Source organism: Allobranchiibius sp. GilTou38 (genome assembly GCF_017565325.1).
GTDB classification, from domain to species: Bacteria; Actinomycetota; Actinomycetes; order Actinomycetales; family Dermatophilaceae; genus Allobranchiibius; species Allobranchiibius huperziae.
This window is the reverse complement of sequence record NZ_JAGEKN010000008.1, coordinates 57,672-172,176: the sequence shown is the minus strand read 5'-3', so window position 1 is coordinate 172,176 and position 114,505 is coordinate 57,672. Positions and strand designations below refer to the sequence as shown.

110 protein-coding genes, 1 tRNA gene and 1 pseudogene (2 of these 112 only partly in view) are annotated in these 114,505 nt (G+C 70.0%); 48 read left to right on the top strand and 64 right to left on the bottom strand.

Annotated features, from left to right (window positions below):
• The 3 genes from JOB34_RS18150 to JOB34_RS12350 form a co-directional block, all read left to right on the top strand.
• Positions 1-308: the 3' portion of a gamma-glutamyltransferase gene (locus JOB34_RS18150; protein ID WP_347813851.1), read on the top strand. The gene continues 187 nt to the left of window position 1, outside the view; only the last 308 of its 495 coding nucleotides appear in the window; its start codon lies off the left edge, out of view; its stop codon occupies positions 306-308.
• The gene (locus tag JOB34_RS12355) at positions 272-1,321 is read left to right on the top strand and encodes a gamma-glutamyltransferase (RefSeq protein ID WP_347813850.1); all 1,050 of its coding nucleotides are present in this window, start codon (positions 272-274) and stop codon (positions 1,319-1,321) included. Before JOB34_RS18150 ends, JOB34_RS12355 begins: the two co-directional genes overlap by 37 nt.
• A gap of 113 nt (positions 1,322-1,434) precedes the next feature.
• Complete coding sequence (locus tag JOB34_RS12350) at positions 1,435-2,043, top strand: cob(I)yrinic acid a,c-diamide adenosyltransferase (protein ID WP_208053000.1); 609 nt, start codon at positions 1,435-1,437, stop codon at positions 2,041-2,043.
• 90 nt (positions 2,044-2,133) lie between these two features.
• On the opposite strand, the gene JOB34_RS12345 is transcribed toward JOB34_RS12350, so the two are convergent.
• Genes JOB34_RS12345 through JOB34_RS12335 form a run of 3 tightly spaced genes read right to left on the bottom strand, consistent with a single transcriptional unit; the run spans position 2,134 to position 4,188 of the window.
• Entirely contained in the window at positions 2,134-3,441 is a 1,308-nt protein-coding gene (locus JOB34_RS12345; protein ID WP_208052999.1) for an alpha-amylase family glycosyl hydrolase, read from the bottom strand.
• 2 nt (positions 3,442-3,443) lie between these two features.
• Positions 3,444-3,884: a DUF2550 family protein gene (locus JOB34_RS12340; RefSeq protein ID WP_208052998.1), complete on the bottom strand. Its 441-nt coding sequence runs from the start codon at positions 3,882-3,884 to the stop codon at positions 3,444-3,446.
• Positions 3,885-3,921: 37 nt separating this feature from the next.
• On the bottom strand, positions 3,922-4,188 hold the full coding sequence (locus JOB34_RS12335; protein WP_179482021.1) for a F0F1 ATP synthase subunit epsilon: 267 nt from the start codon (positions 4,186-4,188) through the stop codon (positions 3,922-3,924).
• A gap of 245 nt (positions 4,189-4,433) precedes the next feature.
• On the opposite strand from JOB34_RS12335, the gene JOB34_RS12330 reads away from it, so the two are divergent.
• From JOB34_RS12330 to JOB34_RS12320, 3 genes are read left to right on the top strand one after another with little or no spacing between them, the layout of a single operon-like run.
• Positions 4,434-5,720 carry a Mur ligase family protein gene (locus JOB34_RS12330; RefSeq protein ID WP_208053088.1) on the top strand — a complete coding sequence of 429 codons (1,287 nt, stop codon included), beginning with the start codon at positions 4,434-4,436 and terminating at the stop codon, positions 5,718-5,720.
• Entirely contained in the window at positions 5,720-6,439 is a 720-nt protein-coding gene (locus JOB34_RS12325) for a glutamine amidotransferase (RefSeq protein WP_208052997.1), read from the top strand. Before JOB34_RS12330 ends, JOB34_RS12325 begins: the two co-directional genes overlap by 1 nt.
• 7 nt (positions 6,440-6,446) lie before the next feature.
• Entirely contained in the window at positions 6,447-7,280 is an 834-nt protein-coding gene (locus JOB34_RS12320) for a hypothetical protein (RefSeq protein ID WP_208052996.1), read from the top strand.
• Between the two features lie 237 nt (positions 7,281-7,517).
• Here the strand turns inward: JOB34_RS12320 and atpD are convergent, their stop codons facing one another.
• The 15 genes from atpD to JOB34_RS12245 all read right to left on the bottom strand — a co-directional run bounded on the left by atpD (position 7,518) and on the right by JOB34_RS12245 (position 21,375).
• Positions 7,518-9,002 (bottom strand): F0F1 ATP synthase subunit beta, encoded by a 1,485-nt coding sequence (gene atpD / locus JOB34_RS12315; RefSeq protein WP_208052995.1) that lies wholly within the window; start codon positions 9,000-9,002, stop codon positions 7,518-7,520.
• Between the two features lie 24 nt (positions 9,003-9,026).
• On the bottom strand, positions 9,027-9,935 hold the full coding sequence (locus tag JOB34_RS12310) for a F0F1 ATP synthase subunit gamma (protein ID WP_208052994.1): 909 nt from the start codon (positions 9,933-9,935) through the stop codon (positions 9,027-9,029).
• 72 nt (positions 9,936-10,007) lie between these two features.
• On the bottom strand, positions 10,008-11,657 hold the full coding sequence (gene atpA, locus JOB34_RS12305) for a F0F1 ATP synthase subunit alpha (RefSeq protein ID WP_208052993.1): 1,650 nt from the start codon (positions 11,655-11,657) through the stop codon (positions 10,008-10,010).
• A gap of 85 nt (positions 11,658-11,742) precedes the next feature.
• Positions 11,743-12,555, bottom strand: a complete 813-nt coding sequence (locus JOB34_RS12300; RefSeq protein ID WP_179482034.1) for a F0F1 ATP synthase subunit delta — start codon at positions 12,553-12,555, stop codon at positions 11,743-11,745.
• Positions 12,555-13,154, bottom strand: coding sequence for a F0F1 ATP synthase subunit B (locus tag JOB34_RS12295; RefSeq protein WP_343048524.1), 600 nt, complete (start codon positions 13,152-13,154; stop codon positions 12,555-12,557). Before JOB34_RS12295 ends, JOB34_RS12300 begins: the two co-directional genes overlap by 1 nt.
• Positions 13,155-13,215: 61 nt before the next feature.
• Entirely contained in the window at positions 13,216-13,422 is a 207-nt protein-coding gene (gene atpE / locus JOB34_RS12290; protein WP_179482036.1) for an ATP synthase F0 subunit C, read from the bottom strand.
• Positions 13,423-13,492: 70 nt separating this feature from the next.
• Positions 13,493-14,311: a F0F1 ATP synthase subunit A gene (gene atpB, locus JOB34_RS12285; RefSeq protein WP_208052992.1), complete on the bottom strand. Its 819-nt coding sequence runs from the start codon at positions 14,309-14,311 to the stop codon at positions 13,493-13,495.
• Positions 14,312-14,477: 166 nt separating this feature from the next.
• Positions 14,478-14,873 carry a hypothetical protein gene (locus JOB34_RS12280; protein ID WP_208052991.1) on the bottom strand — a complete coding sequence of 132 codons (396 nt, stop codon included), beginning with the start codon at positions 14,871-14,873 and terminating at the stop codon, positions 14,478-14,480.
• A 200-nt stretch (positions 14,874-15,073) separates the two neighbouring features.
• Positions 15,074-16,174, bottom strand: a complete 1,101-nt coding sequence (locus tag JOB34_RS12275; RefSeq protein ID WP_208052990.1) for an MraY family glycosyltransferase — start codon at positions 16,172-16,174, stop codon at positions 15,074-15,076.
• A 29-nt stretch (positions 16,175-16,203) separates the two neighbouring features.
• The gene (gene glyA, locus JOB34_RS12270) at positions 16,204-17,493 is read right to left on the bottom strand and encodes a serine hydroxymethyltransferase (protein ID WP_208052989.1); all 1,290 of its coding nucleotides are present in this window, start codon (positions 17,491-17,493) and stop codon (positions 16,204-16,206) included.
• A gap of 9 nt (positions 17,494-17,502) precedes the next feature.
• Positions 17,503-18,429, bottom strand: coding sequence for an L-threonylcarbamoyladenylate synthase (locus JOB34_RS12265; protein WP_208052988.1), 927 nt, complete (start codon positions 18,427-18,429; stop codon positions 17,503-17,505).
• 65 nt (positions 18,430-18,494) lie between these two features.
• A complete protein-coding gene (locus JOB34_RS12260) occupies positions 18,495-19,592 on the bottom strand; it encodes a PLP-dependent cysteine synthase family protein (RefSeq protein ID WP_208052987.1) in 1,098 nt (365 codons plus the stop codon).
• Positions 19,593-19,704: 112 nt separating this feature from the next.
• Positions 19,705-20,037 carry a GNAT family N-acetyltransferase gene (locus tag JOB34_RS12255; protein WP_208052986.1) on the bottom strand — a complete coding sequence of 111 codons (333 nt, stop codon included), beginning with the start codon at positions 20,035-20,037 and terminating at the stop codon, positions 19,705-19,707.
• The gene (locus tag JOB34_RS12250; protein ID WP_208052985.1) at positions 20,034-20,705 is read right to left on the bottom strand and encodes a GNAT family N-acetyltransferase; all 672 of its coding nucleotides are present in this window, start codon (positions 20,703-20,705) and stop codon (positions 20,034-20,036) included. Before JOB34_RS12250 ends, JOB34_RS12255 begins: the two co-directional genes overlap by 4 nt.
• 4 nt (positions 20,706-20,709) lie before the next feature.
• The gene (locus JOB34_RS12245; RefSeq protein WP_208052984.1) at positions 20,710-21,375 is read right to left on the bottom strand and encodes a TetR/AcrR family transcriptional regulator; all 666 of its coding nucleotides are present in this window, start codon (positions 21,373-21,375) and stop codon (positions 20,710-20,712) included.
• A 59-nt stretch (positions 21,376-21,434) separates the two neighbouring features.
• On the opposite strand from JOB34_RS12245, the gene JOB34_RS12240 reads away from it, so the two are divergent.
• On the top strand, positions 21,435-21,746 hold the full coding sequence (locus JOB34_RS12240; RefSeq protein ID WP_208052983.1) for an antibiotic biosynthesis monooxygenase: 312 nt from the start codon (positions 21,435-21,437) through the stop codon (positions 21,744-21,746).
• A gap of 15 nt (positions 21,747-21,761) precedes the next feature.
• Here JOB34_RS12240 and JOB34_RS12235 read toward each other — a convergent pair whose 3' ends face one another.
• From JOB34_RS12235 to JOB34_RS12220, 4 genes are read right to left on the bottom strand one after another with little or no spacing between them, the layout of a single operon-like run.
• A complete protein-coding gene (locus tag JOB34_RS12235) occupies positions 21,762-24,161 on the bottom strand; it encodes an excinuclease ABC subunit UvrA (RefSeq protein WP_208052982.1) in 2,400 nt (799 codons plus the stop codon).
• 39 nt (positions 24,162-24,200) lie between these two features.
• Positions 24,201-24,611, bottom strand: a complete 411-nt coding sequence (locus JOB34_RS12230; RefSeq protein WP_179482055.1) for a VOC family protein — start codon at positions 24,609-24,611, stop codon at positions 24,201-24,203.
• Positions 24,612-24,616: 5 nt separating this feature from the next.
• Complete coding sequence (locus JOB34_RS12225; protein ID WP_208052981.1) at positions 24,617-25,066, bottom strand: helix-turn-helix transcriptional regulator; 450 nt, start codon at positions 25,064-25,066, stop codon at positions 24,617-24,619.
• Between the two features lie 49 nt (positions 25,067-25,115).
• Complete coding sequence (locus JOB34_RS12220; RefSeq protein WP_208052980.1) at positions 25,116-25,613, bottom strand: SRPBCC family protein; 498 nt, start codon at positions 25,611-25,613, stop codon at positions 25,116-25,118.
• Positions 25,614-25,815: 202 nt separating this feature from the next.
• Here JOB34_RS12220 and JOB34_RS12215 point away from each other — a divergent pair, with 202 nt between their 5' ends.
• Both JOB34_RS12215 and JOB34_RS12210 read left to right on the top strand, forming a co-directional pair.
• Positions 25,816-27,243, top strand: coding sequence for an amino acid permease (locus JOB34_RS12215; RefSeq protein WP_208052979.1), 1,428 nt, complete (start codon positions 25,816-25,818; stop codon positions 27,241-27,243).
• Positions 27,244-27,251: 8 nt separating this feature from the next.
• Positions 27,252-27,809, top strand: a complete 558-nt coding sequence (locus JOB34_RS12210; RefSeq protein WP_208052978.1) for a pentapeptide repeat-containing protein — start codon at positions 27,252-27,254, stop codon at positions 27,807-27,809.
• A 116-nt stretch (positions 27,810-27,925) separates the two neighbouring features.
• Here JOB34_RS12210 and JOB34_RS12205 read toward each other — a convergent pair whose 3' ends face one another.
• From JOB34_RS12205 to rpmE, 7 genes are all read right to left on the bottom strand, one after another.
• Positions 27,926-29,488: an aldehyde dehydrogenase family protein gene (locus JOB34_RS12205; RefSeq protein WP_243758032.1), complete on the bottom strand. Its 1,563-nt coding sequence runs from the start codon at positions 29,486-29,488 to the stop codon at positions 27,926-27,928.
• Positions 29,485-31,107: a GMC family oxidoreductase N-terminal domain-containing protein gene (locus JOB34_RS12200; RefSeq protein ID WP_208052977.1), complete on the bottom strand. Its 1,623-nt coding sequence runs from the start codon at positions 31,105-31,107 to the stop codon at positions 29,485-29,487. Before JOB34_RS12200 ends, JOB34_RS12205 begins: the two co-directional genes overlap by 4 nt.
• Before the next feature lie 79 nt (positions 31,108-31,186).
• The gene (locus JOB34_RS12195) at positions 31,187-31,477 is read right to left on the bottom strand and encodes a hypothetical protein (protein WP_208052976.1); all 291 of its coding nucleotides are present in this window, start codon (positions 31,475-31,477) and stop codon (positions 31,187-31,189) included.
• A gap of 152 nt (positions 31,478-31,629) precedes the next feature.
• Positions 31,630-31,947 carry a hypothetical protein gene (locus JOB34_RS12190; RefSeq protein ID WP_208052975.1) on the bottom strand — a complete coding sequence of 106 codons (318 nt, stop codon included), beginning with the start codon at positions 31,945-31,947 and terminating at the stop codon, positions 31,630-31,632.
• 170 nt (positions 31,948-32,117) lie between these two features.
• Positions 32,118-32,975: a peptide chain release factor N(5)-glutamine methyltransferase gene (gene prmC, locus JOB34_RS12185; protein ID WP_208052974.1), complete on the bottom strand. Its 858-nt coding sequence runs from the start codon at positions 32,973-32,975 to the stop codon at positions 32,118-32,120.
• Positions 32,975-34,063: a peptide chain release factor 1 gene (gene prfA / locus JOB34_RS12180; protein WP_208052973.1), complete on the bottom strand. Its 1,089-nt coding sequence runs from the start codon at positions 34,061-34,063 to the stop codon at positions 32,975-32,977. The genes prmC and prfA overlap by 1 nt, the downstream gene beginning before the upstream one ends.
• 93 nt (positions 34,064-34,156) lie before the next feature.
• On the bottom strand, positions 34,157-34,375 hold the full coding sequence (gene rpmE / locus JOB34_RS12175; protein ID WP_179482075.1) for a 50S ribosomal protein L31: 219 nt from the start codon (positions 34,373-34,375) through the stop codon (positions 34,157-34,159).
• A gap of 262 nt (positions 34,376-34,637) precedes the next feature.
• Here rpmE and JOB34_RS12170 point away from each other — a divergent pair, with 262 nt between their 5' ends.
• Entirely contained in the window at positions 34,638-36,029 is a 1,392-nt protein-coding gene (locus JOB34_RS12170) for an MFS transporter (protein WP_208052972.1), read from the top strand.
• Positions 36,030-36,148: 119 nt separating this feature from the next.
• On the opposite strand, the gene rho is transcribed toward JOB34_RS12170, so the two are convergent.
• The 5 genes from rho to lysA form a co-directional block, all read right to left on the bottom strand.
• Positions 36,149-38,197: a transcription termination factor Rho gene (rho, locus tag JOB34_RS12165; protein ID WP_208052971.1), complete on the bottom strand. Its 2,049-nt coding sequence runs from the start codon at positions 38,195-38,197 to the stop codon at positions 36,149-36,151.
• Between the two features lie 208 nt (positions 38,198-38,405).
• Positions 38,406-39,314 (bottom strand): homoserine kinase, encoded by a 909-nt coding sequence (gene thrB, locus JOB34_RS12160; RefSeq protein WP_208052970.1) that lies wholly within the window; start codon positions 39,312-39,314, stop codon positions 38,406-38,408.
• Between the two features lie 8 nt (positions 39,315-39,322).
• Positions 39,323-40,408, bottom strand: a complete 1,086-nt coding sequence (gene thrC, locus JOB34_RS12155) for a threonine synthase (protein WP_208052969.1) — start codon at positions 40,406-40,408, stop codon at positions 39,323-39,325.
• Between the two features lie 5 nt (positions 40,409-40,413).
• Entirely contained in the window at positions 40,414-41,718 is a 1,305-nt protein-coding gene (locus JOB34_RS12150) for a homoserine dehydrogenase (protein ID WP_208052968.1), read from the bottom strand.
• A 1-nt stretch (position 41,719) separates the two neighbouring features.
• The gene (lysA, locus tag JOB34_RS12145; protein ID WP_208052967.1) at positions 41,720-43,093 is read right to left on the bottom strand and encodes a diaminopimelate decarboxylase; all 1,374 of its coding nucleotides are present in this window, start codon (positions 43,091-43,093) and stop codon (positions 41,720-41,722) included.
• A 206-nt stretch (positions 43,094-43,299) separates the two neighbouring features.
• On the opposite strand from lysA, the gene JOB34_RS12140 reads away from it, so the two are divergent.
• Positions 43,300-43,371 (top strand) — tRNA-Arg (locus tag JOB34_RS12140).
• 130 nt (positions 43,372-43,501) lie between these two features.
• Here the strand turns inward: JOB34_RS12140 and JOB34_RS12135 are convergent.
• Together JOB34_RS12135 and paaI are read right to left on the bottom strand one after the other, a co-directional pair.
• Complete coding sequence (locus JOB34_RS12135; RefSeq protein WP_243758031.1) at positions 43,502-44,134, bottom strand: TetR/AcrR family transcriptional regulator; 633 nt, start codon at positions 44,132-44,134, stop codon at positions 43,502-43,504.
• On the bottom strand, positions 44,131-44,541 hold the full coding sequence (paaI, locus tag JOB34_RS12130; RefSeq protein ID WP_208052966.1) for a hydroxyphenylacetyl-CoA thioesterase PaaI: 411 nt from the start codon (positions 44,539-44,541) through the stop codon (positions 44,131-44,133). The genes JOB34_RS12135 and paaI overlap by 4 nt, the downstream gene beginning before the upstream one ends.
• An 86-nt stretch (positions 44,542-44,627) precedes the next feature.
• Between paaI and JOB34_RS12125 the strand changes: the two genes are divergently transcribed.
• The 7 genes from JOB34_RS12125 to paaK all read left to right on the top strand — a co-directional run bounded on the left by JOB34_RS12125 (position 44,628) and on the right by paaK (position 52,069).
• Entirely contained in the window at positions 44,628-46,895 is a 2,268-nt protein-coding gene (locus JOB34_RS12125) for a hypothetical protein (RefSeq protein ID WP_208052965.1), read from the top strand.
• Positions 46,896-47,010: 115 nt separating this feature from the next.
• Positions 47,011-47,985 carry a 1,2-phenylacetyl-CoA epoxidase subunit PaaA gene (gene paaA / locus JOB34_RS12120; protein ID WP_208052964.1) on the top strand — a complete coding sequence of 325 codons (975 nt, stop codon included), beginning with the start codon at positions 47,011-47,013 and terminating at the stop codon, positions 47,983-47,985.
• 74 nt (positions 47,986-48,059) lie between these two features.
• Positions 48,060-48,344, top strand: coding sequence for a 1,2-phenylacetyl-CoA epoxidase subunit PaaB (gene paaB / locus JOB34_RS12115; protein ID WP_208049631.1), 285 nt, complete (start codon positions 48,060-48,062; stop codon positions 48,342-48,344).
• A 10-nt stretch (positions 48,345-48,354) separates the two neighbouring features.
• On the top strand, positions 48,355-49,215 hold the full coding sequence (paaC, locus tag JOB34_RS12110) for a 1,2-phenylacetyl-CoA epoxidase subunit PaaC (RefSeq protein WP_208052963.1): 861 nt from the start codon (positions 48,355-48,357) through the stop codon (positions 49,213-49,215).
• A complete protein-coding gene (paaD, locus tag JOB34_RS12105; RefSeq protein WP_347813849.1) occupies positions 49,209-49,721 on the top strand; it encodes a 1,2-phenylacetyl-CoA epoxidase subunit PaaD in 513 nt (170 codons plus the stop codon). The genes paaC and paaD overlap by 7 nt, the downstream gene beginning before the upstream one ends.
• The gene (gene paaE / locus JOB34_RS12100; protein WP_208052962.1) at positions 49,718-50,764 is read left to right on the top strand and encodes a 1,2-phenylacetyl-CoA epoxidase subunit PaaE; all 1,047 of its coding nucleotides are present in this window, start codon (positions 49,718-49,720) and stop codon (positions 50,762-50,764) included. Before paaD ends, paaE begins: the two co-directional genes overlap by 4 nt.
• Before the next feature lie 9 nt (positions 50,765-50,773).
• Complete coding sequence (gene paaK / locus JOB34_RS12095; protein WP_208052961.1) at positions 50,774-52,069, top strand: phenylacetate--CoA ligase PaaK; 1,296 nt, start codon at positions 50,774-50,776, stop codon at positions 52,067-52,069.
• A 293-nt stretch (positions 52,070-52,362) separates the two neighbouring features.
• On the opposite strand, the gene JOB34_RS12090 is transcribed toward paaK, so the two are convergent.
• Positions 52,363-53,406 carry a hemolysin family protein gene (locus tag JOB34_RS12090; protein WP_347813848.1) on the bottom strand — a complete coding sequence of 348 codons (1,044 nt, stop codon included), beginning with the start codon at positions 53,404-53,406 and terminating at the stop codon, positions 52,363-52,365.
• Complete coding sequence (locus JOB34_RS12085) at positions 53,403-54,722, bottom strand: hemolysin family protein (protein ID WP_208052960.1); 1,320 nt, start codon at positions 54,720-54,722, stop codon at positions 53,403-53,405. The genes JOB34_RS12090 and JOB34_RS12085 overlap by 4 nt, the downstream gene beginning before the upstream one ends.
• Before the next feature lie 189 nt (positions 54,723-54,911).
• Here JOB34_RS12085 and JOB34_RS12080 point away from each other — a divergent pair, with 189 nt between their 5' ends.
• The 6 genes from JOB34_RS12080 to JOB34_RS12055 all read left to right on the top strand — a co-directional run bounded on the left by JOB34_RS12080 (position 54,912) and on the right by JOB34_RS12055 (position 62,891).
• Positions 54,912-55,913 carry an ABC transporter ATP-binding protein gene (locus JOB34_RS12080; protein ID WP_208052959.1) on the top strand — a complete coding sequence of 334 codons (1,002 nt, stop codon included), beginning with the start codon at positions 54,912-54,914 and terminating at the stop codon, positions 55,911-55,913.
• Entirely contained in the window at positions 55,913-56,719 is an 807-nt protein-coding gene (locus JOB34_RS12075) for an ABC transporter permease subunit (protein WP_208052958.1), read from the top strand. The genes JOB34_RS12080 and JOB34_RS12075 overlap by 1 nt, the downstream gene beginning before the upstream one ends.
• Before the next feature lie 176 nt (positions 56,720-56,895).
• Entirely contained in the window at positions 56,896-60,933 is a 4,038-nt protein-coding gene (locus JOB34_RS12070) for a multifunctional oxoglutarate decarboxylase/oxoglutarate dehydrogenase thiamine pyrophosphate-binding subunit/dihydrolipoyllysine-residue succinyltransferase subunit (protein ID WP_208052957.1), read from the top strand.
• 7 nt (positions 60,934-60,940) lie between these two features.
• Positions 60,941-61,978 carry a GNAT family N-acetyltransferase gene (locus JOB34_RS12065; RefSeq protein WP_347813847.1) on the top strand — a complete coding sequence of 346 codons (1,038 nt, stop codon included), beginning with the start codon at positions 60,941-60,943 and terminating at the stop codon, positions 61,976-61,978.
• Positions 61,979-62,053: 75 nt separating this feature from the next.
• Entirely contained in the window at positions 62,054-62,227 is a 174-nt protein-coding gene (locus tag JOB34_RS12060; protein ID WP_208052956.1) for a DUF6104 family protein, read from the top strand.
• Positions 62,220-62,891: a GDSL-type esterase/lipase family protein gene (locus JOB34_RS12055; RefSeq protein ID WP_208052955.1), complete on the top strand. Its 672-nt coding sequence runs from the start codon at positions 62,220-62,222 to the stop codon at positions 62,889-62,891. Before JOB34_RS12060 ends, JOB34_RS12055 begins: the two co-directional genes overlap by 8 nt.
• Before the next feature lie 82 nt (positions 62,892-62,973).
• On the opposite strand, the gene JOB34_RS12050 is transcribed toward JOB34_RS12055, so the two are convergent.
• The 5 genes from JOB34_RS12050 to rfbB all read right to left on the bottom strand — a co-directional run bounded on the left by JOB34_RS12050 (position 62,974) and on the right by rfbB (position 69,007).
• A complete protein-coding gene (locus JOB34_RS12050; RefSeq protein WP_208052954.1) occupies positions 62,974-63,942 on the bottom strand; it encodes a zinc-binding dehydrogenase in 969 nt (322 codons plus the stop codon).
• 57 nt (positions 63,943-63,999) lie between these two features.
• Positions 64,000-65,241, bottom strand: a complete 1,242-nt coding sequence (locus JOB34_RS12045) for a serpin family protein (RefSeq protein WP_208052953.1) — start codon at positions 65,239-65,241, stop codon at positions 64,000-64,002.
• A gap of 288 nt (positions 65,242-65,529) precedes the next feature.
• Entirely contained in the window at positions 65,530-67,011 is a 1,482-nt protein-coding gene (locus tag JOB34_RS12040; protein WP_208052952.1) for a sugar transferase, read from the bottom strand.
• Between the two features lie 122 nt (positions 67,012-67,133).
• Positions 67,134-67,982, bottom strand: coding sequence for a dTDP-4-dehydrorhamnose reductase (gene rfbD / locus JOB34_RS12035; protein WP_208052951.1), 849 nt, complete (start codon positions 67,980-67,982; stop codon positions 67,134-67,136).
• On the bottom strand, positions 67,979-69,007 hold the full coding sequence (gene rfbB, locus JOB34_RS12030; protein ID WP_208052950.1) for a dTDP-glucose 4,6-dehydratase: 1,029 nt from the start codon (positions 69,005-69,007) through the stop codon (positions 67,979-67,981). Before rfbB ends, rfbD begins: the two co-directional genes overlap by 4 nt.
• Positions 69,008-69,050: 43 nt before the next feature.
• Between rfbB and rfbA the strand changes: the two genes are divergently transcribed.
• The 9 genes and pseudogenes from rfbA (at position 69,051) to JOB34_RS11985 (ending at position 76,775) form a co-directional block, all read left to right on the top strand.
• The gene (gene rfbA / locus JOB34_RS12025; protein ID WP_208052949.1) at positions 69,051-69,920 is read left to right on the top strand and encodes a glucose-1-phosphate thymidylyltransferase RfbA; all 870 of its coding nucleotides are present in this window, start codon (positions 69,051-69,053) and stop codon (positions 69,918-69,920) included.
• Entirely contained in the window at positions 69,920-70,522 is a 603-nt protein-coding gene (gene rfbC / locus JOB34_RS12020; RefSeq protein WP_208052948.1) for a dTDP-4-dehydrorhamnose 3,5-epimerase, read from the top strand. The genes rfbA and rfbC overlap by 1 nt, the downstream gene beginning before the upstream one ends.
• Before the next feature lie 136 nt (positions 70,523-70,658).
• Positions 70,659-71,615, top strand: coding sequence for an ABC transporter substrate-binding protein (locus JOB34_RS12015; protein WP_208052947.1), 957 nt, complete (start codon positions 70,659-70,661; stop codon positions 71,613-71,615).
• Positions 71,605-72,564, top strand: a complete 960-nt coding sequence (locus JOB34_RS12010; protein WP_347813846.1) for an amino acid ABC transporter permease — start codon at positions 71,605-71,607, stop codon at positions 72,562-72,564. The genes JOB34_RS12015 and JOB34_RS12010 overlap by 11 nt, the downstream gene beginning before the upstream one ends.
• Positions 72,561-73,340 (top strand): annotated as a pseudogene (locus JOB34_RS12005) (amino acid ABC transporter ATP-binding protein); the annotation flags it as partial. The gene JOB34_RS12010 and the pseudogene JOB34_RS12005, both read left to right, overlap by 4 nt.
• A 155-nt stretch (positions 73,341-73,495) precedes the next feature.
• The gene (locus tag JOB34_RS12000; protein ID WP_208052945.1) at positions 73,496-73,819 is read left to right on the top strand and encodes a S24 family peptidase; all 324 of its coding nucleotides are present in this window, start codon (positions 73,496-73,498) and stop codon (positions 73,817-73,819) included.
• A 148-nt stretch (positions 73,820-73,967) separates the two neighbouring features.
• Positions 73,968-74,372 carry a superoxide dismutase, Ni gene (gene sodN, locus JOB34_RS11995; RefSeq protein ID WP_179482157.1) on the top strand — a complete coding sequence of 135 codons (405 nt, stop codon included), beginning with the start codon at positions 73,968-73,970 and terminating at the stop codon, positions 74,370-74,372.
• A gap of 140 nt (positions 74,373-74,512) precedes the next feature.
• Positions 74,513-75,406 (top strand): MoxR family ATPase, encoded by an 894-nt coding sequence (locus tag JOB34_RS11990; RefSeq protein ID WP_179482159.1) that lies wholly within the window; start codon positions 74,513-74,515, stop codon positions 75,404-75,406.
• Complete coding sequence (locus JOB34_RS11985) at positions 75,390-76,775, top strand: VWA domain-containing protein (RefSeq protein WP_208052944.1); 1,386 nt, start codon at positions 75,390-75,392, stop codon at positions 76,773-76,775. Before JOB34_RS11990 ends, JOB34_RS11985 begins: the two co-directional genes overlap by 17 nt.
• Before the next feature lie 46 nt (positions 76,776-76,821).
• On the opposite strand, the gene JOB34_RS17905 is transcribed toward JOB34_RS11985, so the two are convergent.
• Positions 76,822-77,688: a hypothetical protein gene (locus JOB34_RS17905; protein WP_208052943.1), complete on the bottom strand. Its 867-nt coding sequence runs from the start codon at positions 77,686-77,688 to the stop codon at positions 76,822-76,824.
• Positions 77,689-78,102: 414 nt separating this feature from the next.
• A complete protein-coding gene (locus tag JOB34_RS11975) occupies positions 78,103-78,951 on the bottom strand; it encodes an aldo/keto reductase (protein WP_208052942.1) in 849 nt (282 codons plus the stop codon).
• 93 nt (positions 78,952-79,044) lie between these two features.
• Here JOB34_RS11975 and JOB34_RS11970 point away from each other — a divergent pair, with 93 nt between their 5' ends.
• Entirely contained in the window at positions 79,045-80,817 is a 1,773-nt protein-coding gene (locus JOB34_RS11970) for a biotin carboxylase N-terminal domain-containing protein (RefSeq protein ID WP_208052941.1), read from the top strand.
• Positions 80,818-81,054: 237 nt separating this feature from the next.
• Here the strand turns inward: JOB34_RS11970 and JOB34_RS11965 are convergent, their stop codons facing one another.
• The gene (locus JOB34_RS11965) at positions 81,055-81,645 is read right to left on the bottom strand and encodes a hypothetical protein (protein WP_179482169.1); all 591 of its coding nucleotides are present in this window, start codon (positions 81,643-81,645) and stop codon (positions 81,055-81,057) included.
• A gap of 144 nt (positions 81,646-81,789) precedes the next feature.
• On the opposite strand from JOB34_RS11965, the gene JOB34_RS11960 reads away from it, so the two are divergent.
• Complete coding sequence (locus tag JOB34_RS11960) at positions 81,790-81,975, top strand: hypothetical protein (RefSeq protein ID WP_208052940.1); 186 nt, start codon at positions 81,790-81,792, stop codon at positions 81,973-81,975.
• 162 nt (positions 81,976-82,137) lie between these two features.
• Here the strand turns inward: JOB34_RS11960 and JOB34_RS11955 are convergent, their stop codons facing one another.
• On the bottom strand, positions 82,138-83,535 hold the full coding sequence (locus JOB34_RS11955; RefSeq protein ID WP_347813845.1) for an NAD(P)H-quinone dehydrogenase: 1,398 nt from the start codon (positions 83,533-83,535) through the stop codon (positions 82,138-82,140).
• Between the two features lie 40 nt (positions 83,536-83,575).
• Here JOB34_RS11955 and JOB34_RS11950 point away from each other — a divergent pair, with 40 nt between their 5' ends.
• The gene (locus tag JOB34_RS11950; protein WP_208052939.1) at positions 83,576-84,406 is read left to right on the top strand and encodes a purine-nucleoside phosphorylase; all 831 of its coding nucleotides are present in this window, start codon (positions 83,576-83,578) and stop codon (positions 84,404-84,406) included.
• The gene (locus tag JOB34_RS11945; RefSeq protein WP_208052938.1) at positions 84,406-86,040 is read left to right on the top strand and encodes a phospho-sugar mutase; all 1,635 of its coding nucleotides are present in this window, start codon (positions 84,406-84,408) and stop codon (positions 86,038-86,040) included. Before JOB34_RS11950 ends, JOB34_RS11945 begins: the two co-directional genes overlap by 1 nt.
• 4 nt (positions 86,041-86,044) lie before the next feature.
• Here JOB34_RS11945 and JOB34_RS11940 read toward each other — a convergent pair whose 3' ends face one another.
• Entirely contained in the window at positions 86,045-86,686 is a 642-nt protein-coding gene (locus tag JOB34_RS11940; RefSeq protein WP_208052937.1) for a hypothetical protein, read from the bottom strand.
• A gap of 23 nt (positions 86,687-86,709) precedes the next feature.
• Between JOB34_RS11940 and deoC the strand changes: the two genes are divergently transcribed.
• From deoC to JOB34_RS11895, 9 genes are all read left to right on the top strand, one after another.
• On the top strand, positions 86,710-87,693 hold the full coding sequence (gene deoC / locus JOB34_RS11935; RefSeq protein ID WP_208052936.1) for a deoxyribose-phosphate aldolase: 984 nt from the start codon (positions 86,710-86,712) through the stop codon (positions 87,691-87,693).
• 5 nt (positions 87,694-87,698) lie between these two features.
• Positions 87,699-89,156, top strand: a complete 1,458-nt coding sequence (locus JOB34_RS11930; protein ID WP_208052935.1) for an aldehyde dehydrogenase family protein — start codon at positions 87,699-87,701, stop codon at positions 89,154-89,156.
• A complete protein-coding gene (locus tag JOB34_RS11925) occupies positions 89,156-90,049 on the top strand; it encodes an aldehyde dehydrogenase family protein (protein WP_208052934.1) in 894 nt (297 codons plus the stop codon). Before JOB34_RS11930 ends, JOB34_RS11925 begins: the two co-directional genes overlap by 1 nt.
• Positions 90,050-90,078: 29 nt before the next feature.
• Positions 90,079-91,230, top strand: coding sequence for a glycerophosphoryl diester phosphodiesterase membrane domain-containing protein (locus JOB34_RS11920; protein WP_208052933.1), 1,152 nt, complete (start codon positions 90,079-90,081; stop codon positions 91,228-91,230).
• A complete protein-coding gene (locus JOB34_RS11915) occupies positions 91,217-91,858 on the top strand; it encodes a DUF4129 domain-containing protein (RefSeq protein ID WP_208052932.1) in 642 nt (213 codons plus the stop codon). The genes JOB34_RS11920 and JOB34_RS11915 overlap by 14 nt, the downstream gene beginning before the upstream one ends.
• Entirely contained in the window at positions 91,855-92,985 is a 1,131-nt protein-coding gene (locus JOB34_RS11910; RefSeq protein ID WP_208052931.1) for a DUF4350 domain-containing protein, read from the top strand. Before JOB34_RS11915 ends, JOB34_RS11910 begins: the two co-directional genes overlap by 4 nt.
• Positions 92,982-93,962 (top strand): MoxR family ATPase, encoded by a 981-nt coding sequence (locus JOB34_RS11905; protein WP_208052930.1) that lies wholly within the window; start codon positions 92,982-92,984, stop codon positions 93,960-93,962. Before JOB34_RS11910 ends, JOB34_RS11905 begins: the two co-directional genes overlap by 4 nt.
• Positions 93,963-93,965: 3 nt before the next feature.
• Positions 93,966-95,261 carry a DUF58 domain-containing protein gene (locus JOB34_RS11900; protein ID WP_208052929.1) on the top strand — a complete coding sequence of 432 codons (1,296 nt, stop codon included), beginning with the start codon at positions 93,966-93,968 and terminating at the stop codon, positions 95,259-95,261.
• 80 nt (positions 95,262-95,341) lie between these two features.
• Positions 95,342-95,746 (top strand): Rid family hydrolase, encoded by a 405-nt coding sequence (locus JOB34_RS11895; RefSeq protein ID WP_208052928.1) that lies wholly within the window; start codon positions 95,342-95,344, stop codon positions 95,744-95,746.
• 63 nt (positions 95,747-95,809) lie between these two features.
• Here JOB34_RS11895 and JOB34_RS11890 read toward each other — a convergent pair whose 3' ends face one another.
• Entirely contained in the window at positions 95,810-96,805 is a 996-nt protein-coding gene (locus JOB34_RS11890) for a stage II sporulation protein M (protein ID WP_208052927.1), read from the bottom strand.
• Between the two features lie 23 nt (positions 96,806-96,828).
• Between JOB34_RS11890 and JOB34_RS11885 the strand changes: the two genes are divergently transcribed.
• On the top strand, positions 96,829-97,674 hold the full coding sequence (locus tag JOB34_RS11885; RefSeq protein ID WP_347813844.1) for an RDD family protein: 846 nt from the start codon (positions 96,829-96,831) through the stop codon (positions 97,672-97,674).
• A gap of 19 nt (positions 97,675-97,693) precedes the next feature.
• Here JOB34_RS11885 and JOB34_RS11880 read toward each other — a convergent pair whose 3' ends face one another.
• Together JOB34_RS11880 and JOB34_RS11875 are read right to left on the bottom strand one after the other, a co-directional pair.
• On the bottom strand, positions 97,694-98,785 hold the full coding sequence (locus JOB34_RS11880) for an adenosine deaminase (RefSeq protein ID WP_208052926.1): 1,092 nt from the start codon (positions 98,783-98,785) through the stop codon (positions 97,694-97,696).
• A gap of 30 nt (positions 98,786-98,815) precedes the next feature.
• Positions 98,816-100,102 (bottom strand): thymidine phosphorylase, encoded by a 1,287-nt coding sequence (locus JOB34_RS11875; RefSeq protein WP_208052925.1) that lies wholly within the window; start codon positions 100,100-100,102, stop codon positions 98,816-98,818.
• Between the two features lie 158 nt (positions 100,103-100,260).
• On the opposite strand from JOB34_RS11875, the gene JOB34_RS11870 reads away from it, so the two are divergent.
• Entirely contained in the window at positions 100,261-100,761 is a 501-nt protein-coding gene (locus JOB34_RS11870) for a hypothetical protein (RefSeq protein WP_208052924.1), read from the top strand.
• 88 nt (positions 100,762-100,849) lie between these two features.
• On the opposite strand, the gene JOB34_RS11865 is transcribed toward JOB34_RS11870, so the two are convergent.
• The 13 genes from JOB34_RS11865 to JOB34_RS11805 all read right to left on the bottom strand — a co-directional run.
• Entirely contained in the window at positions 100,850-101,248 is a 399-nt protein-coding gene (locus JOB34_RS11865) for a cytidine deaminase (protein WP_208052923.1), read from the bottom strand.
• On the bottom strand, positions 101,245-102,549 hold the full coding sequence (locus tag JOB34_RS11860) for an ABC transporter permease (RefSeq protein WP_208052922.1): 1,305 nt from the start codon (positions 102,547-102,549) through the stop codon (positions 101,245-101,247). Before JOB34_RS11860 ends, JOB34_RS11865 begins: the two co-directional genes overlap by 4 nt.
• 67 nt (positions 102,550-102,616) lie before the next feature.
• Positions 102,617-103,897 carry an ABC transporter permease gene (locus JOB34_RS11855; RefSeq protein ID WP_208052921.1) on the bottom strand — a complete coding sequence of 427 codons (1,281 nt, stop codon included), beginning with the start codon at positions 103,895-103,897 and terminating at the stop codon, positions 102,617-102,619.
• Entirely contained in the window at positions 103,894-105,426 is a 1,533-nt protein-coding gene (locus JOB34_RS11850) for an ABC transporter ATP-binding protein (RefSeq protein ID WP_179482210.1), read from the bottom strand. Before JOB34_RS11850 ends, JOB34_RS11855 begins: the two co-directional genes overlap by 4 nt.
• A gap of 178 nt (positions 105,427-105,604) precedes the next feature.
• Positions 105,605-106,702: a BMP family ABC transporter substrate-binding protein gene (locus JOB34_RS11845; RefSeq protein WP_208052920.1), complete on the bottom strand. Its 1,098-nt coding sequence runs from the start codon at positions 106,700-106,702 to the stop codon at positions 105,605-105,607.
• Positions 106,703-106,880: 178 nt separating this feature from the next.
• Positions 106,881-108,077: an amidohydrolase gene (locus tag JOB34_RS11840; protein WP_208053081.1), complete on the bottom strand. Its 1,197-nt coding sequence runs from the start codon at positions 108,075-108,077 to the stop codon at positions 106,881-106,883.
• 152 nt (positions 108,078-108,229) lie between these two features.
• Complete coding sequence (locus tag JOB34_RS11835) at positions 108,230-108,850, bottom strand: hypothetical protein (RefSeq protein ID WP_208052919.1); 621 nt, start codon at positions 108,848-108,850, stop codon at positions 108,230-108,232.
• A 68-nt stretch (positions 108,851-108,918) separates the two neighbouring features.
• Entirely contained in the window at positions 108,919-109,347 is a 429-nt protein-coding gene (locus JOB34_RS11830) for a barstar family protein (protein WP_208052918.1), read from the bottom strand.
• Positions 109,344-109,769, bottom strand: coding sequence for a ribonuclease domain-containing protein (locus JOB34_RS11825; protein WP_347813843.1), 426 nt, complete (start codon positions 109,767-109,769; stop codon positions 109,344-109,346). The genes JOB34_RS11830 and JOB34_RS11825 overlap by 4 nt, the downstream gene beginning before the upstream one ends.
• 42 nt (positions 109,770-109,811) lie before the next feature.
• Positions 109,812-111,389 carry a methylmalonyl-CoA mutase family protein gene (locus tag JOB34_RS11820; RefSeq protein WP_243758030.1) on the bottom strand — a complete coding sequence of 526 codons (1,578 nt, stop codon included), beginning with the start codon at positions 111,387-111,389 and terminating at the stop codon, positions 109,812-109,814.
• Positions 111,390-111,574: 185 nt separating this feature from the next.
• Positions 111,575-112,489: a DUF559 domain-containing protein gene (locus tag JOB34_RS11815; RefSeq protein ID WP_208052917.1), complete on the bottom strand. Its 915-nt coding sequence runs from the start codon at positions 112,487-112,489 to the stop codon at positions 111,575-111,577.
• 246 nt (positions 112,490-112,735) lie between these two features.
• Positions 112,736-113,803, bottom strand: coding sequence for a quinone-dependent dihydroorotate dehydrogenase (locus tag JOB34_RS11810; RefSeq protein ID WP_347813842.1), 1,068 nt, complete (start codon positions 113,801-113,803; stop codon positions 112,736-112,738).
• Between the two features lie 45 nt (positions 113,804-113,848).
• Positions 113,849-114,505, bottom strand: partial view of a mannose-1-phosphate guanylyltransferase gene (locus tag JOB34_RS11805; protein WP_208052916.1) — the 3' portion only. Its footprint extends 453 nt past the window's final position; the window shows 657 of its 1,110 coding nt (coding positions 454-1,110); its start codon lies off the right edge, out of view; its stop codon occupies positions 113,849-113,851.

The following is a 114,505-nucleotide window of genomic DNA, read 5'->3' as shown; positions in this document are numbered from 1 at the left end:
CTGTCGTGATCGACGGCAACTGCGAGATGCCGGGGCACGGCCTTCCCCGAGAACGCTTCGGCGAGGGGCTGCGGGAGATGTCGCTGAACTACGCCGGCGGCATCACCGTCTACGGCGGCGCCGGATCCGCTGCCACTCCGGGATCGTTCGCGGCCTTCGCACTGGCACGGGAGCGGTTCGGTCAGGCCTCCCTGGCGGATGTGCTCGCACCCGCGGTCGCCGCTGCACGCGACGGGTTCGAGCTCGGCTCGCGGCCGGCAGCTATCTGCAGTTGGTCGGCGACCCGCTCTACGCCTTCGACCCGGTGACGCGCGAGGCACACTTCCAGGACGGGGCGCCGCTCGGCCCGGGCGACACGATGACCAACTCCGACCTCGCGGACACCCTCGAAACGATCGGCCGGCGGGGATTCTCGACGCTGTACGACGGCGACCTGGCCGACGCGGTCGCCGAGCACGTCCAGCGCGAGGGCGGTCTGCTGACCAGGGCCGACCTCGCGGCGTACACCGCGACGGCCCGCCCCGCGAACCGCACCCGCCTCGGCCGCTGGGACATCGCCACCAACCCGCCCCCGTCCATCGGCGGTCCGGTGCTCACCACCATGCTGCGGATGCTGGCCGAGACCGGCACCGACCCCGCTGCGCTGATCGACGTACAGACCCGGGTGCTGCGCTACCGGGAGGCGCACCTGGACACCGCCGTCGACCTGGCGGCCGCCGGCACCGCACTGCTGAACGGTGCCACCGACGATGCGCGCGCCGCCCTGTCGACCAGCGGTGACACCGTGCAGGTGTCCGTGGTCGACGCGACCGGCACCGCGTGCGCGATCACCTCGTCGGCCGGATACTCCTCCGGCGTCACGGTGCCCGGCACCGGACTCGTCCTGAACAACTGCCTGGGCGAGCCGGAGCTGAACCGTCTCGGACTGCACGCCCTGCCGCCCGGCACCCGCATCGCCTCCAACATGGCGCCGACCACGGCGCGCAGCGACGACGGGGGTCTGCTCGCCATCGGCAGTCCGGGCGCCGACCGGATCACCTCGGCGCTCATGCAGGTGATGGGGCGCTACTGCCTGGCCGACGCCGACCTGCAGGAGGGCATCGACGCACCGCGGCTGCACGTGCAGCTCGTCGGCGACCGCGAGGTCGTGCAGCACGAGCCCGACCCCGCCATCGAGGCGGCTCTGGTCGGTCGGGATGCCGTGGCGCACCCGCCCCGCGCCATGTACTTCGGCGGGGTGGGGGCGGCGTACCGCTCGGGTGACGGGACGCTCTTCGCGGCGGCCGATCCACGCCGCGCGGCGGCGACCGCCGTCGGCTGACCGCCCACCCCGGCGCAGGTAACGCCGACAGCCACCGGTCGGCCTGTGGCTCTCGGACCTACCTGTGCCACCGTCGGCAGCGCAGCGGCACCGAGCCCTGAGAGGATCGGGCCATGGTCATCCTCAGCAGGATCTACACCCGCACCGGCGACGACGGCAGCACCTCGCTCGGCGACTTCAGCCGCACCGGCAAGAACGATCCGCGCCTGGTCGCGTTCGCCGACGTCGACGAGGCCAACTCCTGCATCGGCGTGGCGGTCGCGGCGGGTGAGCTGCGCGCGGACCTCACCACGATGCTGCGTCGCATCCAGAACGACCTCTTCGACGTGGGCGCCGACCTGTGTACGCCGCTCGTGGCCGACCCGGAGCACCCGCCGTTGCGCGTTCAGGCAGCCTGGGTCGATGAGCTGGAGGCCGACTGCGACCGGCTCAACGAGGAGCTGGAGACGCTGCGCTCCTTCATCCTGCCCGGCGGATCGGTCGGAGCAGCCCACCTGCACCTCGCGCGCACCGTCGCCCGGCGCGCCGAACGCTCCACCTGGGCCGCGATCGCCGAGTACGGCGACGGCGAGGCTCCCGCGGGCACCGGCGAGCCCGGCGGGGTCAACCCGCTCACCGCGCGCTACCTCAACCGCCTCTCGGACCTGCTCTTCCTCGCCGCCCGCACCGCTAATCTCGACCACGGCGGCGACGTGCAGTGGAAGCCCGGCGGCGGTCGCTGACCATCCAGCCGAGTGGCATACGAATGTTTCGGGTGCACCCCGCAGGAGTGCGCCACTGGACACACATGTATGACACTCGACGGAGGCGGATCAGTCGAGGACGGCCCAGCCGTGCGGGTCGACGGTGAGGCGGTCGCCGGCACCGGACGCCGAACCCGCTTGCAGCGACAGCCCGTCCGCGTCGACCCCGTAGCCGTCGTCGCTCAGGTTGAGCGCGATGCGCAGTCGTTCGCCACCGTCGCCGCTCACGTCGTAGACCATCGTCGCGTTGGCGAGTTCGACCACCGAGGTGTGTGCGGTGTGCAGCCACGGATGGCGCCGGCGCAGCCCGATCAGCTCCTGGTGCAGCCGCAGCGTGGGCTCCCCCAACGGTGACAGCTCGTCCGGGTCCGGGGGAAGTGACGGGCGGATCTCGTCGTCGCCCCCGACGCGCTCCTGCTTCACGCCGCGGAACGCCTGCTCGTCGCCGTAGTAGATGCTCGGTGTGCCACCTACGGTCAGCAGGACGACCACGGCATGCGCGACGTGACGCTCGTCGGTGATCTGGCTGGCGATGCGGGTGACGTCGTGGTTGCCGACGAAGGTCAGCGGCACGAAGGCGTCGAGGAAGTCGTCGTGCCGCTGCAGCGCGGCGGCCAGCTCGAAGAGGTTGCCGTCGTGCATCGAGCTCCAGATGGCCTTCCACAGCTCGTACTGGGTGAGCGAGTCCATCCCGGACTCGCTCACGATGCCCGCGTAGTCGCCGTGGATCACCTCCCCCACGATGTACGCGTCGGGGTGGCTCTCCCTCACGGCGGGCAGCACCCGCGACCAGAAGGCGGGCGGCACCGCGTACGCCGCGTCCAGCCGCCAGCCGTCCGCACCGCGGTCCAGCCAGTGCCGCATCACGTCGGTCACCATCTCGACGACGGCCGACGAGGAGTGGTCCAGGGCGACCAGCTGGGAGTGGCCCTCGAAGTCGTCGTACTCCGGCGGGCCGTCCGTGCCGGAGGGCCAGCGCAGCCGAAACCACCCGGCGTACGCCGAGTCGGCGCCGTGGGCGAGCACGTCCTGGAAGGCGGGGTGCTCGCGCCCGACGTGGTTGAAGACCCCGTCCAGCAGCACCCGCACGCCGCGTGCGTGTGCCGCCTGCACGAGGGCGTCGAAGTCCGCGTCGGTGCCGAGCCGGTCGTCGATCCGCCGGTAGTCGATGGTGTCGTAGCCGTGCGTACTCGAGGCGAACACCGGTCCCAGAGCCATCCCGGATGCCCCGAGGGAGACCGCGTAGTCGAGCCAGTCGCCGATCCGCGTGAGCGCCGGTGTCGGCGACCGGGACGCCCCGGTCGTGTCGGCGCCGGCCACCCCGAGGGGGTAGACCTGCCACCAGACGACGTGCTGCACCCAGTCGGGCTCGGTCACTCTCACGCGACGTCGGCGTGGATGCCGGGCGGCGCCGACTCCGACCAGGAGCGCAACGCCGTGTAGTCGGCGTTGTTCATCGCGATCTCGAAGGTCCGGTCGTCGATGCGACAGGTGACCCGCACCGGATCGGTCAGCACCATCGAGGAGCTCTTGGGGGCGGGCCGCGGCGGACCCAGCTCGAGATCACCGCGCCGCCATACCTGCGAAGGGCGCACCGACATGCTGCGCATGCCGTACCAGCGCACGCTCGAGGCCGACACCTGAGCCTGGCCGAGGCGGAAGTGCGGGCCCTTCTGCACCGCCACCAGGTATGCCGTGTGACCGCGCCCGATCGATCGGTTGCGCAGCACGAACGCGACGACTGCCGCCGCGATCAGGGCCAGCAGGACACCCAGACCGAACGCGACCAGCTCACTGGAGTGCAGGAAGCTCTTGCTCACGGGACCGGGCGCCCTGCTCTACCGATACGCCGTCAGCTCAGAAGTCGGAGGCGTCGACGGTCTCGGCGACGACCGTCACCTTGTCGTTGTCGACCGAGACGAAACCACCGTCGATCTTGGCGACCCGACGCTGACCGTCGGCGGGGTCGATGCGCACCTCGCCGTCGACGAGCACCGACAGCAGCGGTGCGTGGCCGGGCAGGATTCCGAGCTCACCCTCGGTGGTGCGGGCGCTCACCCCGTTCGCCTCGCCCTCCCAGACCAGACGGTCGGCGGCGACAAGTTGGACGTCGAGTGGGGCCACGGTGCTACTCCTTGTGGTGAATCAGAAACAGAACCGATGCGGATACGCGCGAAGCTGCTTATCAGGCGCGGAGCGACTGTCAAGCAACTTCGTACGTACCGCACTAGGTCGGGCGCCGGGATGCGGGGTGTCGCACGGCGCCGGCCGGGTCTGTCGGACCCGCCAAGCCTACCGGGTACCCGCCGGATTCCAGTCGGCCTGTCCCCGGGCCGGCGCCCCCGGGCGGATACCATCGCCGGGTGCCGATCCCAGTGACCACCGTGCTCGGCAAGGTCGTCCGTCGCGCAGCCCTCGCGCGCGGTGGAGGCTCGGCCTTCCCCGGCCTCTTCGTCGAGCGTCTCGACCCGTCGTACGTCCGCCGCGTGCTCGCCACCCTGCCCCGCGGGGTGGTCGTCGTCAGCGGCACCAACGGCAAGACCACCACCACCAAGATCGTGGTGGACCTGCTGGAATCGCAAGGCCTTCGGGTCTTCACCAACCGCACCGGCAGCAACTTCGTCCGCGGCGTCGCGGCGGCCCTGCTCGGCGCGGTCGACGTCCGCGGTCACCTGCCGGCCGACATCGCGGTGCTGGAGCTCGACGAGGCGCACGCGGTGCACTTCGTCAAGGAGATCGCACCGCGTTACTGCCTGCTGCTCAACGTGATGCGTGACCAGCTCGACCGGTTCGGTGAGATCGATCACACCGCCCGGATGCTGCAGTCGATCGCCCGCGCCACGACCGAGGCCGTCGTGGTCAACCGCGACGACCCCCGACTCGGTGCGCAGGTCTTCGCCGAGGGCATCACCGGCCCGACGCTGCGCAGCTACGGCACGAGCGCCGCGCTGTCCGCGAGCTTCCCCTCCGACGACAACCTGTACGGCGGCTCGGAGGGCGCGCCCCACCCGGCCCCCGCGACCTACGTCGACGACACCCAGCTGGACTCCTTCGAGGGCGACCGGGCGGACATCTCCTACGCGGGCGGCAGTCACAGCGCGCACCTGATGCTGACCGGCGTCTACAACGTGCTCAACGCGACGGCCGCCATCGCGCTCACGCGGGCGGTCCTCGGCGGCGACCTGCGCGAGCCGCAGATGTTGGAGGCGCTGTCGAAGGTGCGCCCGGCGTTCGGCCGCGGGGAGACCCTGCAGATCGACGGGCAGACCTGCGCGATGGTGCTGGTGAAGAACCCGGCGGGATTCCGGCTCGCGCTCTCGTCGTACGACCCGGCCGACACCGCGACCATGATCGCGATCAACGACAACTACGCCGACGGACGCGACATGAGCTGGCTCTGGGATGTCGACTTCGCGTCGTTGCGCGCGGGCGGGGTCACCACGGTCGCCGGCGTGCGCGCGTACGACATGGCGCTGCGCCTGCAGTACGACGACGTGCCGGTCGGGGTGGTGACGCCCGATCCGGAGCGCGCGGTCGAGGAGTTCCTGCGCTCGACAACGGGGCAGGACAAGCGTATCTACTGCACCTACACGGCCATGCTGGCCATCCGAAAGGTGCTCGGCACCAAGGGCGCTCTGGACAAGGTGGTCGCGTGATGAGCAGGCCGGTCCGCATCCTGCAGCTCTACCCGCGGGACATGAACATCTACGGCGACTGGGGCAACACCCTGGTGCTGAAGCAGCGCCTGGCCTGGCACGGGTACGACCCGGAGGTGCTGGACTACAACCCCGGCGACGCCTTCCCGGACGACGTCGACCTCATCGTCGGCGGCGGCGGGCAGGACAGCGGGCAGATCGTCATCGTGGACGACCTGCAGAAGATCGGCCCGCGCCTGCACGATCTGGCCGAGGCCGATGTGCCGATGCTCGTGGTGTGCGGGCTCTACCAGCTCTTCGGCCACCACTTCGACACTGCCGTCGGGCGGCGGCTGCCCGGCATCGGTCTCCTCGACGTGCACACCGTCGGCGGCACCACCCGTCTCATCGGCAACATCACCACCCGCCACCCCGATGTCGGCGAACTCGTGGGCTACGAGAACCACAGCGGCAAGACCTACCTCGGTGCGGGCGCCCAGCCGCTCGCGACCGTCGTACAGGGCGCGGGAAACAACGGCGAGGACGGCACCGAGGGCGCGCGGCACCGCAACGTGCTCGGCACGTACCTGCACGGGTCGGTGCTCCCGAAGAACCCGCGGCTCGCGGACCGGCTGCTCGCACAAGCCGTCGGCAACCGTCACGGCGAGTTCTCCCCCGGCCTGGTCGACGACCGCTACGCCGACGAGGCCCGCCGCGTGGCCATGTCACGCCCTCGCTGACGACCCCGTGACGCTCAGCCTGCTCGGTGCGCTCGCTGCGGCGATCGCGTACGGCGCCGCGACCATCCTGCAGGCGATCGGCGTACGTCGGCTCTCCGCACTGCCGTCCGACCCGGGGTGGCGCGCCCGCGTGCCGGGTGCCTCGATGTACTTCTGGGGGTTGCTGCTCGACGGCCTGGGTTTCGTCTTCTCCGCCGCCGCGCTGCGGACCCTGCCGCTGTTCCTGGTCGAGTCGGCGGTGGCCTCATCGGTGGCCTTCACCGCGGTGCTCGCCGTGCTCTTCCTCGGAGTCCGCTTGCGCGGCAGGGAGATCGGCGCGCTGGTCGGGGTGGTGCTCGGTCTTGCGTTCCTGGCGGTGAGTGCTCACGAGGGGCCGGCCAAGCACGTCGGTCATCTCGCCGGGTGGATGCTGCTGGCGGCCGCGGCGGTGGTCGCGGCGGTGATCGCTACGGGCTGGTGGGCGGTACGCGACGCCGGGTCGTCGGCGCTCACGCTGGCCGCGGCGGCCGGCGCCGGCTTCGGGATGGTGGGCGTGGCAGCGCGCATCCTGTTCATCCCCCACGACTGGTGGCGGCTGCTCGGCGAAGTGACGTTCTGGGCACTCGTCGCGCACGGCGTGCTCGCCACCGTCTGTTACGGGCTCGCGCTCGACCGCGGCCGTACAACCACGGTGGCCGCCGTCACCTTCGCCATCGAGACCGTGCTGCCGGCCGCGATCGGGCTCGCCTTCCTGGGCGACGACGTACGCCGGCACCTGGCGATCGTCGCGGTGCTCGGGTTCGCGGTCACCCTCGGCAGTTGCGTCGCGCTGGCTAGCCGCGCCGAGCCCGACCCCGGCTGACCGGCCCGCCCCCGCCCATCGCGCGTCGACGGGGTGTGCCGATGTGCGTCCTCGGCGGACAGTCTGCGTCGGTGCCCCCGGTTTGCGTTGGTGGCCAGTGCTGCAGCTCTGGTCACAGACGCAGAAACCCCCACCTCGACCCCGTACGCGGCGCGGCCTACACAGACCCGAACGCCGGAACGGCCACCCGGGTGTGCCGGGTGGCCGTTCTGGATGAAACGGGTGGGACCGAAGCGATCAGTCGCCCTGCTCGTGCAGTTCCTTCGCGCGGCGCTCGACGTCCTCGAGGCCACCGCACATGAAGAACGCCTGCTCGGGAGTGTCGTCGTAGTCGCCGTCGGCGATCTTGGTGAAGCCCTCGATCGTCTCCGAGAGCGGCACGGTCGAACCCTCGATGCCGGTGAACTGCTTGGCGACGTAGGTGTTCTGGGACAGGAAGCGCTGGATCCGGCGGGCCCGGTTGACCAGCACCTTGTCCTCTTCAGACAACTCGTCGATACCGAGGATCGCGATGATGTCCTGCAGTTCGCGGTTGCGCTGCAGGATCCCCTTGATCCGGACGGCCGTGTCGTAGTGGTCCTGCTCGATGTAGCGCGGGTCCAGGATGCGCGAGCTGGAGCTCAACGGGTCCACCGCGGGGTAGATGCCCATCGAGGCGATGTCACGCGAGAGCTCGGTCGTGGCGTCCAGGTGCGCGAACGTCGTGGCGGGCGCCGGGTCGGTGTAGTCGTCGGCCGGCACGTAGATCGCCTGCATGGAGGTGATCGAGTGGCCGCGGGTGGAGGTGATGCGCTCCTGCAGCACACCCATCTCGTCGGCCAGCGTCGGCTGGTAACCCACCGCGGACGGCATCCGGCCGAGCAGCGTGGAGACCTCGGAACCGGCCTGGGTGAACCGGAAGATGTTGTCGATGAAGAGCAGCACGTCTTGGTTCTGCTCGTCGCGGAAGTACTCCGCCATCGTCAGCGCCGACAGGGCCACGCGCAGACGCGTGCCCGGCGGCTCGTCCATCTGGCCGAAGACGAGGGCGGTCTGGCCGAGCACGCCGGCCTCCTCCATCTCGACCATCAGGTCGTTGCCCTCACGGGTGCGCTCACCGACACCGGCGAACACCGAGACACCACCGTGGTCGCGGGCGACGCGGGCGATCATCTCCTGGATCAGCACGGTCTTGCCGACACCGGCGCCACCGAAGAGGCCGATCTTCCCGCCCTGCACGTACGGCGTGAGCAGGTCGATGACCTTGATGCCGGTCTCGAACATCTGGGTCTTGGACTCCAGCTGGTCGAACGCCGGCGAGCGGCGGTGGATGCCCCAGCGCTCCTTGATGTCGAGCGTCTCGCCGTCCTTGAGGTTCAGGCAGTCACCGGTGGCGTTGAAGACCTTGCCGAGGGTGACGTCGCCGACGGGCACGCTGATCGGGCCGCCGGTGTCCTGCACCGGGGCGCCGCGCACGACGCCGTCGGTCGGCTGCAACGAGATCGCGCGGACCATGTTGTCGCCGATGTGCTGCGCGACCTCGAGGTTGACGTGGGTCTTGCCCTCGCCCTCGATGTTCTCGCCGGTGAGGTCGACCTCGAGGGTCAGCAGGTTGTAGATCTCGGGCATCGAGTCGACCGAGAACTCCACGTCGACGACGGGTCCGATGACGCGGGCGATCCGGCCGACGCCGCCCGCCTCGCGGGCGGTCTGGTCCTTCTCTGGGGTGGCAACTGTGCTCATGTTCAGTCCTTCGTCGTAGCCGGGTCAGCTGGCGTCTTCGAGCGCGCTGGCCCCGCCAACGATCTCGCTGATCTCTTGGGTGATCTCCGCCTGGCGCGCCTGATTGGCGAGGCGGGAGTAGGTCTTGATGAGTTCCTCGGCGTTGTCGGTCGCGGACTTCATCGCGCGCTGGCGGGCGGCCAGCTCGGAGGCGGCCGACTGCAGCAGCGCGTTGAAGATGCGTGCCGTGACGTACTTCGGCAGCAACGCGTCGAGAACCTGTTCGGGGCTGGGCTCGAACTCGTACAGCGGCGCGACGGCATCCGCCTGACCATCGCCATCGACGTCGTCGGAGTCGCTGATCTCCAGCGGCAGCAGTCGCAGCACCACCGGCTCCTGCACGACCATGTTCTGGAAGCGCGTGTAGACCAGGTGCACCTCGTCGATGCCGCCGTTCTCGGCTCCCTTGCGGAAGTCCTCCACGACGCGCTCGCCGATCTCGCGGGCCACCTCGAAGGTGGGGCTGTCGGAGAAGCCCTCCCAGGTCTTGGTCGCCTCACGACGGCGGAACCGGTAGTAGCCGATCGCCTTGCGGCCGAGCAGGTACGGGGAGACCTGCTTGCCCTCGTTCGTGAGCTTCTCCACGAGCTCGGCGCTCTTCTTCAGCGCGTTCACCGAGTATGCGCCCGCGAGACCGCGGTCGCTGGTGAAGATGACGACGCCCGCGTTCTTGGGGTCGTCCCGCTCGGTGGTGAGCACGTGGTCGGTGTTGGAGTGGGTCGCCACGGCCGAGCACGCACGGGTCAGTGCCAGCGCGTACGGGGTCGACTTGTTGACGGCCTGACGCGCTTTGACCACCCGGGACGCCGCGATGAGCTCCATCGCGCGGGTGATCTTCTTGGTGGACTGCACCGAGCGGATGCGCTGTCGGTAGACCCGCATTTGCCCTGCCATGAGTGCCCTTCCGTTGTGGTGATCGAGAACGAGAGTGGGGATGCCCCGGTACGCGCGTACCGGGGCGCCCGCTCAGTCCTGCTTGCTCTTCTGCCGGGCGATCTTCGCCTGGTCGACCTCGTTGCTGTCGATCTCGTCGTGCGACTCGGCGCCGGGGCCGGAGTCGCCCTTCTTGGCGGTGGGCTCGAACTGCTGCTTGAACTTCTTGACGGCCGACTCCAGCGCGCTGCGGCTGTCGTCGTCGAACTTCTGCGTCTCGCGGATCGAGTCCAGGGTGCCCTTGTCCTCGCGGCGCAGGTACTCCAGGAACTCCCGCTCGAAGCGGCCGATGTCCTCCGGCTCGATGTCGTCGATCTGACCGGTCGTGCCGGCCCAGATGCTGACGACCTGGTCCTCCAGGGGGTACGGCGCGTTCTGCGGCTGGCGGAAGAGCTGCATGAGCCGCTCACCGCGGGCCAGCTGACGGCGCGAGGCAGCGTCCAGGTCGGAGGCGAACATCGCGAAGGCCTGCATCTCGCGGTACTGCGCGAGGTCGACCTTGATCGAACCGGTGACGGCCTTGAGGGCCTTGGTCATGGCCGCGCCACCGACGCGGGAGACGGACACACCGACGTCCACGGCGGGACGCTGGTTGGAGTTGAACAGGTCGGCCTGCAGGTAGATCTGACCGTCGGTGATCGAGATGACGTTGGTCGGGATGTACGCCGAGACGTCACCGGCCTTGGTCTCGATGATCGGCAGACCGGTCATCGACCCGGCGCCCAGCTCGTCGGACAGCTTGGCGCAACGCTCCAGCAGACGGCTGTGCAGGTAGAACACGTCGCCGGGGTAGGCCTCGCGGCCCGGCGGGCGACGCAGCAGCAGCGACACGGCGCGGTAGGCCTCGGCCTGCTTGGACAGGTCGTCGAAGACGATGAGGACGTGCTTGCCGTCGTACATCCAGTGCTGGCCGATGGCCGAGCCGGTGTACGGCGCGAGGTACTTGAAGCCGGCCGGCTCACCCGCGGAGGCGTTGACGATGGTCGTGTACTCCATCGCTCCGGCCTCCTCCAGGGCGCCGCGGACCTCGGCGACGGTGGAGTTCTTCTGGCCGATGGCGACGTAGATGCAGCGGACCTGCTTCTCCGGGTCGCCGGACTCCCAGTTGGCCTTCTGGTTGATGATCGTGTCGGTCGCGATCGCGGTCTTGCCGGTCTTGCGGTCGCCGATGATCAGCTGACGCTGGCCGCGGCCGATCGGGGTCATCGCGTCGATGGCCTTGATACCGGTCATGAGCGGCTGGTGCACCGACTTGCGCTGCACGACGGTCGGCGCCTGCAGCTCCAGGGCGCGGCGCGCGTCGGGCTTGATGTCGCCCAGACCGTCGATGGGGTGACCGAGCGGGTCGATGACCCGACCGAGGAACGCGTCGCCGACGGGCACGGAGAGCACCTCGCCGGTCCGCTTGACCTCCTGGCCCTCCTCGATGCCGTCGAACTCGCCGAGGACGACGACGCCGATCTCGTGCACGTCGAGGTTCAAGGCCAGACCCAGGGTGCCGTCCTCGAAGCGGAGCAGCTCGTTGGTCATGGCCGAGGGAAGGCCCTCCACGTGGGCGATGCCGTCGCTGGCGTCGCTCACCCGGCCGACCTCTTCGCGCGCGGCGGCGCCGGGCTCGTAGGAGGAGACGTATCCCTCCAGGGCGTCCCGGATCTCGTCTGCGCGGATCGAGAGCTCCGTCATCTTCTTCTCCTTCGTGTCGGCCGCTGCGGCCGGTCAAGCATGGGCTGTCGGTTCAAGGTGACCGGCGTACGCCGGCCTGCGTGCATCAGCTCGACATCAACCGTCGGGCTTCGTCCAGTCGATTCGCGAGGCTGCCGTCGATGACCTCGTCACCGACCTGCACCCGGACGCCGCCGACGACCTGCGGGTCGACGATGACGTTGACCTGCACCTCGCGGCGGTAGATCTGCGTCAGCGCACGCGCCAGCCGCTCCCGGTGGTCCTCGTCGAGGGGGTGGGCGACGAACGCGGTGGCGGTCAGCTGCTCGCGCAGCCGTGCCGCCGTCGCGACGTAGGAGTCCAGCACCCGCTCGTAACGCCGGCCACGGGGATGGTCGGCGGCCTGGCGCGCCAGCAGCTCGGTCTCGGGTGCGACCTTGCCGTCGAGCAGGGTGCGCACGAGGCCGCTCTTGTCCTCGCCGCTGCGCTGCGAATCGGTCATCGCGTCGCGCAGCTCGGGGTTGCCCGCCACGATCCGCTCGAAGCGGAAGAGCTCGTCCTCGACCTGGTCGATCCGTCCCGCGCGGTCGGCGCCGGTCAGGACCGCCTCGACGGCGAGTCCGTCCGCGGCGTCGGCCAGATCGCGCTCGGCAGCCCACCGCGTGTTCGCGAGGGCCCGGACGACGGCGAGGGTCTGGTCGCCCACCTTGCCGCCGAAGAGACGGTCGGCGAGACCGGCCTTGGCGTCATCCGTCGCCGACGGGTCGGCGAGCGCACGCCGCAGCGAGGCGCTGCTGTCGAGCACCGAGGTCACAGCGAAGAGCTGCTCACCGACGGCGCCCGCGTCGGCCCCGTCCGAGAGCTGCTCGCGCAGCGTGCCCCGTACGGCAACGTACGACGCCCGCGAACTGCCATCCATCAGTTGCCCGCCTCGGCGTCCGACGTGCCGGTGGACCCGACCTTCTCCGGCCTGACGTCGCCGGACTCCAGGTCCGCCAGGAAGCGGTCGACGATCCCGCGGCGACGGGTCTCGTCGTCGAGGGACTCACCGACGATGCGGCTGGCGAGGTTGGTCGAGATGGTCCCGACCTCGTTGCGCAACTGCACCGACGCCTGCTGACGCTCGGCCTCGGTCTGCTTGTGCGCAGAGGCCACGATCCGCTCGGCCTCCGTGCCTGCCTGCTCCCGGGCCTCGGCGATGATCGTCGCGCCCTGCGCCTTGGCCTCTTCGCGGATGCGCGAGGCCTCCGCACGAGCGTGCGTCAGCTGCTCCTCGTACTTCTCCTTGGCAGCGGCGGCCTGGGCCTGCGCTTCCTCGGCCTGTGCCATCCCGCCCTCGATCGCGGCGGTGCGCTCGTCGTACATCTGCTCCAGACGCGGCACGACGAACTTGGCGTAGAGGGCGTAGATGACCGCGAACGCGATGATCCCGATGATCAACTCCGCATAGTGCGGAATGATCACGTGACCGGCTTCGGCCCATGGGCTCTCCGCAGTGACCTGCGTTGGTATGTGCACGGCTTAGTCCTTCTGTCCGCGGGTCGGGCTTGATTGACGTACGTCGAGGTGTTCGTCCAGATCAGGTGAAGACGAAGCCGAAGACCAGACCGAGCAGGGCGAGCGCCTCGGCCAGTGCGAAGCCGATGAAGGCGATGGTCTGCAGCTGACCGCGGACCTCCGGCTGACGGGCGACACCGTTGATGTATGCCGCGAAGATCAGGCCGATGCCGATCCCGGGGCCGATCGCGGAGAGGCCGTAGCCGACGATCGAGAGACTGCCCTTCATTGTGTTTCCTTTCGTTGGCGAGTCGACTCGGATGTCGACACGTCGGACGTATGAGAAGTCTGGTGCTGCCTCAGTGCTCTTCGGCCAGTGCGCCGGCGATGTAGATGGCCGCCAGCATGGTGAAGATGAAGGCCTGCAGGAATTCGATGACCAGCTCGAAGAGCGTCATCACGATGGTGAAGAGGAAGGACACCACGCCGGCGCCCCGGATGCCGATGTTGCCTCCGTGCAGCAGCATGTACTCCCCGCCGACGGTGAACACCAGCAGCAGCAGGTGACCGGCCAGCATGTTGCCGAAGAGTCGCAGAGCGAGAGTCAGGGGTCGGGTGATGAAGAACGTCACCAGTTCCAGGATGTAGACGAACCAGCCGATCCACCCGGGGATTCCCGGCGGCATGATCGACTTCAGGTAGGGCCATACACCGCCCTTCGCACGGACACCCACCACGTGGTAGCAGACATAGACGATGAGTGCGGCCACGATCGGGAATGCGATGCGGCTGAACGTCGGGAACTGCACGAACGGGATGATTCCCGCCAGATTGTTGACCAGGATGACGGTGAAGAGAGTGAACAGCAGAGGCAGGAAGCGCCGGAAGTCCTTGCTGCCGATGACGTCGCGACCGATGGTGTCGCGCACGAACCCGTAGACCAGTTCAGCCTTGAACTGCCGCTTGCTCGGGACGACCTCCAGCTTGCGGCTGACGGCGACGAAGAACCAGCCGAGCAGGCCCACCGAGAGGAGGAGGACCAGGGCGGGGCGGGTGAAAGCGAACGCGCCGTTGCCGACGAGCGGCTGCCAGAGGTCGGCGACGCCGGGAGCCTTGAACCCGCCGTCTGCGACGACCGCTGCGTGGGGGGCGGCCGCGGCAGCGAGTGTCGCGCTCACAGGGTCTCCTTCGTCGTCATGGATTCAGCAACTGTCCAGCTTGTGGTGCCACCTTCTGATGCGATTGACAGCACGCACCGTGGTGGCGGTGGACGGTGGTGGCTCACGGACGCGCCTTTCAGCGCGAAATCCGGCGCCCAGACTACCCGACCCCGTCGACCGTCATTCACGTCACTTCACCACCGGCGGACGGCGGGTCGTAGACCGGTCGGCGGCTGCGCACGAATCCCAGCACCTGGAAGATCTGCCATACCAGGACGACCACCACGACGCCGATCATCGTCGGCAGGGCTTGCAGATCGAGCACTGTGGTCGCGGCCAGCATGACCAGGAGCACGAGGATCAACTGGCCGAAGAAGACGGCCATCGCCGCGGCCATCAGGGCCACCGCGTTCACGTCGATGACCTTACGCATCACCAGCAGACCGGCTGCGAAGAAGATCAGGGCCAGGGCGGCCCCGAAAGCTGCGGACAGACCGGCTCGGCCACCGGCCACGATCCATGCCACGACGGCGGTCACGACGCCTGCCCCGAGGCTGGGCAGGAACGCCGTCCTCAGCATGGTGTCGAAGGGTGACGGCTGGGCCCGCTGGGCTGGCGCCGGTGCGGAGTCAGGCGACGGCTGAGAAGGCGGGGAGGGCTGAGAAGGCACTGAGTCCGTCATTGGGCTCGCTCTCCTGCCGGATCGTGGGCGTCCGCATCGGTCTCCCGGGGCGTCACGCGAAGGGGCAAAATAGCCGTTCGGCTACTTTGTGAAAACTATCACAAGCTCCTGCCGCGCTTCCACCTCGGGAGCCAACGGGTCAGTCCCGCGCTGATCGCGATGAGGACGACGAGGGCCGACAACGCCCACGCCGTCGACACGTACGTGAACATCAGCACCCCCAGTGCGAGCGAGGCCGACCAGAGGTAGAGCAGCAGCACGGCGCGGCGGTGGGAGTGGCCGATGTCGAGCATCTTGTGGTGCAGGTGCCCGCGGTCCGGCTTCCAGAACCGCAGTCCCCGTCGGCGCACCGCGAGGATCACATCCAGGACCGGCAGGGCGAGGATCGCCACCGGGAGGGCGATCGGCACCCAGAACGCCGCCGACTGCGACTTCACCTGACTGGGCTGCAGGGCCCCGGTGAACGTGATGGTCGAGGCCGACAGCAGCAGCCCGAGCAGCAAGGCACCGGCATCCCCCATGAAGAGGCGCGCCGGGAAGAAGTTGTGCGGCAGGAAGCCGAGGCAGCACCCCGCCGTCACCGCCGAGACGAAGGCCGAGGCGCTGAAGACGCTGTCGGAGGGGTTCAGGTAGACGTGCGCGACTTGATAGGCCCACAGGAAGAACGCGACCGCTGCGATGGCCACGAATCCCGCGGCCAACCCGTCCAGCCCGTCGGCGAAGTTCACCGCGTTGGTCATCGCGATGACGATCACGAAGGTGAGCAGGATGAGGATCGGCTGCGGCAGGATCGTGTAGGAATCGCCGGTCGGCAGCGCGGACAGCTGCACGCCTCCGAACGCCATCACCCCCGCGGCGATCAGCTGCCCGGCGAACTTGGTCAACGGGTCCAGCTCGCGGAAGTCGTCGATGGCACCCACCGCGGTGATGAACGCGGCCGCGATGAGGACGGCCACCACCTGATGGTTCGCGCCGTGCAGAAGGCTCGACGCGTGGCGCAGCCGACTCGCGATGAGCACCGCGGCCGCGAAACCGAGGAGCATCCCGACCCCGCCGAGTCGCGGGATCGGCACCGAGTGCACATCACGCCCGCGCACCGGGGTGACGGCGCCGAACCGCACCGCCAGCCAGCGGATCGCCGGTGTCGTCAGGTAGGTGACGACCCCGGCGATGACCGCGACGAGCAGGTATTCACGCACTGGGAGACGGGGCTGGTCCGGCCGAAGCCCTAGGCCGGCCGGGGATACGCCGGGAAGCGGCCCACGAGGTCGGTGACCTCGGCGCGGACGTCCTTGGCGACCGGGTGGTCGGGGTCACCGTCGGTCTGGGTGATGGCCCGGTGGATCAGGTCGGCGATCTGCACCATCTCGGAGGTGCCCATCCCCTGCGTCGTGACGCTGGGGCTGCCGACGCGGATGCCGGAGGCGACGTTGGGCTTCTGCGGGTCGAACGGGATCGCGTTCTTGTTGAGCACGATGCCGGCGGCGTCCGCCCGCTCCTCCGCCTGCGCACCGGTCACCTGCACGCCCTGCAGATCGTGCAGGGACAGGTGGGTGTCGGTGCCGCCGGTGGTGGGACGGATCTCCTTCTCCCCCAGCGACGTCGCCAACTGCTGCGCGTTCTCGATGACCTGGCGGGCGTACGCGGCGTACTCAGGCGTCGCGCACTCCTTGAAGTTGACCGCCTTGGCCGCGATCGTGTGCATCTGCGGCCCGCCCTGCATCATCGGGAAGACGGCCTTGTCCAGCTTCGCCGCGTGCTCGGCCTTGCAGACGAGCGCACCGGAGCGCGGACCGCGCAGCACCTTGTGGGTGGTGAAGGTGACCACGTCGGCGTACGGGACGGGCGAAGGGATCGCCTTTCCGGCGACCAGGCCGATGAAGTGCGCGGCGTCGACCCAGAAGATCGCGCCGATCTCGTCGGCCAGGTTGCGGAAGAACTTAAAGTCGATGAGCCGCGGGATGGCCGATCCACCGGCGAGGATCACCTTGGGCCGGTGCTCCTTGGCGAGCGCCTCGACCTCGGCGTAGTCGATGTTCTCCGACTCCTTCTCCACGCCGTAGCCGACGGCGTTGAACCACTTGCCGGAGAAGCTGACCTTCGTGCCGTGCGTGAGGTGCCCGCCCATCGGCAGCGACATGCCGAGGATGGTCTCGCCGGGCTTGAGGAACGCGCCGTAGACGGCCTGGTTGGCGCTCGCGCCGGAGTGGGCCTGGACGTTGGCGTGCTCGGCGTCGAACAGGCTCTTGCACCGCTCGATCGCCAGGTTCTCGGCCTTGTCGACCTCCGAGCACCCGCCGTAGTAGCGGCGGCCGGGGTAGCCCTCGGCGTACTTGTTGGACAGTGTCGAGCCCAGCGCGGTGAGCACCGCGGGGCTGGACATGTTCTCGCTGGCGATCAGCTGCAGGCCGCTGCGCAGCCGGTCCAGCTCGGACAGCAGCACCCCCGAGATCTCGGGGTCGAACGCGGCGAGGGCGTCGAAATCGGAGCCGTAGAAGGGCGTGGGCGAAGCGGTCATCGGGTCACCTTAGGCGTCGGACGTTGGAGTGGAACGGGTGCCGTCGGTGTGGTCCGAGGGCGGGGCGGGTAGGTCGGGCGAGGGCACCTCGGCGGACGGCGCACCGTCCTGCGGGAGGTCGCTCGCAGGCAACGTGCCGTCCTGCGGCGGCACGAACACGGGGTCGATACCGGCGTCCACATCGCCGTCGGGCGTGCCTTCGGGCTCGGTCTGCGACAGATCGAGCGGCTCGGGTCCGTCCTGATCGTCGGCGGGCGCTTTGGAGAGGCTGACCCCGTTCCCGGTGGAGGGCTCGATCAGCTCCACACCCGCCAGCACTTCGCGCAGCGCATCGGTGCCGATCGCGCCGGCCCGCAGCAGCACCGGGTCGGGCTTCGTGCAGTCCAGGATGGTCGAGGGTTCGGCGCCGCTGCGCTCACCGCCGTCGAGGTAGACCTCCACAGAGGGGCCGAGGGCGAATCCGGCCTCGGTGATCGTGGTCGCGGTCGGCTTGCCGGTCCGGTTGGCGGAGCTGACCGCCATCGGGCCCACCCGTTCGAGCAGCGCCAAGGCGACCTCGTCGTCGGGCATCCGCAACCCGACGGTGCCGTTGTTGTCGCCGAGGTCCCAGGCCAGCGAGGGCTGCGCGCGCAGGATCAGCGTGAGTCCGCCGGGCCAGAAGCGCTCCATGAGCCGTCGCGCGTACGACGGCACCGACATCGCCAGTCCGTCGACCGTCGGGAGCCCCGGCACGAGCACCGGCGGGGGCATCTCGCGGCCTCGGCCCTTGGCGTCGAGCAGCTTCTGCACCGCCGAGGGATTGAACGCGTCGGCGCCGATGCCGTAGACCGTGTCCGTCGGGAGGACGACGCACTCACCCAGGTCGAGTGCGGACTTCGCAGCGTCGAGACCGTCCTCCCGGGTCTGCGGATTCGCGCAGTCGAAGACGGGGCTCAACGAGGGACTCCTGCAGGTGTGGGCCGGGTGGGAGGCTCCAGGCTAATGGTCGGCGCTGGGCTCGACTACGTCCGCCACAACCCTTCATCCATCGCGCGTTGCAACATCGCACGGTGCGCCGCCGGGTCCAGACCCCTCGCCGCCGGCCAGTCCTCGTCGTAGTAGGTCGCGCTGTAGCGCTCGCCGCCGTCGCAGAGCAACGTGACGATGCTGCCGGTCTCCCCCCGCGCCTTCATCTCGCATGCCAGCTCGAGCACCCCGACCAGGTTCGTGCCGGTGGACCCGCCCGCGAACAGGCCGGTGCGCTCGCGCAACAGGTGAACGGCCGCGATCGAGGCGGCGTCCGGCACCTGGATCATCCGATCCACGATCTGCGGCTGGAACGACGGCTCGACGCGCGGGCGCCCGATGCCCTCGATCCGCGAACCCCGGCCGGTGACGTAGGAGGCGTCGCGGTCCACCCAGCCCCCGAAGAACGCGGAGCCCTCCGGGTCGACGACGCACAGCCGGGTCGGGATGCCCTGGTAGCGCAGATAGCGTCCGATCGTCGCGCTGGTGCCTCCGGTACCAGCGCCCACGACGATCCACGCCGGCTGCGGATGCCGCTCCAGCCGCATCTGATCGAAGATGGATTCGGCGATGTTGTTATTGCCGCGCCAGTCGGTCGCCCGTTCGGCGTAGGTGAACTGGTCGAGATAGTGCCCGCCGCACTCCCGCGCGATCTGCTCCGCGGCCGCATAGACGGCGCCGGCGTCGTCCACGAAGTGGCAGCGGCCGCCGTACCGCTCGATGAGCACGATCTTCTCGGCACTGGTCGAGCGCGGCATGACGGCCACGAAGGGCAGGCCCAGCAACTGCGCGAAGTACGCCTCGCTGACCGCGGTCGAACCGCTCGACGCCTCCACGACGGTCGACCCCTCGCGGATCCACCCGTTGCAGAGGGCGTAGAGGAAGAGGCTGCGCGCCAGGCGGTGTTTGAGACTTCCGGTCGGGTGGGTCGACTCGTCCTTGAAGTAGACGTCGATCCCGTCGAAACCGGCCAGGCGCAACGGGATCAGGTGAGTGTCGGCCGACCTGTTGGCGTCTGCTGCGACTTTGCGTACGGCGTCCGCGACCCAGGACCGCTCCTTCGGACAGCCGTGCTGCGGCTGGGTGATGGACATGCCGCAGGAGTCTAGGAGAGGGAAACTGCCCGCCGCCGACCGCCGACGTCGCCCAACAGGCCGTTATCCATCTCGCCCGGGACCGCGCGAACCTGCGACGGCGGAGGAGGCCCTACACCGCTCGTTCGGCATCGTGCATCGTGCCCGCCACACGGAAGCCGAACTGCCTGTTGAGTGCCAGCATCGGGGCGTTGGACTGCGACGTCCAGGTCTGGACGTAGTGCGCCCCGGCTGCGGTGTCGGCCGTGATCCGCTCGAGCTGGTGCAGGTTCGCGGCCTTCAGCGACCGGCCGACTCCCTTGCCCCGGGCCGCCCGGTCGACCAGCGTCGAGTCCTGCACCACGATCGCCGGCTCGTCGGCGTCGAGGAACATCTCGGTGAAACCCACCGGGCGGTCCCGCAGCAGCGCCATGCTGCGCAGCACGATCCAGCCCCGCTCGATCATCCGGCCCTCGTCCCGCGCATCCGCTCGACGTCGATCCGGGTGTCGCTCCGGGTCAGGTCCCCGACCGGGTGGTCCTCCTGCATCTGCTGCTTGAGGGCCGCCCACTCAAGCTCGTACCGCTGCGGGCACGCGCCGACCCACGACTGCACGCGTACCTCTGCGGAGGGTGGATCGACCTCCCCGTGACCGTCCCACGGCAGGTCGAGCAGCAGCCTGTCCTCGACGTTGCCGACCTGGAAGCCCTGGTCGCGCAGGAACCGTCCGGACCGCGTCGCCTCGAGGGCCTGCGCGCCGGGCACGTGCACCTCCGTCTGCAGGGTGGAGTGACCGCGCTCCTTAGCGAACTGCAGCGCGTACGAGGCAAGGTCACGACCGATGCCTCGTCCCTGGGCTTCCGGGGCGACGGCCAGCTCGACCTGGACGGGCTCGGCCGGGTCGCCCACGGCCGAGACCAGCTCCAGGGCGCCGACGAGCCGCGGGCCGTCGAGGGCGGCGTACCTGGAGCGGGTTCTACGCGGGTGCGGGTGCTCGGCCGAGTAGAGCTGGTGCGCCAGCGAGATCCACCACATCGGCCCCTGCCCCTGCGTGTACGCGGCCCGCAGGACCTCGTGCCACTGGCGCAGAATGGGGGACGACGGGTCCACTGCCACGATCCGGGGCTCGCTCATGGGGTCATCCTCCGACAGCGTCGTCCGCCTCCGCGAGCATGCCCCGGACGAGGGACTCGGCCATCCATCGCAGCACCTCCTCCTCCCGGCGCGGCCCGAGGCCGTCGACGTCGCGCAACACCACCATCGACTCCCATCCGATCACGACCGTGAGCGCCGCGACGAGACGCTCGTACTGCTCCTGCGTGAGCCGGTGCCGCATCGGTTGGACGGCGGCTTGCACCCATTCCAGGCGCCGGTACCCGCGGCGAGCGGCGCCCTCGGCAGCATCAGGGTGATCCGCGGCCGGCGCGTCCACCGTCAGCCGGATGATCTTGCGCCCCAACGGAAGCGTGCTCTCTGCGGTCCGCACCAGGTCGCGCACCAGCGAATCGACGCGGGCCGGCGCGTCGTCATCGTCGCAGAGCGCGGTCTGCACCTCGCCTGCGCTGAGCGCTCCGACCGTGGCGTCCAGCAGCAACTGGTCGAGGGTCGGGAAGTACAGGTAGACCGTGCGTCGGGACACGTCCGCGGCGGCCGCGATCTCGTCCACGGAGGGCGTGCCGCCCCCGGTGATGAGCGCGGTCGTCGCCTCCAGGATCGCCGCACGGGTGCGCCGACGTTGTGCGGCGCGCCCGCCCGACGCGGGCTCGGCGGATCGGTCCGACATCGTGCGTTGACGGGAACTCACCCTCGGAGTATACCTATATGCACTCATTGCACACACGTGCATCTAACGAGAGGCTGATCATGGTCCACTTCCTCAACTGCTTCGAGGTGCCGGCGTCGCGCGACGAGGAGTTCCTGTCGCTGTGGCGTGAGGTCAACGCGTACATGGCACGCAAGCCCGGGTACGTCAGCCACCGGCTGCACCGCGCGCTTGCCGACGACGCACGCTTCCGCTTCATCAACACCGCCGAGTGGGAGAGCCCGCGGGCGTGTCAGGAGGCACACGACGACGGTTTCCGGGCGCTTGTGGGCAAGCCGCAGTGGAGGGCGTTCCGCTCCACTCCCGGGCTCTTCGAGATCGTGCACGAGGGCTCGGCCGAGCTGATCTCCTGAGCGGGACGCCGGCTGTCAGCCGGCGACGTACTCCGCGAGGTGCTCACCGGTGAGGGTGGACCGGGTGCCGACCAGAGCGGCCGGCGTGCCCTCGAAGACGACCCGGCCGCCGTCGTGGCCGGCGCCGGGCCCCAGATCCACGATCCAGTCCGCGTGCGCCATGACGGCCTGATGGTGCTCGACCACGACCACCGTCTTGCCCGAGTCGACCAGCCGGTCCAGTAGCTGGAGCAGACGCTCGACATCGGCCAGGTGCAGCCCGGCAGTCGGCTCGTCGAGCACGAAGACGCCGCCCTTCTCGCCCAGGTGGGTCGCGAGCTTCAGCCGCTGCCGCTCGCCGCCCGACAGAGTGGGCAGAGGCTGCCCGATGGTGAGGTACCCGAGCCCCACGTCCACCAGCCGTTCGAGGATCGTGTGCGCGGCCGGGACGGCGGCGTCGCCCTCCCCGAAGAACCGCTCGGCGTCGGTCACCGACATCTCCAGCACTTCGCTGATGTCGCGGCCACCGAGTCGGTACTCCTGCACCGCCGTCTGGAAGCGCCGGCCCTCGCACACCTCGCACGTCGTGGCCACTCCGGCCATGATCGCCAGATCGGTGTAGATCACGCCGGCTCCCTTGCACGCCGGGCACGCACCGTCGGAGTTCGAGCTGAAGAGAGCGGGTTTCACGCCATTGGCCTTCGCGAAGGCCTTGCGGATCGGGTCCAGCAGGCCGGTGTACGTCGCCGGGTTGCTGCGCCGTGAACCCTTGATCGGGCTCTGGTCGATCGTCACGACACCGTCCTGGCCCGCGAGCGCGGCGGTGACCAGGGAGCTCTTGCCGGATCCGGCGACGCCGGTGAGGGCGACCAGCACACCGAGCGGGACGTCCACGTCGACGTCCTGCAGGTTGTGCAGGTCTGCTCCTCGCACTTCCAGCGCGCCCGTCGCAGCGCGTACCTGCTCCTTCATGCTCGCACGGTCCTGCAGGTGACGACCGGTGGCGGTGTCGGCCTTTCGCAGCTGCGCGACGGTGCCTTCGAAGCGGACCTCGCCACCCGCCGTACCCGCTCCCGGGCCGAGATCGACGACGTGGTCGGCGATCTGGATGGTCTCGGGCTTGTGCTCCACGACCAGCACGGTGTTGCCCTTGTCCCGCAGCCGGAGCAGCAGCTCGTTCATCCGTTGGATGTCGTGCGGGTGCAGCCCGATGGTCGGTTCGTCGAAGACGTAGGTGACGTCGGTGAGCGAGGACCCGAGATGGCGCACCATCTTCACGCGCTGCGCCTCGCCGCCGGACAGGGTGCCCGACGGGCGGTCGAGGCTGAGGTAGCCGAGACCGATCTCGACGAAGGAGTCCAGCGACTCCCCCAGCGACTGCAGCAGCGGAGCGACGGTCGGCTCGTCCAGGCCGCGCACCCACTCCGCGAGATCGCTGATCTGCATGGCCGACGCTTCGGCGATGTTGAGCCCGCCGACGGTGCTGGCCAGGACCTCCTCGGTGAGCCGGGTCCCGCCGCAGTCGGGGCAGGTGGAGAAGGTGACCACCCGCTCCACGAACGCGCGGATGTGCGGCTGCAGGGTGTCGATGTCCTTGGCCAGGAAGGACCTTCGGATCTTCGGGATGATCCCCTCGTAGGTCAGGTTGATCCCGTCGACCTCGATCCGGGTGGCCTCCTTGTAAAGGAGTGCGTCCAGCTCCCTCTTGGTGAACTTCTCGATCGGCTTGTCGGGGTCGAAGAAGCCGCAGCCGCGGAAGATCCGGCCGTACCAGCCGTCCATGCTGTAACCCGGGATGACGAGGGCGCCCTCGTTGAGCGAGCGGTCCGCGTCGTACAGCTGGGTCAGGTCGAAATCGGTCACCGATCCTCGGCCCTCGCACCGCGGACACATGCCGCCGGTGACGCTGAAGCTGCGCCGCTCCTTGGTCGTGCGGCCGCCCCGCTCCATGGTCACCGCCCCGGCGCCGCTCATCGAGGCCACGTTGAAGGAGAACGCCTGGGGCGAGCCGACGTACGGCGTGCCGACCCGACTGAAGAGCACCCGCAACATCGCGTTGACGTCCGTCGCGGTGCCCACCGTGGACCGCGCGTCGGCACCCATCCGCTCCTGCCCCACCACGATCGCCGTCGTGAGGCCGTCGAGCACGTCGACGTCGGGGCGCGCCAGCGTGGGCATGAAGCCCCGCACGAACGCGCTGTAGGTCTCGTTGATCAAACGCTGGGAGTCGGCGGCGATCGTCCCGAAGACCAGCGAGCTCTTCCCCGAGCCCGACACCCCTGTGAAGACCGTCAGCCGGCGTTTGGGGATCTGCACGCTGACGTCCTTCAGGTTGTTCACCCGGGCGCCCCGCACCGTGATCAGGTCGTGCTGGTCGGCGGCATGCGGTGTCGAGGACGGCGCCGGCGTGCGCCGTCGCCCCGAGGCCGTGCTCATCGTGTCTCCCTCTGCCGGCGCGTTCTCCGCACCGACCGCTCAGTGGACCTCGTTCATCCGGATCAGGTTGCCGGACGGGTCCCGGAACGCAGCGTCGCGCACACCGTACGGCTGCTCGATCGGCTCCTGCACGACCTCGGCGCCCGCCGCCTGGAGACGATCGAAGGTCTCGTCCAGATTCGGCGTGGCCAGCGTGATGATCGCGAAAGTGCCCTTGGCCATCATCTCGGTGATGGTGCGGCGCTCCTCGTCGGTGACACCGGGGTCGGCGCCCGGCGGGAAGAGCACGATGGACGTGCCGGGCTGACCGGCGGGCCCGACCGTGATCCAGTGCATCCCGTTGTAGCCGACGTCGTTCCGGACCTCGAAACCGAGGACGTCCCGATAGAAGGTGAGCGTCGCGGCCGGATCCGTCTGGGGCAGGAAGGCGTTGTGAATGGTGATGTCCATGGCGCTCACGCTAGATCCGCCGCCGCGAGACGGGCTTCTCGATTCCTGACCGGTCTGGTCACCTGTTTCACCACACACGACGGGATGCCCGACGTCGCGGACGCCACCTCACGGCGGTAGGTGCTGGGCGGCACACCGACCAACTCGGCGAACCGGCTGCTGAAGGTGCCGAGAGAGGAGCAACCGACCGCGAAGCAGACGTCGGTGACGCTGAGGTCGCCGCGGCGCAGCAGCGCCATCGCACGCTCGATCCGCCGGGTCATCAGATAGGCGTACGGCGACTCGCCGTACGCCGTGCGGAACTCGCGGCTGAGGTGGCCGGCCGACATGTGCACCCCGCGCGCGAGCGCCTCGACGTCCAGGGGCTGGGCGTACTCCCGGTCCATCCGGTCCCGGACCCGGCGCAGCAGGATCAGCGTGCGCAGTTGCGCCTGCGTATCGGGGCTGTCGTTCATCTGCGCGATCGTGCCACGCCGATCTGGTGCGCGCTCGCCGTCATGGGGCTCACCGGCCGGTCCGCGCCGATTCGCACGTGGTGGCGAGCTGGTCGATCGACTCCTGCAGGTACTCCGGCGGCCAGGGGGGCATCCGACCGAAGTCCTTGCGGGTCTGGGCAGAGGTGTCGCCCCAGTCGTAGGTGAGGGTGACCCGGGTGCCCTCGCCCTCGGGAACGAGGTCGTAGCGCCACTCCCAGCCGCCGAGGTGCAGCTCGCCGTCGCGGACGCTGCCCGGTCTCCAGGCGATGAGCCGCGGCGGCTCGAACGCCGTGACCATGTTGTCGATCCGATAGTCGCCGCCGACCCGCTCCAGGTACATGTTCATCGTGAAGACCTGCCCCGCGTGCGTGATGGGGTCGGTCTGCTCGGGTTCGCGGACCCATCTCCAGGGCGCGGGGTCGGTCTCCTGGTGCCGTGTCGGATGGGCCAGCACGTCGAAGACGGCTGCTGGTGGTGCGTCGACGAACCGGGTGACGCTCAGTTGCTCGGCAGTGCCATCGACCATGAGATCTCCTGTGCCAGAACGCATTGAGGGATGAGGTCCGCCGCAGGCATCCTCCGGAAGAGACGCGGGCGGCCGGCCGGTCGCGATGTGGACACCGTACACATCACCCGGGGCTCGCACCAGAGCGAACCGACCGCCGCGTGGCTAGGCTCACAGCACGGGCGCGCCGGACCGGGTGTACCTGCGGGGACGGGAGTACGTGATGGCCGGTGACCAGAAGATCGCGCCGCGGCAGGGGGTGTTGCGCCGCAAGCCGATCGTCAGTCACGAGGAGGCCGGCGGGCTGGAGCGCTCGATCGGTCTGTGGCAGCTCACCGCCATCGGGATCGGCGCCATCATCGGAGCCGGCATCTTCTCCCTGGCCGGGACGGTCGCCAACGGGGTCGCCGGCCCGGCGGTCAGCATCTCCTTCATCATCGCGGGCGTCGCCTCCGCGTGCGCCGCCCTCTCCTACGCCGAGTTCGGCGGGCTGATCCCGGCGGCCGGGTCGGCGTACACCTACGGGTACGCCGTGCTGGGCGAGCTCGTCGGCTGGCTCATCGGGTGGGACCTGCTCCTGGAGTACACGGCCATCGTGGCCGTGGTTGCCATCGGCATCTCGGGCTACTTCTCGTTCCTGCTGAACGACTTCGGCGCCCACCTTCCCGTCTGGATGCTGGGCGCGCCCGGCACCGGATCGGGCCATAAGGTCGACCTCTTCGCGATGATCCTGTGCCTACTCATCGCGGTGCTGCTCAACCGCGGCATCCGATCCAGCGCGCGCGCCGAGTCCGTCCTGGTCGTCGTCAAGGTGGCCATCGTCATCGCGGTGGTCGTCGTCGGCGCGTTCTACATCAAGGGCGGCAACCTGCACCCCTACTTCCCGTACGGCTTCGGCGGCGCAGTGACCGGTGCTGCCACAGTGTTCTTCGCTGTGTTCGGGTACGACGCGATGAGCACCGCCGCGGAGGAGTCCAAGGACGCCACGCGGATCCTGCCGAAGGCGATCATGCTCTCGCTGGCGATCTCGATGGTGCTCTACCTGCTGGCGTGCACGGTGCTCACCGGCATGCAGAAGTACGACAAGATCAGCACCACCAGCGGATTCGCCACAGCGTTCAAGTCCGTCGGGCTCGACCGGTTCGCCGACGTGGTCGCGATCGGCGCCATCATCGGCATCCTCACCGTGCTCTTCGGCTTCATGCTCGGCGCTTCCCGGGTGTTCTTCGCGATCAGCCGCGACGGGCTGCTCCCCGGGTGGTTCGCCAAGACCAACCGCTTCCACGCACCGCACCGGCCGACCTGGATCATCGGCGTGGTGTCGGCCGCCATCGCCGGTTTCGTCCCCATCGGCGACGCAGCCGAGCTGACCAACATCGGCATCCTGCTCGCGTTCATCGTGGTGTCCGCCGCCGTGATCGTCCTGCACTACCGCTCGCCGGACCTGCCCCGCACCTTCAAGACACCGGGCATGCCGGTCACCCCGTTGATCGGCATCGCGTTCTCGATCTGGCTGATCAGCAAGCTGGAGCCGGTCACCTGGCTGCGGTTCGTGGTGTGGGCGCTGCTCGGCATCATCATCTACGCGTTCTACGGCTACAAGCACAGCAAGGTCGGCGAGGGTGTCGCCGTACAGACCGAGGACGGCTGAGGGGACCGGTGCAGCTCGTCGACGAGAGCTACGACGGTCCCGCGCTGCGGGAGATCGTGAACGGCGCAACGGAGGCGGTGCGACTGGTCCGTTGCGATCTGCGGGAGATCGACCTGCGGGGTGTCGACCTCACCGAGGTGCATTTCGAGGAGTGTGTGCTGGACAACGCCGACCTGCGCGGTGCTGCTCTGGGGGGTGCGTCGTTCAGCGGATGTCGCCTGATGGGCGTCGACTTCGAGGGCGTCGGTGGCTTCGGGTTCACGATCAGTCGCTCGAACGCGTTCGCAGCCAACCTGATCCGTGCACCGCTGGCTCATGCGGACGTGTCCGGGACGAGGTTCACCGAAGCCATCCTGCGCGGCGCCGATCTGCGGTCGTGCATCTTCGACGGGTGTGACCTGAGCGGCGCGGACCTGGCCGAGGCGCAGCTGGAGCACGCCGACCTGCGGGGTGCCGGCCTGGGCCCGTGCGACCTCGACCGGATGCGCGCCCTGCGCGGCGCGATCATCACCACCACGCAGGCGGCGGCCATCGTCCGTGATCTCGCGGGTGCCACCGTCCTCTGAGACCGAACGGGCGGGGGTTCGCGCGCCGGGGTGCGCGGTGCGCAGTTTGCGTCTGCGGCCAGTGCTGCAGCCCTGGCCGCAGACGCAGAACCCCCACACGACCTCGGAGCGAGCGGTCAGCGGGACCTGCGCAGCCTGCTCACGACCGCAGCCGGGCGCTGCATCGTGGTGGCCCGGCCGTGCATCACGGTGATCAGCTGGGCGAACGTCGAGTCCTGCTTCGCGGTGCGGTCGAAGGTGGTCAGGAGCATCACCGGCTTCATCCGCCGCGACGCGATCGCCTTGGCGTAGGTGAACTCGCGCAGCCCGTCCGGGCCGTGGATGCGACCGAAGCCGGAGTCACCGACGCCGCCGAAGGGCAGCGAGGGGATGGCGGCGAATGAGATGACGTCGTTCACGGCCGTCATCCCGCAGCGGAGACGACGCGCGATCTCCGTGCCGTGCGCCTTGGAGAAGACGGTCGAGCCGAGGCCGTAACGGGTGGCGTTCGCCAGCCGCACCGCCTCGTCCATGGAGGCCACCTTCTTGACGGTGATGGTCGGACCGAAGGTCTCGTCCGTGTTCGCGGGGCGGTCCTCCGGTACGTCGACCAGCACGGTCGGCTGCACGAACCGGTCGCCGACCGCGCCCTCCCCACCGACCAGCGCTCGACCACCGGACGCGAGTGCGTCGTCGATGTGCCCGCGGATGAGGTCCAGCTGCTTGGGCAGCGTGGCCGGGCCGTAGTGGGCACCGGGGCCGCCGCCGGGGTGCACGTTCTGGGCGCGAGCCACGAGGGCGTCGACGAAGGAGTCGTACACCCGCTCGTGCACGTAGACCCGCTCCACGCCGATGCAGGTCTGGCCGGCGTTGGAGAACGCACCCCACGCGGCAGCGTCCGCGGCGGAGGCCACGTCCGCGTCCTCGTCCACCAGCAGAGCGTCCTTGCCTCCGGCCTCGACGATCACCGGGGTGAGGGTCTGCGCGCAGGCGGCCATCACCTTCTTGCCGGTCTCGGTCGAACCGGTGAAGGCCAGCTTGTCGACACCGGCGGTGCACAGGGCGGCGCCGGTCTCGCCGAGACCGGTCACCACCTGCAGCAGCGCGCGGTCCGGCACGACCTCGCGCAGCGACGCGGCCAGCCACTCGCCCACGCCCGGGGTCAGCTCGCTGGGCTTGAAGACGACGCAGTTGCCGGCTGCGAGCGCGTACGCGATGGACCCCATGGGGGTGAAGACCGGGTAGTTCCACGGCCCGATCACGCCGATGACACCGAGCGGCCGGTGCTCGACGACGGCCGACTGGTTGGCCATCAACAGGCCGGCGAAGGACTTGGTCGGGCCCAGGACCTTGCGCGCGTGCCCGGCCGCCCACGCCAGGTGATCGACCGTCAGGCCGATCTCCAACTGCGCGTCGGCGTGCGGCTTGCCGGTCTCGTCGTGCACCACGGCCGCGAGCTCGCCCATCCGCCGGGCGATGACCCCGCGCCACTTGCCGAGGATCTCCCGGCGGCCGTCGAATCCCAGCTCGTCCCACCATGCGGCGTCGGCACGGGCGCGACGTACGGCTTCGCGGACCGTCGCCTCGTCGTCGATCGCGTGGACGCCGACCACGTCGCCGGTGGCCGGGTTCAGCGATTCGAAGGTGCGCGGCTCCTGTTCGGCGGCGTCGGTCGCGGTGTCTGCCATGGCTGTGCTCATCGGTTCACTCCTGCATCGGCGAGGCGGTGGGACGGGTTCGAGGCGCGGCCGCGGAGCAGGTCCGCGGCGCGCTCGGCGATCATGATGGTCGGGGCGTTGGTGTTGCCGCGGGGCACCTCGGGCATGACCGAGGCGTCCACGACGCGCACGCCGGTCAGCCCGTGCACGCGCAGTTCGGCGTCGACGACGGCGTCGGGATGTTCGCCCATCGCGCAGGTGCCGACCGGGTGGTAGAGCGTCTGGGTCTCCCGACGGATGTGCGCCTCGAGCTGTTCCGTGCTCGGCGCGGCCGTGTCGGGCATGAACGGCGTATCCAGGTACGTCGCGAGCGGACCGGAGTTCGCGACGTCCAGCAGCCGTTCGCACCCCGCGAGCATCGCGTCGAGGTCGCGCTGGTCGTCGTAATACGCCGGGTCGATGCTCGGATGCCACGACGGGTCGGCCGACCGGAGCCGCAGCTGCCCGCGGCTGGCGACGCTCACCAGCGTCGTACCGATCGAGACCTTGCGCGACCCGGACTCGTGGGCAGCGTTGTCCCAGAAGCCCGTCGGGGTGAAGTGCACCTGCAGATCCGGCGCCGCCAGCCCCTCCCGGCTGTGGAAGAAGGCTCCGGCCTGGGCGACGTTGGACGTCAGCGGCCCCCGGCCCAGCGCCTTGGCCTTCAGGATGTTCGGCAGCGTGTTGAACTCCAGCAGATCCGTGGTGCCCTTGGTCTCCCAGATCAGCGGCACGAACGGGTGGTCGTGCAGGTTGGCCCCCACCCCGGGCAGATCGTGGCGCACGTCGACGCCGGTCTCCCGCAGGTGCCCGCCCGGTCCGATCCCGGACAGCATCAGCAGCTGCGGTGAATTGATCGCCCCGGCGCACAGGAGCACCTCAGCATCGACCCGCGCCGTGCGCCGCTCCCCCAGGTGCTCGAACGTCACTCCGACCGCGCGATCCCCGTCCAGCTCGATACGCTCCACCATCGCGCCCGTGATGACCTCGAGATTGGTGCGGCCGCGGGCGGGCTCCAGGTACGCACGTTCGGTGGACCAGCGACGGCCGCCCTTGCAGGTCACCTGGTAAAAACCGGCACCCTCCTGGCGGGCACCGTTGAAGTCGTCGTTCGCGCCCATTCCTGAGGCGACGGCGGAGGCGATCCACGCGTCGTTCAGTTCGTGGTCGTAGCGCCGGTCCTCCACGTACAGCGGGCCGTCCTGCCCGTGGAACGGGTCGCCGAGCCGCGAATTGTGCTCTGCGCGCTTGAAGTACGGCAGAACGTCGTCATACCCCCAGCCGGTGGCGCCGTGCGCGTCACGCCAGGTGTCGTAGTCGACTCGGTTGCCGCGGATGTAGATCATCGCGTTCATCGACGAACAGCCGCCGAGCGCCTTCATCCGCGGCCAGTACGTCGGTCGCGCGTCCAACTGCTTCTGCCCGGTCGTGTGGTAGTTCCAGTCCCACCGCGTCCGGAAGAGGGAGGGAAATCCGGCCGGGATGCTGATCTCGTCGGCGTCCGCCTCTCCACCGGCCTCGATCAGGAGCACGGTCGTGCCCGGGTCCTCCGTCAGCCGGGCGGCGAGCACGCACCCCGCGCTCCCGCCGCCGATGACGACGTAGTCGTAGGTGTCGTGCATGAAGCCTCCTGGCCACGATGACGAGCGAACCGCGGCCGGAATGACGCCGACCGGGTTGTGACCGACCTCACCCTACGCGTCAGTAGCCTTCCTCGACACCGGTGGCGCGAACCCCGTCCGCCGCCGGGGTTCGCCCCTCAACCGACCGCGAGGTCCGTGAGTGGCCGGTGAGGAGCGTCCGCGGCGAGCCGCCCGTCGGTGCGTGCTTGAGCAGACGCGGTGTGGCATCGTCCTCTGCGCTGACGTAGACGTTCGAGGCGCCGTCGACCTGCAGGTCACCGAGACGCGGGTTGTACGTCGTGGTGAATCCCGTCGCGAGCACCGCCGTCGGAGTCCCGCCGCCTGCGGGATAGCGCCCGATCTGCTGCACCTGCGAATACCCCGGGGCGCAGTGGGTGTGGGAACCGAAGCAACTCCCCGTCACGGCGCGGTAGAAGCTGCCCTCGGGGCCACTCCGGGCACGTCGAAGTGGTCGGCGTCGCCGATGAACGTCGGGGTCGTCGAGCCGGCAGCAAGCCGTACTCAGTAGTCGAAATACGTTTCCCCGGTGGCGTTCTCCTCGATGTACACCACCCCCTGGGCTCCTGCAGCGATCTTCTCGATCGCGGTGCTGTTGAGGACGACGGAGCGCGACGTCGAGTGCGTTCCGGAGGCGGGGTAGCTGACGATCGTCGTCGACGAATGACCGATGGCCGTGATCTGCGAGACGTTCCCCGCCCGGTCGGCGGTGAACTCCCAAGCCGCCCTCGCCACCACCGTGCGTGCGCCCGAGCGCGCGATCCTGGCGATCTGCGGACTCGGCGTGCTGTGCTCGACGAACACATCGCCCCTGCCGTCCATGGCGAGCCCGGTCGGCCCTGTGAGATCCGCCGGGGACCCGACGCGTCCCGACCCCGATGGGGCGCTGCGCCCCGCGACCATCATTTCTGGATTACCGGCGAACGGCGTGTTTTGCCCGATACGACCTGTGCTGCAAGCAACGAGGAACGCGCCGCTACGCGCGCCGTATCTCACCGACGACGCGCACTCACCGCACGGGGAAGTGCCGTGAGGTCGCGATGGTCGGCGACGTCGTCCCAGAGGCCCTGGGTCGACAGGCGGGCGGGTAGCGAATGCCCCTGCGAAGATGCGTGTTCCATCACCAGGAGACCGCCCGGCCGCAGCAGTTGAGCCGCCCGCGCCGCCACCTGGAACGGGATCCGTAAACCGTCCTCACTGCCGCCGTAGAGCGCGATCTGCGGGTCGTGGTCGCGCACCTCGGGGTCGATCGGCACCATCCCAACGGGGATGTACGGCGGGTTGCTGAGCACCACGTCGACCTGTCCGTCGAGCTCGGGGAACGCCGTGAGCGCGTCCTCGCATCGGATCCGCACGTCCAGCCCGAGCCGGTCGCGATTGGCCTGCGCCCATGCGCACGCGTCCGGCGAGAGCTCGGCGGCGTACACCGCCGCGGCCGGATGCTCGTCCTTCACCGCGAGCGCGAGCGCACCGGACCCGGCGCACAGGTCGACGACGACCGGGGCGGCGATCGAGCGCAGGGTGGGCGCCACGAGGTCGACGAGCATCTCGGTCTCCGGCCGCGGCACGAAGACCCCCGGCCCCACAGCGAGCTCAAGGTGCCGGAACGCCGCGCGTCCCGTGAGGTGCTGCAGCGGCACCCTCGTGGCACGCTCGTCGATCAGTGCCGAGAACCGCTGCAGCACAACGCCGTCGGGCATCCGGCCCAGCACCTCGGCGCGGCGTACCTCCGCGACGTCCGTGGACCAGGCATGCGCGAGCAGCGCGATCGCGTCGGTGTCCGGCGACCCGACTCCGGCGTGGGAGAGCCGCAGCGACGCATCGCGCAGCAGCAGGCGAAGCTCGTTCATCAGTCGCGGTCGGCGACCGCTGCCATCCGCGCGGACTCGTCGGCCTCGACCGCCGAGGCGACCACCGCGCCGAGGTCGCCGTCGAGCACGGCGTCCAGGTTGTAGGACTTGTAGCCGGTGCGGTGGTCCGCGATCCGGTTCTCCGGGAAGTTGTAGGTGCGGATGCGCTCACTGCGGTCGACCGTGCGCACCTGGCTCTTGCGCGCGGCGGACGCCTCGGCGTCCCGCTCGTCCTGACGGATCTGCCGCAGTCGGGCCTTGAGCACCCGCAGCGCCGACTCCTTGTTCTGCAGCTGGCTCTTCTCGTTCTGGCACGAGACGACGACGCCGGTCGGCAGGTGGGTGATGCGGACCGCCGAGTCGGTGGTGTTGACGCTCTGCCCGCCCGGACCGGAGCTGCGGTAGACGTCGACCTTCAGGTCGTTCGGTCCGAACTCGATCTCGTCGTCGTCACCGTCGTCGACGTCCGGCATCACCAGGACGCCCGCCGCCGAGGTGTGGATGCGCCCCTGGCTCTCGGTGACCGGGACGCGCTGTACGCGGTGCACACCGCCCTCGTACTTGAGCAGCGCCCACGGCGCGGTGCCCGGGTCCATGGTGCCCTTGGCGCGCACCTGCAGCCGGGCGTCCTTGTACCCGCCGAGGTCGGACTCGGTGGCGTCGACCAGGTCGGCGCGCCACCCGGCACGCTCGGCGTACCGCAGGTACATCCGCACCAGATCGCCTGCGAACAGCGCCGACTCCTCACCGCCCTCACCGGCCTTGACCTCGAGGATCACGTCACGGTCGTCGTCCTCGTCGCGCGGCAGGAGCAGCTTGCGCAGCGCGTCCTGGGCGCCGTCGAAGCGCGCCTGCAGGGACGGCACCTCGGCCGCGAACGACTCGTCCTCCTGCGCCAGCTCGCGCGCGGCACCGAGATCGTCGCCGGCAGCGAGCCAGGCGCGGTACGCGGCGACGGTCGGAGCCAGCGCGGCATACCTCTTGTTGAGCTTGCGCATGGCCGTGGGGTCGGCATGGATCGCCGGATCGGCGAGCCGGGCCTCGAGGTCGGCGTACTCCTGCGCGACGGCGGCGGCGGATTCCAACACGGCGAACTCCTTCGAGACGGTCGGTCAGGTGTCACGGGACACAAACAACGCGCCGGCCCCACCTGGAGAGGTGGAGCCGGCGCGTCGGAGGAGCTACTTGGCTTCGGCCTTCTTGCCGTAGCGCTCCTGGAAGCGGGCCACGCGGCCACCGGTGTCCAGAATGCGCTGCTTGCCCGTGTAGAACGGGTGGCACTGCGAGCAGGTCTCCGCAGTGATGGTGCCGCCCTCGGCGGTGCTGCGGGTCTCGAACGTCGCGCCACAGGTGCAGGTGACGGTCGTGGGACCGTACGCGGGGTGGATGTCCTTCTTCACGGGTTTTCTCCTAGCTGTCGATTGCCTCCGGGTCGCTCGCACGATGTGCGCGACGCGTGAACCGGTGGCCAGCGGGCCATTCTGCCAGAACCTCTGACCTCTTCCTAAACGATGCCGTGGCAGGTGCTATTCCTCGGCGTCACGGGCCGTCGGAAGCGGCCTTCGGGGGGCCGTCCGTAGGCGCGGTCATTCTACTACCCGTGGGTATCGAGTACGGGTGCCGGTTGTGCGCCGCACCCCCCTTAGGGGTGCTCCTGTACCCATGACCACTGCCACTTCACCGCCGGAACATGCCCTGCGCAGGGACCACGAGGCGCCGCTGACCCCACCCGTGCGGCACTTCCTGCGCAAGATGACGGTGGCCACCGGCGGTGGGATGTTCATCGACGGTTTCGTCTTCGCGACCTTCGCCGCGGCCATGGCGGGCCGCGCCCACGACGAGCTGCACGTCACGGGCCACTGGGACTCCTGGATCTCCGCATCGGTGCTCATCGGCACCTTCTTCGGCGGCCTGATCATCGGCTACATCACCGACAAGATCGGCCGCAAGCCAATGTTCACCTTCGACCTGATCCTCTTCAGCAGCTGCGCCTTCGCGCTCTTCTTCGTGCAATCGGCCTGGCAGGTCTTCGTACTCGGTGTCGTGATGGGAGTCGCCGTCGGCGGCGACTACGCGATCGGGTCCCCGCTGCTCGGAGAGTTCTCCCAGAAGAAGGACCGGGGCAACTACCTCGGCCTGCTGGAGATCAGCTGGAACGTCGGCTACGTGATCGCCTACATCATCGGCTACGCCATCAACTCCTACTGGCCAGGCGGCTGGCGACTGATCCTCGGCGCCAGCGTCGTGCCCGCGGTCATCTGCCTCTTCATCCGCCACGGCCTGCCGGAGTCGCCGCGCTGGCTGATGAGCAAGGGTCGTGACACCGAGGCGAAGCGGATCTACCGCAAGGAGCTGCAGGTCCGCGACGTCGGCGACCTCAGCGAGGAGGAGCCGCAGGAGACCAACTACCGGCTGCTCTTCTCCAAGGAGTACATCCGTCGCACCCTCTTCGTGTCGATGTCCTGGAGCGCCATCGTGATGCCTTACTTCGCGCTGACCTTCTTCGGTCCGACGATCCTGAAGTCGCTCGGCCTTCGCGACGCTCTCTTCGGCGCGCTGCTCGGGACGATCGTGGCGTTGATCGGCGCGACCATCTCCTGGAAGTACATCGACCGGGTCGGTCGTCGCCCCATCACGATCATCCCGATGTTCGTCTGCGCGGTCTTCCTCTTCCTCGCCGCGCTCAACTCCCAACTGCCGCTCGTCTTCGGTGTCGTCGCCTACTTCGGCTACCTGTTCTCCTACGGGATCATGAGCATCACCACGGGCATCTACCCCTCGGAGGTGTTCCCGAGCTCGGTCCGCGCCTCCGGGCTGGGCGTCGCCAGCTCCACCAGCCGGGTCGCCGCGGCGATCGGGACGTTCATGCTCCCGATCGTCAACGACGACTTCGGCACACCCACCGTGCTCGTCATCCTGGGCGTCGTCTCCCTGGGCGGCGGGATCATCTCCTACATGTGGGCGCCGGAGACCAACGGTCAGTCGCTGACCGAGAGTTCGCACCGCGACCTGACGCACCGCAAGGCCGTACCGGTCGTCCCCACGGCGGCCTGATAAACGCGAACGCCGCCCCACCGAATCGGTGGGGCGACGTTTCGTCGTTCCCGCCGCCGGATGTCAGCGGATCACCGGCGTATGCACCAGAGATCCGCTGACAACGGCGGGGTGAGAGGTCAGTCCTCGTCGTCGAGCTTGATCGAGCTGGTCTGCTGCACCTGCATCAGGAACTCGGTGTTGCTCCTGGTCTTCTTCAACCGGTCGAGCAGCAACTCGATGCCCTGCTGGGGGTCGAGCGCGGCGAGCACGCGACGCAGCTTCCACATGATCTTCAGCTCGTCGGACGCGAGGAGGATCTCCTCGCGGCGGGTGCTGGAGGCGTTGAGGTCGACCGCGGGGAAGATCCGGCGCTCGGAGAGCATCCGGGACAGCCGCAGCTCCATGTTGCCGGTGCCCTTGAACTCCTCGAAGATGACCTCGTCCATCTTGGACCCGGTCTCGATGAGCGCCGTGGCGAGGATGGTCAGCGAGCCGCCGAACTCGATATTGCGCGCCGCACCGAAGAACTTCTTCGGCGGGTAGAGCGCGGCACTGTCCACACCACCGGACAGGATGCGCCCGCTCGCCGGTGCGGCGAGGTTGTAGGCGCGTCCCAGCTTCGTGATGGAGTCCAGCAGGACGACGACGTCCAGGCCCTGCTCGACCAGCCGCTTCGCGCGCTCGATGGCGAGCTCGGCGACCTGGGTGTGGTCGGTGGCGGGCCGGTCGAAGGTCGAGGCGATGACCTCGCCCTTCACGGCGCGCTGCATGTCGGTGACCTCTTCGGGCCGCTCGTCGACCAGCACCACCATGAGGTGGACCTCGGGGTTGTTGACCGTGATGGCGTTGGCCACGGCCTGCATGATCATCGTCTTACCGGCCTTGGCCGGCGCCACGAAGAGACCACGCTGGCCCTTACCGATCGGTGCGACGAGGTCGATGATCCGGGTGGACAGGATGTTCGACTCGGTCTCCAGGCGCAGACGCTCCTGGGGGTAGAGCGGCGTCAGCTTGCCGAATTCGACCCGCTCGCGCGCCTTCTCGGGCGTCATGCCGTTCACGGTGTCGAGACGGACCAGCGCGTTGAACTTCTGACGCGCCGGCAGCTGCTCGCCCTCACGCAGCGCCCGGACCGCGCCGGTGATGGCGTCGCCCTTACGCATGCCGCTCTTCTTGACCATGTTGATCGGCACGTAGACGTCGCTCTGCCCCGGCAGGTAGCCGGTGGTGCGCACGAACGCGTAGTTGTCGAGCAGGTCGAGGATGCCGGCCACGGGCACGAGGACGTCGTCCTCGCGCACCTGGGTGTCCACGTCGCCGAAGTCGTCGGCGCCACGGCCGCGCTTGCGGTCGCGACCGCGCTGACGACGACGGCCGCCCCGCTCGTCGTTCCAGTCGTCGCCGCCACGGCCACCGGCGTTGTTCTGGTTGCCCTGGTTGCCCTGCCCCTGGTTGCTACGGCTCTGGCCGGCGTTGCCCTGACCGCGGTTGCCGCGGTCCTGCTGGGTGTTGCCGCCCTGGCGGCCGCCACGGTTGTCGTTGCCGCGGTCGTTGCCGCCGCGGTTCTCGTTGCCCCGGTCGCTCCGGTTGTCCTGCTGGGCGTTGCCGCCCTGGCGACCGTCACGGTTGTCGTTGCCGCGGCCGTCATCACCACGGTTGTCGTTGCCGCGGTTCTCGGTTCGTTCGTTCGAGCCCTGCTGGTCACGCTGGTCACGACGGTCGTTGCCGGACTGCTCACCGGAGGAGCGGTCGCCCTCGTCACGGCGGGCGCGACGCGGCTCGTCGTCCTGGCGGGTCTGGACGGTCCGGCCGTTCCGCTGCGCGCGATCGGTGACATCGGGCGCCGTACGCGACTGCTCCGGTGCAGACGTCGCCTCGGGAGCACTGTCCTGCTCGGCGCGGGCAGGTGCCTGCACGGCCGGCGCGGGGGGCGCCGACTGGGGAGTGGTGGCGGGCGCTGTGACCCGGCCGCGCTCACGGCGCGGAGCGGTCGTGGCGGCTGCGGTGTTCCCCTGACCCCGCTCGCGGATGGCGGTCAACAGGTCGCTCTTGCGCATCTTGGACGTGCCGCTGATGCCCATGGTCGAGGCCAGTTGCTTCAACTCGTCCAGCTTCAGAGCGCTGAGCGAGCCGGTGGAACGAGGCGCGCCCTGCTCGGGCGCGGCAAGTTCGGTGGTGTCTGTCACGAAGGTTCCTTCCCCCTCGTCAGAAACCGGCTGAGCCGGTTATCAGATTGCGCGGCAAGCACTTTCGGCAGCCACGATTTTCCTTGCGGAGAGCCGCCCGAGGTAGCCCGGCGATGGGTTCTTCGCAATGGTGATGCACTCACAGGCCCGGACTTCGTCACGCGGCCTTGGGTGTGATGTGCAATGCAAACTTACACCGTCGTGCGGCTCAGAGCGAAAAAACGCGCAAGCCGCCCTCGGCTATTCCCGGGGTCGTCCTCGCCCAGCGGTCGTCCGCGAGCACCGCGGCGGCCCGGGTGCGGGTGGTGAGCACCAGCACGGACGGGCCTGCACCGGACACCACGGCGGCGTGCCCCTGCGCCCGCAGCGCGTCGACCAACTCCATGGTCGACGGATAGGAGGCACGGCGCGCCTCCTGGTGCAGCCAGTCCGCGGTCCCGGCGAGCAGCAGATCCGGCCGACGCGTCATGGCCTCGATCAACAGTGCTGCGCGCCCTGCGGTCTGCGCGGCGTCCCCGAGCGGGACGTCGGCCGGCAGCACCGAGCGCGCCCGTTCGGTCGAGAGCGTGGCGTCGGGGACGAAGAGCACCGGCTCGATGTCCGGGTGCACCGGCGGGCAGGTCGTCATCCACTGGTCCCCCGATCGCCACGAGACCGTCAGGCCGCCGTAGACACTCGCCGACGCGTTGTCCGGGTGACCCTCGAGGTCACCGGCGATGTCGCTGACCGTATGCCGGGCCGCGTCGTCCAGACGCGGGTCGACCAGGGCCAACGCCGCAGCGACTCCGGCCACGATGGCAGCGGCCGAGGACCCGAGCCCGCGAGAATGCGGAACACCGTTGTGGCAGTGCAGCTTCAGGCCCGTTGGGCTCGCGACTCCCAACCGCTCCCATGCGGTGCGCATCGAGCGCCACACCAGGTGTGTCTCGTCGTCGGGCACGACGCCGGCACCCTCGCCGTCCACGCTGATGTGCAGCCCCGAGGCCACGACCTCCGCCGTGACGACGTCTCCGAGGCCGAGCGCGAGGCCGATCGAATCGAAGCCGGGTCCCAGGTTGGCGGTGCTTGCCGGGACCTCGACGCGGACCTTACGGCCCAATGGGAACTGTTGTGCCATCTGCCGATTCAGCCTTCGAGCCGCAGGGCCGCGGCCGCAGAGACGGCGTCGACCGAGACCTTCGTGGGCTGGATGTCCGCGCCGTCGGCGGTCTTCAGGGCCCAGCTCGGATCCTTCAGGCCGTGCCCGGTGACGGTGCACACGACGGTGGCGCCGGCGGGCACCGCGCCCCGCTCGTGCATCAGCAGCAGACCTGCGACGCTCGCCGCGGATCCGGGCTCGACGAAGATGCCCTCCCGGCTGGACAGAAGGCGGTGGGCGGCCAGGATCTGCTCGTCCGTGACCATGTCGATGAGGCCGCCGGAGTCGTCGCGCGCCTGCTCGGCCTGCTTCCAGGACGCCGGGTTGCCGATCCGGATCGCCGTGGCGATGGTGTCCGGCTCGTCGATCGGGTGGCCCCTGACGATCGGCGCCGCGCCCGCGGCCTGGAATCCCCACATTGCCGGCGTACGAGTCGCGACCGCCGGTTCGCCTGTCAATCCTGCGTATTCGCGGTAGCCCTTCCAGTACGCCGTGATGTTTCCGGCGTTGCCCACCGGAAGACAGTGGATGTCCGGTGCATCGCCCAACACATCGACCACCTCGAACGCGGCCGTCTTCTGGCCCTCGATGCGGGCCGGGTTGACGGAATTGACCAACTCGACGGGATAGGACTCCGCCAGCTTGCGCGCGAGGGTGAGACAGTCGTCGAAATTGCCTGCCACCTGGAGCAACTCGGCTCCGTGGGCGATCGCCTGGCTCAGCTTGCCCATCGCGATCTTGCCGTCCGGGACCAGCACGCCGCACGTCATCCCGGCCTTGGTCGCGTACGCGGCGGCCGAGGCGCTGGTGTTGCCAGTGGAGGCGCAGATGACGGCCTTGGCGCCCGCCTTGGCGGCCATCGAGATCGCCGCGGTCATCCCGCGGTCCTTGAACGACCCGGTGGGGTTGAGTCCCTCGAACTTCACGTGGACCTGCGCGCCGACCAGCTCGCTCAGGTGCTCCGCCGGGATGAGCGGGGTCCCGCCCTCGCCGAGGGTGACGATCGGCGCGCCCGCCAGCATCGGCAACCGGTCGGCGTACTCGCGGATGACGCCCCTCCACAGATGTGCCACGTGGATCAGGCTCCTTCGACTCGCAGGACCGAGGCCACGGCTGTGACGTCGTCGTGCACCCGCAGCAGGTCGACCGTGCGCGCGAGCGCGGCGTCGGTGGCCTCGTGGGTGACCAGGTGCAGGGTGGCGCGACCGGTGTCGGACCGCGCGACGCCCTGGCGCATGCTCTCGATCGAAACACCCTCTGCCCCGAAGACATTCGCGACCTGCGCCAGCACGCCCGGTCGGTCGTCGACCTCCAGTCGGATGAAGTAGCGGGTCAGCGCGGAGCCGATGCTCTGGACCGGAAGGCCGGCGTACGCCGACTCCCCCGGGCCCCGACCCCCGCTCACCCGGTGCCGGGCGGCCTGCACGACATCCCCGAGCACGGCCGACGCCGTGGGGTCACCACCTGCACCCGGTCCGTAGAACATCAGCTCGCCCGCCAGCTCGGTCTGCACGAAGACGGCGTTGTAGGCCTCGCGGACCGAGGCCAGCGGGTGCGAACGGGGCATGAGCGCGGGGTGCACCCGCACGTTGAGGGCGGCGTCGCCGTCGGCATCGGTCACCCGCTCGCAGATGGCCAGCAGCTTGATGACGTGCCCGGTCATCCGGGCGGCGCGGATGTCCTCGGAGGTGATCGCCATGATCCCCTCGCAGTGCACCTCGCGGCTGGACACCCGGGTGTGGAAGGCGAGCGAGGCCAGGATCGCGGCCTTGGCGCGCGCGTCGTACCCCTCGACGTCGGCCGTCGGGTCGGTCTCCGCGTACCCCAGCTCCTGTGCCTCCCGCAGCACGTCGGCGAGCTCGGCGCCGGTGCGGTCCATCTTGTCGAGGATGAAGTTGGTGGTGCCGTTGACGATGCCGGTCACCCGGTGCACCGAATCGCCGGCGAGGGACACGTGCAACGGGCGCAACAGCGGGATCGCGCCGGCGACCGCGGCCTCGTAGTAGAAGTCGACACCGGAGCGCTCGGCGGCCTCGTACAACTCCGGGCCGTTCTCTCCCAGCAGCAGCTTGTTGGCGGTGATGACGCCGGCGCCGGACGACATCGCATGCAGGAGCAGCTCGCGGGCGGGCTCGAGCCCGCCCATCAACTCGATCACCAGATCGGCGCGCGCCACCAATCCCTTTGCGTCCGTCGTGAACTGGTCATGCGACAAACCGGACTCGGGCCGCGGCTTCTCGATGTCGCGCACTGCCGCGCCGATGATCTGCAGCGGCGCGCCGATGCGCGCCTCGAACTCGCCGGCCCGCTCCTGCAGCCGTCGCGCGACCGCCGAGCCCACCACTCCGCAGCCCAGCAGGGCCACCCGCACGGGTTCGCTCACGTCACTCCCCTTCCAGGGCCAACAGGTCGTCCATCGTCTCTCGCCGGAGCCACACGCCGACCTCGCCGTCGCGCAGTGCGAGGACGGGTGGGCGCGGCACGTGGTTGTACTGACTGGCGAGCGAGCGGCAGTACGCGCCGGTCGCAGGCACCGCGAGCAGGTCACCGGCGCGTACGTCGTCCGGCAGCCGCACGTCGCGGACCACGATGTCGCCGCTCTCGCAGTGCTTGCCGACGACCCGGGTCTGCGTCGTGGTGTCGCTGCCCGGCCGTCCGGCGAGCACGCAGGTGTACTCGGCGTCGTAGAGCACCGGCCGCGGGTTGTCGCTCATCCCACCGTCGACGGCGACGTAGGTGCGGACCAGGTCGTCGCTGACCCGGACGGGCTTGACGGTGCCGACCTCGTAGAGAGTGACGCCCGCGGGTCCGACGATCGCGCGCCCGGGCTCGATCGAGACGCGCGGCAGCGGCATACCTGCCTGCGCACACGCCTCCTGGACGATACCGGCGAGCTGGCCGGCCATCTCGCGGACGCTGAGCGGTTCGTCGCCCGGCAGGTAGGCGATGCCGAAGCCGCCCCCGAGATCGAGCTCCGGCAACTGGACGCCGTGCTCCGACGCGACCGCAAGCTGCAGCGAGATCAGGCGTCGGGCGGCCTCGCGGAAGCCGTCGGACTCGAAGATCTGACTGCCGATGTGGGAATGGAAACCGAGCAGCTGCAGGGCCTCCGGGGCGGCCAGCACCCGGCGTACGGCCTCACCCACCTGGCCGTCGGCGAGGCTGAAACCGAACTTCTGGTCCTCGTGCGCAGTGGCGATGTACTCGTGCGTGTGCGCCTCGACACCGGTCTTGACCCGCAGCATCACCCGCGCCACCACCGACCGCTCGCGCGCGGCGGCGGCGACCCGGTCGATCTCCTCGAACGAGTCGACGACGATGCGCCCGATCCCCGCGTCGAGCGCCTGCGCGATCTCCGCGGGCGACTTGTTGTTGCCGTGCAGTGCGATCTGCTCCCCCGGGACGCCCGCGCGCTGCGCCACGGTCAACTCGCCGCCGGAGCAGACGTCCAGCCGCAGGCCCTCCTCCTGCAGCAGGCGGGCCATGGCGGTGCACAGGAACGCCTTGCCCGCGTAATAGACGTCCACGCGGGTGCCGATGGCCTCGAAGGCGTCGGTGAACGCCTCGCGGAACGCGGCCGCCCGGCGCCGGATGTCGGGCTCGTCGAGCACGTACGCCGGCGTCCCCCACGCGCGAGCGATGTCGCGCAGGTCGTGACCGGCGATCCGGACGGCGCCGTCGTCGGTCAGGGAGGTGCCGGACGGGAAGACCCGGTCCAGCACCGCCTCGCGGGAGTCGTGCGCGCTGTTGTCAGACATGGCGGGGTAAAGGTACCGACCGGGCAGGCTCTCGGGCTCGGACGACCGCTGGGAGAGACGCGTCCGCGGTGGCGCGTGCCCGGCTGACCGGATGCCGCTTCGGGCCCCGCCCGGGCGCCGCTGCGAGCCGACCGGGTCGCGAGCGCGGATTGCGGACCGGTCGGCTCCGACTGGTACGGTGACGCCGCGCTGTGAAAGCGCTGCCCGCCCCCGTAGCTCAGGGGATAGAGCGTCGCCCTCCGGAGGCGAAAGCGCAGGTTCGAATCCTGCCGGGGGCACCCACGAAGAAGCACGAGACCGCAGGGAAACCTGCGGTCTCGTTCGCTTTCCGGCGGCCTCTTCGGCGGCGGGGTGCGCAGTGTGCGTCAGCGGCCAGGGCTGCCGCCCTGCCCGGCTTGACGCAAACCGTCAACGAGGTCGGTCCCGGACGCGCAGACCGTCGAAGACCAGGGCACTGACCTCGTCCGGCAGCGCCTGGGTGTGCGCGCGACTCGCCGGCCGGGTCCACTCGACCAGGGAGTTGACGAGTCCGAACATCAGCCGTGCGGTCACGGTGGGATCCAGATCCGCTCTCAGGTCGCCCGCGCGGACGGCGTCGCGCACAAGAGACGCGGCGTACCGGTCCAGAGCGCGGCGTCGTTGCAGCGCCGCGAGTTCGACCGGGCTGTTCCCACGCACCCGCAGCAGCAGAGTCACGTACGGCTGGTGGTCGAGCAGCAGCACGACGCTCTCGTGCACCAGATGCTCCAGACGTCGTACGGCGCTCACGTCCAGCTCGCGGGCGCCCTGTGTCACAGTCTCCAGACCGTCCAGCGCGCGGTCCAGCGCAAGACGCAGCAGCACCTCCTTGCTGGCGACGTGGTGGTAGATCGCGGACTTGGCGATCCCGAGTCGCTCGGACAGATCGCCCATGCTGGTCGCGTCGTAACCCCGCTCGTTGAAGACCTCCACCGCCACGGCGAGCAGGGAGTCCAGGTCGTACCCGGGCCGACCGCGCCGCGCGGTCCGGGGCATGGGCACCGACGCCTCGCGGGAGGTCATGCGCCCCGCTCCGGGGTCGCCATCCGGTGACTGCGCCCGCGGAACTCGGCGACGACCCGCTCACCGCAGCACACCGTCACGTCGTAGACACCCTGCCGACCGAAGCCGACCCGTCGGACCGCTTCGGCGACCAGCACCTCACCCGCACGTGCCGGCGACACGAAGACGATGTCGCCGGAGCTGGCGACGGTGACCGGGCCGGCCGCGTTGCACGCGCAGGCGAACGCCGTGTCGGCGACGCTGAAGATCATCCCGCCGTGCGCCATTCCGTGGCCGTTGACCATGTCGGGGCGCACCGTCATCCGGGTGGTCGCCCGCCCCTCGGTGCAGTCCACCAGCTCGATCCCCAGGGCCCGCGACGCCTCGTCCGCGGCCATCATGGCGTGCACGGCTCGCAGGTCCGCCATCTCGTCTCCTCGCAATTACCGACCGAACGATCGGTCACTCTCGGCAATCGAACCTAGTCCGTCGGTGCAACGGATACCGTCGGGCCGTGAGATCCGGACGCCACTCGACCGTCGTGCAGCGCACCGCGGTCGGGGCGGCCGCACGGTGGCTGCCGGCCGTCGTCTGTCTCGTGGCGTCGTACGCCGCAGCGCATACCCACATCCCACTGGGGCAGTCGCTGATCTACCTGGTCGCGACGATCTGGTCGGTCCTGATGCCCGGAGTCCTGGTGCTGCGCCTGTGCCGCGGGCAGGCGGACTCGCTGCTGGCCGAGCTGTCCGTCGGGTTCGTGGTGGGCATCATGGTGCAGCTCGTCGCGTGGGCTGCCTTCGTGTCCCTCGGCGTCGGTGCGTGGCTCGCGCTCTACCCGGTGCCGGTGGTGGCCGCGGCAGCACTGATCCCGCAGTGGCGAGCAAGGCTGCGCAGCGCGCCGTACGCCCGACGCGAGCCCTGGTGGGCGGCATGGTCGCTGGCGGCGTCGTACGTCGTGGCCGTCGGGCTGCTGGCGACCCGCACCTTCGCGACCAACCCGCTGCCACCGTCGAGAGTGCGCTGGTACCCCGACCTCTACTGGCACGTCGCGGTCGCCGCGTCCGCGCGCACCTCCGTGCCACCGGCCGTGCCGCAGGTGTCCGGGCAGACCCTCAAGTACCACTGGTTCTCCCACGCTCACATGGCCGCGGACTCCCTGGTCTCGCACGTCGACGTGCTGCTCGTCGCCAGCCGTCTGTGGTACCTCCCGGTGTACGCCGCGATCCTCGTGCTCACCTATCTGCTCGCCACCCGCCTGGCGCGCACCCCCAAGGCCGGCATCGTCGCCCTCATACTGCTCCTGGTGAACGCGGGCATCGACCCGTTGCGCTGGGTGAACGCCTTCGGCAGTGACGCCCTCGTCCCGCTGTCGCCGTCGGAGATCCTCGGGTTGCCCGTGCTGTTGGTCACCACCTGGTGGGTGATCGACATCGTGCGCGGCGCTCGTCCCACCCGTGCCGGCTGGGTGCTGCTCGGGCTCATGCTGCTCACCTGCGCCGGATCCAAGTCGTCCAATCTGCCGGTGCTCGCCTGTGGCCTGCTGCTGGTCGTGGCCGGGCAGCTCATCCGCCGGCTGCGCCGCAGACACGGGCCGACGGGGACGACTGACGCCGACGGGGCATTGCGCCCCACCCTGATCACGCTCGGTCTGTGCCTGGTCGTGATCGGCCTCACCGCGCCGTACCTCGCGGGCGGTAGCAACGTCTCCACGCTCAAGACGTTCGCGCTGTCGCGCAATCGGGCGGTCGCCCTCATCGATCCCGGCGGCCACCCCGGCGGGCCGTTGCTCTGGGGGCTGCTGGTCGCCCTCTCCGCCGTCACCCTGCTGCAGTTCGCCGCGCTGCTGGTGGCGGTGCCGCTGCGCGCCGACCCCGCCGTCGTCCTCATCGCCGGCATGCTCGTGGCCGGGTTCGCCGCGACCCAGCTCATCTACCATCCGAGCGATTCGGAGGTCTACTTCCTGCGCGGGGTGGTGCCGCTGTCGGAGGTGCTGATCGCGTGGGGTCTGGCCGTGGCCGTGCACCGCGCCCGGCCACCGCTGTGGGTGCTGGCCCTGAGCGCACTCGCCGGCGGCGCGCTGCTGGGCGTCGTACGCCGTTTCAGCGGGACGCATGTCCCTGGTGCGCACTCCGCGCTCACCGCCGCGTCGGTCGTCGTCGGGGTCTGCGTGCTGCTCCTGCTGGCGGGGCTGGTGGCGTGGCACCGGGGCGGGCCCCTGGTGCGCGCCGTGCTGGCCGCCCTCCTGGTCGGGGCCGTCGTGATCCCGGCCGCCGTGCCCTTCGCTCAGACCGGTCTCAGTCACTCGACCGTCGACGAGCCGTCCAACCTGTTGACCAGTGGTGACATCGCGGGCACGACCTGGCTGCGCACACACACTCCCGAGACGACGCTGATCGCGACCAACGTGCACTGCCGCGCCGGCATGACGCACCACATCTGCGACGCACGGGCGCTGTGGGTGACCGGCCTGGGCCTCCGCCGGGCGTTTGTCGAGTCGTGGGGCTACACCGATCAGGCGTACGCGACGGCGAAGCATCCGCATCCCGGCGAGAAGGGCGTCTTCTACTGGAGCGCCTCCTTCTACGACCAGCCGAGACTCCGGCTGAACGACGCCGCGTTCAACGCGCCGACGGCGTACGACCTGCGCTACCTCTACGACCACGGGGTGCGCTACCTCTTCGGCAGTACCCGGGCGAGCGCGGTCTCGCCCGAACTGGCGAACCTCGCCCAGCAGGTCTTCCACCAGGGCGACGTGACGATCTACCGACTTCAGCGGCCGTGAGGCGCACCAGAGCGGACCGAGGGACGCCGCGGGTGGCGTAGGTCACGCACTCGGGGTAAATTACTGAACGACCGGTCGGTAATTCCGACAGCGTCTCGACACCAGGGAGTACGGCGTGACGACGACCCTTCCCGCCCCGCAGGCGGACGATCTGCAGCACGACTTCGACGCGACCATCTCCGACGACCGGCGGATCGAACCGCGCGACTGGATGCCGGACGCCTACCGCAAGACGATGATCCGGCAGATCGCCCAGCACGCGCACTCGGAGATCATCGGAATGCAGCCGGAGGGAAACTGGATCACCCGGGCGCCCTCACTGCGGCGCAAGGCCGTGCTGCTCGCGAAGGTGCAGGACGAGGCCGGGCACGGGATGTACCTCTACAGCGCCGCCGAGACCCTCGGGGCCGATCGGGCCGACATGACCGGCAAGCTCGTCACCGGCCGCCAGAAGTACTCCTCGATCTTCAACTACCCCACGCTGACCTACGCCGACGTGGGAGTGATCGGCTGGCTCGTCGACGGCGCCGCGATCTGCAACCAGGTGCCGTTGTGCCGGGCGTCCTACGGTCCGTACGCCCGGGCCATGGTGCGCATCTGCAAGGAGGAGTCCTTCCACCAGCGGCAGGGCTACGAGCTACTGCTCACGATGATGCGCGGCTCGGACACGCAGCGCGCGATGGTGCAGGAGGCGACGAACCGCTTCTGGTGGCCGTCGCTGATGATGTTCGGCCCGCCCGACCACCGCTCCCCCAACACCGAGCAGTCGATGCAGTGGGGCATCAAGCGGCACACCAACGACGAGCTGCGCCAGCGCTTCGTCGACATGACCGTCCCGCAGGCCGCCAAGCTCGGTGTCACGCTGCCCGACCCCGACCTGCGCTGGAACGAGGAGCGCGGCCGACACGACTTCGGCGAGATCGACTGGTCGGAGTTCGACGCCGTGCTGAAGGGCGACGGCCCGTGCAACACCCGGCGGGTGCAGCACCGTCGCGCCGCGCAGGAGGACGGCGAGTGGGTGCGGGACGCGGCGACCGCGTACGCCGCCAAGACCGCGGCCCGGCGGGCCGAGAAGAAGGTCGCCTCATGAGCGAGTACACCGCCGAGGGCGGTCATGGAGCCGTGCCCACCCAAGGTGTCCCGACCGAGCCGACGCCGAGTGCCGTGCGGTCGGACTGGCCTCTCTACGAGGTCTTCCTGCGCGGCAAACGCGGGTTGAACCACGTGCACGTCGGCTCGCTACACGCTGCGGACGCCGACATGGCGCTGCACCACGCGCGCGACCTCTACACCCGCCGCAACGAGGGCGTCAGCATCTGGGTGGTGGCGTCCGCCGACATCACGGCGTCCAGCCCCGCCGAGAAGGACCCGTTCTTCGCACCGTCGGGCGACAAGGTCTACCGCCACCCGACCTTCTACGACATCCCGGCCGACGTGCCGCACATGTGACGAGGCTGTGATGACCGACCACCTCTACGACGCGCTCGCCGACGTCCACACCGGTGACGAACGCTGGGCGTTCGGCACGGGGTTCACCGACGCCCTCGAGGGCATCGACACGACCGTGCCCTCCGATCTGGACGCCGACGCGCTGGCGGCGTACTGCCTGATGCTCGGAGACGACGCGCTGGTCCTGTCCCACCGGCTGCAGCAGTGGGTCACCCGGCTGCCGGAGCTGGAGGAGGAGACCGCTGTCGCCAACATCGCGCTCGACCTGCTCGGCCAGGCGCGGATGCTGGTGGCCCGCGCGGGCACGATCCTCGGCCGCAGCGAGGACGAGCTGGCCTACTTCCGCGACGCGCAGGACTTCCGCAACGTGCGGCTCGTCGAGCCGGTCGACGACGACTTCGCCCAGCTCGTCATCCGACTGATGGTCTTCAGCACCTGGCGTCTTGCCCTCTTCGAGCAGGTGCAGCGCGTCGCCGATCCGGTGCTGGCCGCGATCGCCGCCAAGGGCATCAAGGAGCTGCGCTACCACCGCGATTACGCCGCCGGTTGGGTCGTGCGACTCGGCGACGGCACCGCGGTGTCGCACCACAAGGCCGTGGCGGCCGTCGAGCGGCTGTGGCCGCTGGTGCCGGAGCTGTGGCGGCACTGCGCACCCCAGTCGGTGTTGGGCGTCGAGCCCCCCGAGGCGGCGGTGCTCGAGGTGCTGTCCGGGGTCTTCCGGACCGCGACCCTCGACATCCCCGCGGGCGCGCACGTCCTGGGCGCAGTCGACGGTCGCACGGGCCGCGACGGCATGCACACCGAGGCGCTCGGATACCTGCTGGCGGAGCTGCAGAGCGTCGCGCGGGCCGACCCGGAGGCGACGTGGTGACCGCGAAGGCGGACACCCTCCGCGGTGCCGCGTGGGACGCGGCCGCGCAGACCCCGGACCCCGAGCTTCCGATGCTGACCCTGGCCGACCTGGGCATCCTGCGCGACGTGCAGGAGTTCCACGACCACGTCGTCGCCACGATCACCCCGACCTACTCCGGATGCCCCGCGATGCGCGAGATCGGCCTCGACGTACGCCGTCGCCTCGAGGCCGCGGGGTACGAGAACGTCAAGGTGGCAACACAACTCGCGCCCGCGTGGACCAGCGACTGGATCACCGAGGCAGGCCGGGAGAAGCTGCAGGCTGCAGGAATCGCGCCGCCCAGCGCGGCGCGCACGGGCACCGGCCCGGTGCCGGTGACGCTCGGGCTCCCCGCCAGCGCGCCGTGCCCGCTCTGCGGCTCGTCGGACACGTCGCACACCGCCTCATTCGGTGCGACAGCATGCCGCTCGCTGCATCGTTGTCACACCTGCGGCGAACCCTTCGAAGCAGTGAAGGCGATATGAGGACCGACTTCCACACGCTCACCGTGCAACATGTCGAGCAACTGACCGACGACTCGACGGCACTCACGTTCGCGGTGCCGCCGTCACTCGCCGACGACTTCCGATTCGCGCCCGGCCAGAGCCTCACGGTGCGCCGCGGCGACGAGCGTCGCTCCTACTCCATCTGCGCCGCCCGCGGTGAGGCGCCGCGGATCGGCGTGCGCGAGGTCGCGGGCGGTGCCGTCAGCAGCTGGCTCGTGCACGACGTACGCGCTGGCGACAGCCTCGAAGTGCAAGCACCCACAGGCCGATTCGTGCCCGACCTCACGACGCCCGCGCGTCATGTGCTCATCGCGGCCGGCTCCGGCATCACTCCGATGATGTCGATCGCGCGGTCGGTGCTGGAAGCGGACGACACCTCGACCGTGACTCTGCTCTACGGCAACCGGCAGACCGACTCGGTGATGTTCGCCGACGAGATCGCCGACTGCAAGGACGCCCACCCCACCCGGATGCAGATCGTGCACGTGCTCTCGCGCGAACCGCAGGAGGTCGAGCTCTTCGGCGGCCGGATCGACGTCGAACGTCTCGCGGCCGTCCTCACCGGCACGGTGGACGTGCCGTCGGTGGACCACTGGTGGCTGTGCGGCCCGCTGGGGATGGTGGAGGCGGCGTACGACGTCCTCACCGGTCGCGACGTGCCGCGCGAGCGCATCCACCGCGAGCTCTTCTGGGTCGGCGACGTGCCGCCGGTCGAGGCGACCCACACCGACGCCGCGCCGGTCGACGGTGCGCAGGCGACCATCGTGCTCGAGGGCCGCAGCAGTCTCGTGACCGTGCCGACCGACACCCCCGTGCTCGACGCGGGGCAGAAGGTGCGCCCCGACCTGCCGTTTGCCTGCAAGGGCGGCGTGTGCGGCACGTGTCGCGCCAAGGTCACCGACGGCTCGGTGCGGATGCTGCGCAACTACGCGCTCGAGCCCGAGGAGGTCGACGCCGGATATGTGTTGACCTGTCAGGCGATTCCCACCAGTGACCGGTTGACGGTCGACTACGACGGCTGAGGAGTCGCGATGGATCGAACGCCTGCCCGGGACACGCTCGACCCCATCGAACGCGCGGGCGTCGATGAGTTGCGAGCACTGCAACTGAACCGGCTGCAGTGGTCGGTGCGCCACGCCTACGACAACGTCCCGCACTACCGCGCGGCGTTCGAGGCGGCCGGCGCGCACCCGGACGACGTACGCGACCTGTCCGACCTCGCGCGGCTGCCCTTCACCACCAAGGCCGACCTGCGCGACAACTACCCGTTCGGCATGTTCGCGGTGCCGCGCGAGCAGGTCTCGCGGGTGCACGCCTCGTCCGGGACGACGGGTCGACCCACCGTCGTCGGGTACACCGCCGAGGACATCGCGACCTGGTCGGGTCTGATGGCGCGCTCCATCCGCGCGGGCGGCGGGCGGCCCGGCGACATCATCCACGTGGCATACGGGTACGGCCTGTTCACCGGCGGGCTGGGCGCGCATTACGGCGCGGAGGCCCTCGGCGCGACCGTCGTGCCGGTGTCCGGGGGTATGACGCAGCGTCAGGTGACGCTGATCCGCGACTTCCGCCCCGACGTGATCATGGTGACACCCAGTTACATGCTGGTGATCGCCGACGAGATGGAGCGCCAGGGCATCGACCCGCGCGAATCCTCCTTGAAGGTAGGCATATTCGGCGCCGAGCCGTGGACGCAGCAGATGCGGGAGGAGCTCGAGCGCCGGGTGGGCATCGACGCCGTCGACATCTACGGCCTCTCGGAGCTGATGGGTCCCGGCGTCGCGATGGAGTGCGTGGAGACCAAGGACGGGCTGCACCTGTGGGAGGACCACTTCTATCCCGAGATCGTCGACCCGATCACCGATGAGGTGCTCCCCGACGGGCAGGTGGGCGAGCTCGTCATCACCTCGCTCACCAAGCAGGCGATGCCGATCATGCGCTACCGCACCCGTGACCTGACCCGGTTGCTGCCCGGCACCGCGCGCCCGATGCGACGTATCGAGAAGATCACCGGCCGCTCCGACGACCTGATGATCGTGCGCGGGGTCAACCTCTTCCCCACCCAGATCGAGGAGCTGGTGCTCGCGACGCCCGCGCTCACCCCGCACTTCCAGTGCGTCCTCACCCGCCCCGAGCGGATGGACGAACTCGTCGTACGCGTGGAGCGGCAGGTCGATGCTCCGGCCGACCAGGCGGCGGTGGCGGGTGCACAGCTGAGGTCCCAGATCAAGGAGCGGATCGGGGTCAGCGTGCGCGTCGAGGTGGTCGACCCCGACACCATCGAGCGCTCGGTGGGCAAGATGCGCCGCATCGTCGACTCCCGCTGACCCGGCTCGAACCCGCCGATCGGCTGATGAACGGTCGGTTTGCGGTTCGGGTGGCGGTTTCAGGCGGCCAGGATGAGAAGGCTGCACTCGCCTCGCACTGCTCACGTGGATTGTCGGCGCCGCGGTCACTTTCCTGCGCCCGCGTCACCCGCCGACGTGAGAAATCGGCGCCACGGCCACTTTCCTGCACCCGCAGACCCGGCCCCAGCGCGACCCGCGATCAAGGCCGCTCGAGAAGCCGCACGCCGCGAACCCCGCACCCCGCGAACCGGCACCCGGCGAGAGGATCGAGGTCAGCGGCGGCCGGCCGGGCGGCGCTGGGTCGCGTCATCGACCTCGCCGACCAGCTCCTCCAGCACGTCCTCCAGGAACACCACCCCGGTCGCGGTGCCGGCGTCGTCGACCACCCGTGCCACGTGGCTGCCGCTGCGCTGCATAGTGAGCAGCACGTCCTCGACCTCGTCCTGACGGCGCACCGTCGCGAGGCGGCGGATCCGCTTGGGAGGCACCGGCTCGTCGTACGCCTCGTCGCGCGCGTAGAGCACGTCCTTCAGGTGCAGGTAGCCCGCGATCACCCCCGTGCGGTCGAGCACTGGGTAACGGGAGAAGCCGCGCGTGGCGACCAGTCGCTCCAGCTGCGCCGGGGTGATGCCCACCGACACCGTCTCCAGTTGATCGAGCGGTACGGCGACATCGGCCGCCACCCGATCGCTGAACTCCAGGGCGCCCTGCACTCGCTGCTGCTGCTGCGACTCCAGCAGCCCCTCACGGTGCGACTCCTGGACGATCAGCTGCACCTCCTCGGCGGAGAACGTCGAGGTCATCTCGTCCTTGGGCTCGATGCCGAAGCGCCGCACGATGAACTTCGACACCGACTCCACCGCCCGGATGACCGGCCCCAGCACCCGGGTCACGGCCAGCAGGGCCGGCGCGAGCACGAGGGCGGCGCGGTCCGGCCCCGCGATCGCCAGGTTCTTCGGCACCATCTCGCCCAGCACCACGTGCAGATAGGCCACGATCAGCAGCGCGAGGACGAGCGCGACGATCTCGGCCCCGGCGTCCGGGATGCCCACCGACTCCAGCGGCCCCGCGATCAGATGGTGCACCGCACCCTCGGCGACGGCACCCAGCAGTACCGAGCACACCGTGATCCCGAGCTGGGCGCAGGCGAGCAGTGAAGAGACCTGTTCCAACGCCTGCAGACTCGCGCGGGCCCGTTTGGAGCCAGCGGCGGCCATCGGCTCCAGCTGCGAGCGCCGCGCCGCCATGACCGAGAACTCGGCGCCCACGAAGAAGGCGTTGCCGAGCAGGAAGAGCAGGGACAGCCAGAGGTTCACGGCGCGACCTCGTCGTCCTCGGGCAGCACCGGGGAGAGCCGCAGGCGGTCCACCCGCCGGCCGTCCATGGAGACGACGCGCACCGACCAGCCGGGCAGCTGCACCTCATCGCCCACGACCGGCACGCGCCCGACGCGAGCCATCACGAAACCGCCCATGGTCTCGTACGACGGCCCGTCCGGCACGTCGGCGCCGATCCGTTCGTGCACCTCGTCCGGGCGCCACAGACCGGGCACGGTCCATGACCCGTCCGGCAGCAGCCGGCTGGGATCGCTGACCCGGTCGTGCTCGTCGCTGACCTCGCCGACGATCTCCTCGATGACGTCCTCGAGCGTCACGACTCCGCTGGTCCCGCCGTACTCGTCGACCACGATCGCCAGCTGGAAACCGCTCGCGCGCAACAACAGCAGCAGCGGGTCCAGCGTGATCGTCTCGGGCACGAGCACCGGCTCGATCATCAGCGCCGTCACGGGCACGTCGTCGCGGCGTTCGGGCGGCACCGCAATGGCCTTCTTCACGTGCACGACGCCGTCGACGTCGTCCCAGTCGTGGCCGAGCACCGGGAAGCGGGAGTGGCCCGTCGTCCGTGCCAGCTCCACGACGTCCCCGGCGGACGCCGTCCGGGACACCGACGCACAGCGCACCCGCGGACTCATCACGTCGGCGGCCACCCGCTCCCCGAAGTCGAGCGACCGGGTGAGCAGACGGGCCGTGCCCTCCTCCAGCACCCCGGCCTCGGCCGAGCGCCGCACCATCGAGGACAGCTCCTGAGGGGTACGCGCCGCGCTCAGCTCCTCCTGCGGCTGCACACCCACCGCTCGCAGGAGCGCGTTGGCCGAACCGTTGAGCAGGATGATCAAGGGGCGCACGACGAGCGCGAAGGCCCGCACCGGACGGGCGACCACCTTGGCCACCCGCAGCGGTTCGGAGAAACCGAGGAACTGCGGCACCAGCTCGCCGACGATCATCGAGAAGAGCGTGGCGATGATCAGCGCGAGGATGGCCGAGACAGCACCCGCGCCATCGCCGTCGACGCCCACCGCGCGCAGCGGCGTCCGCAGCAGCTCCCCCAGGGACGGCTCCACGATGAAGCCCAGCACCAGGGTGGTGATCGTGATGCCCACCTGGGCGGCCGACAGCTGGGTCGACAGCTGCCGCAACGAGCCGAGCACGACCCGCGCGCCCGTGTCGCCCTCGTCGATGGCCCGCTGCACGGTCGGGCGATCGAGCGCCACCAGGGAGAATTCGGCGGCGACGAAGAGCGAGGTGCCGAGGGTCAGCACCACGCCGGCGAATACCAGGAGCCACTCGGTCATCGCCACCATCTTCCACGAAGAACGCGTTCCGGCGCGCCGATGACCATGCGTGCGGCCGATACCCGATGATGGCGGCAGGTCCGCCGTGCCCGAATCGGCGCGCGGACGGACGGCGACGCGCGGCGTACGAGAGCCGGTCGCGGCGCCGGATCGGGAACGACGCACGTTGCAACGAAGGGGAGATCGACTGTGTCAGCCAGTTCCGTACGACCGCGTGCCGCCGGGAGCGAACCCGGCGCACCGGTGCAGATCAGCAACCTCACCAAGACGTTCGGCAGCTTCAAGGCCGTCGACGACCTCAGCTTCTCGGTCGAGCCGGGCCGGATCACCGGCTTCCTCGGCCCGAACGGCGCAGGCAAGACCACCACTCTGCGGATGACCCTGGGGCTCATCACCCCCACGGCGGGCACCGCGACGATCGGCGGGCGCAAGTACGCCGACCTGCCCCACCCGCTGCACACGGTGGGCGCCGCCCTCGAGGCCACCAACTTCCACCCCGGCCGCAGCGGGCGGGATCACCTGCGGGTCATCGCCGCCGCCGGCGGGTTCACCGACCACCGCGTCGACGAGATGCTGGAGCTGGTGGGCATCCCGGCCGCCGCGAAGAAGCGTGCCGGCGGCTACTCGATGGGCATGCGGCAGCGCCTCGGACTGGCCGCGGCACTCCTGGGCGACCCGCAGGTCCTGATCCTCGACGAACCCGCGAACGGCCTGGACCCGGAGGGCATCCGGTGGTTGCGCGGCTTCCTGCGCCACCTGGCGGGAGAGGGCAAGACGGTGCTCATCTCCAGTCACATGCTGAGCGAGGTCGAGCAGACCGTCGACGACGTGGTGATCATCGCCAACGGCAGGTTCGTGCGGCAGGGCACCATCGGTGAGTTGCGCGGGCAGGCCCGGGTCGTCGTACGCACGCCGAACGGCGAGCGTCTCACCGAGGCGTTGCGCCGGGCCGGGCTGCAGGTCGAGGCGCTGCCCGAGGGTCGGTATTCCGTGTCGACCGACGACCTGATCCAGGTGGGCGACGCGGCGTTCTCCGCCGGAGTGCCCGTGCACGAACTGCGCGCCGAGCGCGCCGACCTGGAGGACCTGTTCTTCCAGCTGACCGAGAACACCAATCGCAACCTGGGCCCCGGTTCGGACGGCAGTACGCCGCCGAACGACCCGCGAGCAGCAGAGGAAGGTGCCCTCTGATGGGCGGCGCGATCAAGGCCGAGGTCCGCAAGATCTTCACCACGCGCCTGTGGTGGGGGCTGCTGATCGGCGACGTCGTCCTCGGTGCGCTGATCTCGTTCGCGTGGGCCTTCCAGATCGGCTCTGACTCCGCGAAGCAGAGCAGCGACCGGCAGACCCATCTGCTCGCGACCGCGAACCCCGACTCCATCGCGTCGGTCTACTCGGCCGGCTTCATCACCTCGATCGCGCAGCTGTTCCCGCTGGCGCTCGGGGTCATCCTGATCACCTCGGAGTTCCGCCACAAGACGTGGACCGCCACAGTGCTCGCTCAGCCGAAGCGCTGGCCGATCACCGTGTCCAAGATCGTCTCGATCGTCGTGGTGGGAATTGTCTACGGCGTCGTCTACGACATCGCCTCGGTCATCGGCGGGGCCATCACGCTGAAGAGCTTCCGCAGCTCGGGACTGTTCCTCACCAGTAGCCAGGTGCTGCAGACGCTGGCGCTGATGCTGCTGATCTTCACCGTCTGGACCTTGCTGGGCTTCGGCTTCGGGATGCTGATCCGCAATCAGATCGCCGCGGTCTTCATCGCCGTCGGGCTGGCGTTCATCGGCAACATCCTCTTCAACGTGCTGTTCGACCTCGCGCACTGGCACTGGGCGCCGAAGTTCCTGCCCGGCAATCTCACGAGCTCGATCCTCAACCCGGGCTTCAACGACTCCAACTCGTTCAACTGGTGGGCCGGCGCGCTCGTCCTCACGGCCTACGGCCTGGTGCTGGCCCTCGTCGGCAGCGGCATCAACCAGCGCAAGGACGTGCTCTGAGCGACCCGCATCGCTGCGCGATCAGGCGAGGGTGACCGCCGGCCACACCTTGTAACACAAGGTGTGGACACGCCGACGGCTCGTCCTCGCCCCGCGTTAGGCTGGAGCCGTTGTCGTTTCCACCCCTGACGGACGCTCGCTGCCCGCCGCACACCCCTGAAAGAGGCGCATTCCGCGTGTCATCCCAGTCTCCCGACCCGCTCGCGACGTTCGGACCGAACGAGTGGCTGGTGGACGATCTATACCAGCAGTACCTGAAGGACAAGAACTCCGTCGACAAGGCGTGGTGGAGCTTCTTCGCCGACTACCGGCCCGACGGGGGCGGACCCGCCTCCGGTGGACAGAGCGAGGGCTCGACCTCCAACGGTGCGTCCGCGAACGGAGCGTCCAACGGTTCTCCCGCGAAGACCTCGGCGTCGCGAGCGCCGTCCGGTGCCAGTGCGTCCGGCACGCCCGCGGCCGTCGGCAAGGACGCCCCCCGCACGCCCGCGGCAGGTCCCGGCGGGCCCGCCGGAGCGGGTGACGGTGGCGACGCCGCCGCGAAGCCCGCCGCGGACGCCGACCAGGCGCCGACCCCCGCCAAGGACGTCGCCGCCGAGCGGTCCAAGGCACGCGCCAAGGCACCCTCGCGCGACCCGAAGCCCGACGGCCGCCCCGACGCCGACCACACCGCGAACGGCCACCAGGCCCACGGCTCGCCGGACCCGAGCGAGGCCGAGCTGTCCAACACCCAGCCGATCGCGCGCGACACCGTCAACGACACGGTGCCCGAGGCCGAGCCCGTGCAGGACACCCGCACCCCGTTGCGCGGGGTGTCCGCACGCATCGTCACCAACATGGAGGCGAGCCTCGACGTCCCGACGGCCACCAGCGTCCGCGCCGTCCCCGCCAAGCTGCTCATCGACAACCGCACGGTCGTCAACAACCACCTGGCTCGCAGCCGGGGCGGCAAGGTCAGCTTCACCCACCTGCTGGGGTGGGCGATCGTCGAGGCGCTGCACGTCGTACCCGAGATGAACAACGCGCTCGGTGAGGACGAGAAGGGCAAACCGGTCCTGGTGCAGCCCGGGCACGTCAACTTCGGCCTGGCGATCGACCTGAAGAAGGACGACGGCAGCCGCACCCTCGTCGTACCCTCCATCAAGGGCGCCGAGGCGATGAACTTCGCACAGTTCTGGAGCGCGTACGAGGAGATGGTGCGCAAGGCGCGTACCGGCGCCCTCACCCTCGAGGACTACGCCGGCACCACCATCAGCCTCACCAACCCGGGCGGCATCGGCACGGTGCACTCGGTGCCGCGGCTGATGAAGGGCGCGGGCGCGATCATCGGCGCAGGTGCGCTGGACTACCCCGCCGAGTGGTCGGGCGCGAGCCTGGACACGCTCAACAAGAACGCCGTCAGCAAGATCATGACGCTCACCTCCACCTACGACCACCGCGTCATCCAGGGCGCCGTCTCCGGTGAGTTCCTGCGCGTCGTGAGCGAGCTGCTGCTCGGCGAGAACGACTTCTACGACGAGATCTTCGCCGCGCTGAAAGTGCCGTACGAGCCGATCCGCTGGGTCCGCGACATCGACACCAGTCACGACGACGACATCAACAAGACCGCCCGGGTGCAGGAGCTGATCCACGCCTACCGGGTGCGCGGCCACCTGATGGCCGACACCGACCCGCTGGAGTACAAGCAGCGCCGGCACTCCGACCTCGACGTCACCACGCACGGTCTGACGCTGTGGGACCTGGACCGCACCTTCCCCACCGGGGGCTTCGGCGGTGCGCCGTTCCTGAAGCTGCGCAAGATCCTGGGCGTCCTGCGCGACTCCTACTGCCGCAGCATCGGCATCGAGTACATGCACATCCAGGACCCCGAGCAGCGGCGCTGGATCCAGGACCGGGTCGAGGTCGGCTACCAGAAGGCCACCACCGACGAACAGTTGCGGATCCTGCGGCGCCTCAACGCCGCCGAGGCGTTCGAGACCTTCCTGCAGACCAAGTACGTCGGCCAGAAGCGCTTCAGCCTGGAGGGCGGCGAGTCGGCCATCGCGATGATGGACCGGATCCTGTCGCACGCCGCCGACGACGACCTCGACGAGGTCTGCATCGGGATGCCGCACCGCGGCCGGCTCAACGTGCTGGCCAACATCGCCGGCAAGTCCTACGCGCAGATCTTCGCCGAGTTCGAGGGCACCCAGGACCCCAAGTCGGTCCAGGGCTCCGGCGACGTGAAGTACCACCTGGGCACCGAGGGTGAGTTCACCTCCGACACCGGTCGCAAGATCGACGTCTACCTCGCCGCCAACCCCTCTCACCTGGAGGCGGTCGACCCGGTGCTGGAGGGCATTGCCCGCGCCAAGCAGGACCGGGTCAACCTGGCCGGCTCGGCCTACACCGTGCTGCCGATCCTGATGCACGGCGACGCGGCGTTCGCCGGGCAGGGCGTGGTCGCCGAGACCCTCAACCTGTCCCAGCTGCGCGGTTACCGCACGGGCGGCACGATCCACCTGGTCGTCAACAACCAGGTCGGTTTCACCACGGCCCCGAGCAGCTCGCGCAGCTCGACGTACAGCACCGACGTCGCCCGGATGGTGCAGGCGCCGATCTTCCACGTCAACGGCGACGACCCCGAAGCCTGCGTGCAGGTCGCGGAGCTCGCCTACGACTACCGGCAGGCGTTCCACAAGGACGTCGTCATCGACATGATCTGCTACCGCCGCCGCGGTCACAACGAGGGTGACGACCCCTCGATGACCCAACCGCTGATGTACCACCTCATCGAGGCCAAGCGCAGCGTCCGCAAGCTCTACACCGAGGCGCTGGTCGGTCGCGGCGACATCACGCTGGAACACGCCGAGGAGGCGCTGCGCGACTACCAGAAGCAGCTGGAGCGGGCGTTCACCGAGACGAAGGCCGCCAAGCAGGCCGCGTCGCAGAGCGCCCCCGAGGCGCCGAGCCGCAGCTCCGCCGGCACCGATGCCGAGGGCCACGGCGGCCTGGAGCGTCCGTCCGCGCAGGAGGAGGACGACACCCGCGAGGACCGCAGCGGTTACGGCACCTCGGTCAGCGAGTCGACCCTGCTGAAGATCGGCGACACCTGGGTCAACCCGCCTGAGGGCTTCACCGTCCACCCGAAGCTGCAGAAGCTGATGCAGAAGCGTGCCGACATGGTGCGCAACGGCGGGATCGACTGGGCCATGGGCGAACTCGCGGCGTTCGGGTCGCTGCTGATGGAGGGTGTGCCCGTCCGGCTGGCCGGCCAGGACACCCGCCGCGGCACGTTCACCCAGCGGCACGCCGTCCTCGTCGACAAGCAGAACGGCAACGAGTGGACCCCGCTGCGCTACCTGTCCGACGACCAGGCGTGGCTGTGGATCTACGACTCGCTCCTGTCGGAGTTCGCGGCCATGGGCTTCGAGTACGGCTACTCGGTGGAGCGGCCCGACGCCCTCGTGTTGTGGGAGGCCCAGTTCGGCGACTTCGCCAACGGCGCCCAGACGATCATCGATGAGTTCATCAGCTCCTCGGAGCAGAAGTGGACCCAGCGCAGCTCCGTCGTGCTGCTGCTGCCGCACGGCTACGAGGGCCAGGGTCCCGACCACTCCTCGGCGCGGATCGAACGGTTCCTCACGCTGTTCGCCGAGGACAACATGACGATCGCCTACCCGTCCACGCCCGCGTCGTACTTCCACCTGCTGCGTCGACAGGCGTTCGCCCGGCCGCGTCGCCCGCTGGTCGTCTTCACCCCGAAGCAGCTGCTGCGCCTCAAGGCCGCCGTCTCCGAGCCCGCCGACCTGACGACCGGCGGCTTCCGACCCGTGATCACCGACGGCAAGAAGCTCGATGGCGAGAAGGTGACCCGGGTGCTGCTCGCGTCGGCACGGATCGTCTACGACCTGGAGGCCGAGCGCGAACGCCGGGGCGATGACACCACCGCGATCGTGCGCGTGGAGCAGCTGGCGCCGATCCCCGCCAAGGAGATGGCCGAGGCCGTCGCGGCGTACCCGAACGCCGAGCTGGTCTGGGTGCAGGACGAGCCGAAGAACCAGGGCGCATGGCCGTTCATGGCGCTCAACCTGCCCGAGCAGCTTGCCGAACTCGACGAACACCGCGGTCTGCGGGTGGTGAGCCGCAAGGCCTCGGCCTCGCCGGCCTCCGGCTCCAGCAAGCGGCACCAGGCTCAGCTGGCCGAGCTGCTCTCCGGTTCGTTCGACCGCTGATCGCCCCGTGACCCTGGCCCCCGACGGTCCCACACCCGAGCTGCCGGACCGATGGTCCGCGCGTCCGCCCGCCGAGGCGGACGTCGCGGCCCTGGTGGGACTGCGGGCGAGTGAGCAGCAGGCCGCACGCGGCGAGTCGCACGTCGACGAGGACGCCGTGCGGGCCGAGGCCATCGGGCCCGGTTCGTGGACCCGCCGTCAGCTGGTCGTCACCGATCACGACGACGTCGTCCGGGGCTGGGCCTCGGTGCACGACCGGGCCGCCGGGCGCACCAACATCGCAGTGTTCGTCGACCGGTCATTTCCAGAGGATGTGTCGGATTCTGTTGCGGGGCAGTTGTACTCGTGGTGCACGGCAGTGGCGGCCGAGGTCGCCTCGGAGCGCGGCGAAGCGCGCACCCAACTCGACGCCGGGGTGTACGACGGCGACGCGGCACAGACCCGGTGGCTGACCGCCGCGGGCCTGACCTGCACGCGCATCTGGCTGCAGATGTCGCGGCCGGTGACCCCCGACGAGGGTGAGCCGGGCGCGTTCCCGCCGCTGCGCCCAGGGGTCGTCGTACGCCGCGTCGCCGAGCACGCCGACGGCACACCGGTCGGCGCCGAGCTGCGCGCCGTGCACCAGATCCTGGAGGAGTCCTTCGAGGACCACTTCAACTCCTACCGGGAGTCCTTCGGGGAGTTCGTACAACGGCTCCGGGAGGACCCCGGACACCGCTGGGACCACTGGTGGATCGCGACGGTCGACATCGACGGCACCCCCACCCCGGGTGGGGCGCTGGTCGGCACCGTCCTCCCGCCGGACGACTCCGGGATCGACGGCAGCTACATCGACTACATCGGGGTGCACCGGCGTGCCCGCGGACGCGGTGTGGCCAAGGGCCTGCTGCACGCGGTGATCGCCGATGCGGCCTCCCGCGGCCGCAACCGGGTCGACCTCGAGGTCGACGCCGACTCCCCCACCCAGGCCGACGGTCTCTACCTCGCGATGGGGTGGGTGACCAAGTACCGCACCCAGTCCTGGCACCGCGACATCGACGCGTAAGGCCCGCAGGCCGGCTGACCGTCGCGCGCGGGTCGCTGGCGGCCGGCGGCCCGCTCCCGGGATAACCTGCGCACTGTGTATTTCACCGACCGCGGCATCGAGGAGCTGGCCTCCCGACGCGGCGAAGACGAGGTGAGTCTGGCGTGGGTCGCGGACCAGCTCCAGGCCTTCGTCGACGTACACCCCGAGTTCGAAACAGCAGTAGACCGGCTCGCGACCTGGCTCGCGCGCCTCGACGACGATGAGTGAGGCCGACGTGACCTACCCGACGCAGGGCAGTGAACCCCACTTCAACCCCAGTGCCGAGTTCCAGGTCGCCGAGGGGATCCGGGCCATCGGGCTGTGCTTCGTGGGCGACTCCTACGTGGCCGGGATCGGCGACCCCAAGGCGCTCGGCTGGGTGTCGCGGGTCATCGCGCGTACGCCGCAGCCGGGGGTCGAGCTCGCGACGTACAACCTCGGCATCCGCGGACAGAGCTCCACCGACGTGCTCGCCCGCTGGCAGCGCGAGTGCGAGCCGCGCTGGTCCCAGAGCAACGAGCGCCGCCTGGTGCTCGGGCTGGGGCTGCACGACGTGCTGTCGCAGATGAGCACGGCCCGCTCGCGGCTCAACCTCGCCAACATCCTGGACGACGCCTCCTCCGGCGCCATCGCGACGTTCGTGGTCGGCCCGCCCCCCACCCTCGACGCCGAGCTGAACGCGCGCCTCGAGGTTCTCGTCGATGCCCAGGCCGACGTCTGCTCGCGTCGCGGCGTCACCTACGTCGACTGCTTCCGTCCGCTGCTCGGTCACGACCAGTGGATGTCCGACCTGTCGGCCGGCGACGGCTGGCACCCCGGCCAGGCCGGGTACGGCCTGATCGCCTGGCTCGTGCTGCACGCGGGCTGGCAGTCCTGGTTGCAGCTCGACTGAACCTCGCCACCTGACCGAAAGTCTGGGGTCGTTGCGCGCTCCATAGAGCGCGCGACGACCCCCGACTTCGTATCGAGGTGGTTCAGACGGTGAGCACCAGCTTGCCGAACGCCGTGCCGCCGATCATCTCGGCGAACGCGTCGCGGGCCTGATCCAGCGGGCGCACCGAGTCGATGGCGGGCTCGATGCCGCGGCTGGTCATGAAGGACAGCAGCTGGGTGAGCTCGGCGCGGGTGCCCATGGTGGAGCCCTGCACGCGCATCTGCTGGAAGAAGATCCGGGTCAGCTCGGCATTGTCCGGCTGCGGGCCGGACGTCGTACCGGCGATCACCAGCGTGCCGCCGGGCTTGAGCGACTTCACCGAGTGCGACCAGGTCGCCTTGCCCACCGTCTCCAGGACGGCGTCGGCCTTGCGCGGCAGCCGCTCGCCGCTGCCGAACGCGGCCTCGGCGCCGAGCTGCACAGCCCGCTCGCCGCGCTTCTCGTCGCGGCTGGTCACCCACATCCGCAGGCCGGCTGCGGAGCCCAGCTGCACGGCGGCACTGGCGACTCCCCCGCCCGCGCCCTGCACCAGCACCGTGTCGCCGGGGCGAACACCCGCCTGCACGAACAGCATCCGGTACGCGGTGAGCCAGCTGGTGGAGATGCACGCGGCGTGCTCGATAGGCATCCCGTCCGGGACCGGTACGGCGTTCGCGGCCGGGATCCGCACCCGTTCGGCAAGGGTGCCGGGGTACAGCTCGGACAGCAGGGAACGCTTGGGGTCGAGGGTCTCGTCGCCGGCCCAGCCCTCGCTCGGGATCACCGAGTGGATGACGACCCGGGTGCCGTCCTTCGTGGTGCCGGCTCCGTCACAGCCGAGGATCATCGGCAGCCGCTCCTGCGGCAGTCCGACGCCGCGCAGGGAGAAGACGTCGTGGTGGTTGAGCGCGGCGGCCTGCAGGTCGATGTCGATCCAGTCCGCGGGCGTGGCCCCGGGCTCGATGTCACCGACTTCCAGGGCGTTGATCGGGTCGGAGGAATCCTGACGGGCGGCGTACGCAGCAAGCATGGTGCCGACCCTACGACGAGAGGCCCTGTCGCACCGGCCGGGTGCGATCGCCGAGCCTCAGCCGCGGGGGTCTGCGACGCGGGTCAGGAACAGAGGCGTGTGGGTGGCCGTATCGGCGACCAGGAAGAGGAACGGCCGGTTCAGGTCCACGTGGGTGTCGGCCATCTGCGCGGACATGGCGAACACACCGCCGGTGGCCGCAGCGGCCTTCGTGCCGTTCTCGTCGACGGAGATGTCCACCTTCTGGACGATCTCGCTGACGTGCGCCCCGCCGAACCCCGGGTAGTCGCCGTCGGGCCGGAACCCTTCTCGGGCCAGCACCGGGAGGAGCTGGTTGGTCTGGGCCAGGTGGAACTTCGGCATCGTGACGGTGGCCGCGTCGTGCGCGTCCGGTCGAAGAAGCGTGGTGAGGGTCGTGCTGTCGGGCACGGCGCAGGGCTTCTCGGCTGCCGGCGGCAGCAGGGCGAACGCGGTGAGCTTGCCGTGCAGGTAGGGCAGCTCCACCGACCGCCAGCCGTCCGCCGAGGCGCTCGAGAGGACGCGCCCGACCGCGGTCTTCAACGTAGGCACCGTGACGTGTCGGCCGTCCGCCGTGGTGAACGCCCCTGGCACAGCCGGCTCGAACGGATCCTCCCATTGGGCCTTGAGGTAGATCGCGTTCGTCAGCACCGCGACCGTCGTGCTGTCGAGCGGCTGGCCGAACAGTCGGGGGATCAACCCGTGCGTGTCACCGGCGACGAGGTGGTTGATGGCGTCGGTCGATTCCCTCGGGCGGCCGAGGAAGTCGAGCGTTCGCAGCTGTGCGCCGTACGCCGTCCGTAGGTCGTCGAGCGTTGCCTGCTGCGGCGTGGTCCCGCTCTGGGTGAAGAGGCGGTTGGCGGTGCTCAGCCCCGCAAGCATGTGCAACTGGGAGGTCCGCTCATGCTCGGCGGCGATGACCGCCGGACCGTACGCCGGCTGGTGCAGCAGCGTGGACAGTGCCGTGCGGGTCGCCCCGGCGGCGCCGGTCCGCATCATCCCGAGCGTCTGTGCCGCGCTCGCGGGTGACAGCACCGCGTTCGCCGTCGGGGCGGCTGCGCACGCGTCCTGTAACAGTCGGAGCCCGAAGGCCCGGTCGGCCGTCCCCAGATCCGCGGGGCTCACCGCGCTCGGGTGCAGCGCTTCCAGGCGCCCCTTGAACTCCCTTCCCGCATAGCCCTGCTTCCCGGCCGGAGGTATCGGACCCGGCGCGCCACAGCCGGCGAGCGACAGCGCGCACCCCACGCTCACGGCCAGGAGCGTCCTGCGCACGGTGGTCATGTTCCGAAGACGTCCTGCGGGCGGGATCGGTTGGCGCGGCGCTGTGGACCGGGTCCCGCGGTGGGTTCGGATCTGGTATCGCACGCCATGGATCGACCGTTAGGCCTACAGCTCGAAGTGGCGCCACGGCGGATGGGACGTTCAGGTCCCATGTCCGGACGCAAGCCAGCCACCGGACTCCGGGGTGCGCGAGCCGCGACGACCGTTGCCCTCGGCGCCGCCGCGCAGAGCACGCGGTGCGTTCCCGAGCATGCCGGACCGGCCGTACGTCGACGAGCGGGGATGAGCTCAGAAGGCGCCGTCGCGGGTCAGCACCGCTTTGACGGTCTTGACCAGCAGCAGGCAGTCCCCGACCAGCGTCCAGTTCTCCACGTAGTAGAGGTCCTTGCGGATGCTGTCCTCCCAGCTGAGGTTGGACCGCCCGCCGACCTGCCACGGACCGGTGATGCCCGGTTTGACGTTGAGTCGCCGGTGCGCGTTGTCCCGGTAGACGCTCACCTCCCGGGTGAGTGCCGGGCGCGGGCCGACCATCGACATGTTCCCGGCGAAGACGTCCAGCAGCTGCGGGAGTTCGTCCAGGGAGTACGCGCGCAGAGCCCGGCCCACGCGGGTCACTCTCGGGTCCTGGCGCATCTTGAACAACGGGTGCGCCAGCCCCGCGTCCGGAGCGAGCCCGTCCAGCCGGGACTCGGCGTCCACGACCATGGAGCGGAACTTGGTCATCGCGAACGTCTCGCCGTTGACGCCCACCCGGTCCTGGCGGAACAGGACCGGCCCGTGGTCGTCCAGCTTGATCAGCAGCGCGATGACGGCGAAGAGCGGCGAGGTCACGACCAGGAGCAAACCCGAGACCACGACGTCGAAGATTCGCTTGAGCAGGTAGCGGCCCCCGTCGTACCGCGGCGCCTCCACGCTCATCAAGGGCAGCCCCTCGACGGGCGTGCGGTGGATGCGCGGTCCGGCGACGTCGGTCATCCGGTTGGCGAGCACCATTCCGATGCCGGTGCGCTCGAGGGACCAGCCCAGCTCGCGCAGATAGGTGTCGGAGACCTGGGCGTGGCCGGCGATGATGATCGCGCTGACGTCGTGGGCCAGAGCAGTGGCCAGGGCGTTGTCGACAGCGCCGGCATCCGGCACCAGATTGCCGTCCCGCAGCTCGAAGGTGCCCGCACGGTCCGCGCCGGTGACGACGCCGGAGATGACGAAACCCGCCTCCGGCGTTCGGCCGATCCGGTCGGCGACGTAGCGGACCTCCTGTGGCGCGCCCACCACCAGCACCGTGTCCATGCACCGGCCGGCGTCGCGCGAGTGCACCAACCACACGCGGATCGCGAAACGGCCCAGGATCAGCAGGGCGACGCCGAGGGGGAACGCGATGGCGATATAGCCGCGAGCGAACTGCAGCCGCAGCGCCAACGCCACCATCGCCAGCACGCCGAAGATGAAGAACGAGGATCGCACGACGCGCAGATACGCCTCGTTGCCGATGGTCGCGTGCTCGGGGCGGTAACTCTGGGTGAAGGCCAGCGCCGCCATCCAGGCGCAGAGCAGGGAGATCGCCACGGTGAGGTAGGTGGCGTGACTGGTGCCGGAGAGGGCCTGAGTCCCGTTACCGAAGCGCAGCAGCTTCGCGGAGACCAGGGCGACGGCGATCGCCAGGGCGTCGACGCCCACGGCGGTCACGACGAAGCGCGGACGCCATCGAGAGGTCTCGACGAACACCGGTTCCTTGACCGGGTGCCCTTCGGCGATCTCGAGTCGTGCGGACACCCCGCCCCTTTCACGCCACAGCAGATTAGGCGCACAACTGGTGCAACCTGTACCAATTTAGCAACCTTCGACAGGCAGAAGTCGGCTGCGAGCCGGCCCAATTCCGCCTGATTACCCGGGCCCTAGGCGAGCAGTTCGGGCAGCGCCTCACGCAGGGCGTCGGCCCAGTCCCGCACCGGCGCGACGCCGTGCTCGGTCAGCCGCCCGGTGCCCAGGACGGAGTACGCCGGACGCGGTGCCGGACGCACGAACTGGTCGCTGCCGACCGCCTGCACCCGCTCCGGATCCCACCCGGCCTCCTCGAAGACGGCGCGTGCCAGCCCCCACCAGGTGGTCTCACCGGCGCCGACCCCGTGCCAGTAGCCGCCGGGAACGCCGGCGTCCACCAGACGCACCACCAGGTCGGCGAGGTCGACCGTCCAGGTCGGCTGGCCGCGCTGATCGTCCACCACAGTCAGCGTGTCGCGCTCCCCGGCGAGCCGGGCCATCGTGGCGACGAAGTTGCCGCCGCCGGCGCCGTACAGCCACGCGGTGCGCACCACCAGCGCGTCGGGGTGCAGCGAGCGCACAGCCCACTCGCCGGCGCACTTGGTGCGCCCGTACGCCGACCGCGGACGTTGCGTCGTGTCCTCGGCGTACGGGGTGGTGGCGGTGCCGTCGAAGACGTAGTCGGTGGAGATCTGCACGAGCCGTACGCCGCGCTGGGCACAGGCGCGGGCGACATTGGCCGCACCCGTCGCGTTGATCGAGAACGCCTGAGCCTCATGGGTTTCCGCGTCATCGACCGCGGTCCAGGCCGCGCAGTTGACCACGACATCGACCTCGCCGACGGCATCCTGCACCGCTTGTGCGTCGGTGATGTCCAGGTCGGCCGACCCGGTCGCCAGCACCTGGTCGCCGGAACGCTCCACGACCCGTGCCAGGTCCTGCCCGAGCATGCCGCGGCCACCGGTCAGGAGCCACCGGCTCATGAAGCGCCCCCGCCGACGCCGTCCTGTGGCACGGCCACCTCGCCGGCCGCGGCGTACCCGGCCTCCGTCGCCGCCTTCGCGGGGCGCCACCAGTCCTCGTTGTCGCGGTACCAGTCGATCGTCGCGGCCAGTCCCGCCCGGAAGTCGCCGTAGCGCGGCATCCAGCCGAGCTCGGTGCGCAGCCGGGTGGAGTCGATCGCGTAGCGGCGGTCGTGACCCGGCCGGTCGGTCACGTGCTCGAAGTCGTCGCCCGGGCGGCCCATCAGGTCCAGCAGGGTGCGCACCACCGTGAGGTTGTCGGCCTCCCCGTCGGCGCCGATCAGGTAGGTCGCGCCCATCTCGCCCCGCTCGACGATCGTCCACACCGCGTCGTTGTGGTCGTCGACGTGGATCCAGTCGCGCACGTTCATCCCGTCGCCGTAGAGCCGCGGGCGCCCGCCGTCGAGCAACGTGGTGATCTGGCGCGGGATGAACTTCTCCACGTGCTGGCGCGGGCCGTAGTTGTTCGAGCAGTTCGACAGGGTCGCGCGGACGCCGAAGGAGCGCACCCACGCACGGACGAGCAGGTCGCTGGCGCCCTTGGTGGACGAATAGGGGCTTGAGGGGTTGTACGCGGTCGCCTCGGTGAAGCGGTGCGGGTCGTCCAGCGCCAGGTCGCCGTAGACCTCGTCGGTGGAGATGTGGTGGTAGCGCACGTCGTGTCGCCGGACCGCCTCCAGCAGCGTGTAGGTGCCGACGACGTTGGTCTGCACGAAGGGCCAGGGCTCGCGCAGCGAGTTGTCGTTGTGCGACTCGGCCGCGAAGTGCACGACGAGGTCGGCGTCGGCGACCAGCCGGTCGACCAGGTCGGCGTCGGCGACATCGCCGCGCACCAGGGTCGCGCCGGTGCCGGTGAGCGACTGCTCGTGCCCGGCGTACGTCATCGCGTCGAGCACCGTGACCTGCGCGTCGGGGCGGGTCCGCCGCGTCAGGTGGACGAAGTTGCTACCGATGAAACCGGCCCCGCCCGTCACCAGGACACGCACTCGACAACCTCCGCTCGGGGCGCGCCCGTTAGTGTCTGCGCCCATGAAGGGGATCATTCTGGCAGGTGGATCGGGCACACGGTTGCACCCGATCACCCGGGCGATCAGCAAGCAGCTGATGCCGATCTACGACAAGCCCATGGTCTATTACCCCCTGGCGACGCTGATGATGGCCGGCGTCCGGGATGTCCTCATCATCACCACCCCCCACGACTCCGAGCAGTTCTCCCGGTTGCTCGGTGACGGCTCGCAGTGGGGGATCTCCCTCACGTACGCCGTGCAGCCGCGCCCCGAGGGTCTGGCCCAGGCGTTCGTGATCGGCGCGGACTTCATCGCCGGCGACAGCGTCGCCCTCGTGCTCGGGGACAACATCTTCTTCGGCTCCGGACTCGGCCGACGGCTGCGCGACCAGGCCGACCCCGACGGGGCGCGGATCTTCGCCTACCACGTGCCGGACCCCTCGGCGTACGGCGTGGTGGAGTTCGACGCCGACGGCCTCGTGCTGTCGATCGAGGAGAAGCCGAAGGTCCCCAAGTCGCGCTACATCGTGCCGGGGCTCTACTTCTACGACAACGACGTGGTCGAGATCGCGAGAGGGCTGCGCCCGAGCGCGCGCGGGGAGCTGGAGATCACCACGATCAACGAGGCCTACCTGCGGGCCGGGAAGCTCACGGTCACGACGCTGCCGCGCGGGACCGCCTGGTTCGACACCGGCACCTTCGAGGCGATGATGTCCGCCGCACAGTTTGTGCACGCCGTGGAGGCGCAGCAGGGCCTGAAGATCGGCTGCGTCGAGGAGATCGCCTGGCGCGCCGGCTGGATCGGCGATGAGGAACTGATGCGGCTCGGCGACGGGCTCACCAAGAGCGGGTACGGCGAGTACCTCACCGCGCTCGTAGAGGAAGGCGTCTGATGCAGATCGAACCGCTGGCCATCGTGGGTGCGTACGTCGTGACCCCGCGCCAGTTCCCCGACGACCGCGGCGTGTTCCTCGAGGGATACCGCGGCGACCTGCTGGCCGAGCACCTCGGCCATGAGCCGCGGGTGCTGCAGACCAACATCTCGGTGTCCTCACGCGGGACGGTGCGCGGCATTCACTTCGCCGACGTGCCCCCGGGCCAGGCCAAGTACGTCACGGCGTTGCACGGGTCGTTCCTCGACTTCGTGGTCGACATCCGGGTGGGTTCGCCGACCTTCGGGCGATGGGAGTCGATCCTGCTCGACACCGTCGACCGGCGCGCGGTCTACCTGTCCGAGGGCCTCGGGCACGCGCTGATCGCCCTGGAGGACGACAGCACCGCGTGCTACCTGTGCTCCGCGGCGTACAACCCGAGCGGCGAGCACGGCATCCACCCGCTCGACCCGGCGCTCGGGCTGGAGGTGCCGGACGGGATCGAGCCGTTGCTGTCGCCGAAGGACGAGGCGGCGCCCACGCTGGCCGAGGCTGAGAAGGCCGGCCTGCTCCCGTCGTACGACGCGTGCCTGACGCACCTTCGGACACTCACCGACCGCTGATCACGGGAGCCGTCCGGGTCACGGGGTGGTCACGACCCGCCCTGGGCGATGGAGCCGACGGGCCGGGTGATGCCAGGATGTCGCCCTGGACCTGGCATGTCGCCATCGGATCCCACTCATGTTCCAGGAGACACAGATGACTCTGCTTCGCCACGCGACCACCACCAAGGTCGCAGCCCTCGGCTCCATCACAGCCCTCGGATGCCTCGCCCTCACCGGCTGCGGCTCGAACTCGCTGGGTGGTTCCAGCTCCAGCTCCACCTCCGCGTCGGGCTCGTCCAGCACGACGCCCGCCGGGTCGAGCACCGCCACGCTGGACAGCGCGCTCGCCGCGAAGGTCCCGGCCGCGATCAAGGCCAAGGGCACGCTCACGATCGGCTCCGACGCGTCGTACGCGCCGAACGAGTTCCTCGGCTCCGACGGCAAGACCGTGCAGGGCATGGACGTCGACCTCTTCAACGCCGTGGCGACCACGCTGGGGCTGAAGACCAACTTCCAGAACGCGAGCTTCGACACCATCATCCTGGGCGTCAACTCCGGCAAGTACGACGTGGGCGTCTCCTCCTTCACCATCAACGCCGACCGCGAGAAGCAGGTCGACATGGTGAGCTACTTCAGCGCCGGCACCCAGTGGGCCGTGAAGAAGGGCAACCCGAAGAAGGTCGACATCGACAACGCCTGCGGGCTGACCGTCGGCGTGCAGAAGGGCACCGTGGAGATCGACGATCTGACTGCGCGCAGCAAGAAGTGCACCTCCTCCGGGAAGAAGCCGATCACCCAGATCGTCGAGGAGCAGCAGTCCAAGGTCACCGCCGACCTCATCTCGGGCAAGGTCGACGCGATGAGCGCCGACTCCCCCATCACCCTCTACGCGATCAAGCAGACCGGCGGCCAGCTGCAGACCGCGGGCGCGCTCTACGGCACCGCGCCGTACGGCATCGTCGTGCCCAAGAAGGAGTCCGCCCTCGCGACCGCGTTCAGCGAGGCGCTGCAGGCCCTCGACAAGAGCGGCGTCTACAAGAACATCCTGGCCAAGTGGGGCAACACCAGCGGCGCCGTCACCAGCTTCGCCGTCAATCCCAGTGTCAGTTGAGACCAGTGACCGGCCGGGCAGGATCGACGCCCGGCCGGTCCGGCATCCCGGCCGCTACGTAGCGATCGTCGTCATCGCCGTGATCGTGGCGATGATGGTGAGCTCGGTGGTGACCAACTCCCGCTGGGACTGGTCGTTCGCACTGCAGATCATGAAGTACAAGCCAGTCATCAACGGGCTCTGGCGCGGCACGATCGTCGGGACCGTCGGCGCGATGATCATCGGTGTCGTGCTCGGCATCGTGCTCGCGATCATGCGGCTGTCCGACAATCCGGTGCTGCGCGGCGTCGCAGCCGTCTACGTCTGGTTCTTCAGGTCCATCCCGCGACTGGTGCTCCTGGTGATGTTCGGCACCGGCCTCGGTTACCTCTACCCCTCGCTCAGCCTTGGGGTTCCGTTCGCCGAACAGCTGGGCCACTTCATCGGCCTCAGCTCGGATGCGACCACGGTGGGCCACATCAACGTGGCGCACCTGTCCAACCAGATCATCATCGGCATCCTCGGTCTCGGCCTGTCCGAAGCCGCGTACATGGCGGAGATCGCCCGCGCCGGAATCCAGTCGGTCGACCAGGGTCAGCGTGAAGCCGCACAGGCGCTCGGGATGTCCTCCGGCAAGAGCATGCGCCGCATCGTTCTCCCACAGGCCATGCGGGTCATCGTGCCGCCGACCGGCAACGAGACTCTTGCGATGGTGAAGGACACGTCCTTGCTGTCCGCGATCCCGATCACCGCCGAGCTGTTCTTCCAGACAGAACAGATCGGCAGTAACACCTACAAGATCATGCCGGCGATCATGGCGGCGGTACTTTGGTACCTCATCATCTGCTCGATCCTGGCGGTGGTGCAGAGCTTCCTGGAGCGCAAGTTCGGCCGGGGTATCGGCACCCAGCGCGCCGAGGGCGGCCTCCGAGCGCGCATGCTCGGCTTGGCCGGAGGAGGTCCCCGATGACGACGACCGACGCGCACAGCGACAAGCCGATCGTACGAGCCCTCAACGTCACCAAGGCTTTCCACAGCAACGAGGTGCTCAAGGGCATCGACCTCGACGTGCACGAAGGCCAGGTCGTCTGCCTGCTCGGGCCCTCCGGCTCGGGCAAGACGACGTTCCTGCGGTGCATCAACCAGCTGGAGACGATCGACGGCGGCCGCATCTGGGTCGACGGCGACCTCATGGGCTACGACGACCGCGAGGGGCAGCTGCACCGCCTCACCGAGAAGCGGATCGCCGAGCAGCGCCGTGAGATCGGGATGGTCTTCCAGCGCTTCAACCTCTTCCCGCACAAGACCGCGGTGGAGAACGTCATGGAGGCGCCCATCCATGTGAAGGGCGTGGACAAGAAGACCGCCCGCGCCGAGGCGCTCGCTCTGCTCGAGCGGGTGGGCCTGGGCGATCACTGCGACCACTTCCCGGCGCAGCTGTCCGGCGGGCAGCAGCAGCGGGTCGCCATCGCCCGCGCGTTGGCGATGAAGCCGAAGCTCATGCTCTTCGACGAGCCGACGTCCGCCCTGGACCCGGAGCTGGTCGGCGAGGTGCTGGCGGTCATGCGCGAACTGGCCCGCGACGGGATGACCATGGTCGTGGTGACGCACGAGATGGCCTTCGCCCGCGGCGTCGCCGACAAGGTGGTCTTCATGGACGCCGGCGTGGTGGTGGAGTCCGGCAACCCACGTGACGTCATCGACCACCCGCAGCACGAGCGCACGAAGTCCTTCCTCAGCCGGGTGCACGCCGAGGAGGAGCACCGCGTGGAGGCCGTCACCGCCCTGGTCGGGCTCGAGGGCTCGGCCGGCAGCGACTCGACGAGCGCCGGGCGCCCCACCCCCGACGACGCGTCCGGACGTTCGGGCGCATCCCCCACCGAGGTCGACTGACACCGATCATGCGCGGCCTGCCGCGGATCGGGGTGGCCGTCGTCCGCGGCCGCTCCATGGAGCCGACGTACGCCGAGGGCGACCGCTTGCTGGTCGCCTACGGCGTACGCCCGGCTCCCGGTCGGGCCCATGTCATCCGGCTGCCCGACGGCCCGGACGGCCCGCGACCGATCGCCGTCAAGTGGCTGACCCGGCGCGAAGGCGACGGCTGGTGGGCCGAGCGGGACAACCCCGCCGAGGGGATCGACTCCTGGCTGGTCGGTGCCATCCCTGAGCACGACGTGCTGGCAAGGGTGCTGCTGCGCCTGCCTCGGTCGCTCAGAGCACGCTGACCGCACGAGTCGCGCTCGACGCTCCGTCGATGCGACCACGTCGCAGCAGCTGGAGCCCTTGGCCCGCCCCCCGTGCCCGGCCGTAGGGTGGTTGCATCTGCACCCGGCCGCGCGTCACCGCGCGGCGACCGATGAGAGGGATGACTTGATGCTCCGCCGTTTCCTTGCCCCCACGATCGAGGTCAGCGCACACTGCGACCTGCCGTGTGGCGTGTACGACCCCGCCCAGGCCCGTATCGAGGCCCAGTCCGTCAAGGCCATCTGCGAGAAGGTCGCCGACAACGACGACCCCGACTTCCGCATTCGCGCCGCGATCATCAAGGAGCAGCGCTCCGAGCTGGTCAAGCACCACCTGTGGGTGCTGTGGACCGACTACTTCAAGCCGCCGCACTTCGAGAAGTTCCCCCAGCTGCACACCCTCGTCAACGAAGCCACCAAGCTGGCCGGTGGTGGCGGAGGCACGAAGGCGACGTTCGATGTCGCCAAGGCCGACGAGCTGCTGGGCAAGATCGACGAGATCGCCGCGATCTTCGCGGAGACCAAGAAGTCCTAGCTCCACCTCTCACGACGACCCTCGTTCGGTTTCCGCCCTGCGAGTGTCCGCAGATCCGTGTGGACGGGTACACGAATCTGCGGACACTCGCGGATCGACCGGCCGCGGGCGGCGATGCGGCGTACGCGAGGATGGCCGGTATGACGACCCCGCACCCCGCGCTCGCCGGTGTCGACCAGGCGCTGCAGTCCCTCGCCGACGTCGGATACCTCGCCTCGGACGAGATCGCCACGACCGTCTATCTTGCCGAAGCCCTCGGCAAGCCCCTGCTGGTCGAGGGCCCTGCCGGGGTCGGCAAGACCGAGCTGGCCAAGGCCGTCAGCCGCGCGATCGGCGCCGACCTGATCCGGCTGCAGTGCTACGAGGGCGTCGACGAGGCCCGGGCGCTCTACGAGTGGAACCACGCGGCGCAGCTGCTGCGGATCACCGCCGAGCGCGACAGCCACGAACACGCCTGGCAGGACGTCAAATCCGACATCTTCGGCGAGGAGTTCCTGCTGCCGCGGCCCCTGCTCGCCGCGATCCGCAGCGAGGAGCGGGTCGTGCTACTCATCGACGAGCTGGACAAGGCCGACGAGGAGATGGAGGGGCTCCTGCTGGAGATCCTGTCCGACTTCCAGGTGACGGTGCCCGAGCTGGGCACGGTGACCGCACGCCACCGGCCGTTCGTCGTCCTGACCTCCAACGCCACCCGCGAACTGTCCGAGGCGCTGCGGCGCCGGTGCCTCTTCCTGCACATCGACTATCCCGATCCTCAGTTGGAGGCCCGCATCGTCGGGCTGCAGGCGCCGGGCCTGGACGACACGCTGACGCAGACCCTGGTGCGCATCGTCGGCGCCCTGCGCGCCGGGTCGTTGCGCAAACCGCCGTCGGTCGCCGAGACCCTCGACTGGGCGCACACCCTCGTGGCACTCGGCACGAAGGAGCTCGACCCGGCGCTGGTTCGCAGCACCCTCGGGGTCATCCTCAAGCACCAGGACGACATCCGCGTCGCCACCAGCACGCTGGACCTGGACCGTGCCCTCGACGGCTGAGAGCGCGCTCGGTGACCGGCTGGTCGAGCTGACCACCTCGCTGCGCGACCACGGGATCCGGGTCGGTACGAGCGAGGTCGCGGACGCCGCCCGGATCGCCACCGCCCTCGGTCTGGACGACCGCACCCGGCTGCGCGGCGGCGTGGCCGCGGCGATGCTGCGTCGCGCCGGCGACCGGGAGGTCTTCGACCGGCTCTTCGATCTCTACTTCCCGGCCGCCCCGGGCCGGCGCACGGTGGCGCGGGCCGCGTCGGTCGACGAGCTGCGCGACCAGCTGGTGCAGGCTCTGGCGGACAACGACGCGAAAGTGCTCGAAGACCTCGCAGCCGCCGCAGTCGATCTGCTCGGTGAAGTCGCGAACGGCGATGAACAGCAGGGGTATTCGTCGGCGCAGACCATCTCCCGACTGCAGCCGCAGCGCGCGATCGCCGCCGCGCAGCAGCAGTCACGCGGGGCCCGCGGTGAACACAGTGGGAGTAGTCAGGGTGGCGAGCAGCTGTCGGACCGGTTCGACCGCGAGGAGATGCGCGCCCGCGTCGCGGCCTTCCGCCGCCGCATCGAGGCCGAGGCGCTGCGTCGCAACACCCAGGTGCGATCGCGTGAGCGGGTGGCGCGGTTCGGGGTCGGCAGCGGCATCGAGCAGCGCGACTTCCTGAGCGCCGGCACGAAGGACCTCGACGAGCTGCGCCGCCACATCGACCCCCTGGCGCGCAAGCTCGCAGCCCGGATGTCCGCGCGGCGGGCCGCCGGGCGGGGCGAGATCGACGTACGGCGGACGCTGCGACGTTCGATGTCCACCGGCGGCGTGCCCATCGATCCGGCGTACCGGGAGCGGCGCCGACACCGGCCGGATCTCATCGTGCTCGCCGACCTGTCCGGCTCGGTCGGCGCCTTCTCCACCTTCACCATGCTGCTGATGCAGGCCCTGCACGCGCAGTTCCGGAAGGTGCGCGCCTACGGGTTCGTGAGCAGCACCGCCGAGATCACCGATGTGCTGAAGGACGCCGAACCCGGTGCGCCGCTGGGCATCTGGGCCCGTCGTACGCGGGAGTTCACCGCTCACGGCACGAGCAGCAGCTACGGCACGGCGTTCCGCGGCTTCGTGCGCAGCGAGTGGGAGAGCATCGGTCCACGCAGCACGGTGCTCATCCTCGGCGACGCCCGGACCAACTACGGGGACCCCGGGGTCGCGCACGTCGCGGCCATCGCCGCCCGCGCGCGGCACGTCGCCTGGCTCAACCCTGAACCCGCACGGATGTGGGACACCGGCGATTCGGTCGCGGCGGCGTACGGCGCTGTCGTCGACATGCACGAGTGCCGCAATCTGGACCAGCTACGCGCCTTCGTCGCCCGGGTTCTCCCCGTCTGAGGTGTTCCGCCAGCCGTGCTGACGCACTGCCCTGCCGACAGCCCGATCAGTAGGTGATGGTGACCGAGCCGTTAGTGGCCGTGGTGTTCGCCGCGGCGTTGTTAGCGTTAGTAATAGTGGTGCCGGAGACACCAGCACCGCCGACGTAGTTGCTGCCACCGGCGCCGGCTCCACCGAAGAGCGCATAGCTCGTCCCCGTGATGACCGCACCCGCGCCGCCACCGCCCCCGGCATAACCGCCTCCACCACCGCCACCGCAGATGTTCGTCGTGCCGGCGTTGGTCTGAGCCGGGACATAGGCGCCTGCGCCGCCGTTGCCTCCGTTGTTACCGCCGGTCGCGTTGTTTCCGCCGGCTCCTCCGACGTACCGGGTTGTCACAGTGCCGGTGCCACCATTGCCGGCAGTGCCTCCGGTCGCGCTGGTCGTGGCGCCACCGCCGACCGAGGTGTATTGGGAGTTGTCGCTGGTCAGAGTGACCGTCGTCGTGCCACCGGCAGTCCCGGTATTACCACCGAGACCAGTCGTTCCGGTGTACCCGGTAAGTGAATATGCGCCCGCACCGCCACCGCCGCCGGCCGCGACCAGGACGACGTTCGCAGAGGTGAGTATCGCGCTGCCACCGCCGCCGCCTCGACCTCGGTCATTGGTGCCCAGAGCTGTGGAAGACGAGCCGCCGTTGCCGTACCCGGCCCCACCGACCCCCAGGGCGGCACCAGCTGCACCGACGACGACCGTCAGGGTCGTTGCGGTCGTACCGGCGAGCGCAAGTGTGCCCGTGATGGAGGCACCGGAACCGCCGGCGACCGTGGTCGAACTCGCGCCACCCGCGCCGACGACCGTGAACGTCGCGGACTTGTTGCCTGCGGGGATGGTGTAGGTGGTGCTGCCCGGGGTCGTGAACTGTCTTGTCACGGGCGGGCTCGCGGCCATCGCTGGAGCCGCAGCCCCCACGGCGATCACGGGCACCGTCCAGATGAGACCACCTGCGACAGCCCGACGGGATGGTCCGCGATGAACGCCGGCCCCCGACTTGTCCACGATCGTTCCTTCCACAGCTCTCAGGAGTTCCCCGGTCGAACGGTCATGGCCAACGCAAGCGTGTCACAGCTATCCCGCAATCAGCTATTCCAGTGCGAATCAGACATCATTCGTCACACCGCTGACGCCGGATTGCATCGCAGGGGTGTGCGGTGGATCACCCTCGCCCGCACCGGTGGTCGGGAGTTGGCTATCACCGTCGGGGGCAGGGACGACATCGAGGGGCGGGGAAATACCGTCACCTTCCGACGGCTTCCCCACCCCTCGGTGGCCTGGTGCCGCGGTCGGTCAGTTGAACTCGGCGGGGTCGGGGCCGACCCGACCACCCTGGTCCAGCCGCGCGATCGTGCTCATGTCATCGGCGTCCAGCTCGAAGCCGAAGATGTCGAAGTTCTCCTTGATCCGCGACGGCGTCACCGACTTGGGGATGACGACGTTGCCGATCTGGATGTGCCAGCGCAGGATCGCCTGAGCGGGCGAGACCCCCTTGGTGTCGGCGATCTTGCCGATGGTCGCGTCCTTCAGCAGCTCGCCGCCCTGGGCCAGCGGGCTCCACGCCTCGGTCACGATGTCATGGGTCGCGTGGAAGTCACGCAACTCCTGCTGCTGCAGGAGCGGGTGCAGCTCCACCTGATTGATGGCGGGGTACTCCCCCAGCTCGTCGTACACACGCTGCAAGTGCTCGATGTTGAAGTTGCAGACGCCGGCGACCTTGATGCGGCCGTCGTCGCGCAGCTTCAGCAGCGCGCGGAACGTGTCGACGTAGGTGTCGTGCTTCGGGGTCGGCCAGTGGATCAGGTAGAGATCCGGCTCGGAGCCGAGCTTGGCGACGGAGGCGTCGAACGCCTTCAGCGTCTTGTCGTAGCCCTGGTCGTCGTTCCAGACCTTGGTGGTCAGGAAGATCTCGTCGCGGGGAACGTCGGTCGCGGCGAGCGCGCGGCCCACGCCGTCCTCGTTGCCGTAGATGCGCGCGGTGTCGATCGAACGGTAGCCCACCTCGAGCGCCGACGCGATGGCGGGCGGAGTGTCCTTGTCGTCCACCTGGAAGACGCCGAACCCCAGCTGCGGGATCGGGGTGGTGCCGGTAGCGGCGCGCAGGGCGACCTCGGGAACTGCAGTGCTGGTTGTGTCCGTCATGTGTGGTCCAACCGCGTGCCCCGGCTCTGTATGCCCGCGCGTCTCATCACCCGGACGACCCGGGTGTGCCTCATCCCACTAGAGTCCCGGACCATGGCTGCTGTCGAGAAGGTGCTGATCGCCAACCGGGGGGAAATCGCCGTCCGCATCGCGCGCGCGTGCAAGGACGAGGGCATCGCGTCGGTCGCGGTGTACGCCGATCCGGACCGTGACGCGTTGCACGTGCAGGTCGCCGACGAGGCACATGCCCTCGGTGGCGCGACTCCCGGTGAGTCCTATCTGGTGCAGGAGAAGCTGCTCGAGGTCGCGCGTACGTCGGGCGCCGACTCCGTCCATCCCGGCTACGGCTTCCTCGCCGAGAACGCCCACTTCGCCCAGGCCGTCATCGACGCCGGGCTGACTTGGATCGGCCCGTCGCCGCAGGCCATCGACTCCCTGGGCGACAAGGTGAAGGCGCGCCACATCGCGACCGCCGCAGGCGCGCCCCTCGTGCCCGGAACGAAGGAGCCCGTCAACGACGCCGACGAGATCGTCGCCTTCGCGCAGGAGCACGGCCTGCCGATCGCCATCAAGGCGGCGTACGGCGGTGGCGGGCGCGGCCTGAAGGTCGCCCGCACCATCGAGGAGATCCCCTCGCTCTTCGAGTCAGCGGTGCGCGAGGCCGTCTCGGCGTTCGGGCGCGGCGAGTGCTTCGTCGAACGGTTCCTGGACAAGCCGCGGCACGTGGAGACCCAGTGCCTGGCCGACGCGCACGGCAACGTCGTGGTCGTCTCGACCCGTGACTGCTCGCTGCAGCGCCGCAACCAGAAGCTCGTGGAGGAGGCGCCCGCGCCCTACCTCACCGACGAGCAGCACGCGGAACTGCTGCGTGCGTCCAAGGACATCCTGCGCGCTGCCGGCTACCAGGGGGCGGGCACCTGCGAGTTCCTCGTGGGGCAGGACGGCGTCATCAGCTTCCTGGAGGTCAACACCCGCCTGCAGGTCGAGCACCCGGTCTCCGAGGAGGTCACCGGCGTCGACCTGGTCCGCGAACAGTTCCGACTCGCCCGCGGCGAGGAGCTGGGGTACGACGACCCGGAGCCGCGCGCCCACTCCTTCGAGTTCCGGATCAACGGCGAGGACGCCGGTCGCGGCTTCCTGCCCGCGCCGGGCACCGTGTCCCGCTTCGAGGCGCCGAGCGGTCCGGGCGTCCGGGTCGACTCCGGCGTGACGAGCGGCGACGTCATCGGCGGCGCCTTCGACTCGATGCTCGCCAAGCTCATCGTCACCGGCGCGACGCGGCAGCAGGCGCTCGAGCGCTCCCGCCGCGCGCTGGAGGAGATGGTCGTCGAGGGCATGCCGACCGTGCTGCCCTTCCACCGCAAGGTCGTCAGCGACCCCGCGTTCGCGCCCGAGGGCGACACGCCGTTCACCGTGCACACCCGGTGGATCGAGACCGAGTTCGACAACGACATCCCGGCGTACGACGGCCCAGCCGCCGAAGCGACCGAGACGGCCCCGCGCCAGCAGCTCGTCATCGAAATCGGCGGCAAGCGCGTCGAGGTCTCGCTGCCGGGCGACCTGCAGCTGGGTGGCGGCGGCGGCGCTGCCCCAGGGCGGGCGAAGGCGCCCAAGCGCAGCCGTTCCGGCGGCGGTGGCGCTGCCGCGGGTGGCGATGCGCTCACCGCGCCCATGCAGGGCACCATCGTCAAGGTGGTCGCCTCCGACGGCGACACCGTCGCGACCGGCGACACGGTCGTGGTGATCGAGGCCATGAAGATGGAGCAGCCGATCACCGCGCACAAAGACGGCACCATCTCCGGCCTCACGGCCGAGATCGGCCAGACGGTCACGTCCGGCGCGGTGCTGGCCCAGATCACCGACTGACAGCCTCTCGCCCGCGCGTAGGCGCCATGCAGGAAAGTGACCGCAGCGCCGACAATCCACCTCCGCGCGTGCTCGCGGCGCAGGAAAGTGACCGCAGCGCCGACAACCCACGCCCGGGCAGGCGGGGCAACGGCCGCAGCGCTCGTCGAAGCCGCATGAGAACCGCCACTCGCAGCGGCAAGCCGGCAGGGGCGAAGACGGGCGCAGGGACGCAAACGGTGCAGAGGCGAGACAGCCTCAGGCGAGGCTGGAGACCACCAGGGTGAGCGTGTCGCGCAGGTAGGTCTTGCGGTCCCGCGCCGACAGCGGCAGGGACGCCACCGCGACACCCTCGACGCTGGCCACGATGCCCTGCGCCCGCCGCCGGGGGTCGGACTTGCCCGATCGCTGCACCAACTCCTCCACGACGCCGACCAGCCCGTCGCGCCAGGCCCCGGACGCCGACCGCAGGGAGGGCGTGCGCACCGATTCCAGGTAGAGCTCGGTCATCGTGATCAGCAGATCGGGACGACCCGACCAGCGCACCACCAGTTCGACCGTTGCCTCGATGGCCGGCGCGGGGTCGCCGTTGGACTCCGGCAGCGCCTCACCCATCCGGCGTACGTCGTCGGTCAACCGCTGGGCCACGAACGCAGTCAGCGCCGTCAGCAGTGCGAGCCGGGTGCGGAAGTAGACCGAGCAGGTGCCCTCGGGCAGGTCGGCCTCCCGGTCGACGGCACGGTGGGTCAGGCCCCGCAGGCCGCCGCGGCCGACGACGGTGATCGCGGACTCCAGCAGGTGGGCCTGCCGCGCCGCCGTCCCCTCGGGGCGCCTGCTCTTCCTGGACACGCCCGCAGCCTCTCACGTCCGTCCATCGCCCCTGTGAGGCAGCACACAGGGGCCGCGCTTGCGGCGATTCCACTACAGGCGTAGTGTCAAGGACATGAGCACTACAGACGTAGTGATCAATAAGATCGAGACAGAGGCAGACTCATGAACGTTATGAACATCGACCAGTTCTTCACCGGCACGATGATCATCGTCGCCGTCGCTCTCGTGGCCCTCATCGCCTGCGTCGGCACCTGGACCGTGCAGTTCTTCGCACGCAACCGCCAGCAGCGCGTCGCACAGCACAAGCCGCTGGTGACCTACTACCGCGGCCTGGCACTCGGCCACTGAGCCCCCTTACTTCACCGCAACGGCGCACGTCCCACGACGGGACGTGCGCCGTTCGCATGCCCGGGCGTCGATCTGCGCCGTACGCCGAGATGTCCCTTCGGGAGGGTCAGTCAGCGGCAGACCCTCCGAAACCGACATCTCGAGGAGGGGCGGAGGTCAGGATCAGTAGTCGAGCGAGTGCAGCCGGCGCGCGGCCTCGGTGATCGACCCGGTCATCGAGGGGTAGACCGAGAACGTCGAGGACACCTGGTCGACCGTGAGCCTGTTCTGCACGGCCAGCCCGATGGGGAAGATCAGCTCCGACGCCTGCGGGGCCACCACGACCCCGCCGATGATGGTGTTGCTGCCGGGCCGGACCAGCAGCTTCACGAAACCGTCCCGGATGTTGCGCATCTTGGCGCGCGGGTTGGTCGAGAGCGGCAGCGTCACCAGCTTGGCCTCGACGCGACCCTCGTCGACATCGGCCTGTGAGTAGCCGACCGTGGCGATCTCGGGGTCGGTGAAGATGTTGGCGCACACGCCGCGCAGGTTCAGCGGAGCCACCGCGTCGCCGAGGGCGTGCGCCATCGCGAGGCGCCCCTGCATGGCCGCGACGGAGGCCAGCGGCAGCACTCCCGTGCAGTCGCCGGCGGCGTACACGCCGGACGCCGAGGTCCGCGAGACGCGGTCGACCACGATGTGGCCGGACTCGGTCATCTCGACCCCGGCATCCTCCAGGCCGATGCCGCGCGTCTGCGGGATCGACCCGACGGCGAGGAGCACGTGCGAGCCTTCGACCGTGCGACCGTCCTCGAGCGTGACGAGGACGCCCTCGTCGGTGCGTTCGGCCGACTTGGCCCGGGACCGGTTGAGCACCTGCATCCCACGGCGACGGAAGACGTTCTCGATGACGAGGGCGGCATCGGCGTCCTCACCGGGCAGCACCCGGTCGCGTGAGGACACCAGCGTGACCGCGCACCCCAGCCCGAGATAGGCGTGCGCGAGTTCGGCGCCGGTGACTCCCGAACCCACCACGATCAGGTGCTCGGGCAGCTCCTTGAGGTCGTAGATCTGCTGCCAGGTGAGGATCCGATCGCCGTCCGGCTGCGCCGCCGGCATCGTGCGGGGTCGGGTGCCGACGGCGATCAGGGTGACGTCGGCGGAGATCTCCTCGACGCCGTCCTCGCTTTCGACCGTGACCTTCCCCGGTGCGCTGACCCGGCCGGCGCCGCGGCAGACCCGCACCCCGGTGCCCTCGACCTGGGCGCGGATGTCGTGGCTCTGCGCCTGCGCGAGCGCCAGGATGCGCTCGTTGACCTGGATGAGGTGGGCCTCGGCGTGCTGGTCCTCACCGGCACCCTCGAAACCGACGCCGAGGCGTCCAGCGGAGGCGAAACGCGACATGAAGTCGGAGGTGGCGATGAGCGCCTTGCTGGGCACGCAGTCGGTGAGGACGGCGGCGCCGCCCATCGCCTCGTTCTCGATGACCGTGACGGAGGCACCGGCCGCGGCGGCCACTAGTGCCGACTCGTAGCCCCCTGGTCCTCCGCCGATGATGGCCACGGTTCTCTGACGCGTCACGGGTTCATTTCACCACGCGGGACCTCGCTAGCCTGTGCCGGTGACGATCGCAGCCGACCTCGCAGACCCCGCCACCGACCCGTTCGAGGTCGCCCGCAGCGCTGCGGAGGTGATCGCCGAGGCCACCGGGAGCCCGCACCACGACGTCGCGCTGGTGCTCGGATCCGGGTGGGGCGAGACCGCCGACCGCATCGGCGAGACGCTCGCCACCGTCGCGAACACCGACGTGCCGGGCTTCACCGCGGCGGCCGTCAGCGGTCACACGGGCACGATCCGATCGGTCCGGATCGGCGAGACCGACCGGCGCGCACTGGTCTTCGGCACCCGCACCCACTTCTACGAGGGGCGCGGGGTGCGCGCGGTGGTGCACGGGGTACGGACGGCGGCTGCGGTGGGCTGTACGACGATCGTCCTCACCAACGGGTGCGGCGGGTTGCGGCGTGAGTGGGCGCCCGGCACCCCGGTGCTGATCTCGGACCACATCAACCTCACCGCGACCTCCCCGATCGAGGGCGCCAACTTCGTCGACCTCACCGACCTCTACTCCGCCCGGCTGCGCGAGCTGGCCCGCACCGTCGACCCCTCGCTCGACGAGGGCGTCTACGCGCAGTTCCGCGGGCCGCACTACGAGACGCCGGCCGAGGTGCGGATGGCCGGCGTCCTCGGCGCGCAGCTGGTCGGCATGTCGACCACTCTCGAGGCGATCGCGGCGCGCCAGGCCGGGCTCGACGTGCTGGGCATCAGCCTGGTCACCAACGCCGCGGCCGGCGTGAGCGATCAGCCGCTCTCCCATGCCGAGGTGCTGGAGGCCGGACAGGCCGCCGCGGCACGGTGCGGGGCGCTGCTCGCCGACGTCGTACGGGCGATGTGATGACCGCCCTCGAGGATCAGGCCCGCGCCTGGATCGCCGACGATCCCGACCCGCAGACCCGCGCCGAGTTGGAGCAAGTGCTGGCTGACGTCCGGTCCGGCGACGCCGACGCCGTGGCCGACCTGGACGACCGGTTCTCCGGGCTGCTCCAGTTCGGCACCGCCGGCCTGCGCGGCGCGCTGGGTGCCGGGCCGGCCCGGATGAACCGCGTCGTGGTGCTGCGAGCGGCAGCCGGCCTCACGGCGTACCTGCAGGAGGAGCGCGGCGCACCGGACGTGACCGTGGTGATCGGGTACGACGCCCGCCACAACTCCGACGTCTTCGCCCGGGACACCGCCGCGGTGGTCGTGGCGGCTGGGGGCCACGCGATGGTGCTGCCGCGTCCGCTGCCGACACCGGTGCTGGCGTTCGCGATCCGCGACCTCGGCGCGGACGCCGGCGTCATGGTCACCGCGAGCCACAACCCGCCGCAGGACAACGGCTACAAGGTCTACCTCGGCGACGGCAGCCAGATCGTGTCGCCGGTCGACGAGCAGATCGCCGACGCCATCACGGCGGTGCCCGACGCCGCGTCCGTGCCCCAGGCGCAGGACGGCTGGCAGACCCTCGACGACGGGATCGTGGCGGACTACCTCGACTCCGTATCCCGCGTCGTCACGCCCGGCGGCCCGCGCGCATTGCGGATCGTGCACACCGCGCTGCACGGCGTGGGGTCGCAGGTGGCACGAGATGCGTTGGCGCGCGTGGGTTTCCATGACGTTTACTCGGTCGCCGAGCAGGAGTCGCCCGACCCGGAATTCCCGACGGTGGCGTTCCCCAACCCCGAGGAGCCCGGCGCGATCGACCTCGCGCTCGACCTGGCCCGCGAGGTCGATGCGGACCTGGTCATCGCCAACGATCCCGACGCCGACCGGTGCGCCGTCGCGGTGGCCGACTCCGACGGATGGCGGATGCTGCGCGGCGACGAGGTCGGCGCGCTGCTCGGCGACCATCTGCTGCGCCGGGACTGGCCGGCCGACGCGGTGATGGCCAACTCGATCGTCTCCTCGCGGCTGCTCGCCGCCATGTGCGCGGCGCACGGCGTGCGGCACGAGCAGACGCTGACCGGGTTCAAGTGGATCAGCCGCGTGCCGGGCCTGGTCTACGGCTACGAGGAAGCTCTCGGTTACTGCGTCGACCCGACCCAGGTGCGCGACAAGGACGGCGTCAGCGCGGCTCTGCTGATGGCGGAGTACGCTGCGTCGCTCGCCGGCCGCGGCGCCACCCTGCTGGACGCGCTCGACGACCTCGCCGCGACGTACGGCCACCACCTGACCGACAGCTTCTCGGTGCGGGTGCAGGACCTCGCGCTGATCGGCGACGTCATGGCGCGGCTGCGCGCGACCACGCCGAGCAGCGTCGGCGGCCAACGCGTCGTGTCCGTCGAGGATCTGGCGCGCGGTGACCGCGGCCTGCCGCCCACGGAGGGGCTGCGCTACCTGCTCGACGACGACACGCGAGTGATCGTGCGGCCGAGCGGCACCGAACCCAAGCTGAAGGTCTACCTGGAGGCGATCGACGCCGACCGGGTGAGCGGCGAGAGCAGGCTCGCGGCCATCCGTGCGGAGATGGAGCGCCTGACCGCCCCGGCGTGACGCGTCAGCCCAGGAGGCCGACGACGATCAGGACGACGGCCGCCCCGAGGGCGGCGATCCCCCACCAGGCGGGCTGCACGCGTACGCCGGTGTCTCCAGTGGGCTGCGGGGCCGACGCGGCCTTCATCTCATCGATGCTGGCGGCGACCGCGGCCGCCGACTGCGCGCGCTCGGGACCATTGAGATAGGCACCGACGTCGATCGGCTGCTTGCGCTCGGCACGCGACCTGAAGTTGCCCATCCCCAGGCCGATCCGCTGTGCCCTCGGGACCCGGCGGCGCTGAGTGGTGATGGCCCACGATCCGTACCCCGCGCCGCCCGTGGTGACCACCTTCAGATTCCACCGGGACTGCGTGGACTCCACGGCAGCCCAGGGGATCTGCACATCACGCACCAGGTTGTGGATCACGACCGCCTGCTCGGTGAGAACGACGCACGGGCGCACGAAGAGCACCCACGCGAGCAGCGCCACCGCGATCGGCCACGCGATGTCGACCGCGTGCAGCCGGTGCATCGACCAAAGGCCGAAAACCAGGATCACGGCGCAGATCACGATCGTGACGATGCCGAGCACCATGGCCCCGGACTGCCGGAAGAGTCGGCGCTGATCTGTGGCGTCGGGGGTATGAGCCAGTCGGGACGGCATGGCGCTGACGGTACGCTGCGTCGGTGTCAGCAACCACTGCAACGTCGCAGGCGAGGGACCTCCTCGGGGTGTCCGCGCTGTCCAACCGATCGCTGCGCACCTGGCTGCACGGCCTGCCGCCGGTGGACCAGGTAGGGGCCGAGGCACGCGCTGCGGCCCTGGGCACGCGGTCGATCAAGACCACCAGCAAGGCGTGGGCGATCGACACGGCGATCTCAATGATCGACCTCACCACGCTGGAGGGGTCCGACACTCCCGGCAAGGTGCGCAACCTGTGCGCCAAGGCCCTCCTCCCCGACCGCGCCGACCCGTCGACTCCGCGGGTTGCGGCGATCTGCGTCTACAACGACATGGTGGGCGTCGCGCGTGAGGCGCTCGGCGACAGCGGCATCAACGTGGCCGCGGTGAGCACCGCCTTCCCGTCCGGCCGCGCCTCCCTGCCCGTCAAGCTCCTGGACACCCAGGACGCCGTCGCCGCCGGTGCCGACGAGATCGACATGGTCATCGACCGCGGCGCGTTCCTGTCCGGCGACTACCGCACCGTCTTCGACCAGATCGCCGCCGTGAAGGAGGTCTGCCGGAGCAACCCGGACCGGGCCGACGCGCACCTCAAGGTGATCCTCGAGACCGGCGAGCTCGCGACGTACGACAACGTGCGCCGCGCCTCATGGCTGGCGATGCTCGCCGGCGCCGACTTCATCAAGACCTCCACCGGCAAGATCTCGCCCGCGGCGACCCTGCCGGTCGTCCTGATCATGCTGGAGGCCGTCCGCGACTGGCGCGCGCTCACCGGCGCGATGGTCGGGGTGAAGCCCGCGGGCGGCATCCGCACCACCAAGGACGCCGTGAAGCACCTGGTCACCGTCAACGAGACCGCGGGACCGGACTGGCTCACGCCCCAGTGGTTCCGGTTCGGCGCGTCGAGTCTGCTGACCGACCTGCTGTTGCAGCGCCAGAAACTGCGCACCGGTGCCTACTCCGGATCCGACTACGTCACCGAGGACTGAGAGACATGCCAACGGGTTTCGAATACGCCCCGGCGCCCGAGTCGCGGGCGGTCGTCGACATCGCCTCCTCCTACGGGCTCTTCGTCGGCGGCGAGTTCGTCGACCCGGCCGACGGCGCATCGTTCAAGACCGTCAACCCGGCCACGGGTGAGCGGCTGAGCGACGTCGCCGAGGCCGGCGCGGCCGACGTCGATGCCGCCGTACGCGCTGCCCGGAGGGCCTACACCCGGGTGTGGGGACCGATGTCGGGTGCCGAGCGCGGCAAGTACCTCTTCCGGATCGCGCGGATCCTGCAGGAGCGGGCCCGCGAGTTCGCGGTGCTGGAGACCCTCGACAACGGCAAGCCGATCAAGGAGTCGCGCGACGTCGACATCCCTCTGGCGGCGGCGCACTTCTTCTACCACGCGGGCTGGGCCGACAAACTGGAGTATGCCGGACTCACCACCAGTGCGCGCCCGGCACCGCTGGGTGTCATCGGCCAGGTCATCCCCTGGAACTTCCCGCTGCTGATGCTGGCGTGGAAGATCGCGCCCGCGCTCGCGACCGGCAACACCGTCGTGCTCAAGCCCGCCGAGACCACTCCACTGACCGCGCTGCTCTTCGCGCAGGTGTGCCAGCAGGCCGACCTGCCCGCCGGGGTGGTCAACATCGTGACCGGCGCCGGCGCGACCGGCCAGGCGCTCACCGAGCACCCGGACGTCGACAAGATCGCCTTCACCGGCTCCACCGACGTCGGCAAGCAGATCGCGCGCACCATCGCCGGCACCCGCAAGCGCCTCACCCTGGAGCTGGGCGGCAAGGGCGCCAACATCGTCTACGACGACGCCGCGATCGACCAGGCCGTCGAGGGCATCGTCAGCGGCATCTACTTCAACCAGGGCCACGTGTGCTGCGCCGGGTCCCGGCTGCTGGTGCAGGAGTCGGTGGCCGACGACGTCGTACGCCGCCTGCAGCGCCGCCTCGGCACGTTGCGGGTCGGTGACCCGATGGACAAGAACACCGACGTCGGCGCCATCAACTCCGCCGAGCAGCTGGCCCGCATCACCGCGCTCGTCGAGGCCGGTGAGGCCGAGGGCGCGACCCGCTGGAGCGCGCCGTGCGAGCTGCCTGACCGCGGCTACTGGTTCGCGCCGACGATCTTCACCGACGTGTCGCAGGCCCACCGGGTCGCGCAGGAGGAGATCTTCGGGCCGGTGCTGTCGGTGCTCACCTTCCGCACCCCGGCCGAGGCGGTCGCCAAGGCCAACAACACGCCGTACGGGCTGTCGGCCGGCATCTGGTCCGACAAGGGGTCGCGGGTGCTCTGGACCGCCGACCGGCTGCGGGCCGGGGTGGTGTGGGCCAACTCGTTCAACAAGTTCGACCCGACGTCGCCGTTCGGCGGTTACAAGGAGAGCGGCTACGGCCGCGAGGCCGGGAGACACGGCCTGGAGGCCTATGTCGCGGCGGGGAGTGAGGACTGATGGCTCGGGTGGACGTGCGTAAGACCTACAAGCTCTACATCGGCGGCAAGTTCCCGCGCAGTGAGTCCGGGCGTTCGTACGCCGTTGTCTCCCAGGGCCGTTCGCAGTCCTTCCTGGCCAACGCCGCGCAGGGCTCCCGCAAGGACGTGCGCGATGCCGTGGTCGCGGCGCGGGGCGCCTTCGCCGGCTGGTCGGGCGCGACCGCGTACAACCGCGGGCAGGTGCTCTACCGGGTGGCCGAGGTGCTGGAGGGCCGGCGCGACCAGTTCGTGGCCGACGTCATCGCCAGCGAGGGCGTGACCCGCCCCCGGGCGGAGCGTCTGGTGGACGCCGCCATCGACCGTTGGGTCTGGTACGCCGGGTGGCCGGACAAGCTGGCCCAGGTACTCGGCAATCTCAACCCGGTGGCCGGCCCCTACTTCAACCTCTCCGCTCCTGAGCCGACCGGAGTCGTCGGCATCCTTGCACCGCAACGCAGTTCGCTGCTCGGACTGATCAGCGTGATCGCACCGGCGGTCGTGTCGGGCAACACCGTGGTGGTGCTCACCAGCGAGGAGCGCCCGCTGCCGGCCGTGACCCTCTCGGAGGTGCTCGCCACCTCCGACGTGCCCGGCGGCGTGGTCAACATCGTCACCGGCCGCACCGCGGAGCTGGCTCCCTGGCTGGCGTCCCACCACGACGTGAACGCCGTCGACCTGACGGGCGCAGCGGACGCCGACGGCGTCGCGTGGGCCGATCTCGAGGCCTCGGCCGCCGACACGGTGAAGCGCGTGCTGCGCCCCGCAGGCGACGGGCCGGACGCCGTGGAGCCGGACTTCGCGCCCACTCCCAGCCTGCGTCGGATGCGGGCGTTCCTCGAGACCAAGACCGTCTGGCACCCCAAGGGCACCTGAGTGGTCCTCGCAGGCCTTATGGTTCGGCCATGAGTGACGGATGGGTGAGCCCGTCGGGGGGTCCGAACGGCACCGGCGAGCAGCCGGCGTACGGGACGCAGGCGCCCCCGCAGCAGCACACCGGCGAGCGACCGCCCCCGCAGTACGGCGCGTACGGACCCGTCCCGCCGGCGGGGCCGCCTCAGGGCCCGCCGCTGAGCGGCGGGCCGCAGTACGGAGGGCCGCAGTTCCGTCCGATGGCCCCCAAACCGGGTGTCGTGCCGCTGCGCCCGCTCACCCTCGGTGACATCTTCGGCGGCGCGTTCGCCACCATCCGCGGCAACCCCGCCGCAACCCTCGGTCTTGCGCTCATCGTGCATCTGATCGTGGCGGTGCCGACCCTGGTCATCACGCTCCTGCTGAAGCGCGTGGTCTTCCCGCACGGCCTGGACCTGTCGTCCAACAGCGACGCAGGAGGGTCCAACCCCGATCTGCTCAAGATCGATCTCATCGCCCCGGCGGCACAGATCTTCACCTACATCGGCAGCATCGTGCTCGCCGGGATGCTCATCGTCGTCGTCTCCGACGCCGTGCTCGGTCGGCGAATCAGCATGCGCGAGACATGGACCCGGATCCGCCCTCGACTGTGGCCACTGCTCGGACTCACCCTGCTGCTCGCCGTCCTGGGGCTGGTCGTCGTCGCCGTCGCCGTCGGCATCGTCGTCCTGGCGGCCCTGACCGTCGGCACCGTGCTCGCGGTGATCCTGGGCGTCCTGCTGGGCATCGGGCTGGTGGTCGGCGCCATCCTCCTCAGCGTCCGGCTCATGATGGCGAGCCCGGCCCTGGTGCTGGAAGGCATCGGTCCGGTGCCCGCGATCAAGCGGTCGTGGGCCTTGACACGCCCGTCGTTCTGGCGACTGTTCGGCATCTCGATCCTGGCGTCGCTCGTCGCGGGAGTCGTGAGCTCGGTCGTCGGAGTGCCGGGATCGTTGCTCAACCTCGGCGGTTATTCGACCGACGGGGTCGCCAGCGTGCTGCTGCTCATCGGCGGGCAGCTGTGGAGCGCCGTCGTGACCGCGGCTGTCGCGCCGTTCGTCACCGGCACCACCGGGTTGCTCTACATCGATCAACGGATGCGCAAGGAGGGCCTGGACGTGACCCTCATGTCCGCGGCCGCCTCCCGCGACGATGCACCTCGCTGACGCCACTCCCCTCACACCCGGCGTCGAGCAGGGCCGCGAGCTGCTGCGCCGCGAACTGTCCAAGAGCGAGTACCAGCAGCACAAGAGTCTGCTGCAGTCCGTGTACGACTGGATCGCCTCCCGGATCGACGACCTCCTCTCCGGGAGCACCGGCACGCTGCCCTCGATCGCCTGGCTGATCGGACTGCTGCTGGTGATCCTGGTCGTCACGCTCGCCGTCACCGGCCTGCGCCGCGGCCGGGTGCGCGCGCGCCGCCAGCCCGACGACGCGGTGCTCGGAGACCCCAGCACCTCGGCAGAGGAGCTGCGGGCCCGTGCGAACGCCGCCGAGCGTGCCGGTGACCTCGACTCGGCCACTCTCGACTGGTTCCGCGCGATCGCCGTACGCGGCGTGGAGCGTGCGCTGGTCGACCCGGCCCCCGGTCTGACGGCCGATGAGATCGCCAGGGTGGTCGGTGAGAGATTCCCCGCATCGAGCACCGGGCTGTCCGATGCCGCAACGGTCTTCGACGCCGTGCTCTACGGCGGCAGGACCGCCGACGCGGCGGATTGCGCCCGAGTGCGCGATCTGGACAGCCTGCTGGAGCGCACGCGCCCCGAGCCCCTTCGCACCGGTCAGCTCGCATGACGCGCGGTCGCCTGCTCCTTGCGTCTCTGATGCTCGCCCTGGTCGCCGTCGCGGTCGTCGCGGTGCTCACCGCGGGTCATCGCAGCCAGCCGCTCGACCCCGGATCGCCCGCGCCGGACGGTGCCCGCGCGGTCGCGCAGGTGCTGCGCTCGCAGGGGGTTTCCGTGCAGGTCACCCACACCGCGGCCGGGCTGGCGCAGCAGTCCGCAGGAGCGGACTCGACCGTCGTCGTCACCCGCGCCGGGTTGCTCGGTCGGGCTTCGCTGCAGCGCATCGCACGTGAGTCGGCGTCGGCCGGCGCCCTCGTGGTGATCGCCCCGCCGGCATCAGTGCTGGCGGATCTGGGCCTGCCCATCCGCGAGGTGCCCGGAGAGGGCAGCGTCAACGTGACGCAATTACGGTGCAGCGCAGCCCCGTTCGCTGGTCTCGTGTTCGACGGCGGAGTGGGCACCCGCTCCTACACCTCGACAGCCGGCACCGGATGCGTCCGAATCGAGGACGGCGGCGACGCCATCCGCACGCTGCCGGCCGTGGCCGGCGTACGACCCGCCGTCATCGTCGTCGGGTCGGCCAAGATCCTGCGCAACGACGGGGTGCTGTCCGCCGACGACGCCGCGATCGCCCTGCGCGCCTTGGGCTCTCATCCGCGAGTGATCTGGGTGGCCGCCGACGACGCGCATGCGGACGCCTCTGCCGCCGGCACGGGTGGCCCGTCACCCTGGCCGCGCTGGCTCGGACCCGGCATCTGGCTGGCCGCCGCGTGCGTCGTGCTGCTGATGCTGTGGCGCGGACGGCGCCTCGGCCGGCTGGTCAGCGAGCCGCTGCCGGTTGTCGTACCCGCCGTCGAGACCACCCGCAGCCGGGGTCAGCTCTACCGCCGAGCCCGCGACACCGCTCGTACGGCCGAGGTGTTGCGGATCGCGTCCCGCCACCGGCTCGCCCACTACCTCGGGCTGTCACCCACCACCCCGCCGGCCGAGCTCGTCCGGGAGACTGCGCAGGCCACCTCGCGCGACACCCGCGAGGTGCACGACGTGCTCGTCAGCGGCCCGGTCGACGACGAACAGCAGCTCATCCGCACCGCACAGCAACTTCAGGATCTCGAGAGACAGGTACACCGCCCATGACGCAATCCACGTCGCTGCACGCCGACGCCGACCGCGCACGCCAGGCGATGGTCGACGTCCGCACCGAGGTGAACAAGGCTGTGGTCGGACAGGATTCGGCGATCGGCGGCCTCGTGGTGGCGTTGCTCGCGGGCGGTCACGTGCTGCTCGAGGGCGTGCCCGGCGTCGCCAAGACGCTGCTCGTGCGTGCGCTGGCGCGGTCGCTGTCGGTGCAGACCAAGCGGGTGCAGTTCACCCCCGACCTGATGCCCGGCGACCTGACCGGATCCCTGGTCTACGACGGGAGCTCGTCGGACTTCGTCTTCCGGCCCGGCCCGGTCTTCACCAACCTGCTACTCGCGGACGAGATCAACCGCACGCCGCCGAAGACCCAGTCCGCGCTGCTGGAGGCGATGGAGGAGCGGCAGGTCTCGGTCGACGGCACGCCGCGTGCACTGCCCGCGCCGTTCATGGTCGCCGCCACCCAGAACCCGGTGGAGTACGAAGGCACCTACCCGCTGCCCGAGGCGCAGCTCGACCGGTTCCTGCTCAAGGTCGCCGTCGCGCTGCCCGACCGCCAGCAGGAGCTGATCGTCGTGCAGCGGCACGCCGAGGGCTTCGACCCGCGCGATCTGGAGGCGGCCGGCGTACGCCCCGTCGCGAGCGCTGAGGACATCGCCGCCGGTGCGCGCGCCGTACGCCGGGTGCGCGTCGCTCCCGAGGTCGCGGGCTACATCGTCGACATCGCCCGGGCGACCCGCACCTCCCCCTCGGTGGCGCTCGGCGTCAGCCCGCGTGGTGCGACCGCGTTGCTGGCCACGAGCCGTGCCTGGGCGTTCCTCGCCGGGCGCGATTTCGTGACCCCCGACGACGTGCAGACGATGACCCGGTCGACGCTGGCCCACCGCATCACTCTGCGCCCGGAGGCCGAGCTGGAGGGCGTGGGAGCGTCCGCCGTGCTCGACTCGGCCGCCGGCTCGGTCCCCGTCCCGCGCTGACCGATGGCGATCACCGGACGCGCCGTCCTGCTGGCCGCACTGGGCCTGATCTACGTCGCGGTGGTGCCGCGCGCGTCGTCGGTGCTGGTGTGGCTGGCGGTCGTGGCCGTGCTCGTGATCGTCGACGTGCTGCTCGCCGGGTCGCCGGCGGGGTTGCACCTGACCCGATCCCCCGGCGCGCAGGTCGTGCTCGGGGAGTCCACGTCGACCTCGCTGCTGGTCCGCAACGACGGCCGTCGGCAGGTGCGGGCACTGCTGCGGGACGCGTGGCAACCCTCCGCGGGAGCCGGTCCGGCCCGGCATACGGCATCCCTGCCTCCGGGTGAGAGTGTCCGGCTGACAACGGGGCTCACCCCGGTACGCCGCGGCGACCGGCTCGCGGACCGGACGACGGTGCGCTCCTACGGACCGCTGCGGCTGGCTGCCCGACAGCGCTCGATCGCCGTGCCCGGCACGGTGCGCGCACTGCCGGCGTTCCCCTCGCGACGGCACCTGCCGAGCCGACTGCGCGCGTTGCGCGAGATCGATGGACGCGCGGCGGTGCGGGTGCGCGGGCAGGGCACCGAGTTCGACTCGCTGCGCGACTACGTCGACGGGGACGACGTGCGCAGCCTGGACTGGCGCGCGACCGCCCGGCGACAGCACCTGGTGGTGCGCACCTGGCAGCCCGAGCGCGACCGGCGGGTGGTGATCCTGCTCGACACCTCGCGTACCAGCGCCGGCCGGGTGGGCGACACGACCCGGCTCGACCACAGCATGGACGCCGCGCTACTGCTCGCCGCGCTGGCATCGCGCGCGGGCGATCGGGTGCAGTTCCTGGCCGGTGACCGCATGATCAACTCCCGGGTAATCGGCGTCCACGACCGCGCTCAGCTGCTGCACCGGCTGGTGACCGCGATGACCCCGCTGGAGCCGGCGCTGGTCGAGGCGGACTGGTCCCGGCTCGCCGGGGCGGTCGACGGCCTGTCACGCCAGCGCGCCCTCGTCGTGCTCCTCACCTCCCTCGAACCCGCAGCGATCGAGGAGGGACTGCTGCCGGTGCTCCCGGCGCTCACCGCTCGGCACCGGGTCGTCGTCGCGTCGGTGACCGATCCGGTGCTGCGTGAGATGGCCTCGCAGCGACGGACGGCGTTCGAGACGTACGACGCGGCCGCGGCCGAGCGGACTCTCACCCTGCGCGAGCGGGCGGCGACCGCCCTCGGTCAGCTCGGTGTCACGGTGCTGGACGAGTCCCCCGACGACCTGCCCACCGCCCTGGTCGACCACTACCTGATGCTCAAGCGGCAGTCCCTCCTCTGACCCCTTCCCCCGGTTTTGGACATGCGCACCGGGGCAGATATGACCCGCTGTGCACGTCCACAACGCGAGAGGGTGGGTCGATGACCTCCGCCGTACGCCTGATCCGTTCGTCGACGTTGACCGACACCGTCGAATACGCCTACGCCGCAACCGCCCCGGCCGGATCCAGGTGGATCTTCCTCGCCGGGTCCTGCCCGCTGGACGACGAGGGCGGCGTGGTCGGGCGCGGCGATGTGGCGGCTCAGGCGCACCAGGTGATGCGCAACCTGCAGGTCGCCCTGGCCGACGCCGGCGCCGAGCTGAGGGACGTCGTCTCCACCCGCGTACTCGTCGCCTCCGCCGAGCGGTCCGACCTGGTCACCGCATGGCGGGTGGTGCGGGACGCGTTCGGCGAGCACGACCCGCCGAGCACCCTCCTCGGGGTGACCGTGCTCGGTTACCCCGACCAGCTGGTGGAGGTCGAGGCCATCGCCGCCGTCCTCTGACACCTCTTTTGGACATGCGCAACGGGGCATATGTGCCCCGTCGTGCATGTCCGAAAGCGGGGGTCAGCCGACCGTCGGAAGGGCCGCGCTGCGGTCGATCTCGGCCACGTCGCCGGTCTCACCGCCCAGGAAGGCCCGCCGGCCGACGATGAAGACGTAGAGGAGGAAGAGCACCTCCACGAGCACCCCGATCCCGATACGCGCCGCGGTCGGCAGCCCGGACGGCGTCACGAACGCCTCGATCACGCCGGTCACCAGGAGCACGACGATCAGGCCGAGCGCCAGCGTGATGACCGACCGTCCCTCCGCGGCCATCGCGTCGGGACGGGTGCGGTCACCCGGCTCGACCCATGACCAGAAGAGCTTCAGCCCGCCTGCTGCAGCCACGAACACCGCTGTCAGCTCGAGCATCCCGTGCGGCAGGATCAGCCCGAAGAAGAGTGAGAGCTTGCCGTGCGAGGCCATCAGGCCACCGATGATCCCGACGTTCAGCACGTTCTGGAACAGGAGGTAGATCACCGGCACGCCCAGCACGCCGACCGCGATGCACAGCGCTGCGACCCACACGTTGTTGGTCCAGACGCGGGTCGCGAAATCGGTGGCGGAGTACTGGGAGTAGTAGTCAGCGAAGTCGTGGTTGACCAGTTGATCGGCCTGCTTCCCGCTGATGAACGACGACTGCACGCCCGGGTGCTGCGCGACCCATACGCCGATGATGAACGCCACCGCCACGTCGACCACCAGCACGGTCAGCCACCACCGCCGCAGCCGGTAGAGCACCGCCGGGAAGGTGACCGCGAAGAACTGCGCGACGCCCGACCAGGTGCTGGTGCGCCCGCCCATCGAGCTGGCACGTGCGCGTGACAACAGGGCGGACAGGTACTGCACCAGGGCGGGATCGGCCGCCGCCGAACGGATCTGGGACAGGTGCGTCGCGGTGCGCTGATAGAGGTCGAGCAGTTCGTCGGCCTCCGCGGCGGTCAACCGACGCCGCGCCCCCAGGTCACGCAGGCGCTCCCACTCCGGGTGGTGGGCCGCGACGTACGCGTCCAGATCCATGGCGCAAAGGTACGCTGACCGACGTGACGGACCGGGGGAAACTCGCGGAGCCGCGCGCCCTGCGTGGCGCCGAGGCGGACACCATGGTCACGGGCGAGGCCGTCCTGATCGACATCCCGCCCGCGTCCCTGCCCATCCGCGTGGTCGCCCGCGTGATCGACACCGTCCTCTACCTGCTCCTGCTGATCGCGCTCCTCGTCGTGGTCCTCGCGCAGTCGTTCGACGCGAGCGCGGCCACCACCCAGACGCTCGCGCTGCTCAGCACCGTCGGCTGCCTCCTGGTCGTCCCCGTGGCGGTCGAGACCCTGACCCGCGGGCGATCGCTCGGCAAGCTGATCTGCCGGCTCCGCGTGGTGCGCGACGACGGTGGCCCGATCGTCTTCCGGCATGCGTTCGTGCGCGGACTGGTGGGCTTCGTGGAGCTCTTCATGGCGTACGGCGTGCCGGCCGTCATCGCGGCGGTCGCCACGACCCGCGTCAAGCGGCTCGGCGACCTCGCCGCCGGCACGTACGTCGTGCAGGAGGACGTGCGCCTGCGACTCGCGGCGCCGCCGGAGGTGCCGATGCGACTGGAGCGGTGGGCCCGGTCGACCGACATCTCGGCCCTGCCCGACGGCGCCGCCCTCGCGGTGCGTCAGTTCCTGCTGCGGCGGCGGACCCTCACGCCGGCGGCCCGCGCGCGGCTCGGCGCCGACCTCACGGCCGCGGTGCGCCCGAGCGTCGCGCCGCCACCGCCGCCCGGCACGTCCGACGAGGAGTTCCTGGCCGCCGTACTCGCCGAACGCCGTCGCCGCGACCAGCAGCGCCTCGCCCGCGACGCCAGGCAGCGCTCCCGCGTCGTACCGGTCGACGAGCTCACCGGCCGCTGAATCCCACGATCGCAGCCGGTCAGCGCGCCTCGTAGCCCGGCTTGATCTGCTCCTCGATGATCGCCAGCCGCTCGTCGAAGGGCAGGAACGCCGACTTCATGGCGTTGATCGTCACCCAGCGCAGGTCCTCCCGGTCCCACCCGGCGTCCTGCACCAGCAGCCACATCTCCCGCGACATCGACGTGTCGCTCATGAGCCGGTTGTCGGTGTTGACGGTGATCCGGAAGCGCAGGTCGCGCAGCTGCGTGATCGGGTGCGCTGCGACCGAGGTCGCGGCCCCCGTCTGCACGTTGGAGGACGGGCACAGCTCCAGCGGGATGCGGCGGTCTCGGACGTACGACGCGAGCCTCCCGAGCTGCACGCGGGACGTGCCGAGCCCCTCGATGTCGTCGACGATCCGAATGCCGTGGCCGAGCCGCTCAGCGCCGCACCACTGGATGGCCTCCCAGATGCTCGGCAGCCCGAACGCCTCACCGGCGTGGATGGTGAAGTGCGCGTCCTCGCGGCGCAGGTACTCGAACGCGTCGAGGTGCCGGGTGGGCGGGTTGCCCGCCTCCGCACCCGCGATGTCGAAACCAGCGACCTCATCGTCGCGGTATCGCACTGCCAGCTCTGCGATCTCGGTGCTCTTGGCGGCGTGCCGCATCGCGGTCAGCAGCGCCCTCGCTCGGATGGTGCGGCCCTGCTCCGCCGCGAGCGACTCCCCTTCGCGCAGACCGGCGTTCACGGCCTGCACCACGTCGTCCAGGCTCAGCCCCTGCTCGAGGTGCTGCTCGGGCGCGTAGCGGATCTCGGCGTAGACGACGCCGTCCGCGGCCAGGTCCTCGACGGCCTCACGCGCGACACGACGCAGCGCATCGGCCGTCTGCATGACGCCGACGGTGTGCGCGAACGTCTCCAGATAGCGCACCAGCGAGCCGGAGTCCGCGTTCTCCCGGAACCACTGCGCGAGCTGCGACGGGTCGCTGGTCGGCAACCCGTCGTAACCCGTCTCGTCCGCCAGCTGCGCCACCGTCGACGGCCGCACACCGCCGTCCAGATGGTCGTGCAGCAGCACCTTCGGAAGCCGGACGATCTCTTCGTAGGTCAGGGGTGCCTGGGTCTGCGACATCCGGTCACTGTACGGCGAGCGCCGGTGCTCTCAGGCGATCCGGTCGATCAGCAGCGGGAGTCGATCGGACACGTCCGCGTCGGCGATGTCGAACGCGGCCTCCAGCGACGTCAACGCCCGCTCGAATCGCTCCGGGGTGTCGGTGTGCAGTGTCAGCAGCGGCTCCCCCGCACGCACGGAGTCACCCGGTCGCGCATGCCACTGCACGCCGGCGCCGGCCTGCACGACGTCCTCCTTGCGCGCGCGCCCGGCACCGAGCCGCCAGGCCGCGACCCCCACCTGCAGCGCGTCGAGCCGGGTCAGCACCCCGTCGCGCGGTGCGGTGACGACGTCCTGCTCACGGGCGACGGGAAGCGTCGCCGATGGGTCACCTCCCTGCGCCGCGATCATCGCCCGCCACGCGTCCATCGCGCGTCCGTCGGCGAGGGCGTCCGCGGGATCGACGTCGCAAACGCCTGCGGCAGAGACCATCTCGCGTGCGAGCGCGAGGGTCAGCTCGCGTACGTCGGCGGGACCGCCTCCCGCGAGCACCTCGACGGACTCGGTCACCTCGAGCGCGTTCCCGGCGGTCAGACCAAGCGGCGTCGACATGTCGGTCAGCAGGGCGACGGTGCGGACACCCGCGTCCGTGCCGAGGCCGACCATGGTGGTGGCCAGTTCGCGCGCGTCGGCGACGTCCTTCATGAACGCGCCCGATCCGACCTTCACGTCGAGCACCAGCGCGCCCGTGCCCTCGGCGATCTTCTTGCTCATGATCGAGCTGGCGATGAGCGGGATCGCCTCGACGGTGGCGGTGACGTCGCGCAGCGCGTAGAGCTTCCTGTCGGCTGGCGCGAGACCGGCGCCGGCCGCGCAGATGACCGCACCGACCGAGTCCAGCTGGGACAGCATGGCCTCGTTCGTGAGGTCGGCGCGCCAGCCCGGGATCGACTCCAGCTTGTCCAACGTGCCGCCCGTGTGGCCGAGTCCGCGCCCGGACAGCTGCGGCACGGCGACACCGCACGCCGCGACCAACGGCGCCAGCGGAAGGGTGATCTTGTCGCCCACACCGCCGGTCGAGTGCTTGTCGGCGGTGGGGCGGGACAGCCCGGAGAAGTCCATCCGCTCTCCGGAGGCGATCATCGCCGCGGTCCAGCGGGCGATCTCGCGCCGCGTCATGCCGTTCAGCAGGATCGCCATCGCGAGCGCCGACATCTGCTCGTCGGCCACCACGCCGCGGGTGTAGGCGTCGATCACCCAGTCGATCTGGCCGTCGTCCAGCTCGTGGCGGTCGCGCTTGGCGCGGATGACATCGACGGCGTCGTGCGATTCAGGCATCCACCGATCCTGCCACGGCCTCGGGGGCGGACTCCCGCCCGCTCCGATCACTCGGGTGCGCAACCGCGTTCGGGCCCGAAACGTCCCGCCTCGCCCGTAAGCTCGCGGCACGCGCCCACGTCACGGGCGCGTCCATCATGTTCGAGGGGAACCCACCGATGTCGATCACGTCCACGCTCACCCGCACCGCCGCCACCGCGACGCTGCTCGCCCTCCCGCTCGGCCTCGCCGCCTGCGGCGGCAGCAGCGACAAGGTGAGCGTCAGCTCGTCCAGCAGCTCCAGCTCCTCGAGCAGCGCGTCGAGTGCGCCGAGCAGCACCACCTCCAGCTCCTCCAGCAGCGCGCCCGCCTCTACGACTCCGTCGAGCACGAGCGTCAGCTCCTCCGCTGCTGCCGGCGGCGGCAAGCCCACCAAGGCAGCAGCGACCGCCGGTCTCGCGAAGGGTCTGGAGCAGACAGCGCAGGGAGCCAAGCTCAAGCCGGCGGTCGTGCAGAAGATCTCCGCCTGCATCGTCGACAAGACCTACGACAAGGTCAGCGCCAGTGCGGTGAAGGCGTACGCCGCCGCGGACAAGAACGCCCGGCTCGACTCGAAGGACAACGCGATCTACCTGGCCGCGGCTGCCGCCTGTGGCAAGGAGCTCGGCCTGCGCAAGTAGCCGCCCCTGGGTGGCATACATATGTTTCCGGTGGCATACCTCTCCGGGCTGCACCCGAAAGACAGGCATGCCACTCGGCGGTGAGGGGCTAGAGGTTGTGGGCCCCGAAGGCCTGCGGCAGCATCTCGCTCATCGACCGGACGCCGAGCGGTGTCTGCAGCAGGCACTCGGGTCCGCCGTGCTCCCAGAGCAGCTGCCGGCAGCGCCCGCAGGGCATCAGCGCCTCGCCCGAGCGGTCCACGCACCAGACCGCCATCAGCCGGCCGCCGCCGGTGCGCGCGAGGTCGCCGACCATCCCGCACTCGGCGCACAGGCCGACGCCGTACGAGGCGTTCTCCACGTTGCAACCGGACACGATCCGGCCGTCCTCGACGAGCCCCGCGACCCCGACCGGGAAGTTGCTGTACGGCGCGTACGCGCGCTCCATCGCCTCGATGGCAGTGCGGTGCAACGACTTCCAGTCGACCTGGGCCTGCGCGTTGGTCATGCCGAACCCTTCACGTAGGGCTCGCCGTCGGCTGCGGGGGCCCGCACCCGCCCGACCAGACCGGCCACCGCGAAGATCGTGACGACGTACGGGAGCATGCTCAGCAGGTTGGAGTTGATCTGCAGCGGCGGGTTCACGAAGGACAGCACCGACTGCAGCGCGCCGGCGAAGCCGAAGAGCAGCGCCGCGCCGAGGGCTCCCCGCGGTGTCCAGCGGCCGAAGATCACCGCTGCCAGGGCGATGAAGCCCTGCCCGGAGGAGATGTTCTTGCTGAAGGACCCGACGTTGCCGATGGTGAGGAACGCCCCGGCGAGCCCGGCGACACAGCCGCCGAGCACGACATTCTGGTAGCGCAGCCGCAGCACGTTGATACCGACCGTGTCGGCCGCTTGCGGGTGTTCGCCGACAGCCCGGGTGCGCAGTCCCCAGCGGGTGCGGATGAGCGCCACGTCGATCACGATGACGATCGCGTACATGGCGTAGACGATGTAGTTCTGGTCGAAGAGCACCGGACCGACCACGGGAATGTCGCCCAACAGCGGGATCTTCGCGGGGTCGAAGAAGCTGGGGTTGTTGGTGCCATTGGAGTTGTTGGCCATGATCGCGTCGAAGAGGTAGCCGGTCAGGCCGAGCGCGAGCACGTTGAGCACGACGCCGAGAATCACCTGGTTGACCAGGAACTTGATCGCGAAGACGGCCAGCAGCAGACCGAGCAGGCCGCCGACGACGATCGCCGCGATGACCCCGGCGAACAGACCGGCGACCGTCCCGAGCAGCGCACCCGCGAAGGCGCCCGCCAGCATCTGACCCTCGATCGCGACGTTGATCACGCCGCTGCGCTCGCAGAGGATGCCGCCCATCGCGCCCAGGACGAGCGGGGTGGCGAGCAGGAGTCCCTGCTGCAGCAGGGAGGTGAACTGCACCGTCTTGCCGCCGGTGCCCGCCCACGCGAGGAACGCCAGCAGGAAGAGCACGCCGACGCCGCTGCCGACCCAGCGCATCGTCACCGGCGTGAAACCGCGCACCAGATGGTAGATCCCGGCCAGCACGATCAATGCTCCGACGACGAAGCAGAACGGCGCCTCGGCGAAGCTCAACGTCGGCACGTGCACCTGCGCGCCGCCGGCGTCGAAGCCGAACTTGGCGTCCTTCTGGGTGCCGGTCGTGCCGAGCACGAGCGCGGTGAAGAGACCGATCACCATCAGCGCGATCGCGACGACCGTGCGGCGGGTACGTGACGGTCCGACCCGCACCGTCTTGTGGTGGACGACGAGTTCCTCGTCGGTGACCGGCGCGCTCATCGGGACTCTCCTTTCGTCGGGGTCCCCGCGAAGTATCGGAGCGCAGCGGAGAACTTCGTGGGGTGACTCATCCGTTCCATCCCTTCGCGACCACGGCGGTCTGGCCGCCGCCACTGCGGCGTAGCCGGAAGATCAACCGCACCAGTCCGGGGGCGGCGATGAAGAGCACGATCAGTGCCTGCAGCACCTGCACCAGGTCCGACGGGGTGTTGGTGGAGGCCAGCAGCTGCACCGAACCGGCGCGCAGCGCGCCGAAGAGCATGCCCGCCCAGAAGGTGCCGATCGGCGATCCGCGGCCGAGCAGCGACACGGTGATCGCGTCGAACCCGACGCCTGCGTCGATGTCGCTGGTGACCTGCGGGGAGGTGCCGAGCACCTGGGCGCTGCCCGCGAGCCCGGCGAGGGCGCCGACGATCAGCATCACCACGATGTAGACGCTGGAGATGCTGATGCCCGCCGTACGCGCCGCGTCCTGATTGGCGCCCACGGTGCGCAGCCGGAAGCCGAAGGTGCTGCGGTTCAGCAGCCATGCCACTGCCACGGTCGCCGCGATCGCGACGAGGAACGCCACGTTCGCGCGCAGAGCCGACCCGAGGAGGTGGGGATACATCGCGTTGTGGCCCACGGCGGGCGAGATGGCCTGGTTGTACGGCTTGGCCTGGAATCCGTGCACCCCGAGGAGGTACTGGATCAGGCCGAGCGCCACGTAGTTGAGCATGATTGTGGTGATCACCTCGTGCGCCCCGGTCTTGGCCTTGAGTACGCCGGCCAGCCCGGCCCACAGCGCACCGCCGAGGATGCCGGCGAGCACCGCCACGATCACATGCAGCACCACGGGCAGGTGCCAGCTGAAGCCGACGTACCCGGCGAAGATCGCGGCGAGCAGGATCTGGCCCTGCGCGCCGATGTTGAACAGGCCCGCGCGGAAGGCCAGCGTCACCGACAGGCCGGCGAAGATCAGCGGCGTCGCGCTGACGATGGTCTCCGAGATCGGGCCGAAGATGGTGGTGGCGTTGCCGCTGGAGAGGCTGGAGGGGTTGAGGATCGACCCCTCGAAGATCGCGACGTACGCGCCGGACACCGCGTGCCACGCCGCGGAGATGGTGTCCATCGGAGCCGCGGTGAAGTAGCCCGCCGCGGTGCGGGTCGCCTGGTCCGACGCGATGATCAGGATCGACCCGATGACCACAGCGGCGAAGATCGCGAGGATCGTCAGGATCGCGGGGTGGTCGCTGCGGAAGATCTCGCGCAGTCGCCCCGCGCCGCCGTCCGGCGTCTGGTCGACCTTGCTGCTACCGCTCTCCGGGGTGCCCACCGCGGGCTCGCCCCCGGCCTTCTGCTCGCTCACGCGGACTCCTTCGTGTCGTGATCGCCGGTGTCGCCGTGCTGGCCACCCATGAGCAGGCCGAACTCCTGTGCGGACGCGGTCGGCGGCAGCTCCCCGACGATGGCGCCGCGGTACATGACCCCGATCCGGTCGGCGAGGCTCACCACCTCGTCCAGCTCCGTGGACACCAGCAGCACCGCGGCTCCGCGGTCGCGCTCGGCCACGATCCGTTTGTGCACGAACTCCATCGAGCCGACATCGACGCCGCGGGTCGGCTGCGACACCACGAAGAGGCGCAGCGGGCGCGACAGCTCGCGGGCCAGCACGACCTTCTGCTGGTTTCCACCGGACAGGGTCGAGGCGGTGGCGCCGGGCGACTCGGTCCGCACGTCGAACTCCTCGACGCGCGCGGCCGCGTTCTTGGCGATCTCCTTGTTGTTCAACTGGACCCGGCCGCCGAAGGGCGCCTGGTCATACATGTCGAGCACGAGGTTCTCGGCGATGCTGAAGCTGGAGACCAGCCCGTCGTGCGCGCGGTCCTCGGGCACGTACCCGACACCGGCGCGCAGGATGTCGTACGTCGTGTCGTCGGTGACGTCCTCGCCGTCGATGATCACGCGCCCGGACGCCGGCTCGATCAGCCCGACGATGGCCTCGGTGAGCTCGGTCTGGCCGTTGCCCTGCACGCCGGCGATCGCGTAGATCTCACCGCCGCGCACCGAGAAGGAGATGTCGTCGACGAGCACCTGGCCCGCCGCGTCGACCACCCGCAGCTTGTCCACGTCGAGGATGACGTCGCGCGGCTTGGCGGGTTCCTTATCGACCCTCAGCTGCACGGTGCGGCCGACCATCATGGCGGCCAGCTCGGCGGCCGTCGCGGTCGGTTGCGCGGTGCCGACGACCTTGCCGCGCCGGATGACGGTGATGGTGTCGGCGACCTCGCGCACCTCGCGCAGCTTGTGGCTGATGAAGACCAGGGAGGTGCCCTGCGCCTTGAGCGAGCGCATGACCTCCATCAGGTGGTCGGTCTCCTGCGGGGTGAGGACCGCCGTCGGTTCGTCGAGGATGAGCACCTTGGCCTCGCGGGCCAGTGCCTTGAGGATCTCCACCCGCTGCTGGATGCCGACCGGGAGGTCCTCGACCTTGGCGTCCGGGTCGACCTCCAGGTGGTGGCGGTCGGACAGCTCGCGCACGAGCTTGCGAGCGCGGCGCAGATCGAGGAAGCCGCCGCGGGAGGTCTGCTCGGCGCCGAGCATGATGTTCTCGGCCACGGTGAGCACCGGCACGAGCATGAAGTGCTGGTGCACCATGCCGATCCCGGCGGCCATCGCATCTCCCGGCCCCTTGAAGGTGACCGGTGCATCGTCCACCAGGATCGTGCCCTCGGTGGGCTCGTAGAGCCCGTAGAGCACGTTCATCAAGGTGCTCTTGCCGGCGCCGTTCTCGCCCAGCAGGGCGTGGATCTCCCCCGGCTGCACGACCAGATCGATCTGGTCGTTCGCGGTGAAGGTGCCAAATCTCTTGGTAATCCCCTGCAACTGCAGTTTCATCGTGAAGGCCCGCTCCGTTGGTCGTCGACGCTTCGCGCGAGGTTACCCGCCCCGCCGTCCGTCGTCGGTACGTCGGCTCGTGATCGGGTGGCCGCGCGGCGCGTTGGGACCGCTCCCGATCGTCATACGGAAGGCGGGGCGAGCCCGTCGGCCCGCCCCGCCCCTGCGATCACCGGTGTCAGCTGGTGGGCTGGCTCGGTGAGGTGATCTTGATCGATCCGGACACGATGCCGGCCTTGACCTTCGCCAGCTCCGCCTTCAACGTGGCCGACTCGCTGTTGTTGTTGTCGACCAGGCCGACGCCCCCGTTGGCGAGGGTGCCGATGTAGTTACCGGTCGGGTAGGTGCCGTCCGCGGAGGACTTCAGGTAGGCCTGCACACCGCCGCTCAGGTTCTTGGTGACGCTGCCGACCATGTACTTGCAGTACTGCGCGGCGCTCTCGCAGCCGTCGGTGTCGACCCACATGATCTTCAGCTTGCCGCCGGAGGCCTGTGCCGCCGCGCCCGCGCCCAGGCCGGATCCGCCCGCGACCGGGAAGATGATGTCAGCGCCGTTACTGGCCATCGACTGGCTGACCGACTTGCCCTTGTTCTGGTCGGTGAAGCTGTTGGAGAACGTGCCCTTCTTGGTCTTTTCGTCCCAGCCGAGCACCTGCACCGACTTCTTCATCTGCGTGTTGTAGTACTCCACGCCCTCCTGGAAGCCGTCCATGTAGATGGTCACCGGCGGGATGTTGAGCCCACCCCAGGTGCCGACCTTGCCGGTCTTGGTGAGACTGGCCGCGAGGTAACCGCCGAGGAAGCCGGCCTGCGCGGTGTTGTACTGAATGCCGTAGAAGTTGGCGCCCGTGCCCGGGGAGTCGACCTCGGCGAAGTGCACCTTCGGGTAGGCCTTGGCCGCAGACTTCACGTTGTCGGACATCAGGCCGCCGACGCCGATCACCGTGGCGCACCCGCCGGTGGCGAGCTTGGTGAGGTTCGGGGTGTAGTCCGCGCCGGAGTTGCTCGGGACGTACTTGATCGAGATGTTCGGGTTCGCGGCGTTGGCCGCCTTCATGCCGTCCCAGGACGACTGGTTGAAGGAGCGGTCGTCGACGCCACCGGTGTCCAGCACCATGCACGCGTTGATCTTCTTGCCGACGGCCTTCGCAGCCGCCGTGGAGCCGGAGCTGCTACTACCGCTTCCGCTCGATCCCGATCCGGGCTTGCTGCCACAGCCGGTCAGGGCCAGCGAGCCGAGTGCGGCAACCGCCGCGATCTTCATCACCGAACGCACAGACATCTCCTTGTAGGTGGGGGGCACATCGGCGCCGACTCACGCTGATGGCGCAGACGTCGGGCGGGGTGCGGACGCGCAAAGATTACCGGCGCGTTCGGGCAGGTCCGGCCGTGTCGGCGCGACCGTTATCAAACGGTTGCGCCACGGCGGCCGGCGAACGGTCGCGCCGACAGGCTCAGACGGCGGCGTCGGCCGCGGAGTCCGGCCGCAGCAGGCAGGTCGCGGCCAGCAGGGTGGCCCCCACGGAGATGGCGCGCTCGTCGACGACCAGGTCGCCCTGATGCAGCTCGTACGTCGGGCCGCCGGGTGTGCGGGTGCCGAGCCGGCCCATCGCACCCGGCGCGCGGGCCAGCATCCAGCTGAAGTCCTCGCCGCCCAGCGACTGTTTCGTCGGCACGACCGCGTCGGGCCCGACGGCCGCGCGGCAGGCCGAGGTGAGCAGCCCCACCGCTGTCGCGTCGTTGACCACGGGCGGCACGCCGCGGGTGTACTCCACCTCGGCGGTCACGCCGTACGGCGCCACGACCTCGTGCACCAGCGTCTGCACCAGGTCGCCGGCCTGCTCCCACGCGTCGATGTCGAGCATCCGCAGGGTGCCCACGCACTCGCCCATCGCGGGGATGACGTTGGCGGCGTTGCCGGCCACGACGGTGCCCCAAACGAGAGCGGCGCCGACCCGGGGGTCCAGCCGACGTGACAGCGCGGCCGGCACGTCGGTGACGACCTTGGCGAGCGCGTACGTCAGGTCACCGGTCAGGTGCGGCCGGCTGGTGTGCCCACCTCGCCCGGAGAGGCGCACCCGGATGGCGTCGCAGGCCGCGGTGATCGGGCCCACCTTGAGGCCGACGGTGCCCACGTCGATGCTCGGGTCGCAGTGCAGCGCGAAGACCTGGTCGACGTCGTCGAGGGCGTGCTCCTTGACGGCGGTGTGGGCTCCGCCCGGCACGACCTCCTCGGCGGGCTGGAAGACCAGCCGCACCGCCATGTCGCGCTCGATGAGCTCCTGCTCGAACCTCTTCAGCGTGAGCCCTGCGCCCAGCACGACGGTGGTGTGCACGTCGTGGCCGCAGGCGTGCGCGATGCCGTCGTTGGTCGATGAGAAGTCCAGGCCGGTGCGCTCGGCGATGGGCAGCGCGTCGAGGTCGGCACGCAGCGCGACCCGGTACGACGGGTCGGCGGCGCCGATCTCGGCCGTCAGCCCGGTGCCCTCGAAGGTGCGCGACTCGATACCGGCGGCGGCGAGCACCTCGAGGACGCGGGCCGTGGTGCGCACCTCGTTGAAGCCGAGCTCGGGGTCGGTGTGCAGTGCGCGCCTCGTGCGGACCAGCTCGGGCATGAGCTCCTGCACCGTCGCCGCGACCAGACCGGGCATGTCGAAGGCTGCGCTGTTACGGGTGGGAAGGCTGCTCACGATCAACCGATGTTAGTTGCTGCTGCTGATCGGGCCTGGTGCAGGTGGGGTGCGCGGGTGGTCTGTCGGCGCTGCGGCCACTTTCCTGCGCCCGTCCCGTTCGACCTGGTGGGCTAGTCGGCGTGCGCGGGCGTGGAGTAGGTGACGACCACCGGCAGACGGAGGGTGTGGGAGAGCTCCTGCGCGAGCTTCGTGCGCCCCGCCCGACCGGCCACCGGGTCCTTCAACCGCGTGTCGGACGACGCGACCGACAGGTATCGGCAGGTCTCGATACCGACGCTGACCAGTTGATAGCGCTTCCAGTCCGCGTCCGGCACCGCGTTCTCCGCGGCCTCCAGCCGCTTCATCGAGTACGGCACCTTGGTCAGCGCGACCGGCACCTCGGCCCACGTCGGGTGACCGGCGCGAGCACCCGCGACCAGTTTTCGGGCGAGTGCCAAGTCGGTCATCTCCACGCTCATGCCGTGCTGCGAGGGGTTCAACCGGACCAACCCGAACGTGCTCGCATAGTGCGCGCCACCGGTGGCCTGGATGGACTGGGCGAGATCGCTCGTCGCCTGGTCGTACGGCGGGGGGCTCGGCGACGAACTCCGCGCCGGCGCCGTGACGAAGGTGTACGGGGTCGGGGAGTACGACGGCGCACCTGATGCGCTCTGCGTACCGCATCCGGCGATCGCGGCCGCCGCCATCGCGAGCGCCACCATGACCGTGACCTGCCGTCCCGCACCGCGCATCGACGCCACCTCCCCGCGAGTGACGCTAGACCCCCGGTGCGCACCGCGGGTGCGATCGGCGCGGATCGTCATGGTTCGGCGCCGACGTCGACCACCAGGAACGGCGCCGGCCCGGCGTCCGCGCGGTCGGCGAAGATCTCGGTGGCGGTCGCGCGTACGTCGTCGGTCAGCCCGCGCGCGCCGGCCCAGACGACCAGCGTGCCGGGCAGCTGCTGCACGTCGGACAGCGAGTCCGCGAGCGCGTCCCAGTTGTGGCCGAACCAGTCGGGCAGGTCGAACGCCCGCGCGCACTCGCGCAGGAACGCCGCCCGGTCGCCCCACGCCTCGAGGTGCACCACGTGCCAGCCTGCGCGCACGCCCTCCTCGGCGGCCACGACGGGGCCGATCTCCAGGATCAGTGCGCCCGACGCCGTGGCGGCCATCGCCCGCGCGAGCGCCAGCCGCGCCACCGCCTCCGGTCCCTCGCTCCCGCCCGGCCGACGCGGCGCGTCGTTCACCGTTGCACCCGGCGGAAGGTGTCGTAGTGGTCGGCCGTGTAGTACGCCGTACCGTCCCGGCCGACCACGATGCGGCGCGGGCCGCGATCGCCCGACCCGGGGGTGACCACCGTGTACTCGTGGTAGTAGCCGCGAGGCTGGATCGGCAGGTCCCGGTTGCGGTTCTGGTAGACCGTGCCGTCCTGCCGGTAGGGATAGGGACCGCCCTTGTCCACGAGGGAGAGCGTGTGGCGCGCCCCGCCCGGCAGATCGGCGTACGCCACGGTGCCGAGTCCGGAGGTGTCCTTGCTGCTCGAGCTCGCCGGTTGCGTCACCGACAGGAGCGTGGTGCTGGGCGCACTGTGGGGTTTGCTCCCCGAGCTCTGGTGCGCGATCCAGCCGATGATCAGCGCGACGACCAACAGCCCGAGCACGAGAGGCACGAAGCGTCGGCGAATCGTGCCGAGAGACAACACGATCGGCGCCTAGAAGAACTCGCGGGGCACGTACATGCCCCACACGTCGCGCAGCGCGTTGCTGACCTCGCCGCCGGTCGCGCGGGCCGCGAGCGCCTCCTTCATGGGGATGAGCGCGTTGTCACTGCCCTGCACGGCGGCACGCAGCGCGTCGAGTGCCTTCTCGACGGCGCCGTTGTCGCGTTCCTTGCGCAGCGTCGCGAGCCGCTCGCACTGCTCGGCCTCGATCGCGGGGTCCACCCGCAGCGGCACGTACGCCTCGTCGTCCTTCGTGACGAACTTGTTGAGCCCGACGACCGTGCGTTCGCCGCTGTCGATCTGCAGCGCCGTGGCGTACGCCGTGCGCTCGATCTCCGACTTCTGGAAGCCCTCTTCGATCGCCTTCACCGCGCCGCCCTTGTCCTCCACCTGCTGGATGAGCGCGAGCGCGGCCTCCTCGACGTCGTCGGTCATCGACTCCACGACGTAGGAGCCGGCGAACGGGTCGACGGTCTTGGTCACGTCGGTCTCGTAGGCGATGACCTGCTGGGTACGCAGCGCGAGCCGGGCCGCCTTCGCGGTCGGCAGCGCGATGGCCTCGTCGTAGGAATTGGTGTGCAGCGACTGGGTGCCGCCGAGGACCGCGCCGAGCCCCTGCAGGGCGACGCGCACCATGTTGACCTCGGGCTGCTGGGCGGTCAGCTGCACGCCGGCGGTCTGGGTGTGGAAGCGCAGCATCAGCGACTTGGGGTTCTTGGCGCCGAACTCCTCGCGCATGATCCGCGCCCACATCCGGCGGGCCGCCCGGAACTTCGCGACCTCCTCCAGCAGGCTGGTGCGCGCGACGAAGAAGAACGAAAGCCGGGGTGCGAAGTCGTCGACATCGAGGCCCGCGGCGATGGCGGCGCGCACGTACTCCTTGGCGTTGGCCAGGGTGAACGCGACCTCCTGCACGGGCGTGGCCCCCGCCTCCGCCATGTGGTAACCGCTGATCGAGATGGTGTTCCAGCGCGGGATCTCGCGGTGGCAGTAGGCGAAGATGTCGCTGATCAGCCGCAGCGATTCCGCGGGCGGGTAGATGTAGGTGCCGCGGGCGATGTACTCCTTCAGCACGTCGTTCTGGATGGTGCCCGTCAACTGGCTGGCGGCGATGCCCTGCCGCTCGGCGGTGAGCTGGTAGAGCAGCAGCAGCGTGCTCGCAGGCGCGTTGATGGTCATGCTGGTGCTGACCTGGTCCAGCGGCAGCTCGTCGAAGAGCACCTGCATGTCGTCGATGCTGTCGATCGCCACGCCGACCTTGCCGACCTCGCCGTGCGACAGCTCGTGGTCGGAGTCGTAGCCCATCTGGGTCGGCAGGTCGAACGCCACCGACAGGCCGCCGGTGCCGTGCTCGACGAGCTCCTTGTAGCGGGCGTTCGACTCGCGTGCGGTGCCGAAACCGGCGTACTGGCGCATCGTCCACGGCCGCCCGGTGTACATGCTCGGGTAGACGCCGCGGGTGTAGGGGTACTCCCCCGGCGCTCCCAGCTTCGCCTGCGCCTCGAAGCCGGCGAGCGCGGACTCGTCGTAGACCGGCTCGATCGGAAGCTCAGATTCGCTGTTCGCCATGATGCCCCGAGGTTATCGGCTCGCCTCCCTCCCCCGGTTGTCCGCACTTTCGCGCACCCGTCCGCACGACGCTTGTCAGCACTTTCGTGGCGCCGACACCAGAGATCTGCTGACAACCGGACGTGCACCCCGTCGGTTGTCAGCGTTCTGGTGACGCCGACACCAGAGATCTGCTGACAACCGATTCACCCAGCCCACCCTCGGCTCGCGAGAGCTCGCTGCAGCTGCCGCATGAACGGCTCCGGATCGCACCTCAACTCGGCACCGAGCACCCGCAACACGACGTCGCCGCTCAGCTGCAGCTCGTTGTGCTTGCGGTGGTCCTGACGGGCCTGCGCCACCGTGAGGTGCTGGATGCCGTCGATCTCGACCACCACCCCGTACGCCGCGAACCGAGCGTCGGTGTAGAACACCCCGCTGGGTCGCTGCAGCCTGTCCTGTCTGCTCGGCCGCGGCAGTCCGTGCCTTCGACATAGCTGGGCGAAGTCGAGCTCCCCCAGCGCCTCGGCACCGCCCCCGATCTCCACTACTGCACCGGCGATGGCCTTCGAGCGGCGACGATGCTGGGGCAGGCGGCCCAACGAGGCATCCAGCTCCGCAGCGCCGACGATCCGTTGCTGCACGGCCATCGCGAGCACGGTGTACGCGGCCCGCTCCGTCACCGCCCAGGTCGCCGCGCGAAGAGCGGCGAGCGCGGGTCGCACCCGGCGGAGATCGACGGCCTGGACGTCATCCTCGTCGAAATCCCTCAGGTGATGGATCCGGACCGCCGCCGAGCGTTCGACGCGGGCACCGCGCGGCACCGACACGTGGATGGTGTCCTCGAATCCACTCAGACCCGCGCACCGCAACGCTGTCACGCCGTCGAGCGCCGCTCGCGGAGATGCGCTCGACAGTGCGAGCCGCCAGGTCGAGCGTTCGTTCATCGGTGCGCCGACGATGGTGATGGATCGACGTACGACCTCCCACCGTCCCGCGTCGATCTCGCGTTGCAAGCGGTGCGCATCCAGCCACGGCACGTCCCGCACGCGCACGATCCCGTCGCTCGCCCCGGCCAGCAGGTGCACCCGGCCGGCCGCGTCCACTCGCTCCTCACCCATGAGGGCGAGGTTGGCGAAAGCGGGCTCGACGTGGTACCCCCGAACGCTGAGGTGTGGACGACGCCTGCCGTGCTCGCGAGATGTGGACGACGGTTGTCAGCGGGAAAGTGACGCCGACACCACAAAGACGCTGACAACCACGGAACCGCTCATCGGTTGTCAGCGGGAAAGTGACGCGGACACCAAAGAAACGCTGACAATCGCGAGGCGGACACTCGCGCGGCGACGCGAGGAGAACGCGGCGGGTCAGCCCAGTGCGCGGTTGAGGTCGCGCACGAGCGACGGGCCGCTGTAGACGAACCCCGTGTAGACCTGCACCAGTGCCGCACCCGCGTCGATCAGGGCCTTCCCGTCGGTGACGGACATGACCCCGCCCACCCCGATGACCGGCAGCACGGAGTGCTCGGCGACGTAGCGCACGATCCTGCGGGTACGCCGGGTGAGCGGCGAGCCGGACAGGCCCCCTTCCTCGTCGACGAGCGCGAGGTCGGCGCCGCGCAGCCCGTCACGGCTGAGGGTGGTGTTGGTGGCGACGATGCCCGCGATGTCGGCGTGCCCGGCGACCTCGAGGATGTCGTCGATGGCCTCGTTCTTCAGGTCGGGGGCGATCTTGACGAAGATCGGCACCGGGTCGCCGGAGCGGGCCTGCGCGAGCTGGGTGGCCTCCTGCACCAGGGTGGCGAGCAGCTCACCGAGCGGTTCGCGACCCTGCAGACCCCGCAGGCCTGCCGTGTTGGGGCTGGACACGTTGACCGCGATGTAGTCGGCGAGGCCGTCCAACGTGCGCAGGCACATGAGGTAGTCGTGCACGGCGTCGTCGACCGGCGTCGACTTGTTCTTGCCGATGCTGACCCCGACGGGGATGGAGAGCGGGCCGACCGCGCGCAGCCGGGTCGCGAGGGCCTCGACGCCGTCGTTGTTGAAGCCCATTCGGTTGATGATCCCGGTGCTGTCGTAGACCCGGAAGAGGCGCGGCTTGTCGTTGCCGGGCTGCGCCAGCGGCGTCACGGTGCCCACCTCGATGTGGGAGAAACCGAGCGCCGACCACCCCTTCAACGCCAGCCCGTCCTTGTCGACGCCGGCCGCGAGGCCGACCTTGCCGGGGAAGGTGATGCCGGCGACGTTCACCGGTGCCGTAGGTACGGCGCACGCGCGGCGTACCAGATCGAGGACGCGCGGCCGCTCGGCGAGAGTCGAAAGCCGTTGCAGCGTCTTGTGATGCGCAGCTTCGGGGTCACCCTCCTCGCTGCGGAAGAGCACGGGCCGCAGCACGCGTGTGTAACCGGCTTCCATCGTCTTGGCGAGCAGGTCCACGCCCCGCAGCTTACGAAGTACGCCGGGTCGGCGCGAACGGCGCGCTCAGATCAGGTGCGCGCGCCCGTCGAGCCGCAGCTGCTCGACGAGTTTCTTCACGTCCTGCGCCCGGTCGCGGGTGGTGACGAGCACGGCGTCCATCGTGTCGACCACGACGACGTCCTTGATGCCGAGCGCGACGACGGTGCGGCCCGACCCCGGCGCGACCACCCCGGTGGCGTCCCTCATCACGACCAGCGACGACTCACCGAGCACCTTGACACCGGGCTCGTCCTGACGGTCCATCAGCAGCGTGGCCAGGGAGGCGAAGTCGCCGACGTCGTCCCAGCTGAACGTCGCGGGGATGACGGCGACCTGGCCGTCGACCGAGGCGGGCTCGGCGATGGCGTTGTCGATGGTGATCTTGGTCAGCCGCGGCCAGAGCTCGGAGAGCCGGAAGGGACGCGCCGCGATCGCGCGCAGATACTCCGCGAGCAGCGGCTGGTAGTGGGCGATCATGTCCATCAGCGACTTGGCCTGCACCACGAACATGCCAGCGTTCCACCAGTAGGCGCCGCTCTCGAAGTACTCCTCGGCGGTCGGTCCGTCGGGCTTCTCGACGAACGCGTCGACCTCACGGGCCCGCGGCGCGCCGTCGACGGGCAACTCCCCGCCCACCTTGATGTAACCGAATCCCGTTGCGGGGTGGTTGGGTTCGATGCC

What these genes read in the sequence shown, in the direction of transcription:
- JOB34_RS12045 (WP_208052953.1), bottom strand. Translation starts at nt 65,241, where the DNA reads ATGACCACCGTGCGCAGGACGCTCCTGGCCGTGAGCGTGGGGTGCGCG.
- JOB34_RS12215 (WP_208052979.1), top strand. Translation starts at nt 25,816, where the DNA reads ATGGCCGGTGACCAGAAGATCGCGCCGCGGCAGGGGGTGTTGCGCCGC.
- atpA (WP_208052993.1), bottom strand. Translation starts at nt 11,657, where the DNA reads ATGACGGAGCTCTCGATCCGCGCAGACGAGATCCGGGACGCCCTGGAG.
- prmC (WP_208052974.1), bottom strand. Translation starts at nt 32,975, where the DNA reads ATGAACGAGCTTCGCCTGCTGCTGCGCGATGCGTCGCTGCGGCTCTCC.
- JOB34_RS11870 (WP_208052924.1), top strand. Translation starts at nt 100,261, where the DNA reads ATGTCGATCACGTCCACGCTCACCCGCACCGCCGCCACCGCGACGCTG.
- JOB34_RS12170 (WP_208052972.1), top strand. Translation starts at nt 34,638, where the DNA reads ATGACCACTGCCACTTCACCGCCGGAACATGCCCTGCGCAGGGACCAC.
- JOB34_RS12225 (WP_208052981.1), bottom strand. Translation starts at nt 25,066, where the DNA reads ATGAACGACAGCCCCGATACGCAGGCGCAACTGCGCACGCTGATCCTG.
- JOB34_RS12255 (WP_208052986.1), bottom strand. Translation starts at nt 20,037, where the DNA reads ATGATCGAGCGGGGCTGGATCGTGCTGCGCAGCATGGCGCTGCTGCGG.
- JOB34_RS12205 (WP_243758032.1), bottom strand. Translation starts at nt 29,488, where the DNA reads ATGAGCACAGCCATGGCAGACACCGCGACCGACGCCGCCGAACAGGAG.
- atpE (WP_179482036.1), bottom strand. Translation starts at nt 13,422, where the DNA reads ATGAAGGGCAGTCTCTCGATCGTCGGCTACGGCCTCTCCGCGATCGGC.
- JOB34_RS12230 (WP_179482055.1), bottom strand. Translation starts at nt 24,611, where the DNA reads ATGGACATCACCATTCACAACGCCTTCCTGCCCCAGACGGATCCGGCC.
- JOB34_RS12220 (WP_208052980.1), bottom strand. Translation starts at nt 25,613, where the DNA reads ATGGTCGATGGCACTGCCGAGCAACTGAGCGTCACCCGGTTCGTCGAC.
- JOB34_RS11850 (WP_179482210.1), bottom strand. Translation starts at nt 105,426, where the DNA reads ATGAAACTGCAGTTGCAGGGGATTACCAAGAGATTTGGCACCTTCACC.
- JOB34_RS11940 (WP_208052937.1), bottom strand. Translation starts at nt 86,686, where the DNA reads ATGCCGTCCCGACTGGCTCATACCCCCGACGCCACAGATCAGCGCCGA.
- JOB34_RS11835 (WP_208052919.1), bottom strand. Translation starts at nt 108,850, where the DNA reads ATGCGCGGTGCGGGACGGCAGGTCACGGTCATGGTGGCGCTCGCGATG.
- paaK (WP_208052961.1), top strand. Translation starts at nt 50,774, where the DNA reads ATGGATCGAACGCCTGCCCGGGACACGCTCGACCCCATCGAACGCGCG.
- JOB34_RS11895 (WP_208052928.1), top strand. Translation starts at nt 95,342, where the DNA reads ATGACCTCCGCCGTACGCCTGATCCGTTCGTCGACGTTGACCGACACC.
- JOB34_RS12055 (WP_208052955.1), top strand. Translation starts at nt 62,220, where the DNA reads ATGAGTGAGGCCGACGTGACCTACCCGACGCAGGGCAGTGAACCCCAC.
- JOB34_RS11875 (WP_208052925.1), bottom strand. Translation starts at nt 100,102, where the DNA reads ATGCCTGAATCGCACGACGCCGTCGATGTCATCCGCGCCAAGCGCGAC.
- JOB34_RS11925 (WP_208052934.1), top strand. Translation starts at nt 89,156, where the DNA reads ATGGCTCGGGTGGACGTGCGTAAGACCTACAAGCTCTACATCGGCGGC.
- atpD (WP_208052995.1), bottom strand. Translation starts at nt 9,002, where the DNA reads ATGAGCACAGTTGCCACCCCAGAGAAGGACCAGACCGCCCGCGAGGCG.
- JOB34_RS11920 (WP_208052933.1), top strand. Translation starts at nt 90,079, where the DNA reads ATGAGTGACGGATGGGTGAGCCCGTCGGGGGGTCCGAACGGCACCGGC.
- JOB34_RS12280 (WP_208052991.1), bottom strand. Translation starts at nt 14,873, where the DNA reads ATGCTGAGGACGGCGTTCCTGCCCAGCCTCGGGGCAGGCGTCGTGACC.
- JOB34_RS11975 (WP_208052942.1), bottom strand. Translation starts at nt 78,951, where the DNA reads ATGACGGACACAACCAGCACTGCAGTTCCCGAGGTCGCCCTGCGCGCC.
- paaC (WP_208052963.1), top strand. Translation starts at nt 48,355, where the DNA reads ATGACCGACCACCTCTACGACGCGCTCGCCGACGTCCACACCGGTGAC.
- JOB34_RS11900 (WP_208052929.1), top strand. Translation starts at nt 93,966, where the DNA reads ATGGCGATCACCGGACGCGCCGTCCTGCTGGCCGCACTGGGCCTGATC.
- JOB34_RS12235 (WP_208052982.1), bottom strand. Translation starts at nt 24,161, where the DNA reads ATGAGCACGGCCTCGGGGCGACGGCGCACGCCGGCGCCGTCCTCGACA.
- lysA (WP_208052967.1), bottom strand. Translation starts at nt 43,093, where the DNA reads ATGTCTGACAACAGCGCGCACGACTCCCGCGAGGCGGTGCTGGACCGG.
- JOB34_RS11820 (WP_243758030.1), bottom strand. Translation starts at nt 111,389, where the DNA reads ATGGCGAACAGCGAATCTGAGCTTCCGATCGAGCCGGTCTACGACGAG.
- sodN (WP_179482157.1), top strand. Translation starts at nt 73,968, where the DNA reads ATGCTCCGCCGTTTCCTTGCCCCCACGATCGAGGTCAGCGCACACTGC.
- JOB34_RS11930 (WP_208052935.1), top strand. Translation starts at nt 87,699, where the DNA reads ATGCCAACGGGTTTCGAATACGCCCCGGCGCCCGAGTCGCGGGCGGTC.
- JOB34_RS11815 (WP_208052917.1), bottom strand. Translation starts at nt 112,489, where the DNA reads ATGGGTGAGGAGCGAGTGGACGCGGCCGGCCGGGTGCACCTGCTGGCC.
- JOB34_RS12200 (WP_208052977.1), bottom strand. Translation starts at nt 31,107, where the DNA reads ATGCACGACACCTACGACTACGTCGTCATCGGCGGCGGGAGCGCGGGG.
- JOB34_RS11915 (WP_208052932.1), top strand. Translation starts at nt 91,217, where the DNA reads ATGCACCTCGCTGACGCCACTCCCCTCACACCCGGCGTCGAGCAGGGC.
- JOB34_RS11910 (WP_208052931.1), top strand. Translation starts at nt 91,855, where the DNA reads ATGACGCGCGGTCGCCTGCTCCTTGCGTCTCTGATGCTCGCCCTGGTC.
- paaI (WP_208052966.1), bottom strand. Translation starts at nt 44,541, where the DNA reads ATGGCGGACCTGCGAGCCGTGCACGCCATGATGGCCGCGGACGAGGCG.
- JOB34_RS12135 (WP_243758031.1), bottom strand. Translation starts at nt 44,134, where the DNA reads ATGACCTCCCGCGAGGCGTCGGTGCCCATGCCCCGGACCGCGCGGCGC.
- JOB34_RS11945 (WP_208052938.1), top strand. Translation starts at nt 84,406, where the DNA reads ATGACCGCCCTCGAGGATCAGGCCCGCGCCTGGATCGCCGACGATCCC.
- JOB34_RS11865 (WP_208052923.1), bottom strand. Translation starts at nt 101,248, where the DNA reads ATGACCAACGCGCAGGCCCAGGTCGACTGGAAGTCGTTGCACCGCACT.
- rfbA (WP_208052949.1), top strand. Translation starts at nt 69,051, where the DNA reads ATGAAGGGGATCATTCTGGCAGGTGGATCGGGCACACGGTTGCACCCG.
- JOB34_RS11890 (WP_208052927.1), bottom strand. Translation starts at nt 96,805, where the DNA reads ATGGATCTGGACGCGTACGTCGCGGCCCACCACCCGGAGTGGGAGCGC.
- JOB34_RS11970 (WP_208052941.1), top strand. Translation starts at nt 79,045, where the DNA reads ATGGCTGCTGTCGAGAAGGTGCTGATCGCCAACCGGGGGGAAATCGCC.
- paaE (WP_208052962.1), top strand. Translation starts at nt 49,718, where the DNA reads ATGAGGACCGACTTCCACACGCTCACCGTGCAACATGTCGAGCAACTG.
- rfbC (WP_208052948.1), top strand. Translation starts at nt 69,920, where the DNA reads ATGCAGATCGAACCGCTGGCCATCGTGGGTGCGTACGTCGTGACCCCG.
- JOB34_RS12325 (WP_208052997.1), top strand. Translation starts at nt 5,720, where the DNA reads ATGAGCAGGCCGGTCCGCATCCTGCAGCTCTACCCGCGGGACATGAAC.
- rfbD (WP_208052951.1), bottom strand. Translation starts at nt 67,982, where the DNA reads ATGAGCCGGTGGCTCCTGACCGGTGGCCGCGGCATGCTCGGGCAGGAC.
- JOB34_RS12000 (WP_208052945.1), top strand. Translation starts at nt 73,496, where the DNA reads ATGCGCGGCCTGCCGCGGATCGGGGTGGCCGTCGTCCGCGGCCGCTCC.
- JOB34_RS12300 (WP_179482034.1), bottom strand. Translation starts at nt 12,555, where the DNA reads ATGGATGGCAGTTCGCGGGCGTCGTACGTTGCCGTACGGGGCACGCTG.
- JOB34_RS11990 (WP_179482159.1), top strand. Translation starts at nt 74,513, where the DNA reads ATGACGACCCCGCACCCCGCGCTCGCCGGTGTCGACCAGGCGCTGCAG.
- JOB34_RS12260 (WP_208052987.1), bottom strand. Translation starts at nt 19,592, where the DNA reads ATGTCCATCACCCAGCCGCAGCACGGCTGTCCGAAGGAGCGGTCCTGG.
- JOB34_RS11840 (WP_208053081.1), bottom strand. Translation starts at nt 108,077, where the DNA reads ATGCCCGGTCTGGTCGCGGCGACGGTGCAGGAGCTCATGCCCGAGCTG.
- JOB34_RS12050 (WP_208052954.1), bottom strand. Translation starts at nt 63,942, where the DNA reads ATGCTTGCTGCGTACGCCGCCCGTCAGGATTCCTCCGACCCGATCAAC.
- JOB34_RS12350 (WP_208053000.1), top strand. Translation starts at nt 1,435, where the DNA reads ATGGTCATCCTCAGCAGGATCTACACCCGCACCGGCGACGACGGCAGC.
- JOB34_RS11860 (WP_208052922.1), bottom strand. Translation starts at nt 102,549, where the DNA reads ATGAGCGCGCCGGTCACCGACGAGGAACTCGTCGTCCACCACAAGACG.
- JOB34_RS12015 (WP_208052947.1), top strand. Translation starts at nt 70,659, where the DNA reads ATGACTCTGCTTCGCCACGCGACCACCACCAAGGTCGCAGCCCTCGGC.
- glyA (WP_208052989.1), bottom strand. Translation starts at nt 17,493, where the DNA reads ATGACCGCTTCGCCCACGCCCTTCTACGGCTCCGATTTCGACGCCCTC.
- JOB34_RS12075 (WP_208052958.1), top strand. Translation starts at nt 55,913, where the DNA reads ATGGGCGGCGCGATCAAGGCCGAGGTCCGCAAGATCTTCACCACGCGC.
- JOB34_RS11880 (WP_208052926.1), bottom strand. Translation starts at nt 98,785, where the DNA reads ATGTCGCAGACCCAGGCACCCCTGACCTACGAAGAGATCGTCCGGCTT.
- JOB34_RS12310 (WP_208052994.1), bottom strand. Translation starts at nt 9,935, where the DNA reads ATGGCAGGGCAAATGCGGGTCTACCGACAGCGCATCCGCTCGGTGCAG.
- JOB34_RS12240 (WP_208052983.1), top strand. Translation starts at nt 21,435, where the DNA reads ATGGTCCACTTCCTCAACTGCTTCGAGGTGCCGGCGTCGCGCGACGAG.
- JOB34_RS11905 (WP_208052930.1), top strand. Translation starts at nt 92,982, where the DNA reads ATGACGCAATCCACGTCGCTGCACGCCGACGCCGACCGCGCACGCCAG.
- JOB34_RS12190 (WP_208052975.1), bottom strand. Translation starts at nt 31,947, where the DNA reads ATGGACGGCAGGGGCGATGTGTTCGTCGAGCACAGCACGCCGAGTCCG.
- JOB34_RS12085 (WP_208052960.1), bottom strand. Translation starts at nt 54,722, where the DNA reads ATGACCGAGTGGCTCCTGGTATTCGCCGGCGTGGTGCTGACCCTCGGC.
- thrB (WP_208052970.1), bottom strand. Translation starts at nt 39,314, where the DNA reads ATGGCACAACAGTTCCCATTGGGCCGTAAGGTCCGCGTCGAGGTCCCG.
- JOB34_RS12250 (WP_208052985.1), bottom strand. Translation starts at nt 20,705, where the DNA reads ATGAGCGAGCCCCGGATCGTGGCAGTGGACCCGTCGTCCCCCATTCTG.
- JOB34_RS11960 (WP_208052940.1), top strand. Translation starts at nt 81,790, where the DNA reads ATGAACGTTATGAACATCGACCAGTTCTTCACCGGCACGATGATCATC.